Consider the following 111,286-nt stretch of genomic DNA (forward strand, 5'->3'; position numbering starts at 1 on the left):
GGACTTGCGCACTGTACTACGGAATAGCGATCAAGGGCAGTTCAGGTTTGACCAGACTACCTTTCGTACGAGCCAAAATTTTCCACCTTCAGACTTCGTTAAGAAACGGCCTCGATACTTTCTCCCAATAGCCCGAGGGAGAACGTTGACCCATGCCCGATTTCGACTGGAACATCCACCTGCCGCTGGCCTTCGGTGACGCCGGCCCGCCGGTTCGGCACTTGCACCGGGCGTTGCCGGGACAAGCTCGGCGAGCCGAGTTCGAAGCGTTCATCCAGCAGCGTTTTCGCCAGGTTCACGGCGCCGATATTCGTCACTTCATGCCGGAGCTGTTCGGGCTCGACGATGTCCACGGCACGCTCTGCGCAGCCGCTGGCGTGCGCCGGGCCGCCCAGGGGCCGCTGTTCCTCGAGCATTATCTGGACAGCCCCATCGAGCCCTTGATCAGTGCCGCCGCCGATCGTCCGGTGGAGCGCGCCGGCATTGTCGAGGTTGGCAACCTGGCCGCCAGCGACACGGGCAGCGCCCGGCTGAGCATCATCGCGATCACTTATCTGTTGGCCATGGGTGGCCTGGAGTGGGTTGCGTTCACTGGCAACATCGGCCTGGTCAACAGCTTCCATCGCCTGGGCCTCAAGCCTGTGACGCTGTGCCCGGCCGACCCGCAGCGCCTCGGCGAGGACCGTCATCTCTGGGGCCGCTACTACGAAAGCCAGCCGTGGGTTCATGTCGGAAACATCCGCGCCGGTTTCATTCATCTGCGCAATAGCGGCCTGTTCAATCGCCTGGGACTGCCGACGGACCTCGGAGAAACCAGCCATGTCGCCTGAAATGGAACGTTTCAAGCGCACCCTGCGTGGTCATGCCGAGCGCAGGGGCCACGCCGTGGCCCTGTGGGGCGACGGCTCGCAACTCGACTACGCGACACTTTATTCCGAAGTGGTGTACCGCCAGCAGCGTTTGCGCGATGAACACATCCGTGTTGTCGCCCTGGCCCTGGACAACGGCATCGAAGCGATGCTCTGGGACCTTGCCGCACTGTTCGAAGGGCTGACCTGCGTCATCCTGCCCGGTTTTTTCAGCCAGGCTCAACGTCGGCACTGCCTGGAACAGAGCCAGGCCGAGCGAGTGATTGCCGAGCCCGCGTTCGAAGCGCAACTGCAAGCTGCCGGATACCAGCACAGTGGCGAGTTCTGGCGACGGCACTTCGACGGACCGAGCCGTTTGCCGGCAGGCACCGCCAAGCTGACGTTCACCTCCGGCACCACCGGCACGCCGAAGGGCGTCTGCCTGAGCGCCGACAGCCTGTTGCGGGTGGCCCGTGAACTGGAGCAGGCCAGCCAACCGGTCGAGGCCAGGCATCACCTGGCGTTACTGCCCCTGGCGATTCTGCTGGAAAACCTTGGCTGCTATGCGGCGTTGTATGCCGGTGCCATGCTGAGCCTGCCCAGCCAGAAAACCCTCGGCATCCAGGGCGCCAGTGGGGTCGACCCGACGCGGCTGCTGGGATGCCTGGCCGAGCGTCGGGCGCAGAGCCTGATCCTGGTTCCGCAGCTGCTGTTGATGTTGGTCATGGCTGCCGAACAGAAGCTGTTCAACCCGCACATCGTGCGATTCGCCGCCGTTGGTGGGGCGCGGGTGTCCCACGATTTGTTGCAGCGGGCCCAGCGTGTTGGCCTGCCGGTGTTTGAAGGCTATGGGCTGTCGGAGTGCGCCTCGGTGGTCTGCCTCAATCGGCCACAGGCTCATCGTGCCGGCAGTGTCGGCCAGCCGCTGCCCCATGTGGAGATCCGCTTGGCCGATGACGGCGAAGTCCTGATCAAGGGCTCGACGCTGCTCGGTTACCTGGGTGAGCCACCGCACGCCAGCGAATGGTGGCCCAGCGGCGACCTCGGTGAGTTCGACGAAGACGGTTTCCTTTACCTGCGCGGTCGCAAGAAGCACCAGTTCGTGACCAGTTTCGGTCGCAACGTGAACCCCGAATGGGTTGAAGCCGAGCTCACCCAGGGCGGTGACATTGCCCAGGCCTTCGTTTATGGCGAAGCCATGCCGCACAACCATGCGCTGCTCTGGCCCGCCCGGGCCGACTGCACGGATCAAACCCTGGAGCTGGCCGTGGCCAAGGCCAACGACACGCTGCCCGACTACGCGCGGGTCCATCACTGGACGCGCCTGGACCAACCCTTCAGCGCTGCCAACGGCATGCTCACCGCCAATGGCCGGCCACGCCGGGAGGCCATCGTCGAGCATTACCGCGCGCAGCTCACTTCATCTGTCTTGTCCGAGGAATCCCCATCATGAGTTTTTTTGACACGTTGCAAGAAGCCACCCAGCAAGAGCGCCAGACCCTGTTCAATCTGCCGATCATCCGCGACGCCCTCAACGGCCAGGTCAGCCTGGCCAGTTACCGGGGGTTCCTGATCCAGGCGTATTACCACGTGCGCCACACCGTACCGTTGATGATGGCTTGCGGGGCGCGCCTGCCAACGCACCTGGAATGGCTGCGCAAGGCCGTGTGCGAATACATCGACGAAGAGTACGGCCACGAGCAATGGGTGCTGGATGACATTGCCGTGTGCGGTGGCGATAAGGAAGCGGTGCGCAACGGCCAGCCTTCGTTGCCCATTGAGCTGATGGTCAGTTACCTCTACGACTTGATCGCCCGAGGCAACCCGGTGGGCCTGTTCGGCATGGTCAATGTGCTGGAAGGCACCAGTATCGCCCTGGCGACCCATGCCGCCGACAGCATCCGCCAGCGCCTGGAATTGCCGCCCACGGCGTTCAGCTACCTCAGCTCCCATGGTTCGCTCGACATCGAGCATATGCAGACCTATCGCGGCCTGATGAACCGGCTGGAGGATCCGGCGGACCAGGCTGCGGTGATCCATGCCTCCAAGGTGGTGTACCGGTTGTACACCGACATGTTCCGCGGCCTGCCGCGTGACGGGGAGCATGAACATGCACCTGTGTGATGCGCGTGTCGTGCTGACTGGCGCCAGTGGCGGAATCGGCCAGGCCATCGCCGCCGCGCTCTGCGCCAGTGGTGCGCGAGTGCTGGCCGTGGCCAGGCATCGCGAAGCCTTGCAGCCGTTGCTGGAGCGTTATCCGCAACACTTGAGCTGGGTCGAAGCCGACCTGACCTTCCTCGCCGACCGGCGCAAAGTGCTGGTCGCCGCCGAGGCCCTGGGCGGCATCAACCTGTTGATCAATGCCGCCGGCGTGAACCACTTCGCCATGCTCGAGCAACTCGACGACAGCGAGATCAACGCGATGCTGGCGCTGAACATCGGCGCGCCGATCTGCCTGACCAAGCTGCTTTTGCCACTGCTCAAGCAAGCTGACAGTGCGATGGTGGTCAACGTCGGCTCGACCTATGGCTCGATCGGCTACCCGGGCTATGCCAGCTACTGCGCCAGCAAGTTTGCCTTGCGCGGTTTTTCCGAAGCCTTGCGCCGAGAGTTGGCCGATACCCGTGTCGGGGTGCTCTACGTAGCGCCCCGGGCCACCCGTACCTCGATGAACAGCCCGGCAGCGGATGCGCTCAACCAGGCCCTCAAGGCCAACGTCGACGACCCGCAAACCGTGGCGGCGGCGGTGATCCACGCGATTATCGGCGACCGACGCGAGTTGTATCTGGGCTGGCCCGAACGCTTTTTCGTCGGCCTCAACAGCCTGCTGCCCAACCTGGTGGACCGTGGCCTGCGCAAGCAATTGCCACTGGTACGCCGTCTCAGTCACAAACCCGAAAACGAGCATCCCAAGCCATGAAAAAAATCCTCGCTTGCCTGTTGATCGGCACCCTGAGCCAAAGCGTCTGGGCGTTGGAGGCGGCCGACCAGCAACGTCTCAGCGACATCCAGCAGAGTTGGGCCCATATTCAATATGAAGTGCCCGAAGGCCAACGCGCCGATGCATTCGAAAAACTCGCCGTCCAGGCATCGGCGTTCAAGCAGGAGCGCCAATCGGTGGCTGAAGCGTGGATCTGGTCTGGCATCGTCAACAGCAGTTGGGCCGGTGCCAAGGGTGGGATCGGTGCACTGGGCAAGGTCAAGGATGCCAAGGGCGACCTGGAAAAAGCCCTGACCCTGGACCCCAAGGCCCTGCAAGGCTCGGCCTACACCAGCCTCGGCGCACTCTACGACCGGGTGCCGGGCTGGCCCCTGGGTTTCGGCGACTCCGACAAGGCCGAGCAATTGCTCCAGCAGGCGTTGCAACTCAACCCGAACGGCATCGACAGCCTGTACTTTTGGGGCGATCACCTCTACCGTCAGAAGCGCTATAGCGAAGCCAAGGCAGCGCTGCAAAAAGCCTTGCTGGCAGCACCGCGGCCGGGTCGGGAAACGGCCGATGCCGGGCGCCGCAAGGAGATCGACGCATTACTGGTGGATGTGAACAAGAAGCTGAACTGACAGGAGCGCATGTGCGTTTATTACTGATCGAGGATGACGTGGCCCTGGGAGAGGGCATCCATCAGGCCCTGAGTCGCGAAGGTTATACCGTCGACTGGGTGCAGGACGGCAGCAGCGCCTTGCATTCGTTGCTCAGTGAAACCTTCGACCTGGCGGTGCTCGACCTGGGTCTGCCACGCATGGACGGCCTGCAAGTGTTGCGGCGCTTGCGTGACAGTGGCTCCAACCTGCCGGTGCTGATCCTCACTGCCCGCGATGCCACCGAGGATCGCATCGCCGGGTTGGACGCCGGGGCCGACGATTATCTGGTCAAGCCCTTCGACCTGGCGGAGCTCAAGGCCCGGTTACGGGCCTTGTTGCGCCGCAGCGCCGGCCGCGCCCAGGCGTTGATCGAACATGCCGGCATCAGCCTGAACCCCGGTACCCAGCAAGTCAGTTACCAGGGCAAGCCGGTGGCGCTGACACCCAAGGAATATCAGCTGCTCCATGAACTGCTCTCGCCGCCGGGCCGCGTCATGACCCGCGATCATCTGATGCAGTTGCTCTACGGCTGGAGCGAGGAGGCCGAGAGCAACACGCTGGAAGTGCACATCCATCACCTGCGCAAGAAATTCTCCACCGACCTGATCCGCACCATTCGCGGTGTCGGTTACCTGGTGGAGGAGCGCCGATGAGTTCGATCCGGCGTCGTACCCTCACGTTGATTCTCGGCCTGCTGTTCCTTGGCCTGTTGATCATCACCGTATTCAACCTGCATGACAGCAACCACGAAATCGCCGAGGTCTACGATGCCCAGTTGGCGCAGAATGCCCGGCTGTTGCAGGGCGTGATGCGCATGCCGATGGCGAGCAAGGAGCACGCCGAGCTGTATCAGGCGTTCAATTCGGCGCTGGGGCAAGCGGTTCCCAGGGGCGATGGCCATCCCTATGAAAGCAAGATTGCTTTCCAAGTCTGGAACTCACAAGGTTCGGTGTTGGTTCATACCTCCAGCGCACCGTCGTTCACCTCACCGCCGGGTGCGCCCGGTTTCAGTGAGGTCGTGGACCAGAAGAACCGTAAGTGGCGAGCGTTCGTCCTGGACGACGCGCAATACGGTTTGAAGATCTGGGTGGGGGAGCGTGACGACGTGCGTGCCGACCTGGTCGACCGCATTGTTCGTCACACCGTCGTACCCAACCTGATCGGCAGCGTGGTGCTTGCTGCAGTGATCTGGCTGGCCATCGGCTGGGGGCTCAAGCCCCTGGTCGATATGGCGGCGAAGTTGCGGGCCAGGCATCCCGGCTCACTGGAACCCCTGCAAATGATGCCGCTCCCTACGGAGCTTGAGCCCATGCAGGCGGCCCTCAACCGCGTCTTGGCGCAGATCCAGGAGGTGATGGGCCGTGAGCGGCGTTTCATTGCCGACGCCGCCCATGAGATGCGTACGCCCTTGGCCGTTCTGCGGGTGCATGCACAGAACCTGATGGAGGCGGGGAGCGAGCAAAGCCGTCGCGAGTCCCTGGAACACCTGATCGCTGGCGTCGATCGCACCACGCGTTTGGTCAATCAACTGCTGACCATGGCGCGGCTCGAACCGCAGGCAGGTGTTCCGACGCCTGCGGTCATCGACCTGCCCACCACGGTTCGTGCGAGCCTGGTTCAACTGACGCCCTGGTTGTTGAGCAAGGGGCTCGAGCCGGTGCTGGATGTCAGCGACGACATCGGCCCGGTTCGAATCGACCCGGTGGCCATCGACATCGCCTTGAACAACCTGGTGACCAACGCGGCCAATTTTTCCCCGGCCAACGGCACGATCACCGTACGCCTGGCCAGGAAGGGCGATCACTACGAGCTGTCCGTCGAAGACCAGGGGCCGGGTATCGATGAGGCCGAGCGTGAGCGTCTCTTCGAACGGTTCTACAGCCGCGGCAATGACCAGGGGGCGGGGTTGGGGCTGACGATCGTGCGCACCATCGCGGATCGTCTGGGAGGGCGCATTCGCTTGGAAAATCGCACCGAGGGTGGGCTGTGCGCGACCTTGGAAATAGGGCGCTTTTAAATGACGTTCCCGGCGCTTGCTCCCGCTGGGCTGCGGTGTAGGAGCTGCCGAAGGCTGCGATCTTTTGATCTTTCGCTTGGGACTCAAGTGTCATGGGAAAGATCGCAGCCTCGCTTCGCTCGGCAGCTCCTACAAGCGGGAGCAAGCTCCCTCGCCACGGATTTATCTACTTTCTTACTGTGAGCGGGGCATAACGGTGAATTCACGATCAGCGGTTGCGCCGGGTTTCCAGCGCGGTGAACAACAACATGCCCGCCAACATGGCCAGCATGAACACAAAGGCTTGCCAGTGTCCGGTCAGCAGGATGGCCACGGCAGGGCCAGGGCAGATGCCGGCGATGCCCCAGCCGATACCAAACACCAGGCTGCCGCCGATCAGGCGTGGGTCCAGTTCTCGCGTGACCGGCAACTGCATGGGGCTGCCCAGCAGCGACTGAGTCTGTTGGCGCGCCCAGGCCAGGGGGGCGATGGCGGTGCCAATCGCCCCGATCATCACCAACGCCAGGGAGGGATCCCAGGCGCCGGCCAGGTCCAGGAAACCCAACACTTTTTTCGGGTTGGTCATGCCTGCCAGGAGCAGTCCTAAGCCAAAGAGCAGGCCAGCGATGAATGCCGTCAGTTTGCGCATGTTCAAATCCCCATCACGTGACGCAGGACAAATACCGTAGTGAAACCACTGAGCATGAAACACGCCGTGGCGACCATCGAGCGCGGTGAAAGGCGCGATAGGCCACACACGCCATGGCCACTGGTGCAGCCCGAACCGTAGCGAGTGCCGACACCCACCAACAGGCCCGCGACAGTGAGGCCGAACCAGCCGTTCTGGAACTCGATCGTCGGCAAGCTGGCAAACACGCCCCATAACAGCGGCGCGACGAGCAGGCCCAGGAGAAACAGGGCCTTCTCGCCCAGCCCTTCGCTGCCACGCTGCAGCAGGCTGCCGATCAGCCCACTGATGCCGGCGATCCGGCCGTTGGCAACCACGAACAGGCTGGCCGCCAAGCCAATCAACATGCCGCCGGCCAGGGATGACCACGGCGTAAAGTTGAGCCAGTCAATATTCATCAGCGTTCTCCGCCACACATCGATGATTTTCCACCCGGTTTTTCAACCCAGGACCTTTACCAGCAGGGCGATCGCTACCAGCGTCGACACCAGGGCGAAGCCTCTTTGCAGATAGGGTTCCGGCAACCTGGCGGCGACCAGGCGTCCGCCGAGCATGCCGACGATGGCCCCGATGGAAAAGGGTAGCGCTATTGGCCATTGCAGGTGGCCCATCGCCGAACTCGCCAGCACCCCTGACATGGAAACCAAAGCGATGACGGTCAGCGACGTGGCGAGCACCGACTGCGTAGTCAAATTGGTGTACCGCTGGAGCGCCGGAACCATGACGAAACCACCGCCCACGCCGAGCAGCCCGGAAAGCACCCCGGCGACCATGCCCGAAGCCGTGAGCGCCCACGCGCAAGGGCCGGTCCAATTCAGCTTGCCGCGATTTTCGTCCAGGACACAGGGCGGCGGTTTGCGCGTGGTGGATGCCTTTGCCCAGGCATGAGAGGGCAGTGATTTTTGCAATGCCCGGAACGCCACGTACATCAGCAACAAGGCAAACAGGATCGTCAACGGACGGTTGGGCGTGCGCTGCGCCAACCAAAGGCCCAGCGGCGAGCATATGACCCCCGCACTGGCCGTCACCAGTGCAGCCTTGTAGCGCACGATGCCGTTGCGCAGGCCCATCACGGCGCCCAGGGTGGCGGCCAGGCCCACCGCAAGCAAACCAATGGGCCCGGCTTCGGCCATGCTCAAACCCACGCCAAAAACCAGGAACGGGACGGCCAGTATGCCGCCGCCGGCACCGGTCAGCGCCAGGATCACGCCCACCGTAAAGCCCAGTACCAGGACTGTGATCATCTCGGTCCCCTGGCGGTGAGGTTTGATTTCATAGGTCCGCCAATTCAGGTTTCGCCAGCCATTCGCGGCCCTTGAGCATGGCTTTCCAGTACAGCGGAGGAAGAATTCGCTCTTTAAGTAGCCAGGCGAGTCTTGAAGGCCGAGTACCGTCGATCAGCCAGGACGGGAAGCTGGGGGCGAGCTTGCCGCCGTAGGTGAATTCAGCGAGAACGACCTTGCCCCGTTCCACGGTCAGCGGGCAGGAACCGTAGCCGTCGTAATGGGCGCTACCCTTGGCCTTGCCCATGGCCGCCAGCACATTGTGGGCGACCACGGGTGCCTGCTTGCGCGCCGCCGCTGCGGTTTTTGCGTTGCTGGTATTGGTCGCATCGCCCAATGCGTGAATATTCGCCCAGGTCTTATGCCGCAAGCTGTCGGGATCGACATTGATCCAGCCCGCCCCATCGGCCAGAGGGCTTACGCGGATAAAATCCGGCGCAACCTGCGGAGGTACCACATGCAGCAGGTCGAAGTCGTGCGTCACCAGGTGAGTACTGCCATCGGCCTTGACGCAGCTGAAGGTCGCCGTTTGTGCCGGTCCATCGACAGACGTCAGCGTACTGCCGAAATTCAGATCGATTCCATAGGCGTGGACGTACTCCATCAGGGCCGGCACGTAGTCGGGAACGCCGAACAGGACTGTCCCGGCGCTGCAGAAGTCGATCTCGATATCGCCGAGTACCTCTTGGCGTCTCCAGTGGTCGGCGCACAGGTACATCGCTTTTTGAGGGGCCCCGGCGCATTTGATCGGCATGGGGGGCTGCGTGAAAATCGCCCGGCCACTGCGCAGTTGCTGCACCTGTTCCCAAGTGTAGGGGGCCAGGTGGTACAGATAGTTCGAGGTGACGCCGTTGCGCCCCAGTGTCTGCGGTAAGCCTTCTATGGCATGCCAATCCAGTTTGAGGCCCGGGCACACGATCAACTGCTCGTAGCGGACCACGCGGCATCCATCGAGAATAATGGCATCGTTTTCAGGTTCGAAAGCAGCGACAGCCGCTTTGATCCAATGCACGCCCCGGGGAATGGTCGCGCCCATCGTGTGGGCCGTTTTGTGCGCGTCGAAGACGCCACCGCCGACGAGGGTCCAGCCGGGTTGGTAATAATGCACATCCGCCGGGTCGATAATGGCAATGTCCAGGCCCGGCTCGCGGGCCAACAGGCTTGAAGCTGCCGCGATGCCCGCCGCGCCGCCGCCGACAATGACCACCGCATGCCGGGCTTCGGCGACGCCAACGGGCGTGCGTCCCTCGTTGGCAATTCTGCGAATGACGCCTTTCATGTCGAAGCCGGCTTTGCTGGCTGTTTCGACAATCCGTGGCAAGGGCTGCTGGCCGGCCTGGGACAGTGCCCACATCGTGGTCGAGCGCATGCCGGAGCGGCAATACGCCAACACGGGCTTGGGCAAGGACTCGAACAATTTGCCGAAGGCAACGCCCTGTTCATCGGTCACCTTGCCGGACTCTGCAGCGAGGTAGTGCGCTTCGATGCCCATTGTTTGTGCCGCACGCTGGATGTCGGCAAACAAAGGTTGATCGCTGCCTTCACCATCAGGGCGGTTACAGATGATGGCGCGAAAGCCGCCGGTTTTGATCTCACTCATTTGGTCGGGATGGATCTGCCCTGATATCGAGAGGCCGGACGCAAGGTGGCGGATGTCCATGACTGTCTCCGTGATGACTGTTTTCTTATGGGCGCGGGGCGTCAGAGCTGATTGAGCGGGATTTTCAGGTAGCGCGTGCCGTTCGATTCCGGCTCCGGGAAATGCCCGGCCCGCATGTTGACCTGGACCGATGGCAGGATGAGCGTCGGCATGTCCAGCGAGGCATCGCGCTGGGTGCGCATCGTCACGAATGCTTCTTCACTGATGCCGTTACGGACGTGGACATTGTCGGCACGTTGCTCGGCGACGGTGCTGGAAAATTGCACCTCGCGGCCTCCGGGTTGGTAATCGTGACAGGTGTAGAGGAGGGTGTTGGCCGGCAGGCTCAAGACCTTGTTGATGGATCGGAACAAGGTATGCGCGTTGCCACCGGGGAAGTCACACCGTGCGGTACCGTAGTCGGGCATGAACAAGGTGTCGCCGACGAATGCCGCCGTTTCCTGGCCGTGGCTGATGACATACGTCATGCAGGCGGGTGTGTGGCCCGGTGTGTGGAGCGCACGGCATTGCAGCGTTCCGACGGTGAACGACTCGTCATTGACGAACAGATGGTCGAACTGACTGCCATCGCGGGGCATCTCCCCACCGGTGTTGAACAGCGTGCCAAAGACTTCTTGCACGGCGGTGATCTGGCTGCCGATCCCTATCGTGCCGCCGAGTTTTTCCTTCAGGTACGGGGCGGCGGTGAGGTGGTCGGCATGAACGTGGGTTTCAAGAATCCATTCGACCTTCGCCCCCAGTTCGATCACCCGGGTCATCAGCTTGTCGGCCGAGGTGGTTGTGGTACGGCCTGATTCGGGATCGTAATCCAGGACGCTGTCGATCAATGCGCACTGGCGGGTCGTTTCGTCCAGCACCAGGTAGCTGACAGTGTGGGTCTCAGGATCGAAAAATCCTTCGACGTAGGGTTTTACGGTCATGAACGGTCTCCTTCGGGCTCTCATCGAGCTGCTTGAAGAACAGACACAGCAATAATGCTGCCATGTGGATGTGGTGTCTGTTTTTATGGCTAACCATATGATTTTATGGGTTTAAACTGATAAGTATCGATCGGGCATTTTCCGCGGTCCCGACAATTAAACTGCCATTGGCAGTGTTTATTGGCATAGTGGCAGTGTCACCCTTGCTGAATGAATCACTGGAGCCGCGATGACACACAGCCTGCCGCCCACCCAAGACCTGCTTGCGCATCCAGACCAGGTGCAGTCCCTGGTCTCGTTTCTGGAGCACGAGCCCCAGCCGATGATCGTCCTCGATCCCGATTACAACATCCTGGCGGCGAACACGGCTTACCTGCGTCAGTTTGGCAGCGCCGACAAACCTTTCATTGGCCACAAGTGTTATCGGATTTCCCACCACTACGATGTGCCTTGTGACCAGGCCGGTGAGCACTGTCCGATGAAAAAGGCCAGGGAGATGCGCAGCCCGGATCGGGTCTTGCACATTCATCACACACCGCGCGGGCCCGAACACGTCGACGTGGAGCTGCGCCCGATCCTGAATGAGCATGGCGTCATCACCGCTTATGTGGAACGTCTTACCCAGGTGCGTAGCGCATCGGCCCGGCCCAGTAACGAGGGGCTGGTGGGCAGTTCGCCGGCCTTTAATCAGGCGCTGTTGGAACTGCAGCGGGTAGCGCCCTCGACGTTACCGGTCCTGTTGCTGGGAGAGTCCGGCACCGGCAAGGAGCTGTTTGCCCGCGCCGTCCATGAAACCAGTGAACGGGCCGCGGGGCCTTTTGTGGTGGTCGATTGCTCCGGGCTGACCGAAACCTTGTTCGAGAGTGAACTGTTCGGCCACGAGAAGGGCGCATTTACCGGCGCCACCCTGCGCAAGGTGGGCCTGGTAGAGACGGCCCAGGGTGGTACGCTGTTTCTCGATGAGATAGGCGATGTTCCCCTGGCCATGCAGGTGAAACTGTTGCGATTGATCGAGTCTGGAACCTATCGCCGTGTCGGCAGTGTGGAAACCCTGCACGCGGATTTCAGGTTGGTGGCCGCGACCCATAAGCCGTTGGAGAAAATGCTCGAGAAAGGCGAGTTCAGGCAGGACTTGTACTACCGCATCAGCGTTTTTCCCATCCATCTGCCGCCCTTGCGGCATCGCCTTGAAGACATCGGCTTGTTGGTGGATTCGTTCCTGCAACGTTCCGGGATCGGTAAGCGTCGGCTGACCATCGATCCCGAAGCGCTGATGCAATTGCAGCGTTTTTCCTGGCCGGGCAATATCCGCGAGCTGCGCAATGTCCTGGAAAGGGCTGCGCTGTTTGCCGATGACGGTGTCATTCACGCCTTGCATCTGCCCGCGACGCCCGTGGCGTTGTCCGCCCCAGCCTTGACGCCTGCGCCCGATAGCAGGGACCTTGGACAGCTCGTGGCTACTTTCAAAGGCACCCGCCGTGAACTGGCCAGGCATCTGGGCGTGAGTGAACGCACGTTATACAGGCGGTTGAAGGAGCAGGGCCTGGCCTGATCGCCGGGAGACAGAGCTAGCGAGCTGGCGTGCCCATGTGTTCCTGGTGCTGCATCATCTGCTCCATCATCATTTGTTGCATGCCCATGTAGTTGTCCATCATGTACTGGTGCTGCTTCATCTGCTCAGGCGTCATCTGGGAATAGTGGTTGCCCATTTGTTTCCAACCCATCATCGGGCCGTGCCCCTTCATGTGGCCGCCCATCATGCCGCCGCCCATCATCCCATTCATCATCTGCATGCCTTGCTGCATCATGGCCTGGTGATTCTGCATGAGTTTCTGACGTTGCGCCGGATCGGTGGTTTTCTGGATCAGGCTCATTTGCTCCTGCATTTTTTCCAGGTTTTCCTGGGCCTTCGCCATCTGCTGGTCAAATTGTTCAATGCTCATCGATGGCGGCGTCGGCTTGGCGGCGTCGGTGGCTTGCTGGGCAAAGGTCAGCGTGGGGAAAAGCACCGCGGTCAGGGCGAGGGCGGCGAGTCTGGATGCATTCATGGTTCAGGTCCTTGCGGGGTGGGTGGCAGGGAATGCCGGGCCGGACTTCGGCGATGTCCAGCCCGACTTGCTCATTGACACAGGCCTGCCTTCAACCCATCTGCTGCGGCGCAATCACCCACACGCTGCAGGGCATCTTGTACAGCAGGCCTTCCACGGTGCTGCCGATCAGCTTGTCCAGGCTGCCGTAGCGCACGCGGCCCATGACGATGACATCAATGTCATTGGACGCGGCGTAGCTCGCCAACACTTTGGCCGGGTCACCCATGATCATGCGTCGCTGGTCCGGGGCGATGCCATTGCGTTCGGCCAGTGCATCGAAGGCCGCGCCTTGGGACTCGTAGAGCTGACGGGCCAGGGTCGAGGAGAAGAACATCGAACCGTTGCCAAAACCGTATTCAGCGGCGGTAATGGACGAAAGGTCATAGGCGTAGATGACTTCCAGCGTCGCGTCGCAGCTGCTGGCCAGCTTGTTGGCTTCGCTCAGGATCCGGTCATTGAGGCCTTCGTAGCGTCCGTCCTGATGGAACGGGTCGATGGCGGCCAGAATCTTGCGCGGGCGGGCGTGGGTGACCTTGTTGACGAAGTGCAGCGGAACTTCGCATTCGCGCAGCAGATGCACGTCCAGCGGCGTGAACATCAGTCGGGAAAACCACGACTCAGGGTCCACCGACTTGATCAGCGCATCCATCGGCGCTTCCTTGAGGTGGACCAGGATCTCCTGCAAGGGGCGCTCGACCCACGTCACTTCTGTCGTGACCTCGATACCGAGGTTGCGCAGGGGCCTGGCCTGTTCTTCCAGCCACTGCCGATGGCGCTCGATGTAGCCCAGGCGCATCTGCTCCAGCGCCTGCTCGTTGACCAGGCCGGCCGTGGCCAGGCCTTCGAGGTAGTCAAAAGCGACGATGTGCAGCGCCGCGCCTTCGGCCCTGGCCAGTGCGGCGGCCCGGTCGAACGCCGGGCTGTGCTCCATCAGTGGCGAGACGACCAGCATCAAGCGTGATTGCGTAGACATGACAAACCTCCCGGGCAAGGACCTGTTGGCGCCGGGCGATGTTTCGCGCGGCGTGGTGTCTGTCATCGATCATGAGCGTCATGGAGCCCGGTAACTTGATTTGCATCAAACACGCTGCAAAGCGTTGCATCGAAGACGGCAGCGGCGAGGCAATCGCGCTATGTTTGAGCATGATCAGTCGCCCCAGGGCGCCAGAGAGCCGTAACCATGACTGAAACCCTGGCCTTCGCCAATGCCGCCGCCGCGCTGGGAATCGGCCTGCTGGTGGGGCTTGAGCGCGAACGGCGCAAAGGCGAGGGCGACCGGCGCGACTTCGCCGGCCTGCGCACCTTCGCCATCACGTCCGTGCTCGGCTACCTGGCGGCCCAGGCGGGCGGTCCCTTGTTGCTGGGGGGCATGACCCTTGCCCTGGGCGCCTTGGTTACCGTGGCCTATTGGCGAAACCTCGACAAGGACCCGGGGATTACCAGCGAGGTGGCATTATTCGCGGTATTGGCACTGGGTGCGCTCTGTGCGAGCGCCCCAGGCCTGGCGACCGCGATTGGGGTGGTGATGGCCGGGCTGCTCGCCAGCCGCCAGGCGTTGCACCACTTTGCCCGCAACCAATTGACGGCCACCGAGATGCGCGATGGCCTAGTGCTGTTGATCGCCGCGCTGGTCGTGCTACCGCTGGCGCCGGATCGCTTCCTCGGGCCTTATGACGCCATCAACCTGCGCAACCTGGGCACGCTCACCGTCATGCTGATGGCGGTGGGGGCGCTGGGGCATGTCGCGGTTAGGACCCTGGGGACCCGCTACGGCTACGCCCTCAGTGCGATTGCCTCAGGATTCGCCTCCGCCACAGTCACGGTCGCGACCATGGGTGGTATCGCGGCCAAAGAGCCGATCAATCTCAAGGTGGTGAGCGCCGCGGCGGTGTTATCCAACCTGGCGACGGTGGTTCAAATGGGCCTGATTCTCGCGGCCGTGGACCCCGCGCTGCTGCGTTGGATGTGGGGGCCGTTGGTGTGCGGGATGCTGATGGTATTGCTCTATGCCGGCGTGCTGATGTTTCCCCGGCCAAGGGCGCGGGCCGATGAAACCATCAAGCACGGCGGCGCCTTCAGCCTCAAGCTGGCGGTGACGATGGTCCTGGCGATGACCGCTATCACCGTCCTCTCGTCGGCAATGCTCGATGCGTTTGGCCAGGCCGGGGTGACCGTCACCGCGATTTTCAGTGGCTTGCTCGACGCCCATGCCTCGACAGCCTCCATCGCTTCCCTGGCCAAGGGCGGGTTGTTGCCCTTCGACGGCGTCGCCGTGCCGGTCCTGATGGCGCTGAGCAGCAACTCCCTGAGCAAGTGCGTGGTAGCGTGGCTCAGTGGCGGGCGAAGGTTCGCCGGGTATGTGATTCCCGGCCAGGTGCTGGTCACGCTGGCGATGTGGGCGGGGCTGTTGCTCCCGAGTTTGTCAGCCTGAATGAATGATGGCTGTTTGATGAAGATCAAGTCCTGTTTCTGGCAGGCGTCCATTCTGGAACCCTCAATCCTTTAAGTGGCTGTCGCCACGTGCCGAGGTGTTCCATGTCTCAGACTCAACGTTTGTTGCTAGTGGCGCCCGACGCCATGATCCGTACGCCGGCGTTCGACCGGGCCACCGAGTTGGCCCTGGCGCTGGACCTGCCCCTGCACATCGTGGCGTTCGACTACCTGGAGGTGCTCTCGGTGGCCGGTCTGTTCGCCCCGGACCAGGTCAAGCAAGCGCGTGAGGGCTATCTGCAAACCCATCGGCATTGGCTGTGGCAACAGGCCGAACTGGCGCGCCGGCACGGCGTCGAGGTGACCAGCGAGGTGGTTTGGAGCAAGGATGCCTTCCAAGCCTTGCAGCAATACGTCAAGGAGATGCCGATTGCGTTGATCATCAAGGACGCGCAGCCGGAACCGGCGATGAAGCGGGTGTTTTTCACGCCCCTGGACTGGCGCTTGCTGCGCGACTGCCCGGTGCCAGTGCATCTGGTCACGGATTCGCGTAACCCCCGGCCTCGGCGGGTCCTGGCGATTGTCGATGTGCTGCGCAGCGAGGAGCAGGACCTGGTGTTCAATGACCAGATCGTCGACGCCGCGGTCAAACTGGCGGAACAATGCAACGCCCAGGTCGAGTTGCTGCACGCCTTCGACTGGACGGCGGTCTACGCCTCGGACATGGGCATGGGTGCGCTGCCCTTGGCCACCGGGCTCTATGAAGCGTTGGGCCAGGCACAACATGAGGTGTTCGAGTCCCTGGCCGAGCGGCATGGGGTCGCACCGCAGCAGCGCCACTTCATCGAAGGGGCGCCGCTGAACAGCATTTGCACGTTCGCCACCGATCACCAGATCGATGTCATCGTCATGGGTACCACGGCACATCGTGGCCTGGACAAGCGCCTGGGCACCACCGCCGAGCTGCTGCTGCAACGGGCGCCTTGCAGCGTGTTGGCGATCAAGCCGCAAGTGTGATTGGAGCAACGCTGCGCGAGGCCATGTCAAGGCCTCGCGCAGCGTCCGGAGCTAAAGGTAGAGCCGGTGGATGACCTGCCGGGTGTCATCAGGATCGCTGTGGGTTTCAAAACCCAGGCTATGGGCCAAGTCCCGCATCGGGGCATTGCTGGCGGCATCGACGGAGTACATCTGGCGGTAGCCGTTTTTACGCGCGGTGTCGATCAGGTGCTCCATCAACAACGTCCCCAGCCCCAGGTGTTGCCAAGGGTCAGCGACGGTCACCGCAGACTCGCATTCGTGTTCCTGGGTCGCGCAATAGCGACTGACCCCGATCTCGATCAACTCGCCGTTGTCATGGACCAGGGCGATGTAGGCCATGCGCGTCTTGCAGTCGACATCCATCAACTGATCGAGCAGCGCCGCGCCCGGCTCATTGATCTGCGCCAGGAAGCGCATGTGCCGAGACTCCGGTGACAGGCGCATGATGAAGTCGTATTCGCGCTGGCGATCCTGGTCCCTGAGCGGGCGGATCAAGACATGCCGGCCGTCCTTGAGTGCCTGGATCCAGTGTTTGCCACTGATGCTGGCATACAGGGCAGCGGCGCGTTCGTTGTGGTCTTTGACAGTGAGCATGGTGCGATCCTCCCTCGGATGTGCACGTGCGGTGCGATAAAAAGCTGCGCATTCGATACCGTTCTACGCCCGCCATGGCGATCGATTCTGATCTGGATCAGTGCCCGCGTATTCGTCCGTCGATTGTCCTGCCTTTGATTCAGATCAAACCGTCCGGGGCCTTGATGGGCGCACGCTGAAGATCGCGTCGGAAAAGGCCGATGCAAGGTTCTGGATTTCGTGTGGGCAATCCGATGGAGGTGTGCGATGGGGCAATACCAGCGTCTGCTATTGATCGTCGAACCTGATCTGCACCCCTGCGCAGCGATGCGCAGGGCCTGTGCCCTGGCCCGGGCCAGCGGCGCGGCGCTGCATTTGTGCGCGTTCGTCCAGCCACCGGCGCGCACCCACTTATGGGGTGAAAAAATCGATGAAGCGAGTGTGCAGCGCTATCTGCACCGCTACCGTCGCTGGATGGTGGAGGAGGCGGCGCTGCTCAAGGAGGAAGGCCTGGATGTGACGACTCACGTGGTGTGGACCCTTCATCCGTTGCTGGACATCCTGCGCTACGTCGAGCAGTTCCAGCCTGACCTGCTGATCAAGGACGTCACCCTCGAACCGTTGCTCAAACGCGTGTTTGCAACACCCCTTGACTGTCATTTGTTGCGCGACTGTCCGGTGCCGGTGCACCTGGTCAACCAGGCGGTGCACGGCTTGCCGCGCCGGGTCGTGGCGGCGGTGGACCCCTCGGACCCCGAGGCCAATGCGTTGAACGAGCGCATCGTCCAGACGGCCACCGCGCTGGCCCGGCAATGCGACGCCTCGTTGCATCTGTTGTACGCCTGCGACCTGTCGCCGGCCTTCAATGGCGAAGCCTCGTTGCTGGCCGGGGCTTGGGATGATGACTTTGCCGACGCCCTGCGCGAATCGCTGCATGCGGCGTTTATCAGCCTGGCCGAGCGCTGTGGCGTACCGGCGGAACGTCGGCACTTTGTCGTTGGCCTGCCGGTGCCGGTCATCCAGGAGTTCATCGACGAATTCGAGGCCGACGTGGTGGTGATGGGCACGGTGCATCGCGCCGGGCTTGAGCGTTTGCTTGGCAGCACGACAGAACGTGCCTTGTACTCGGTGCCGGGCAGTGTGCTGGCGGTCAAGGGATGAGTACCGCCACGTTGCGCGGTCCGGCGCTCCAGGGCTTGGTTTGCCTGGACTGAGGGAGGGCAGATTGCAGACTCGCACCTACAGGGGATTTTCTGTGATCGCCGGACTTGTGCTCACCACGACTCCATGTGGGAGCGAGATTGCTCGCGAAGGGGCCGGCAGCTTCAACGATGCATCACAGTTCCGCATGACGATGGCAACCGGCGACTTTTTGCTTGAGACCGGGTAAATCCAGAATCGTGACATTGCGCCCATGCATGTCTACCAGTTCTTCCTGGCGCAGGTGGGCGATGCCCCTGCAGATGGTTTCCAGGCGCAGACCCAGGTAGGAGCCGATGGCCTCGCGGCTCATGCGCAGGACAAATTCCCTGGAGGAATAACCACGCATGTTAAGCCGTTGGGAGAGGTTCAATAGAAACGCCGCCAGGCGTTCGTCGGCGTTCATGTTGCCGAGCATCAACAACATGCTGTGGTCGCGCACGATTTCCCGGCTCAGGAGCTTGTTCAGGTTGTGCTGCAACGACGGTAAGTCGTGGGCCAGTTTTTCCAGGAGGTTGAAAGGCAGCGGGCAGACTTCGCTGTCTTCCAGGGCAATGGCATTACAGGCGTAGTGATCGGTACTGATAGCGTCCAGGCCAAGCATTTCGCCTTGCATCTGGAAACCGGTGACCTGTTCGCGACCGTCTACCGAAAGGACGCTGGTCTTGAAGAAACCCAATCTCACGGCATACAACGAGCGCAGCGGGTCGCCGGTGCGATACAGCGCTGCGCCTTTCTTGACCTTCACCCGCTGGGCGATCAGCGTGTCGAGGCGCTCGACTTCACCGCCCGTCAGGCCAATGGGTAGGCACAGTTCAAGCACGCTGCAGTTCGAGCAAGCAGCCTTGAGGGAGTGCACGTGTAGAAGTCGGGCTTCGGGCTCGAGCACAGGGATGAACTCCTTTGAGTGAACCAAGCATAGAAGAACTATCCCATTGCGCCTTTTTTTCTCGGCTAAAGCCATACCCTCGGTCGATTCGTCGTCAAGCTGGGGCAGTAAATGGGTTATTTCGCTAGGTGTCAGCTTTATGCGGGAAGTTCGCTCCACAATGTTTCTGTATTTTTGAAGCCGTATTGTTTTGCCGTGATTCGTTCAATGATCTTTTCGCTTGAGGTCGGCTCACTCAAGTCGATGATCGAGGGGGTGACGTAGGTGTTTAAAGAGGTGGAGAAGAAGGTATTTACTTTTGGGTTCAATAACGAACATGGGTTCTGCTCAGTGACCACGCCGATAGCGCCGCCGCTGAGGCGAACGATGGAGCCAACCGGATAAATACCGACTGACTTCACAAAGGCCTGGAATACCGTTTTATCGAAATGTCGATTCCATCCCGACATTTTTTGAATGGCAATGGCGGGGGACCAGGCTTCGTTGTAGGGGCGATCCGATGTGACTGCGTCATAGACATCGCAAATGGCCGCCATGCGGGAAAAGAGGCTTATCTGCTCACCGATCAACCGATCTGGATAGCCAGACCCGTCCACTTTTTCGTGATGATGCAGGCACACGTCAATCACCGCTTCGCACAGTGGTGTCGAGGTTCGCAATATTTGCGCGCCTAGCCGCGGGTGTTGACGAATGACTGCGAATTCATCATCGGTCAGTTTTCCCGGCTTGTTAATAATGATACCGGGAATGGCCATCTTGCCAATGTCATGCAATAAACCCGCAAGTCCAGCTTGATGAACAAGCTCTTCAGGAAAATCCAGTTGTTGAGCCACGGCAATCATCAGGGCGCTGACGGCGACTGAATGCATATACGTGTATTCAGTCGCCGTTTTAAGTCGGGCCAGGCTGATGAAAGCACTTGGGTGACGCATGATTGAACGGGCTATATCGTCGACGAGTTTATCCGCTTGGTCGATGGAAATGGCACGCCCCATTCGTGCATCACTGAACATCGCAACGACTGCCGACTTCGATTGGAGACAGAGTTTCCTCGCCGTGATCAACTCTTCGTTCAGCGTCGTAGAACTTACCTGGATATTGGCAATAGCAGCCTTATTGATCGAGGGGCAATTTCCATCATTTACCTGCGGGTCCAGGGAATGGGAGGCGTGCGAGGTGTCTTGATGAGAGAGTTGACCGTTCCAATAGGGGGACTCGGAACGTGAGCGACAGGGCTCGATAGTGCTATTTATGCAACGTTCGTCGGTTTCTTTATCGTTCGACATGGCCTTTACTCTTTTGGAGTCGCGGCGTCCCTTTTACTCAGGACGTCCTTGGCTTTGTTTTCAGCATTCCCGGAGTGGCGCTTGCTTGAGCATAGGGGAGTATGCGCCGTTATGATTGATATCACAGTGATGTCATTGTAATCCGCTTTGTATAGGTCTGTACCTGTTTTGTACAAGGTTGCCAGGCGCGGATCGCGCCAACCTTTGGGCAATGAGGGCCGTCAAAGAAGTCGCAGCGCGGCCGCCGGGCGCTTGATCGGTAGGAACGGTGCAAATTCTTCAGGGGGCAGGGTTTCCCTTCCCAATAGCAGACGGCCCCCGGTGTCCAGATCGGCCCGGCGACTTTCGAGCAAGGTCTTGGCGCGTTGATAGGCTTCATCGAGCAACGCACGGATGCCCAGGTCGATTTCCCTGGCCGTTTGCTCCGAATAATCTTTCTCGCCGATGTCCTGCAGGCGTTCGCCCAAGCAGGTGGCACTTTTACGCTCCAGCACGGCCTGGCCCATTTCCGGCAGGTTCTTTCTGCGCGATTCAGAAATGACTAAGGTTGACTTCAATGTCTGCACGTTGAGCCAGGTTGATCATTTCCTCTACCCGTTCGGCGTCAACGATAAACCCGCAGTAATCGTCATCCCCTGTATCCAGGTGAAGGTATCGCCTACCGAACCGGAGCAGCCATTCATCAAAATCGTCAAGCACCTGCGTCATCGACACGCCGCTATGCACGTAGGTGTAGGGCTCATTTATGCCGTTGGCCTTGGTTAGATAGGGCGCCAGGTACTCAAATCCGTCGTAGCCTTTCCAATCGACACTCAACAGCACGAGATACTCGAGTTTTTGCCCCCTTGCATCCTCAAGCAATCCCTCCGACAGGGCGCTGGAGGCTTCGAATCCCACGGCGAATTTACGCATGATGCGCTTGACTAGCCTGGCGTTCTCTTTTTCCGGAACCCGTGCCAACAGCGTCTGGGCGAAAGTTTTAAGGGCCTGTTCCTGCTCTTGATTCTGGCAAGGTCGAAGCTCTTTCATGATCGCAGCAGCGCTGAGGTCGGTTTCATCGGGCGCTGGCATGCTAAAACGTCCACCAAATAAACGATCAAAGATCCCCATGCTATTCGACTGCCTCTATCGTCCATCTGACATGCGATCTCGGCCCTCTGAGTTCCGTCGCTACAAACATCCCGTATGTCTCCAGGTAAGCATGGACAGTGATTTCTTCGCTGGCGTAATCAATGCGCTTGCAACTGAGCTCCTTGGCATTGCCGATTAAAGCTGGATGATAGGCACTGGCTGGTTTCTGCGATTGCACTTCACAGCTGAATTGTTCTACGACGGGGCGGCGGTTTCCCGCGCGGGGATAGTAAGGCGGTCGCTCAGTCGAATATTGCAGAATGGCACCTACTGGCATGTTGGCCCAGTCGCCCTCGAATGTGAGGATGTTGAGTGTGTTATCCCGAAAGCTGAATCCATCGTTGCTGCGTCGAAACTCACTATGTGCAAGGTCGATCAAGTCACGGAAACTGACGATCACCCGCTGTCCTCACTCGTCTTTGGATCGTTGAGTCAATTGTTTTCCCGTTTCGCCCGGGAGATAGGTGTAGTCATAAACTTTCTGTTTTGTCGTCGAATCCTGGCGTACCACGCGCAGATGCTGAATGCTTTTCTGCGGTTCAGGCATATTCAACGCTTCGATGGATTTCAAGACAGGAGCGGCAGGCGTTGGCGCAGGTAACTCGAATGAGGACTGGATACGCCTTTCATAGGGTTTGTATTGGCCCTGGGATTTCGGGCTGCCACAGGCTGCCTCAAACAGTGGGCGCTCCTCCACCGGCAGGCTTTTTAAAGCGATGGTTTCTGGTTCCGTGTTCACGCGTCCACCGAGCACGCGGTGCTCTTTATCAATGTAAAAGGAACTCAATTCGGTGAGTTGCTGCAATGAGCAGTTAGCGAGCCACCGTTGTTGGATTTGTCCATAGAGAAGGTCGGCTCTGGGCACTCTTGCCTCGGAGGGTAATACGCGAGCGCTCCAAAAAGTCACCTCATCGCGTTGTGCCTTCAGGCTGGCGCGATCCAACAGCTGCCAATCCCCCTGTTCCGGCGCTGTCAACATTCGCCAATCCGGCGGTGCCGTCTGGGCACACACTTGTTTGAGCTGCGCACTTTGCAGGTATTGGGGCATTTGTTGGGCAGGCAGCTGCCAAGACTCTTCGGTCTTTCCTCGTGGGTCGATGGAGAATCTCTTCATCCCCCCTTTGACCTTGTAAGCCATCTGCGCTTGAGGCCGAACGCAATCAGCATCGAATCGCGCCATGAAGTCCAACGCCTGAGCCGCGGGTGACGCCACCATATAGGTCACCCGATCTCCATCGCGAATGATGGAGTTTGGCAAAGGGGCCTCGGCCAAGGCTTGGTTGAAGACAGTGAGCCCTTCCAAGTCCACGGCAGGGGTGGCTTGGCTGACGGGTGCTGGTGCGGTCGCCTGGCATCCGCAAAGGAGCAGCGCAGTGATGAGCGCTGACGAAAGGCTGGAGCGGTGAAGCGTGGCATCCATGCGCGTGTACTTTAATCGATTGTGGAGCGTGGCATGGTAGCAGGGGGCGTAGGCCGAAACACTGCCGGGGAGAAGTTTCAGAACCCCAGCCGGCCGAGCCTTTACCGGCGTCGCAAAAAGCATTTCAGTCAAGACATGGGACTTTTCTATCAGGAACAGTGGACGTCAGAATAATACGAACTGCCATCACCACCCCCACCAGCACGCCAGCAAGACCTGACGCTTCTAGAAGCGTTGGCAGCCGGTGATGAAACAACAAGCCCAGTAGTGTGGCAAATAGTGATTCCAGGGATATCAACTGCCCGGAAAGCACCATGGGAAGGCGACGGGACGCCGCATTCCACGCCCAGGCCCCGATGACGGACGACATCAGCGCAATCACAAGACCCCAGGTATACAAGTGTCCCGCCAGGGAAACACTGAAACCCAGGCTTGGCAGCTTGAGAAGATCAAACGCTTGCGCCGCCGGTAACAAGCACAAGGTGCCGATCCCTGCGCCGACCATCATGAGGCCGGTCCAGGCCCCCGAAGCGCTGGCCGACAGGTTGACCAAGGCGCCCTGGTTCAACCAACTGAATACGAGCCACAAGAGCACCGCACCGATCGAGAAAAACACGCCCGTCAACCATGAACCGTCGTCGCTCAGGGGCTGCTGGATGCTGCTGATGTTCGACAGCAATAGCCCTCCCGTTAAAAAAGCCAGGGGTATCGCCAGCCTTCGCCATGGAAGGGTTTTGTGGGTGGCATTGCCGAGCAGTGCTTGCAAGACCGGCACCATGCCAATAAACGCCGGGGTCAGTACCGGCCCGGCAAACATGACGCCTGCGGCAATGCAACTGCTGTAACCGAGGTACCCGATGACTCCCAGGCTTGCGCCAAGCAGCAGTTGGCTGCGGCGCAGGTGCCGAAGCTGGGTTCGATAGCCCACCACGACAGCCATACCCAGCGCCCCGGCGATCAGGAACCGTATGATCATCAGATCGTGGATCGTGTAGGCACCGACGACGTAAGGCGCAATGAAATTCAACGCCCAGCTCAGTGTCGCGACGACGGCAAGGCTCACGCCGGCGAGGGTGTTCGAGTAGGCATTGGGCATTCATGCATATCCTTAAGGCATTGAGCTCATGTTGCACAGCGTCGCAGCTATGCTACAAACGAGTTCTCGGCCCTGGATGCATTACCTCTGATTATGAATACCCTTGGAAAGTCATTGCCGCCGCTGGCCAGCTTGTTGCCCTTCGAAGCTGCTGCGCGCTTGGAAAGTTTTTCCAAGGCCGCCGAGGAACTGCACATCACCCAAGCGGCGATCAGTCGGCAGATCCGTGGGCTCGAAGAGGACCTGGGGCTGAAGCTTTTCTGCCGTCGTAACCGCGCCGTCTTCCTGACCCCACAAGGGCGTGAGTTGGGACGTGTGGTGAGTAACGCGTTGCAAAGTATCAGTGCCAGTGCTGTCAGCCTTCGTCAATCGCCAGGTAAAAATCGCGTCGTTTTGCTGTGCCAATTATGCGAAGCGTTCTACTGGTTGATGCCGCGGCTCTCGACGTTCCACCAGCGATACCCGGAAATCGAGATCCAGGTGGCCACATCCACCGGGCCGCTGACTGAGTTCAATGAGCATTTTGACGTGGCCCTGCAAAGCACAGGACGGCCCAGCGGCGTCCATGGCTTGATGTTTACCGCCGCTGATGAAGTGTTTCCCGTATGCAGTCCTCATTACCTGCGTACCCACGAAGTGTTGCAAGTCCGAGACCTGAAGTCCCACACCCTTTTGCACTATCACGCTACGCCGCCTCATTGGATGCAGTGGGGTGCCTGGTTCCAGGCGTTTGGACTGTCGCTCGACGACGCTCCCAAGGGCTCGGTGTTCGATAGCTATCCCTTGATGCTCCAGGCGGCGGTCGAGGGGCATGGCATCGCGTTGGGGTGGCGGCGCACCGCCCAAGGGCTGCTTGAGAGCGGTGCGTTGGTGAGACCTTGCGTAGAAAGCGTCCCTTTGCCTGATGCGATATCGGTATTCAGCCGGCCGGGCGGGGAAGGTCGGGTTGAGGTGGGCGCACTGCTCGACTGGCTTGAAGGTGAATTGGGAAGTGATAGCCAGGCCGGCTTCGGCCAGTCGCGGTTAAACCGGTGAAGCCACCATGACGGATAAAGTTTTGGGTATCCATTGTGGCAGGGTCAGAACGGCCCCAGCTTGAGGGGGTACTGGATGACGATATACAGCCGGTCGATGTCATCGCCGCCCTGACTGCTATTGGCGCGATGGGTGACATGGGACAGTTGCAACGACAGGTCCTTGGCCGGGCCTGACTGCACGATGTAGTGCAGGTCCAGGTCGCGCTCCCAATGGCGTCCGCCAGCGCCTTGTTGCGGACTGTAAGTACCGGTGTCGCTATCGAACGGGTTGTAGGCACCGCCTTGGGGAGCATGGCTGCCGTCTATCCCGCGTCCAGTCACATAGCGGGCCATGAAGCTCAGGCCGGGGATGCCCAAGGTGCCCAGGTCAAGGTCGTAGCGCGCTTGCCATGAGCGCTCGCCCGGGCCGTTGAAGTCGGCATATTTGATCGAGTTGGCCAGGTAGATGGAGTCGCCGCCGACGAAATCGAAGGGCGTGTTGCCGTTGATTTTCTGATAGGCCAGGGTGAACGCCTGGGCATTGAGCCGGTATTTGCCACTCAGGCTATAGGCCGTGGTGTCGATGGTCCCGGCGTTGGCCTTGCCATAGTCGCGGGTGTGATACAGGTTGCCGTCAAGGAACAGTTCGCCAAGGGTGGTATGCAGGTTGGCATAGTACTGGCGCCAGGTATCGCTCAGTTCAGAGGCGTAGAGCGCGCCGCCCAGGGCTTGGCCGGTGAGCAGGTCGGCGCCGATGAAGTCGATGGCGCCGTGGCGCGTCGTCGCCCCATACCCGGAAAAATCACCCTTGCGGGTCGAGGCGTCCTGATTCTTGAACGCACTGAAGTGGCCCGCCTGCAGGTCGACTCCTTCGAACTCGCGGCTGGAGAGCAGCAGGCCGCTGGCGTATTCGGGTTGCAGGCGCTTGTCTGCGGTGTCGAATACCGGGCTCTGCACGGTCATTTCGCCGACCGCCAGGGTGGTGCGTGAGGTGTTGAGTTTCAGCGCGCCGCCCGCACTGGAGTAGTGGTCCTCGCTTCGCCCGTTCTCATCCAGCGGCAATAATCCCGTTCCGGAGTGCCCCTTGCCTCCGTCCAGTTTCAACCCCAGGAACGCGTGGGCATCAATGCCTATGCCGATCGTGCCGGGGGTGAAGCCGGACTCGAACGAGGCGATGAAGCCCTGGGCCCATTCCTGTTTGTAGCTTTTGCCTGCCGGGGTTGGGGTGCGATAGTCATTGTTGAGGTAGAAGTTGCGGCTGAGGACTTGCAGCGTTGCCCCGTCGAGAAAGCCAGGCGTGCTTTGCGCGAGTTCCGCTGCCATTGCCGGTGCGGCGCTGCCGGTGAGCAGGGCAAGCAGCCAGAGCGGTTTCAGGGCGACGGTTGAGGGGTGTGGTGCAGGCAACATGCTTCATTTCCATGTGAAATTGGGCGGGCGAAGGAGGGCTTTCGCGCCAGGAAGACAAGAGCTTCATTCTTGGGCGTGGGACGCGCGCGCGCGAGTTAAACGTTGTTAATTGCGTTCAGCTGTTTTGGCCCTATCGCGAGCAAGCTTTGCTCCCACAGGGGCAGCGTTCAGGTGCAACACCGGACGCTGCACTCACTCAGCACATGGCTGCAAGGTTTGCGCTGTGAGGTGGGTGCATGATGACCTCCGGCTGGTGCGTGAGTGGTCGTTCTTCTGACTCAACACCCGAGCGTCGGCGTCAGCGCGTTTGGACCTGAGCCTGCAACTGTCCGCCGACTATGGATATTTCCTTGAACTGCAAACCGTCGCGCACGACGAACAATGCGTCCATCCCGCGTTCTTGTGCCAGGCGGGGGCCTTGGGTTTCGCCCAGTACCATCAGCGCTGTGGCCCAGGCGTCGGCGAGCATGCATGAAGTCGACACCACCGTGACGGCTGCGAGCGGGTTGCACAGGGGGGCGCCGGTGGCTGGGTTCATCGTGTGGGCGTAGGACTGCCCCCTGACGTCGACCCAATGTCGGTAATCCCCGGAGGTGGCGATGGCGGCGTCGCTGAGTTCCATCACCCCCATGACCTCACGCACGCCTCGACGGGGCTTTTCCATGGCCACGACCCAAGGCTGCCCATCAGGTTTGCTGCCGCGCGCGCGCATCTCGCCGTCGATGCCTACCAGGTAGCGTGTGATGCCAAACCTGTCCAGGCAGCGGGCCAGCTCATCGACACCAAAACCTTTGGCAATGCCGTTCAAGTTGAGGTTAAGCGGTGCCTGTTTGCGCACCTGGTTGCGTTGTGAATCAACGACCAGCGCTGCACAAGTCGAGCGTCGAGTGGGCGCAGGCAATCTATCGAGCGCCGGTTCGGTGATGGACAGCTCGCCGGGACCGAAGCCCCAGGCGTCCACCAGATCACCAACGGCGATGTCGAAGGCGCCGCCCGATTGCTGGCTGACGCGCAGCGCAGCAGACAATACCGTGGTCAGTTCCTCGGGCAGCGCTATCCATTCCTGCAACGGTGCGTTGTTGAGGCGATTGAGATCCGAATCGGCTTTCCAGGTCGACATTTGCTGGTCCACCCGGCCCACGGCGTGCGCCAGGCTGTGACTGATCGGGTGGGTGTCGAGTTCGGTCTCGGCATAGAACAGGGCGGTATAGCGCGAGCCCATGGTTTCGCCGCTCAGGCTGTAGCGCTGCAATTCAGTAGACGTCTTCACGATAGCGTCCTTGTGCCTTGAGGGTCCGCACATTCAGATTGAGGGGAGCCAGCACTTCATCCAGCGCCAGCATCACGCCCTTGGCCATTTCGCGACCGCCACATACCAACACCTGGGCGCCTTTCTCAATCAGTCGGCGCAACATCAGGGCGTCGCTGATCAGCCGGTCTTGCACGTAGGAACGGTCCATGACCTGGGAAAAGGCCGCGTGCAATGCCGTCAAGCGACGGTCAGCCAGGTAATGGTTGAGCTCGGCTTCGTAGAGGAAGTCCGAGGCCGGGTTACGCCCGCCCCAATACAAGTGCATGGGGTGGTGGGCCTTGTTGTTCCGGATAAAACCGGCCAGCGGGCCGATGCCGGTACCGGCGCCGATCAGGATCACTGGGTGCGTCCCCGACGCTGGGCGAAATTGTGGGTTCGTTTGGATAAAGGCGTCGATGGTCGCCCCGATCTCCATGCTGTGAAGGAATGATGAGCACAGACCGCCTTTGTGTTTGCGTACGCAGATCTCCAGCACGCCGTCCTGTGAGCTGCTGGCCAGCGAGTAGAACCGAGGGAGGGGGTTGCCAGGGGGCAGGATGCCGACCAGATCACCGGCTTCAAAGGCCGGTAATGTTCCTGAGGCTTTGAACCGCAGCACGTGGGTGGGCGCGCCGACCTGTTCACCATAGGCAATGCGCTCGGCCAGCACCAGTTGATGGGTGCGTGGCGGCTGTGCGGTGTGGATCAGCGTCAAGTCATGCCCCAGCACCTCACCCACGGCGTGACCCCAGCGAGCGAATTCCTGGGAGGATTGGCGGTTGATGGTTTCCAGGCCGATCAACGGCGTGCCACCGGCCTGCAACAAGGCGTCCTGCACCTGGTGGGCAAACTGGCAGAACTGGGCAAACTGCCGGTCACCAAAACCCAGCACGGCAAACGGCTGGCCAGGTTTCAGGCCGGCTTCGGCCAGCCGTGCCAGGAACTGCGAAGCCGAGGCCGGGGCATTGCCGTCACCGTGGGTCGCGGTGAGGATGAACACGCGTTGAGCGTTGCCGTAGTCGTTGGCGTATTGATTCATTGCCGCGCTGTGAACGTGATGGCCGGCTTGATGCAAGGCTTCATGCAAGGTGTTGGCAAAGCCCCAGGTGCTGTTGGTTTCGCTGCCGACCAGGATAACGGTGTCGGCGGATTGCGCTGCGCTGTTGTGGCGGATATTCGGCCCGGCCTGGCGGCGACGCCACCAGATCAGGATGCCGGTGATGCTCATCACTGGCACGCCGAGGGCACAGAGGCCCAGCAACAGGCCCAGCCACCAGAGCCCTTCACCGGTGTGCAACTGATAGATCAACTCGTAGACGTTGCGCATCGAGTCGTGAGCTTGATAGGACAACAGGGCGCCGCTGACCGGGTCCACGTAGCCGTCGCCCTGGGCCGTGCGCAGGGAAAACACGTCTTGCGGATTATTCGGGCTGGGATAGACGAGCTCGCGCAGATCAGTCAGATCGGTGGCCTGCAAAGCTTGCAGGCTCGCCACGGGCGAGGCCGAGCCTGCGCTGATGTGGTCGGGGAATGCCGGCTCGCTCTGACTGCCATCAGCGATGAAGTCGAAGGTCGTGGCGCACATATAGAGCCCGCTCAGTGCCGATAACAGCAGCCCAAGCAACGCTAAGCGACCGACCTCAGCGTGCCAGCGCTGGCTGAAGTTGCCCCGCAGTGGACGCAGCAGGTTGCGCCAGCCGCCGACCCGCCGGACCAGCAACAGCGCCCCGGACACCAACAGCATCAGCATGACCAGCGCGCCGGCCCCCGCGACCCCATGGCCCAGCGAACCCAGGAACAGCGAGCGGTGCAGGTCTTTCATCCAGCGAGAGAAGGTGCCGGGCTCGTACGGTGCCAAGCCTTGACCGGTCAGTGGGTCGACTTCTTCGGCACCGACCTGGCCGTCACGGTTGTAGTAGACGATGACCGTGCCGGACGCCGTACGCTGGATCTGCTCCACCGCTGGAAAGTGCTCGGCGACGCGTCCCGCCAACTGGGCGACATTGACCTGCCCGAGCGCAGTGGACGTGTTGTTCAGGCGTTCAAGGGCCGGATCGACAGACAATATCGCGCCGCTGACGGCCAGTAGCATGACCAAAAGGGCGGCAATCAAACCGGGTAGGGCGTGGAGCTGGCGAAGCATGTTCGGCCTCCGCAAATGGCAGGTGCTACAGGTCGTAGGTAAAGGATTCGACGAAGGTATTGCCCGTCGCTGGCTTGCCTGCGCCTTGCGAAGTCAGGGCCACGCTGACGTCGGCCCGGGCATCACGCTTATCCTCGACGGCGCTATCGATGCGAATCTGATACCCGGCATCGATCAGGGTGTCTGCCAGCTCGACGCTGACTTTGAGGGTGTCGCCGCTGCCAACGCTGGCGCCGCTGACGCCGTCGTACTCGCTGGGGCTCATCTTGCTTCCACGGGCCCAGTCGGCCAGGTGCTTGTAGTACTTGGCCTTTTTGCCGGCCACCCAGAGGGTTTTCTGGTACTGGCCGCTGGCGTCGGTGACGTAGATCGCCAGGTACGCATCGTTGCCGCTGTAGCGCTTGAGCTGGGTCGTGAGGGTTATTTCACGGGCTTGAGCCAGCCCCGGCAGGATGATGGCACCGGCGAGGCAGGTTGTGGCGATGATTTTTTTCATGGGAGGTGTCCTTTTGATCGTTGGGGCGAGAGCCTGGACCTGCTTGCTGACAGCAACCTGAATGGCAGGATCAACGCGTCGAAATGTCACGGTGCGGGAGCAGGGGCGAGGTAGGCGCTGGCATCGTCATCGTCCCGGAAGTAGATCTCGAGCTTGCGCAGGTGCAGCGACGCCGGGGCGTAGCGGGCTTCGATGACATTGCCCTGGCGGTCCAGGCCCTTGAGCTTGTAACAGCCGTCGTCGACCTTGATGCGCTGCACCGTCCAGCCGTACCGCTGTTCCACCTGCAGGCGCAGGGTTTCCCGTGGCTGCCAGTCGTTGACTGGTTCGCCGCAGTCGTCATCGGCCAAGGCGTAACCGTTGGCCAGCACACTTATCAGCGCAGTGCTGGCGATAAAACCTGATTTCATGATCTGTCTCCCGCCGGGGGCTTCGTTGTGGGCATACCCTACGGTGCATTCCTGACAGCCAGCTGAATCTTCAGATTCACGTCAGGTAAGGCCGCTAAGGTGCGGCACACCACGATTACAGGAGCTGCCCGATGCGGGTTTTATTGGTTGAGGACTCGCCAAGATTGGGGGATGCGGTGCGCGAACAGATCGCCGATGACGGCCATGCCGTTGACTGGGTGCAGAACCTTGCCCAAGCACGCAGCAGCGTGAGCACGACCGCTTATGACCTGATCCTACTTGACTTGATGTTGCCGGACGGCCGAGGGCTGGATTTCCTGCGTCAGCGGCGCAGCGCAGGTGACGCGACTGCGGTGATCATCCTGACGGCCCAGGACCAGATCTCTGATCGAATCGCCGGCCTCAATGCCGGCGCCGACGATTACCTGGTCAAACCCTTTGATCTGTTTGAACTGTCGGCCCGTGTGGCTGCGGTGGCTCGTCGTTACAGCGGTAACCCCAATCCCCAGATCAGGCTCGGTGAGCTGCACGTCGACATGACGGCCCGTACGTTGCATCGGGCCGGCATGGCCGTGGACCTCACGGCCCGGGAATGGGCGCTGTTGGAGGCATTCATCCAGCGTCCAGGCGCGCTGCTGTCCAAGGGGCAACTCGAAGATCGGCTGTACGCCTTCGGCGCCGAAATCGAAAGCAACACGATCGAGGTCTATATCAGTCGATTGCGCAAGAAACTCGGGCGCGACCTGATCGAGACCGTGCGGGGCATGGGTTACCGGATGGTGTCGGCATGAAGACGACCTTCAGCCTGCAAAAACGTCTGGGCCTGGGACTGACGCTGGGCATGACGTTGCTCTGGCTGATGGCGACAATCGGCACTTGGCGCGGGGTGCAACATGAGCTGAACGAGGCCTTTGACAGCGCACTTGAGGAGACCGCCCAACGCATCCTCCCCCTGGCCGTGCTGGAAATCAGCAACCGGGAAAACCCGGGGGAGGTGCAACAGGTTGCCACCCTGAAGATGCACAAGGAGCACCTGACTTATCTGGTGCGCGATGCCGCAGGCAAGGTCCTGATGCAGTCCCACGATGCCAACCCGAAGGTATTCAGCAAACATCCGATTGAAGGTTTCTCCACGACTGGAAAGTACCGTCTGTATGGCGCCAGTGCGCTGCGTGAGACGGTATTCATCGAAGTCGCCGAGCCGTTGCGCCATCGCCGCGAGGCCGCACGACAGGCCTTGTTTACCTTGTTGTGGCCGTTATTGGCGCTGGTCCCCATCAGCCTGTTGGGGACCTGGCTATTGGTGCGCATGAGCCTGGGCAGCGTGCTGGCCTATCGTTACGCGGTAGAGGCCCGCGGCGTGGGTGATCTGTCGCCGATCAAGGTGTCGCGCCTGCCGGCAGAAATCAACCCCTTGGCGGATGCGGTAAACCGCCTGCTGGAGCGCTTGCGCAAGGCCCTGGAGGCCGAACGCAGCTTCACTGCCAATAGCGCACATGAGCTGCGTACACCCTTGGCCGCAACATTGGCGCAAGTCCAGCGGCTGTACCAGGAGGCCCCTGAAGGTCCGTTGCGTTTGCGTGCAAAAAAGATCGAAAGCGCTTTGCGCGAATTGGCCCGGTTATCGGAAAAACTCATGCAATTGGCCAAGGCTGAAGGGGGCGGACTGCTCTCGCAAGCGCCCCAGGACCTGGTCCCATTATTGGCTCACGTGGTGGATGAGTGGCGGCACAACAACACCTGTCAGATCGCGCTGCAACTTCCTGCCCAGGCGCATGTGTATTCGACTGTCGACCCGGACGCCTTCGGCATTCTGTTGCGCAATCTGATCGAGAACGCATTGAAGTACGGTGCGATGGATCAACCCATCGAAGTCACCCTCACGGACCAGGCACTGCTGCGGGTGATCAATGCCGGACCGGTGGTGCCGGTAGCCGTCCTGCAGCACCTGACCGAACGTTTCGTGCGCGGCCAGAGCGAAATCAGTGGGTCGGGATTGGGGTTGGCGATCGTCAAGACGATCGTGCAGGGGATCAATGGGCGCATCGAACTGTTGTCTCCGGCAAAAGATCGGCAGGAGGGGTTCGAGGTTCGGGTCTGGCTACCGCTTGCCACTGTTGCCGCCGGCCATTCGTCAGCCAGCTAGCCCGGGCATTCTTGACAAGCAATCGACCTTGAGCAAATACTCGCACCCATATTCATATATATGACTAGATAACAAGGTGAGCAAGGTCAATGAAATCTCTCTCCAGTGATGCCCGTCTGCCGCTGTATCAACGTTTACGCGACCAATTGGCTGAACAGATCGCCAATAACCGCTGGCGTCCGGGGGAGGCGATTCCTACTGAGGCGGCACTTTCGGCCGAATACCAGTTGTCTACCGGCACGGTGCGCAAGGCCATCGATGCATTGGTCAGCGAGGGCGTCCTGGAGCGCCAGCAGGGGCGCGGCACCTTCATTCGCCGGCCGCAATTTCAATCGTCGCTGTTCCGGTTTTTCCGCTTTCAAAGCGCTTCAGGCGAACGCCGGGTTCCCGAGAGCCGGATCCTGTCCGTGGAACCGGTGGCCGCGCCTTCGGCGGTGGCCCAGGCGCTGGGGTTGCCGGCGGATGCGCCGGTGATTCGCATTGTGCGGGTGCGTTTGCTGGAAGTTACGCCGGTGCTCGCCGAAGAAATCTGGCTGCCCCGCGACCGTTTCCAACCCTTGCTCGAGATCGACCTGAGTCAAAAAGGACCGCTGCTTTATCCCATCTATGAAGAAACCTGCGGCCAGGTGGTCGCCTATGCCGAAGAAACCCTCACCGCCGAATCGGTGAATGAGGTGTACGCGCGGCTGCTGCAGGTGCCGGTCAACAGCCCGGTGGTGGTGATCGAGCGTCTGGCGCGGGACTACGCCGGCAATCCCCTGGAGTGGCGACGCTCGCGCGGGCATGCCGAGCATTTCCGCTACCGCGTGGAAATCCGCTGACCCCACCGGGCTAGCGGCGAGTCGGTCGCCGCAGTCCTTATCGTTTTGTTTGCCATGACTGGCCCTGTAGCGGCGCGGTTCGCTCTCGGCTGCCTTTCGTTCCACCCATAAGGATAAAAATCATGTTCAGTTGGTATCGCCAAGTCACTGCGCGGGAGCGCAAAACGTTTTGGGCGTGTTTCGGCGGATGGTCGCTCGACGCGCTGGAAGTACAGATGTTCGGCCTGGCGATACCGGCGTTGATCGCCGCGTTTGCCCTGACCAAGGGCGATGCCGGGCTGGTCAGCGGCGTGACCCTGGTCACTTCGGCCATTGGCGGCTGGGTCGGCGGGACGCTGTCGGACCGTTACGGGCGGGTGCGCACGCTGCAGTGGATGATCTTGTGGTTTTCCTTCTTTACCTTCCTGTCGGCGTTCGTCACCGGCTTCCACTCGTTGTTGATCGTCAAGGCGCTACAGGGCTTCGGGATCGGCGGGGAATGGGCCGCCGGTGCGGTATTGATGGCCGAGACCATCAACCCCAAGTACCGCGGCAAGGTCATGGGCACGGTACAAAGCGCCTGGGCGGTGGGTTGGGGGCTGGCGGTCGGCGTCTTTACCTTGATCTACTCCCTCGTGCCGCAAGACATGGCCTGGCGGGTGATGTTCATCGTCGGCCTGCTGCCGTCGTTCCTGATCATCTGGGTGCGCCGCAACGTTGAAGAGCCCGACAGTTTCCAGCGCCTGAAAAAAGACAACGTCATCCCGCAGAGTTTCTTCAAGTCCCTGGGCGGTATCTTTCGCCCCGAGCTGATCCGCGTGACCTTGTTTGGCGGGCTGTTGGGTTTGGGGGCGCACGGCGGTTACCACGCGGTGATGACCTGGCTGCCGACCTTCCTCAAGACCGAACGCAACCTGTCGGTGCTCAACTCCGGCGGCTACCTGGCGGTGATCATCTTCGCTTTCTGGTGCGGCTGCGTGGTCAGTGGCTTGTTGATCGATCGTATCGGACGTCGCAAGAACATCGTGCTATTCGCGCTGTGCTGCGTGGTGACCGTGCAGTGTTATGTGTTCCTGCCGTTGAGCAACACCCAGATGCTGTTCCTGGGGTTCCCGCTCGGCTTCTTTGCAGCGGGCATTCCGGCGAGCCTCGGGGCGTTTTTCAACGAGCTGTACCCGGCAGATGTGCGCGGCGCCGGCGTGGGGTTCTGCTACAACTTCGGCCGGGTGCTTTCGGCGGTGTTCCCGTTCCTGGTCGGGCACATGAGTGACTCCATGTCCCTGGGCTCGGCCATTGGCATCGACGCCGGGATTGCCTACGGCGTGGCGGTGATCGCGGCGCTTTGCCTGCCGGAAACCCGCGGTCGCAGCCTGGAAGCCACTGCTGCATCGGCCTCTGTGGTTGAGCGTGATAGCCAGGGCGCCCGAACCTGATTTCCCTTATTTTCGATAGATGAAACCCATGGTTGATACCCGTACTACGCCGATCACCGGCATTGACTGTCACGCCCACGTATTCAGCCGCGGGCTGGAACTCGCGGCTGTCCGGCGCTACACACCCGACTATGACGCCACGCTGGCCCAGTACCTGGGCCATCTGCACGCCCACGGCTTGAGTCATGGCGTGTTGGTGCAGCCGAGTTTTCTCGGCACGGATAACCGCTATTTGCTGGCCGCGCTACGGCAAGCGCCAGAGCGTTTGCGCGGGGTCGTGGTGGTGGCGCGAGACGTCAGCCGGGCCGAGCTGGACGACATGGCCCGCTTGGGCGTGGTCGGTGTTCGCTTGAATTTGATGGGCGAGGCCTTGCCTGATTTTCGCGACCCTACCTGGAAAGGCTTTCTGGGCCACATCGCAGAGCTGGATTGGCATGTCGAGTTGCATGCCAACCTGGCGGACTTGCCGGGGCTGATGGGACAACTGTTGTCATTGGGCATCAAACTGGTGGTCGATCACTTCGGTCGCCCGGATGCGCGTTTGGGGCTGGATCAACCTGGCTTTGCCCAATTGATGGAACTGGGGCAGGGCGGACAGGTGTGGATGAAGGTGTCCGGCATCTATCGATTGGGCGCTACAGCCCCGCGGAACCTTGAATTCGCCCGCGCCTCGTTGACGTTGCTGGAACACCACTTCGGCCCCGAGCGCCTGGTGTGGGGCAGCGACTGGCCGCACACGCAGCATGAAGAACATGTCGGTTTCGAAACGGTGATGGGGCAGTTGCGCGCATTGGAATGTGCGGCGCCACTTAAGCGGGCGTTAATGGTCCAGGCACCCCAGGCACTGTTCAAGTTTTGAGGCGCGAGGCTGTGACGTCGATTTTTCCTGAACTCGCCCGGTGAATAGGGATCTAGACTCCATTGATGCCCTGTGAAAGGTTTCAGCCAGGCGGTTTGAGGATGACTGATGTCGAACATTGAAGAGCTTTCCAGGGAAACGCGTACACCAAGCGAGTACGAAAGCTTGATCGCGATGGGGACGAGCGCACTCGATGCCATCCCCAGTGCGGTGTACCTCTGTGATCGCCAGGGGTGGCTCGTCAGGTACAACAGCGAGGCGGCCGAGCTGTGGGGAAGGGCGCCGGCACTTGGAGAGAACGGTGACCGTTTCTGCGGCGCTCATCGACTGTTCCTGACCGACGGCACACCGCTGGCATTCGAACACTGCCCAACAGCGTTGGCGCTCAATACCGGCATTGCCTCGCGCAATCAGGAAGTGCTCATCGAGCGCCCGGATGGCTCGCGGTTCGTGGCGCTGATGAATATCCGCGCCCTCAGGGATTGCCGAGGCGTCATTCAAGGGGTGATCAACTGCTTCCAGGACGTCTCGGCGCACCACGCCATGGCCGAAGAGCTTCGCCGCAAGAGCGCCGACCTGGAAGACTTTTTCGAGAACAGCGCGGTGGGCCTGCATATCGTCAGCGGCGAAGGCATCATCCTGCGCGCCAACAAGGCAGAGCTGACGCTGCTGGGCTATTCGGCCGACGAGTACATTGGCCGCCACATCACCGATTTTCATGTCGACGAGCCGGTCATTGGCGACATCCTCACCAAGCTGGGCAGCGGCGACTGCCTGGAAAGCTATCCGGCGCGACTGAGGGCAAAGGACGGCTCGATCAAGCATGTCATGATCACTTCCAATGGCCGGTTCGAAGACGGAAAACTCTTCAATACGCGCTGTTTCACCATCGACAGGAGCGGTGTCCATGCGGCCGAGGCGGCGCGCCAGGACAGCGATGACCGGCTTGCGGCGACCTACGAGGCGGCGACCATCGGTATTGCCGAGGCCGGTGTCGACGGTCGCTTGCTCCGCGTTAACGATGCCCTGTGCAACATGCTGGGGCGCTCGCGGGAAGAGCTCCTGTCGATGACATTCCTGGACTATACCCACCCCGATTGCATCCCGCAGGACGCGGGGTTGTACGCCCGCCAGGTGGCCGGTGAGCTGGATAACTACGTGTTGCGCAAGCGCGCCGTGAAGCCCGATGGCGAGGTGGTTTACCTCGACATCCACAGTTCCTCGGTGAGGGACGCCAGCGGTACGTTTCGTTATGGCGTGCGGGTGTTGCAGGACGTCACGCTGGCGCGGCGGATGGAAAACCAGGTCCGCGAGAGCGAACGGCACATGCGCAATCTTCTCGAGGCGTTGCCTGCCGCGGTGTACACCACCGACGCCGATGGCCGCATCACCTTCTACAATCGCGCCGCTGTCGAACTGTCGGGGCGCATGCCTCAATTGGGCGACATGTGGTGCGTGACCTGGAGGCTGTTCAATACGGACGGAACCGCCCTACCTCACGATCAATGCCCGATGGCGGTGGCCCTGAAGGAAAACCGGCCGATACGCGGCGTCGAGGCCGTTGCAGAACGGCCGGACGGTAGCCGCGTTCCGTTCACGCCTTATCCCACGCCTTTGCATGATGCTGACGGAAACCTGGTGGGCGCCATCAACATGCTGGTCGACATCTCCGAGCGAAAGCAGGCGGAGAATCGGCAGAAGACGCTGATCGATGAACTCAATCACCGGGTCAAGAACACCCTGGCCACGGTGCAATCGCTGGCAGCCCAGACGGCGCGCAATGCCGAGGATGCGAAAGACGGCTACAGGCGTTTCGAGGCAAGACTCCTGGCGTTGTCGCGGGCACACGATCTCTTGACGAAACGGCATTGGGGGCAGACGCCGCTCGATACCCTGGCCCACGAAGTGCTGATGCCGGTGTTTGGGCATGAGCCTGGCCGCATCGTGATTGAAGGCCCTTCTGCAGACGTCAGCACTCGCGTGGCGCTCAATCTTACGATGACCCTCAATGAATTGGCGATCAACGCGCTGAAATATGGGGCGATGTCGGTCGAGACCGGGACGCTTGCAGTCACTTGGCACCTGCAAGCCCAGGCGGACGGAACGTTGCTGACCCTCGACTGGCGCGAACAAGGAGGACCGCCGGTATCACCGCCGGAACGGGAAGGGCTGGGTTCGCGCTTGATGCAGCGTTGCATCGAGCGCGACTTGGCCGGCAAGTTCGACCTTACCTACGCTCCGCAAGGCGTTTGCTGCCGCTTTTCGTTCCTGATTGGGGTGACCGGGGCATGAGCCCATTTGCTGGCGTCAGGGTGCTGGTCGTCGAGGACGAAGGCGCGGTTGCCCTGTTGATCGAGGACATGCTGGAGGAGTTCGGCTGCGAAGTGGTGGCCTCAGTCGCCCGGCTCGCTGCAGCACGTGACAAGGCCGGCTCGGTGCAGGTTGATCTGGCGATCCTGGACGTCAACCTGGCTGGCGAGCGCGTTTTTCCGGTGGCCGAAATCCTTCGCGGTCGCCATATTCCCTTCCTGTTCAGCACTGGATACGGCGCCAGCGGACTGCCAGCCGAATACGCCGGCTGCCCGGTCCTGCATAAGCCATTTTCGCAAAGTGAGTTGCAGCAGAAAATTGCCGTTACGCTGATGGGGGCTCGCGAAAGCGCCTTGTCTGCCAGCACCGATGTCGACTGACCCGCCGCCATCGCGAGCAAGCTCGCTCCCACAATGGATCTTGGGTGTGACCACGATCTGAATCAATCCAGCATCCCCCTGTGGGAGCGAGCTTGCTCGCGATGGCGGCCCGACATTCAGCACCGATCCCCACTGATCCAACACCCTCCCCAGCAGGCCCAGTCCCGGTGTTCAAGCAGCCCTCGACAAGACGTTGCCCCTGGACTGTGCTAAATCTCTTACCGGCAACCCACCTCTCCAAACCCATTCAAGGAGTGATCATGAGTCTCCACGGTCATTACGATCCGCAGAACATCTTTGCGCTGATCCTTCGCGGCGATGCGCCGTGCTACAAGATTTACGAAGACGCCGATGTATTGGCCTTCCTGGATCTCTTCCCCCAATCGCGCGGCCATGTCCTGGTCATCCCCAAAGCCTCCCAGGCGCGAAATATCCTCGAGGTCGAGCCCGCCGTCCTGGGCGCGATGATGTCTGCCGTGCAGCGCCTGACGCGGATCATCGTGGACGAATTGCAGCCGGACGGGGTCCAGGTCGCGCAGTTCAATGGTGCTGTGGCCGGGCAGACGGTCTACCACATTCACATGCACATCATTCCTCGTTGGGACGGTGAGGCGCCCGGTGTGCATGGCAGGGGCAAGGCGGATCCCGAGGAGCTGGAAGCACTCCAGGCGCGTCTGGTCGAGCGCATTCGCTCGCAAGCCTGACGCTGGGCAAGCACTCATCAGGGGTAACGGCGCATCAGTTCCCGTGCCCCTGGCTGTTGCGGATCAACTCATATGCCCGACGCACCAATGGGTTGACGGTATTCGGCCGAATCCACAGGTGATAAGTCACGTCCGGCAGCCGCGGTAAACCATCGTTTTCGCCCAATACCCGCATGTCCGGACCGAGCATTTCCATGCTGCGGGGCGTGACGCCCAAACCCGCCCGGGTCGCGGCCTTGATGCCGATCAGGTTCGAGGCCAGGTAGGCCTGGCGCCAGGGAATATTGGCGCGTTCGAGCGCCTCGAGGGCATAGCGGCGATAGATGCTGGGCTCGTCCACGAGGATCAGCGGCAACGGCTCGCCGGGGTTGTGAAGGTACTGGGCCGAACAGATCCACCACACCGGCGAGGTGCGCAAGGCGAAGCCTTCAAGGCTCGGGTCCTGGCGGGTGGAAATGATCATGTCGACCTTGCCGCGATGCAGGTCGTCCATCAGGAACGGGCTGCGCCCGACATCGATTTCCAGGCGCAGGCGCGGTGCCGAGCGGGCGATGTGGCTGAGGATCGGCGGCAGGATGGTGTCGGCGATGTCGTGGGGCGAACCGATGCGCAGCACGCCGCTGAGGCTGCTTTCACGCAGGGAATTGAGAGCGTCATCGTTGAGCGACAGCATCTGCCGCGCATGCCGCAGCAATTGCTGGCCCGCTTCCGTCAGTTGTTTTTGTCGCCCGCGCTTTTCGAACAGGCTCACCCCTACCTGCTGCTCCAGGCGTTGCATGTGCTGGGTTACCGACGATTGCGTGCGGGACAGTTGGGCGCCTGCTTCGGCAAAGCTGTGGTGATCGACCACGGCGATGAAGGTGCGCAGCAATTCGAGATCGAGGGTCGACATTGGAGGTGGCTTCATATCAAGGGTGCAAACCTAAACATTACAGATTTTTATGCATCGAGGGGAGGTCTACGGCTCATGGTTTGCTGTAGGCCAGTAAAACAGCGGTTATACGTTTTTTGCCTGGAAACAAAACCCTGAGAGTTATAACGATATTAGATATTTGAATTTCCTTTGCCTCTAAGCGCTACCTAGGATGCCCACTCATCAGGCCGGGAGACGCCGGCCATCCATGAGGGGAAATCCATGTTGCTCGAGCGCTCACCCGTAAAACGATTGCTGCCTGTCATGCTGGGCGCCTTGATCTCATTGTCGGCCGTCAATATCGCCCGGGCCGATGCCACCCTGGACAAGATCGAGCAACGCCACGAACTGGTGGTCGGAGTGCTGCTGTCCGGTGGCCCCTTTGGCGGCATCGACCCCGCCAGCCAAAAACCGCGCGGGTTTAACGTCGACCTCGCCCAGGAATTGGGCCGGCAACTGGGCGCCGAGGTGCAACTGGTACCAGTATTGCCCGCCAACCGCGTGCAGTTCCTGCAGCAGGGCAAAGTCGATGTGCTGATTGCCAATATGGAATGGACTGCCGAGCGCGGTGAAATCCTCGGGTTCGTGCCCACGCCGTTCTACCGCGTCGGAGGCACCGCAGCGGTACTCAAGGACAGCACGATCAGCCGCTGGGAAGACCTGAAGAATCAACCGGTGTGCACCTCCCAGGGCAGCAGCTACATCAAGCCGCTCACTGAGTTGGGCGCCCAGATCAAGGCCTTCAAGAGCTCCTCGGAATCACTCCTGGCACTGCGTGGCAATAACTGCGTTGCGGCGGTGCACGACGCCACGCTGATCAACCCGCTGATTGCCGACAACGCCGAATGGCAGGGCTACCGCGCGCTGAGCCCGGAATTGAACCCGGCACCCTCGGTGATCTGGACGCGCAAAGGCGAAAGCGATACCCAGGCCAGGCTCGATCCAATCATCAAACAGTTGCACCGCAGCGGTTGGCTGATCGACGCCCAGACCCGTAACCGCATCACCCCGGCGTCGCCGGCCCTGGTGGAGTTGCAGAAACAGTTCCAGGCCAACGGCGCCTGAGGGGCGTCCCGCCTGCCTTTTCTCTCAACGACCGACGCTCAAGGTAATCGCCCATGACTTCATTTTTCGCCCCACGAACCCTGGTGAGCCTGTGCCTGGCGTGGTCCGTCGGCTGCGCTACGAGCCTGGCCCAGGCGGATGCTACGCTGGACCGGATCGAGCAACGCCATGCCATCAGCGTCGGGGTGATGCTCAGTGGTGCGCCGTTCGGCACCATTGACCCCAAGACCGGCGAGCACCTGGGCTACAACGTCGAGTTGGCCCAGGGCATCGGCAAGGCGCTGGGCGTGGAGGCCCAGACGGTGTCGGTGCTGGCGCCGAACCGCGTGCAATTCCTGCAACAGGGCAAGGTCGACATCCTGATCGCCAACATGCAGTTCACTGAAGAGCGTGGCGAGATTCTCGATTACGTGCCGACGCCTTATGAAGAGGTCGGTGGCGCGGCGTTGATTCGCAACGGCTCCGGCATCAGCCAGTGGGCCGATCTAAAAGGCAAACCGGTGTGCGTGTCCCAGGGCAGCAACTTCATCAAGCCCCTGCAGGAAACCTACGGCGCGCAGATCAAGGCGTTTCGCAGCCAGTCCGAGTCGCTGTTGTCGTTGCGCGGCAATGGCTGCGTGGCAGCGGTGCATGTGAGCCCGACCCTGCATGCGCTGTTGAGCGAAGCCGAATGGGCAGACTATGAAATTCCGCTGCCGGGGGATCTGATCCCGTCGAATTCGGTGATCTGGCTGCGCAAGGGCGAGCACGATACCCAGGCAAAACTCGATGCCATCGTGCGCGAGTGGCATCGCAGCGGCTGGTTGATCGAACTGGGCGAGCGCACCGGTATGGCGCCGTCCCAGGCCCTGCGTGATCTGCATGCCAAGTACAGCAATGCCGCCCCCTTGGCCGCGCAACCATGAGCCAGTCGTTGTTTGTGGCATTGCAGGCACTGGTCGGCACCAGGCATGTGCAGAGCAGCGAAGACGCCGCGCCGTACCTGACCGACAAGCAGGGTCGTTACGTCGGCCAGGTGATTGCCGCCGTACACCCGGCCAGCACCGAAGAGGTCGCTGCGGTAGTCCGGGCTTGCGCTGCGGCCGATACGCCCGTGGTGGTGCAGGGCGGCAACACCGGACTGATGGGCGGCGCCACCCCGGACGCCAGCGGCCGCGCCGTGTTGCTGTTGCTCGACCGAATGAATCGGGTTCGCGCCGTGGACACCGACAACGACACCCTGACCGTCGAGGCGGGCTGCATCCTGCAAGCCGTCCAGGACGTTGCCCGCGAAGCCGGACGTCTGTTTCCCTTGAGCCTCGGCGCCGAAGGCAGTTGCACCCTCGGCGGCAACCTGGGCACCAACGCTGGCGGCACCGCGGTGCTGCGCTATGGCAATACCCGCGAACTGACCCTGGGCCTGGAAGTCGTGACTGCCCAAGGTGAGATCTGGAACGGCCTGCGCGGCTTGCGCAAGGACAACACCGGCTACGACCTGCGGGACCTGTTCATCGGCAGCGAAGGCACCCTCGGCATTATCACCGCTGCGACCCTGAAGCTGTTTCCACTGCCCAAGGCCCAGGCTACCGCGCTACTGGCGTTCGACTCGTTGGAGCAGGCAGTGGCCTTGCTGTCCCACGCCCGCGCCGGTTTTGGTGCCAGCCTGACGGCGTTCGAGTTGCTCAGTGCCGAGTGCCTTGCGCTATTGCACGAGCAGTTTCCCGACGGGCCGCGACCTTTCTCTGGCACTCGCTGGCCTTGGTTCGCGCTGTTGGAACTGTCCGATAACCACAGCGAAAGCCATGCACGGGAAGTCTTCGAGCAGGTGCTGGGTGAGGCCTTCGAGCAGCAGCTGCTGGCCGATGCGCTGATCGCTGAAAACCTCGTCCAGAGCCAGGCGTTCTGGCAGTTGCGCGAAAACATGAGCGATGCGCAAAAGCGCGCCGGTCGAAACATGAAACATGACATCTCGGTGCCGATTTCCCAGGTCGTGGCGTTCGTTGCCCATACCGATGCGCTGCTGCAAGAGCATTTCCCCGGCGTACGGCACTACACCTTCGGACACCTGGGCGACGGCAACCTGCATTACAACGTTGCCCATCCGCTGGACTCCACGGTTGATGCGCACATGGCCCATTACGCGGCGCTCAGCCAGCTAGTCCACGACAGTGCCCATGCCCACGGTGGCTCGATCAGTGCCGAACACGGTATCGGCCAGCGCAAGGTGAATGTACTGGGGCGCTACAAAAGTGCGGTGGAACTGGATCTGATGCGGCGGATCAAGCAGGCGCTTGATCCGCGCAACCTGCTCAACCCGGGCAAGGTTCTGGAGAACACGCGGCCATGACCCTTTACCTGTCCAAGCGCGTGCAACGGGTCTCGTTGTCAGCCAATGCCGCCGCCAAGTCCCGGGCCACGGCCCTGCGCGAGGCCGGTCGCGACGTCCTCGACCTGACCACCGGCGAGCCGGATTTCGATACGCCAGCGCACATCAAGCAGGCCGCCTATGCCGCCATTGCCGCTGGCGCCACCAAGTACACGCCGACGCCGGGCGTGAAGGCCTTGCGTGTGGCCGTGCAACGCAAGCTGCGCACGGAAAACCAGTTGGGCTATCCGCTGGAGTCCATCGTGATTGCCAACGGTGCGAAACAGATCATCTTCAATGCCTTCGCCGCCACCCTCGATGACGGCGACGAAGTGTTGGTGCCGACGCCGTACTGGCCGTCCTTCCCGGACAGCGTGCGCTTCAACGGTGGTGAGCCGGTGTTCATCGAGTGCGGGTTGGAGCAGGGCTGCAAGCTCACGCCGCAACAGCTTGAGCAACACATCGGTGAGCGCACGCGCTGGCTGATCCTCAACAGCCCCGGCAACCCCAGTGGCGCGGTGTACAGCGAGGCCGAACTGCAAGGCTTGGCCCAGGTGTTGCGGCGCCATCCCCACGTGCTGATTCTGCTGGATGAACTCTACGAGCACATTCGTTTCGACGGGCGTGCGGCCCAGAGCCTGCTCAACGTCGCGCCGGATTTGCAAGCACGCTGCTTGTTGGTGGGCGGGGTATCGAAGACCTATGCCATGACCGGCTGGCGCGTCGGTTTCGGTGCCGGGCCGCAGGCGCTGACCGATGCCATGACCGTGGTGCAATCGCAATCCACCTCCGGAGCTTCCTCGGTCGGCCAGGCAGCGGCGTTGGCGGCGTTCGAGGGTGGGCTGGATTTCCTCCCGGAACAGGTCGCGGCCTATCGTCAGCGCCGTGATGTGCTGGTGAGCGCATTACGCAATATCGAGGGCCTTGAAGTCCTCGAGCCTCAAGGCGGTTTTTTCGTGTTTGTGTGCTGTGCCGGGTTGTTGGGGCGTTATCGCCCGGACGGTCAGCGGCTGGAGCACGATGCCGATGTCGTTGCGTACCTGCTGGACGAGGGTGTCGCTGGCGTCGCGGGCAGTGCCTATGGCTTGTCGCCGTGGTTTCGCCTGTCCATCGCCACGGCGACCGAAACCGTCGCCGAAGCGGGCCGTCGTATTGCTTTCGCCTGCGGGCAATTGAGGGGCGAGCCATGAGCCATTGGCTGGAACAATTCGTCCATTGGAGCGCCGGGCTCGGCCTCAACTACAACTTTTTGCTCGATGCCTATCAGCGCGGCACATTGGAGCAGGGCGCGTTGACCACGGTGCTGTTGTGCCTGCTGACCATCGTCGGCAGCCTGCTGGCGGGGGTCGGTCTGGCGGCGCTGTTGACCTCAGGCAAGCCCTGGCTCGCCAGGCCTGCGCGGGTGTTTGTCGAAGTCACTCGCAACACGCCAACCCTGGTGCAGCTGTATTGCGCCTTCCTGGTGCTGAACATGTTGCTGACCGAGGCCGTCGGCGCGGCCAACCCACTGACACCCTTCGCCTGGGTGGTGATCGTGATCTCGCTGCACAAGGGTGCGTTCCATGCCGAGGCGCTGCGGGCCGGTATTGAAGCGGTTCCCGCGGTGACCCTGGAGGCGGCCAGTTCGCTGGCCTTCAACAACCGCCAATTGTTATGGAACGTGCAACTGCCCCTGGCCCTGCGTTTTGCCTTGCCGTCGCTGATCAACAACCTGATCGACCTGGTGAAGATGACCGCGGTGGCCTCGGCCATCGCCGTGGGCGACATCACCTACGCGGCCATCATGATCTGGACCCAGAGCGATAACGTGCTGGAGCTGATGATCCTGATCCTGGCTTTTTTCGGCCTGTTGAGTTTCACCGTCAATTGCGTGGGGCGCTACCTCGAAGCGCGCCTGAGGATGCCCGGCTATGGCCATTGATTCGTCCGTTATCGCGCCGCTGACTTGGCCGCGTCGACATTTCGGTAAAGTGCTGCTGGGGGTGGGGGCGCTGTCCTGGCTGGTGTATTTCGCCCCGCACAGCCCGGTGCTCAAGGCCTTGCTGCAATGGTCGCCGGCCTTGGCCGCAGGGTTCGGCCAGAACATTCTCATCAGCCTGCTGGCCATTGGGCTGGGTTCTGTCGCGGGGCTGTTGGTCGGCGCGATGGTGCTGTCGCCCCTGCGCCTGCTGCGCTGGCCGGCGCGGATCTGGGTGCAGATATTCCGCAACGCGCCCTGGCTGGTGCTGATCTATTTCACCACGTATGTGTTCCCGTTCGAGATTCGTATCGGCAGTGCCTATGTCGCGTTCCCCGATTGGGTCAAGGTCACCCTTGGCCTGGCCTTGCCGGCCAGCGCCAATGTCGCGGAAGTCTTTCGTGGTGCTATCGCCTCGATCCCCAGCACCCAATGGGAGGCAGCGCGGTCCCTGGCGTTCACCCGTGGGCAGATTTTCCGCTCGATCATCCTGCCGCAGTGCTTCAAGCGCATGTTGCCGCCATGGATGAACCTCTACGCGGTGATCACCATGGGCACCGAGCTGGCGTCCCTGGTGGGCGTGCATGATGTGATCGACACCGCGCAGATCGCCAGCAACACCGTGAACCTGACCGGCTTCACCGTGGTGATCTACCTGAGCCTGCTGGTGCTGTTCTTTGCCTATTGCTACCCGATTTCCCGTCTTACCCAATACCTGGAGCGACGTTATGCCTTCTATTGAAACCGTCGCCGAACCCCTGGTCAGCCTGCGCGACCTGCACCTGTCGTTCGGCAGCAACCCGGTGCTCAAGGGCATTGACCTGGATGTGCGCCGTGGCGAGGCCGTGTCGATCATCGGCCCGTCCGGCTCGGGCAAGTCGACGATCCTGCGCTGCATCACCGGCCTGTTGCAGCCCCAGCGGGGCAGTATCCGCGTCGGTGCCACCGAGGTTCACGCGCTGGCTCAGGAAGCCCAGCGTATCGAACTGCGCAAGCGCGTCGGGTTTGTGTTCCAGCAGTACAACCTGTTCCCGCATCTGTCGGTCTTGGAGAACCTGGTGATTGCGCCGCGCAAGGTCCTGGGCCGCAATCGGGCCGCCGCCGAAAAAGACGCCCGAGCCTTGCTCGCCAAGGTGCGCATGGAGCACAAGGCTGACGCCTACCCGGGGCAGCTCTCCGGCGGCCAGCAACAACGGGTGGCGATTGCCCGCGCCCTAGCGATGCGTCCGGAGCTGATCCTGTTCGATGAAGTGACCTCGGCCCTGGATCCGGAAACCGTTGGCGAGGTGCTGACGGTGATTCGCGAGCTGACCGAAGAGGGCATGACCTGCGTACTGGTCACCCATGAAATGCGCTTCGCCGAGGAGATCAGCGATGTCGTCTATTTCACCGAAAACGGCGTGATCGTCGAGCACGGTAGCGCCGCGCGGATTTTCCAGCACCCCACCAGCGAGCGCACCCGGGAGTTTCTGCGTCATGCCTTGGGTGACCCGGGGCGACGGCCGCCCATCGCCGATGATCCTTACCTGTTGAGCAACCTGAGTCGCTACAGCCTGTCCGTCTGACTTTTTGTAAAAAATGGAGCCCGCCTCATGAGTATTTTCAACCGCCCAGATGTCATCGAAGACTTCCTGCAGAAAGTGCGCGTCATCCACCAGCGCGGTGTCGACCGCGCCGCCCTGACGGAGATCGTCGCCCTGCTGGAAGGCCTGGCCGAGCGCCGCGACCTGTTCAACTTCGACACCTTCCCCGCACCCGTGCCGGGGCAGGGCAGCACTGCGTTTCGCTATCGCCTCAATGACGACGGCGACACCCCGACGCTGTATCTGAACTCGCTGTTGCCGGGCAAAAGCACGCTGCCTCACAACCACGAAACCTGGGCGATCATCAGCGCCGTCGAAGGCCAGGAAATCAACTACGTCTACACCCGCGACGATGAAGGTCGCGAACCTGGCTACACCACGTTGCACCTGGAAAAAGAAGTGGTGGTGCAGCCCGGTACGTCCATCGCGTTCCTGGGTGACGACCTGCATGGCATTCGGGTCGCAGGCGAGCAACCGACCCTGCATTTGCATCTCTATGGCTTGCCGCTGGAATCGCTCAACGGCCGTTACGGCGTCGAAACCGACGGGCGCATCCTCAATTACAACGCCTCGCAAATGGCGCCGTCGATCAAGGCCTACGCCCACTGACGTCACCTCGCGTTCCAGTCATTCCATTTTTCCAGCGGGACTCCCATGAGCCAGACCCTAACGCCCCAGCAGTTGCAGCAGTGGTTGTTCGACGGGCAGGAAATCGCCCTGTTTGATGTACGCGAGCACGGCCAGTATGGCGAAGCCCATCTGTTTTTCGGGGTGAACCTGCCCTATAGCCGTTTGGAGTCGGAAGCGCGGCGGCTGGCGCCGAACCGCCAAGTGCGGTTGGTGCTCCATGACCAGGATGGCGCAGGCCTGGCGGCACGTGCGGCGCAACGCCTGCAAGCGTTGGGCTACGCCAATGTGCACATCCTGGAGGGCGGCGCCGATGGTTGGCAGGCCGCCGGCTATCAGCTGTTTGCCGGTGTGCACGTGCCGTCCAAGGCCTTTGGCGAACAGGTGGAGGCAGTCCGGCACACGCCTCACGTCAGCGCGCGCCAACTGGCGCAATGGCAGGCTCAGGGTGAACCGCTGGTGATACTCGACGGCCGACCGTTGGAGGAGTATCGCAAGATGACCATTCCCGGTTCGATCTGTTGCCCCAATGGCGAGCTGGGCTACCGCGTGCACGACCTGGTGCCGGACGAGCAGACGCCGATCGTGGTCAATTGCGCCGGCCGGACCCGCAGCATCATCGGCGCCCAGACGCTGATCGACCTGGGCTTGAAAAACCCGATCTATGCCTTGGAAAACGGCACGCAAGGCTGGGACCTGGAGGATCTGCAACTGGAGCATGGCAGCGAGCGTCGCTATGCCGACCAGGTATCGAGCAGTACGCTGCCGGGGCAGCGTTTGGCGGCGACACGACTGGCCGAACGGGCCGGTGTGCCTACCGTCGAGGCTGCCCAGGTCGAGCAGTGGGCAGCGGACACTGGGCGCAGTCTGTTTCTCTGCGACGTGCGCACCGCCGAGGAGTTTGCCGCCGGCACGCTGCCGGGAGCGCAGCACACGCCGGGCGGACAGTTGATTCAATCCACCGACCTGTATGTTGGCGTGCGTCAGGCGCGGGTGGTGTTGTTTGACAACGACGGCGTTCGCGCACCGATCATCGCCAGTTGGCTGCGGCAGTTGGGGCATGAGGCTTTTGTCTTGTCGGGTGGGTTGAGCAGTGGCTTGGCACTACCGGTTCCAGCAATCGTCACACCCGAAGAACTGCCGCTGATCAGCGTACGGGCCTTGGCCGATGCCCTGAAGGATGACGCGGTGACATTGATCGACCTGCGTTCGAGCAGGGCGTATCGCAAGGGGCATATTGCCGGGGCGCGCTGGTCGATCCGGCCGCTATTGGCCCGTGCGGTGGCGGGGGAGCAGCGGCCGCTGGTGTTGGTGGCCGATGATCCCCGACTCGCGGCCCTGGCGGCCCTGGAGTTGCCTCACGCTGAGGTCCGTTTGCTGGACGGCGGTCCAGATGCCTGGCGCTCGGCAGGCCTTGCGCTGCAAGAAGGCGCCGCCACATTGCCGGATGCACAGTGCATCGATTTCCTGTTCTTCACTCACGACCGCCACGCTGGCAACAAGGACGCGGCGCGCCAATACCTGGCTTGGGAAATCGGCTTGTTGGCGCAAATGAACGACGAGGAAATCGCCAGCCTCAAGCCACTGCACGGAACGCTTCAAAGCACTGTCGAAGAGCGACTGCGCACCCGTCTGGTCCATGGCGCGCGCACCGGAAAGGGCGCCGGTGCCAGGGCCGTCAACGTACCGGTCAGCCGCCTGAGCACGGTGCTGTTCGACAACCTGGCACAGATGCGTGACGCCCGCTCCCGGCGCGACAGCGAGCGAGTCCTGAGTTATGGCGCCCGGGGCAATCCGACGGCCTTCGCCCTGGAAGACCTCGTCACTGAGCTGGAAGGTGGCTATCGCACTCGGCTGTTTGGCACCGGGTTGGCTGCCGTGGCGCAAACCTTCCTGGCCTACCTGCGGCCTGGCGATCATGTGCTGATCACCGATGCGGTGTATGCCCCGGTACGGCGTGTGGCCCGGGACTTCCTCGAAGCCTTCGGCATACAAGTCGGCTACTTCGCCCCCGACGGCAGCGACCTGCCCGGACGGCTGCAAGCCAACACCAAAATGGTCTACACCGAAGTGCCCGGTTCATTGCTGTACGAGCTCTGCGACTTGCCAGCTATCGCCGCACTGTGCAAGCCGCGGGGCATCCTGCTGGCAGTGGACAATACCTGGGGTTCGGGCGTGCTGTACCGGCCGCTGACATTGGGCGCCGACATCTCGATCATGGCCCTGACCAAATACCTGAGCGGACACAGCGACGTGGTCATGGGCAGTGTGTGCACTCGGCAGCAGGCTTGGCCGGCACTGGCGGCCATGAGCGACACCTTCGGCAACACCGTCAGCCCCGACGACGCCTACCTGGTCCTGCGCGGCGCCCGCACCCTCGCGCCACGCCTGGACACGCATGAGCGCCAGGCACTGGAAATCGCCCGTTGGCTGCAGGCGCAGCCGCAGGTGAAACAGGTCTTCCATCCGGCACTGCCCGAGCATCCCCGTCATGCGCTGTGGCAGCGGGATTTCAAGGGTAGCAATGGGTTGCTTTCCTTTGAACTACGCGAAAATGACGACGCCTACCTGGAGCGATTCATCGACGCATTACAGGTGTTCGGGTTGGGTGCATCCTGGGGTGGGTTCGAGAGTTTGGTGACCGTCGCTGATACCAAGGACCGGCAAAGTGCCGAGGATCGGGCGTTGAATCCGGTGGTGCGTTTGCATGTGGGGTTGGAGGATGTCGATGTGTTGGTTGAGGACCTGCGGCGGGGGTTTGCACAGGCTGCTGCCAGAGCATCGATGACTTGAAGCACCGTGGTGGTAAGGCATCCAACATCGATTGCGAACTGACCCACCGCCATCGCGAGCAAGCTCGCTCCCACAGGGATTTCGGGTGGATAGGGAAAATGGCGGTTGTCCCGGGACCCTGTGTGGGAGCGAGCTTGCTCGCGATGGCGGCAATACATCCAACCTCAATGCCCACTGACCCAGCGCTTTCGCGAGCAAGGTTGTGCACCCCACCACAAAACCTATCAACAATGGGCTACCAAATCCCTGGCCAACCGCTACCATTGCGCGCTGATCTCCCAATACCCCCGGACCTCACTTTCATGAAATTGCGCCTGCTGACCGCCGCCTTGTTTTTCACCTGCACCCTGGCTCACGCCGCTGAATCGAAACCCGTTCCGAAAGCCCTGGAAGTACAGATCGGGCACTTGGTAGCGCTCATCAAGGACAGCTATGCCACCGGCTATCCTGAAGCGACGCTGGTGCAGACGCTGGACACCGGCGAGGACAGCCAGGTCACCCTTGCGGTCTTTACCGTCGAGGGTTTCGGTATGGGCAACAACTACAGCCAATACCTGGCGGCCTTTACGCCCGAAGAGAACGAGGAGGGCGTGCCGCATTACAGTCTGTTGGACGTGATGCGCATCGGTGGCGACAGCTGGCGTGCCATCGACAAACTGGATGCCAAGCTGGTCAGCGATCCGACCGGTGAGCAGACCCTGATCGACATTCCCGTGATGGAGAATACCGACGAGGACGCGCCGAACTTCCCAAGCAAAGCCGCGGTGATTCACCTGTCGCTGGACGGATCACAGGCAGTGCGGTTGGTTGAGATCAAGTAAGTCGGATTTATGTGATTGCGATATGAGTGCTATGTAATTGGCATGGTTTATCGATTAATGCGGCAAGGTTAATTTGTTTCTCTACGATATCAATCGAGAGGAAAGCCAAATGACTCTGCGTTCAACCGGTAGCCTTTGTTTTGCGCTATGCGCGGCGGCGCCTTTTGTCGACGCCGCCAGTACAGAAAGCACCAGCGCGTCCCGGACTTCGCAACAGATTAGTCGGGCCGGCAGCCAAGCGTCGGTCGCAGGCCCGGCGGACTCTTTCACCGGGCGCGTGCGGGTCGATCCGCTGTTCCTGGCAACCGATGAAATCAATGCCTCCGGCGCCTACGTCAGCTTCGAACCGGGCGCGCGTTCGGCCTGGCACACCCATCCCGCCGGGCAGCGCTTGGTGGTGGTTTCCGGTGTCGGCCTGACGCAGGAATGGGGCAAGCCCGTGCAGCAGATTCTCCCGGGCGACGTGATTGTCTGCCCGCCAGGCGTCAAGCACTGGCATGGCGCCGCGCCGACGAGCGCCATGACCCACCTGGCCGTGACGGGCACGGTGGAGGGCAAAAACGTGGAGTGGCTGGAGAAGGTCAGCGAAGAACAATACGGCGCCGCTGGCGTGTCGACGCCATCGGCCAAGCCGGAGGCCGTGGCGGTTTCGCAAACCCTATCGACCAAGCAGCAAGCCATCCCGCTCATTGCCGCTGCCATGGCGACGAGCAATATGCCCGGCCTCAATACTGCCTTGAATCAAGGGCTGGATGCCGGCCTCACTGTCAGCGAGGCGAAGGAAATCCTGGTGCAGCTTTACGCCTACAGCGGCTTTCCCCGCAGCCTCAACGCCCTCGGCGAATTGATGAAAGTGGTGGAGGCGCGCAAGCAACGCGGCGTCCAGGACAACCCGGGGCGCGAGCCCGCTCGCCTGATTCCTACCGGCGATGCGCTGCTGGCGGCGGGCAGGGCCAATCAGACGCGCATTGCCGGTGCGCCCGTCCAGGGACCGTTGTTCGACTTCGTCCCGGTCATCAACCAGTACTTGCAGACGCACCTGTTCGGCGACATTTTCGAGCGTGACAACCTGGACTGGCAAAGCCGTGAGCTGGCGACAGTCGCCGCGCTGGCGGTCACCCCCGGCGTGGAGTCACAACTGCGCTCGCACATGGCCGCCAGCCTGCGCGTCGGCCTGAGCGCTGCGCAACTGCGGCAACTGATCCAGCTACTGGGCGAGCAGGGCGACGCCGCGGCGGCCAAGCGTGCCAGTGAAGCATTGGACACCGTTGAGGCCAGTCAACCCTCGTAGCGCAAGGCTTCGCGCAGCAGCGTGAAGGCCGGTAAACTTTGGCGGCGACTGGGATAGTAGAGGTGGTAGCCGGAAAACGGCTCGCACCAATCTTCCAGCACCCGAATCAACCGGCCTTGCGCGACGGCGTCCTGCACCAGATCCTCCGGCATGAAGGCCAACCCCAAGCCTTGCAGCGCAGCCTCCAGGCGCATCGCGATGGTGTTGAACACCAACTGGCCTTCCACCCGGACTTTCAGTTCCTGTCCGTTTTTCTCGAACTCCCAGACGTAGAGGCCGCCATGGGTCGGCATGCGCAGGTTGATGCAATTGTGCGCCGTGAGGTCATCTGGAATGACCGGCTTGGCATGCCGGGCGAAATACGCGGGCGAGCCCACCACCGCCATGCGCATGTCAGGGCCGATACGCAGGGCAATCATGTCCTTGGCCACCTGCGGACCCAGCCGCACACCGGCGTCGAAACCCTCCGCGACGATATCGGTAAAGCCGTAGTCGACGATGATTTCGATGTTGAGGTCGGGATGATCAGGTAGCAGCCTGGCAAGAACGGATTGCAGGATCGTGATCGCGGAGTGCTCACCGGCAGTGATGCGCAGCTTACCCGCCGGCTTATCGCGAAACTCACTGAGCATCGCCATCTCGTTATCGATCTCTTCGAACCGCGGCGCGACCACCCGCAGCAGGTGTTCTCCTGCTTCGGTCGGGGCGACACTGCGAGTGGTTCGCGACAACAACCTGACCCCCAGCCGCTCCTCCAACTGACGCATCGCCCGGCTCAGCGCCGGTTGCGACATGCCCAGCTTGGCCGCTGCGCGGGTGAAGCTGCGCTCCTGGGCGACGGCGGCGAAGATGGCGAGTTGGTCGTAGCGTTCGGTGGTCATTGATCCGTCTCAGGTATGAGCAGGGAGGGATTATGGCATCTGCCGGATTAATTGGCTGAGCCATGGTTGTGGTCTTCCAATCACGTCGCACCCATCGCGCGGCGCAGCGCTTCGGTGGTGGAATGGTTGAACGAGCTTGTCGTAGGAATCGACGGAACGAATATTCCCCATTGACTTGCAGGACATTTCCTAGAAAATTCCAGCCTCTTGCGCCTGCTGATTCCGGTGCCTAGTCTTTGTCCACCGCTGCCATTCAGCGGTCGGGTTTAGCAGCTCGGAATCACGTTAGGCGCACGGCAACTGCCTTCAGTGCGGGCATTTTTATTGCTCGAATTCTTATGGCGGCTGTGCGCAGGGCATCCTCGGGTGCGCCGGTTTCCTAACGTACCGGTCTGCTAACCTGCGCACGGCTGCCACCCTCTCGTTTAGCAGCAAACGTGGCGGCTCCCACTTACGTTAGGAGCATTCCATGGACAAACTCATCCCCGACCCACCCGTTCCACCGCTGCACCTGGACATCGCGGCCGACGCCAACGCCGAACGTGTCATCGATTCCTATCTGAACCCCAAACCCGCCCAGCCTGACAAGAAGCCACCTCCGGACCAGCTATTCACCGTCGTGGAGGGCGTCGATGCTGAAAGCCTGTTGGCCAACCTCAGCGAAACGTTAGCCTCCGCCAATGCCATGGCCGGCGATTTGGCGTTCGACCTGGAGGATTCTCGACGGCATGTTGCACTAGGGCTGCAACAATTGATTGAACTAGGTCTGCTATTGGCAAACCGGGCGCTGGATGTCATCGACCCTAGATAGGCGTTCGTGACGGGTGTGGGATAGACCACACTTTTCCAGGATGAATCGGGTCGGAAGCAGGGCTGCTTCCGACCCAAAACACCCACTTGCAGACCACCCCAGGCCATCCACGCTCATAGCTGATCCACCCACCAAAAAAGGGCGCCTGAAGAACCGCTAGGCCATGCACTGGGCCCCTGCGCGGTACAGGTAGCCGTCGCCGGCCTCGAGCAGTTGTGCTTCATCGATGAGGACACCGCATTGTCTGGACAGTTGTGCCGGACTTCCTGTAAAGCAGTTGATCGCTAAAGGTGCGAAACCAATGACTTCAGGTTCATAGGGCGCTCTCACTGGCCGGATGAGGCTCGACGTGAAGACGGTTTTCTGCCCCTCGAATGGCTTTGGCTATTCGCCAGAAATAAATTGCGCCAATCAAAAATTCGAACACCGAACCGATGACCCAGCATGTCACCAGCGACGACGGGGCATCGCGATTGCTCATCGCGACGTAATAGATCAACGGAATGCTCATAAACCACATCAGAGCCAGGCGCACGACCAGCGAAAATCTGGCCATGCCAATACTCTCCAAGACGGCGGCACCCGTCATAGAGAAGACAAAGGCGGCGGAGAATGTCCACAGTACGCGTTGTGTATCGATAGCCAGGGCGACGATCTCCGGGTTGTGCCCCAGGTCGCCGAAAGCCTTGAGCAAGACCTGTGGCAAAGTGATTTGAACGGTGGAAACCAGCAGCACGTAGAGCAGCTCGATGGTCACGGTCACCCGTAGGATCGTTGCCAACTCAGTGTATTGCTCCTTGCCCACTGCAGTGGCGCACAGAATGCTGCAACCAATACCCAAACCGATGATCGGGATGATGCCCAGGTAATTGATCGTCAGATTGACGTTGTTTGCCGCTAGCGCACTAGAGCCAAGTACGGCAACTATCCAGATGAATGCAGTGTTACCGAGCTGATCCACCCCGGCGGATAAGCCACTGGGAACACCTCTACGCAGCCGGAAAAACAGCCGGGGCAGTAGGCGCTCGCTACGGGCAATGACGATGTTCATCAACTCAAGCCAGATTTCTCGAGGCAGCATTACTGCGTAGCACGTCAGCATGGACAAAGTGCCGATCAACGTACCGATAGCGGCTCCGGCCATTCCCATTTCGGGCAGCCCGAATTTTCCGAAGACCAGGCCGACGGTGAAGATTGAGTCGACTACTTGACCAACGATGCCGACCATGAGCGTTTCGCGGGTTCGACCCACACCATTGAAGAACGAGGACAGTGCCGTGTCGATCGTCATTACGCCACCGAAGATCGCCGCCCAGAACATGTACTGCGATTCGAGGCTGACAATCTGCGGTGGGCGGGAGCTGAGCTGTGGAATCATCGCGATCAGTGGGGCGGCGACAAACAGCAGGACACCGCAGGCAATACCAAGGAGCAGCCCCAGTGCGGCTTCATTACAAGCCTCGCTGAGCCCCGATCGACCATTCGCCTGTGCAATAAAGGAACGTGACACGCCGACGGTGCTACAGAAGAAAGCGATAATCGCCATGCTCGTGAATACTGCTGGACCAGAGGCGGCCAGCGTATCTTGTGAGTAGTGTGCCAGGCATAGCCTGTCGACAAGCATCATCAATAAATTGCCGACCATCGTCCCCATCAACGGAAACGAGACGATGGCGATTCTTTTCGCCACCCCTGCGTCAAACCAGTGCCGCATATTCACATTCCTTTGTCTCGCGGCTGCCGCGATGCTCGCCCAACGCATCGCGTAAAAGATAGCGTTTCACCCCAGGCCATCCACGCTCACACCTGATCCATCGCCTCGCTCACCCACCGATCCTCACCCAGGAACCCACCACTCTGATGGTGCCACAGCCGCGCATAAATACCGTTCTTGGCGAGCAATTCAGCGTGGGTACCCTGTTCAATAATGCGCCCATCATCCATGACAATCAGTCGATCCATCGCCGCAATCGTCGACAGTCGATGAGCAATGGCGATGACGGTTTTGCCCTGCATCATTTCATCGAGGCTTTCCTGGATGGCCACTTCGACTTCCGAATCCAGCGCGCTGGTCGCCTCGTCGAGGAGCAGGATCGGAGCGTTCTTGAGCATCACTCGAGCAATCGCGATGCGCTGGCGCTGGCCGCCCGACAGCTTGATGCCGCGCTCGCCCACCAGGGTGTCGTAGCCGGAGTGACCTTGGCGGTCGCTCAGTTGGCTGATGAACTCATCGGCCTGGGCATTGGCCGCGGCACGGCGGATTTGCGTGTCGCTTGCATCGGGGCGGCCGTAGGCGATGTTGTCGCGAATGGAGCGATGCAGCAGGGACGTATCCTGGGTGACCATGCCGATGGCGCTGCGCAGGCTGTCCTGCGTCACGTGCGCAATGTCTTGCCCGTCAATGCGAATCTGCCCGCTGTCGACATCATAGAAGCGCAGCAGCAAGTTGATGAGTGTGGATTTGCCCGCGCCGGAGCGGCCCACCAGGCCGATTTTTTCGCCCGGGCGAATGTTCAGGCTCAAGCCATCGAGCACCTGGCGTTCACCGTTGTAGTTGAAGCTCACCTTGTCGAAGGTGACCGCTCCGCCAGAGGTCACCAGCACCCCGGCGTCCGGCGCGTCCTGCACCTTGGGGCCGCGGGTGAGGGTGGCCATGCCATCCTGCACCGTGCCGATGCTTTCGAACAGGGAGGTCATTTGCCACATGATCCAGTGCGACATGCCATTGATACGCAACGCCATGGCGGTGATCGCCGCCACCGCGCCGGCGCCGACGTCACCCTGATGCCACAGCCAAAGCGCATAACCGCCTGCGGCCATGATCAAGCCCACCACCAACGCTTGGTTGACGATCTCGAATTGGCTGACCAGGCGCATCTGGCGAAAGCCGGTCTGTTTGAAATCCTCCATGGCCGCGCGCGCGAAGTGCGCTTCACGATTGGAATGGGAGAACAGCTTCACGGTCGTGATGTTGGTGTAGGCGTCCGAGATACGTCCGGTCATCGAAGAGCGGGCATGGGCCTGTTCCTGTCCGACTTTGCCCAAACGGGGCACGAAGTAGAGCATCGCCAGCCCGAACAACACGATCCAGGCCAGGAAAGGCAGCATCAGCTTCAGGGCGAAGCCGCCGGCCAGTGCGATGATCGCGATGAAATACACACCGATTCCGGGTGCGATCTCGATCAGCGTGAACAGCACGTCGCGCACGGCCAGCGCAGTTTGCATCACCTTGGTGGTGACCCGGCCGGAGAACTCATCGGAAAAAAACGACAGGCTTTGCCGCAGCATCAGGCGGTGGAAGTCCCAACGCAGCCGCAACGGCAAATTGATCGCCAATACCTGGTGCTGCACCATGGTTCGCAACGCCACCAGCCCGATGCTGGCCACCATGACGATGCCCATGCCCCACAGCACGCGACTTTCCTGCGCTGCCGCCTCACCACCGGCCTGCCAGGTCGAGAGCAGATCCACGACCTGACCGAGAAAAGAAAACAGCCAGGCTTCGTAGATCGACACACCGGCGCTGAGCAGCGCAAACGCAAGGATGTAGCCGCGGGCGCCCCGTGTGCAGGCCCACAGGAACCGAGCCAGGCCTTCGGGTGGTGGCGGTACCTCGTCGGGCGGGAAGGGGTCGAGTCTTTGTTCAAATACGCGAAGCATGGTGGTCTCCGAAACGATCATTCTGCCATTTAACGGCGGCTTTGAGGCTTATGTGGCGCTGTGGTCGAATTGACCGCTCTCAGGGATTGGAGCTCATCCGGCCCCGGATCGCCATGCGCAGACAACCCCAGGCAATGAAGCCGATGATCAACACCTCGGCCACGCCCACCAGCAGGTTGAATGAAAAGGTGAGCGGTTGCTCGGCCCAGTAGAAGGTGGTCGTGCCCGTTCGAAAGCCGCCGACGCGCAGCCGCCCGGTAAACAGCGCGGGCACCAATGCGATGACGTGAGTCAGCTCCAGGACTGCCAGGAAAACACCCAGTAGAACGAGTAGGGCGCGTGCGGGCGTGCCGAGTTTTTCGGTGGCCTCATGGGAACGCGTGAGCCCCTTGGCTTTGCGCTGCCTGGCTTCCCTCACCGCCTTACCGCTGGTTGGGGCTGGAGCAGGCCTGTAGATTGCCTTCTTCACACCCGCCGTCGAGCCCACCACGACTTCGGTGGGCACTGCCACGTTCAGGTAGTCGGCCAGCTCACGCAGCCATACGTCGGTGCGTTGACTTCCCGGCACTACCGGAACGTTGTCGGTCGTCAGGCGGTGTTCGGTGCCATCGCGCATCACCAGCCACAGCTGGGTGTAGGCCGGCTCGGCATCTTGGCGGCGGCGAAGTTCGAGGCATTTGGGGGTATCGATTCTAAAGACCGAATGCACACGCTCGCGGCGCCCAAAAAAGTTTCGGGTGCGGCGCTTGCCTTCACCGTCGCGTCGCGATAACAGCAAGGTCTCGTGGATGCCGGTGTACACCATCAGGAGCAGGCCGAGGGCCGGAATCAGCAGCAGCCCGAGCACGATCAGCAGTGAGGACAGTGGATCGACGTCAGTCAGAGGCGTGCCTCCATCAGCGATCACAAACACGGCGAACGCCGCTGGCAAGATGAAGGCTAGCGCGCCTGTCAGCAGCAAGAAGGCGCTCTGCACCCGGTTGCGCGAGTGGATGTGCAGGTCATCCTGGGCGGTGTGCTCGAACCGATGTCCAAACAACATGCAGACCTCCTGGTGCGCCGCTTTTAGATCGATCAATGGGGCGTACAAGTGGTGGCACGCCGCAGGCCTGGATCGTGTTTTAACGCCGCGCAGAATACCTCATGTCCAGACAAAATCACTCCGCACTCAACTCCCACAACACATCCAGCACATGTTGCGTAGGCCGTTCGATGTCCCGACTGCGGTGGGCGATACCCAGTTGACGCCACAATAAGGGCTTTAATGGGCGCATGACGATTCTGTTATCGAGCAATGGCGTGGCCGCCTCATGGGGCAACAACGTCGCACCATATCCTGCCGCCACCAGGCTTTTTATCGCGTCGTTGTAGTTCAGTTGGATACGCGGCGCAGGCTGCTGCCCATCACTGGCGAACCACTCCGCCGTCAAGCGCGAAAGACGCGTGGTGGCGTCATTCAAAATCAACGGCTGAGCGGCCAACCACGCGGGGGTCACAACCTCCGGGCATTCCCAGCGAGCCGGCAAGAAGGCCATGACCGGGTCTCGTCGCCACGGCTCGATCCGCAAGCCCTTCACCGGGGACTGCGGCAGCGCGACCAAACCAACCTCCAAAGCGCCCTCGGCAAGCTTCTTCAAGGTTTCCTGGGAGGTCAGCACCGCGACTTGTACATCGATCGCGGGGTGGCGTTGGCTCAATGTCTCCAACGCATGCGGCAGCAACTGGGCGATGGCCCCGGTGGAAGCGCCTAGCCGTACACGCCCGGCCAATCCCTGTACCTGACGCTCCACGTCTTCAAGCGCCTGCTCCGCATCCGCCAACAGGCGCCGCGCGCGCTCCACTAGCGTGTTGCCTATCGCTGATGGCTGGACGCGCCCACGTGTGCGCGACAACAGCTTGCCGCCCACGCGCGCCTCCAGGTCGGCGATATGCAGACTGACGGTGGGTGGTGCAAGGTGCAGCGCACGGGCCGCTTCGGCAAACGATCCCAGGTCGGCAATCGCTACCAAGGTGCGCAGACGGTCCAGGCTGATTTCGCGCATGAGGATTTCCTTGTTCAGAAAAACTGAATTTCATCGTTTATAAATTCAACTTTTCCTATCTTAGAGCGTCGCTGAAGATTGGGCTCCTGATTTCCAATGTCCGAGAGCATTCCATGGCAAGTTCCCTTGTATTCATCGATGGCGACCAAGGCACCACCGGGCTGCAAATCCACCAACGTCTGCGCGAGCGTAGCGATCTGCGGCTTTTCACACTCAGCCCCGAACATCGCAAGGATCCGCAACGTCGCGCCGAAGCCATCAACCACTGCGACATCGCCATTTTGTGTTTGCCCGACCAAGCCGCACGCGACGCGGTAGCGACCATCGAAAACTCCGCCGTTCGGGTGATCGATGCGAGTTCGGCGCACCGCACCCATGCAGACTGGACCTATGGATTCGCAGAGATGAATTCGCAACAGGCCCAGCGCATCGCCGCTGCGCGGCGGGTCAGCAATCCCGGTTGCTATCCAACGGGGGCGATCGGGTTGCTGCGCCCATTGCTGGAGGCCGGATTGGTGCCCAGGGATTACCCGCTGAACATTTATGCCGTGTCGGGTTATTCCGGAAAAGGACGCGTCGGCGTGCAAGAGCATGAGGGAGCCGGCGCAGCACAGGCGTCGGCGTTTCAGGTCTATGGGCTGGGGCTGGCACACAAGCATATTCCGGAGATTCAGCAGCAAAGCGGACTGACGGAGCGGCCGATGTTCGTGCCAGCCTATGGCGCTTTTCGGCAGGGGATCGTGCTGACCATACCCTTGCAAATCCGGTTGTTGGCGCCAGGCGTGAGCGCGGTGCAGTTGCATGCCTGTCTGATGCAGCACTACGCCGATGCGCGCCATGTACAGGTGATGTCGATGCAAGAAGCTAAAGCGTTGACGTCCCTTGATCCTCAAGCGCTTAACGGAACTGATGATTTGCGCTTGTCGGTGTTTGAGAATGATGAGACCGGGCAGGTTTTGCTGGCTGCGGTGTTTGACAATCTTGGGAAGGGCGCCGCTGGCGCGGCGGTGCAGAATCTGAACTTGATGCTTGCAGGCGCATGACCGAGCAAATCAGCCCGATGCCCTGACTTCAATGGGTAGCGGGAATATTCTGTTTGGGCATGAAGAATCGAGCAAATAGCTCAGATTGCGACTTGATATTTAATTTTGCGTAAATGTTGCGGCGGTGGACTTTTATGGTCTCCGCCGAGAGGGACAGCTTTCCGGCTATTTCCTTATTGGAGAAACCGCTGAGTAATAAACGGAGTACGTCACTCTCGCGTGCTGTTATTTGGGTGCCAAGCTGATTGACCGTTTCTGGCCACAGAGGCGGCTCAGCCGGAGTTTTCTCTACGTCAATTTCAAAACCCATGCGCTGATGCATCAATGCAGTCACCCACGGCTTGATGATATCCAGCATGGTTATTTGTTCTTGGCTAAAGCGGACTTTGCTGCCGATGGAAATGCATAACGTTCTGTCAGGGTCGAGTTGGACATTGTACTGCGCCTCATCCATGGAGATGTATTGTGCAAAATACTTGTGGTAGTACTCGGTTTCAAGAAAGTATTCCGGTGCAATATCCAATAGGTGGAAGAAGCCACTTTGTGGGTTTTCTCGATTGGCTATATAAAACGGGTCCAGCAAGTACAGGCCTTTCACGTAGCGATGAACGAATGCGTCGACTTCTTCCGCATCGGCTACTTCAGGAAGGCTGACGACCTGCACGTGTTGATTGCTGAAAATCAATACAACCCAATTATCGATTTGTACATATTCATTTAATGTGCGAACAAGTGAACTCCAGAAATCTGGACGATTCAGCTGCATGATCAGCTTCCCAATCGATCGATGCCAAGCCAGGCTGTGGAGGTCAAACGGCATTTTCTACCCCTTTAGGGTTAGGGATTCGCAGGTCAAGGGTAAGTATTCGTAGGTATTTACTATTCGGTAACACCCGGTATATTCGCTGCCAGGGTTAACGATGGCCATGAGGGCATATCGTCTTGACAAGGATGTTGCATGAGAAAGTCACATTTGCGAACCATTTTTTCCGCCTCGCTTCTCTGTGCAGGGATAAGCACATCAGTAGCGGCTGTAGAGCCCGGGATGTATCTGTATAACTGGTTCGGGTTGCTTGCGCCGGAGACGCCAAAGGAGTTTGAACAGGAAACTGGCACGAGCGTGCATATGGATGCGTTCGACAGCGCTGAAATCATGCAGAGCAAGGTCATGGCTGGGCGCACCGGGTATGACGTGGTTGTGGCAACCTCCAATGTGTTGCCCAGCCTGATCCAGGCGGGAGTCCTCCAGCCGTTGGATCGTAGTCAACTGAGTAACTTTTCACACATCGATCCTGAGCTCTTGGCCCAGCTCGCGGTCAATGACCCTGGTAACCGCTACGCCGTACCTTATCTATGGGGCACTACCGGCATTGGTTATGACGTTGACAAAGTCAGGGGCGCGTTGGGTGATAGTGCCCCGGTGAATAGCTGGGACCTGATCTTCAAAGAAGAAAACATTAGTAAGCTCCAGTCGTGTGGTGTGGCAATGCTTGACTCTCCAAGTGAGATCATTTCCATTGCCTTGAATTACCTTGGACTCCCTAGCAACAGCAAAAACCCGGATGATTACCAGAAAGCCCAAGCCTTGCTGTTGAAAATTCGTCCTTACGTCCTCTATTTCGATTCCTCCAGAATCGACGCTGACCTGGCGGACGGCAATATTTGTGCAGTTGTGGGATGGGCTAATGGTGCCCTTGCTGCACAGGCCAGCAACGAGAAGGCCAACACCGGGCGCACGATCGCCTACAGCCTTCCTCGCGAAGGCGCGCTGTCCTGGTCGGAGAATCTGGTTTTGCTGAAAGATGCTCCCCATCCCAAGGAAGGTATGGCGTTCATTAATTATATGATGCGACCAGAAATTATCGCCAAGACCTCAAACCACACGCTATACCCTAACGCCAATAAGGATGCCGCTGAGTTCGTCGAGCAGAAGCTGCGAGACAATCCTTGGATTTATCCAGACAAAAAAACGGTCGCAACACTCATTCCACTTGAGCCACTGCCATTGAAGTTGGAGCGGATCCGCACGCGGATCTGGACCAAAGTGAAGAGTGGCGTCTGATCTGACTTGATTTGTATGTCTGGAAAGTAAGACGCAAACGCCGATATACAGGCACGCTGGGCGGGTGGGTTAGTACCTGTTAATCCATCAGCCCAGTATTGCTCGGGGTCTTCCGGTCCATTGCGCCGCCTTATGTAAGAAGAGAACAGCGGATGTTCAGCCCAGCCAATCAAACGCACTTCAGTTTGACCATCGACGGTTTTGAGCACGATTTTCAAGTGCTCGCATTCACTGGCGAAGAGGCGATCAGCAGGCCTTACCTCTTCAACGTGGAATTTGTTAGCGAGCGGTCTGACCTGGATCTGGACGCGCTCTTCGACACAGAGGCTTTTCTGGCTTTGGACACGAAGGGCAACGGCATTCATGGGCGGGTCTACCACATCGCTCAAAGCAATAACGGTGAGCGTTTGACGCGCTACAGGCTGGCCCTCGTACCGCACCTGTCCTACTTGCGCCATCGCATCAACCAGAGGATCTATCAACAGTTCTCTGTGCCGAAAATCGTCGCCTTGATACTGGAAGAACACGGCATTCTGGGCGACGCCTATCGGTTTCATCTGGGGGCGACCTACCCCGAGCGCGACTACTGTACCCAGTACGACGAAACGGATTTGCACTTCATTCAGCGCTTGTGCGAAGAAGAGGGTATCCACTTTCACTTCCAACACAGCACTCAAGGCCACGTGCTGGTCTTTGGCGATGATCAGTCGGCTTTTCCCAGTCTTGGCCAACCCACTGCTTATAGGCATGAGAGCGATAGGGTGGCCGACGAGCCACTGATCAAGCGAATCAACCTGCGTTTGGGACAGCTCACCAGTCGTATCTCGCACCGCAACTATGATTTCGAGCAACAGCTGGACATTGAAAAAGATGACAGCCCGGAGCATTTTACCGGTCACGAGCACGGCAAGCAGATACGTCTTCGGACTATGGAGCGCCGCCATGCGGCCTATCGACAAGCTGAAGGGCAAAGTGACCAGACTCGGTTAGTCAGCGGCCATGTGCTGGAAATCTCAGGCCATCCGCGCCAAGAGTGGAACACCCTATGGCTACTGACCCAGGTCATCCACGAAGGCCGGCAACCACAGGTATTGGGTGAGAACGTCGCCAGTGGCAACACTGCGAACGAAGATGACTTTCATCAGGGCTACCGCAACCGCTTTGTCGTTCTTCCGTGGAATGTTTCCTATCGTCCGCCGTTGGCTCACAAGAAACCTCAGGTACCAAGCAACCAGGCTGCTGTAGTCGTCGCTTTAGAAGGCGAGGGGATCCAGAGTGATCGGCGCTTTGGGCGGATCAAGGTCAAGTTCCCCTGGGACCGCGAAGATAGATTTGACGACAAGAGTCATTGTTGGCTGAAGGGAGCTTCCGATTGGAGCTGTGAGATGGGGCCGCCCCGGACGGGCATGGAAGTCGTGGTCACATTTCTTGAGAACGACCCCGATCAGCCGGTGGTCAGCGGATGCTTGTGTTGTCGTTGAGGGGGCCGCTTTTCAGGTCTTAGGCATGGGGCGTACCCATCCAGGGCGAGCCCCGTTGTTTGAATGCCAAGGGGTGGATCGCGACAGCCGGAAACTGTCGCGGTCGGTTTACGTTTTAGCGATTAGCGTCGGCCAGGCCAACCTCAATGAAGCGCACGGAACTCTCCATTGCCTGCTGACCTTCTGGCAGCATGGTGGCGTAGAAGTGCCAGGCATGGAACATCGCAGGCCATACTTCCAGGTTGACGCGAACGCGGTTATCAGCCAAATGAGTTGCAAGACGCATCGCGTCACTCAACATCAGCTCGTTCTCGCCGATCTGCACCAGAATTGGCGGAAGTCCAGTGACGTCCGCGAACACAGGAGAGACCAGAGGATGATTGGCCAGTGTGTCGCCCAAGAACGCCCTGGCCAGAATATCCAGGACTGGCTTGGAGTTCAGAGGATCCAAACCTTCACGATTGTTCATGGAAGCACCGGTGTGTTCAAGGTTTGCCCATGGCGAAATGGAAGAGCCAACCGCAGGCAATGGAAGTCCTTTGGATTTGGCCGCCACCATCACGCTGACAACCATCGCGCCGCCAGCTGACTCGCCAGAGAATGCAATCTTGTTAGCCGGGATTTTCTGCTCAAGCAACCACTCGTAGGCGCGCAATGTGTCGTCAATAGAGGCTGGGAACTTGTGTTCAGGGGCAAGGCGGTAGTCCGGCATGTACACACGAACACCGAGCATCTTTGCGTAGTTGCCGCCGATGCCGTGATAGCCGTCTGGACGCCCAACAATGTAAGCCCCGCCGTGGATGTACATCATTACTGCGTCGCTTTTGATCTCGTCCGGAGTGACCAGTGTGCCTGGCACTCCACCCATGTCGACTGCTTCAAATTTGACGCCAGCAGGCGCTGGATTTTGCGCGAGCATTTTTGCGTAGGAGTCGCGGATGTCGCTCATCTTTGTGGTGGTATCGATACCCTTAAGAACGGGTACCAGATCGCTAAGGCTGTTAGCCCAGGTTTGGACGGCTGCTTGCACTTTAATGTTCATAATGACCTCAATTGATCGCTGGGCAATGGAATGGCTAATTGAGATATTATGCTCATGATTGGGGAATAGGGTTCCCTATAGCCGGGCGCTAAGCCGCCCGAACGTTGACGTCCAGAGGCCCCATGGAACTCCATAACCTGAACGATATTGCAGCGTTTGTAAGCTCGGTAAACGCTGGGAGCTTCACGGCGGCGGCCAAGCAACTTGGCCTTACTCGCTCGGCAGTGGGGAAGTCCATAGTCAGGCTTGAGACTCGATTACAGGTACGTTTGCTGAATCGCACCACTCGTAGTTTGAGCATGACGGATGACGGCCAGGTTCTTTATGAGCGCTGCGTGGGCATTCTGCAGGATCTGGACGACGTGGAGGATGCCCTTGCGTTTCGTCGTTCGACACCCAGTGGACGACTGCGGATGAGCCTGCCGGTTGCGTTGGGCAGACTTCATGTCCTTCAGCATATTGAGTGCTGTCTGAGGGATTGGCCATCCTTGAGCATGGATATCACCTTTTCCGACAGGCTGGTCGACCTGATTGATGAGGGATTTGACTTGGCCATGCGCATCGGGCCTCCCAAGGAAGACTCTCGGTTGCTCACGCGCACCGTGGCCTACCAACAAATGATTACCTGCGCTTCACCCAAGTATCTGGCTGAGCATGCACACCCCCAAACGCCCGAAGATCTCTTCGAGCATCAGTGCCTGCATTTCGTGAGCGGCGGGAGACTGCTTCCCTGGAATTTTCGAGTGAACGGTCGCTCTTTGCCAGTTACTCATGGTGGAAGGCTACAGATGGACAGTGCTGAGTCATTGCACCAGTCAGCTGTCGCTGGCCTGGGTATCGCGACTCTTCCTTCCTACGTGGTTAACGACGATTTGAGGAGCGGCAAGCTCGTTCAATTGCTCGCAGGATATGCAGAGGCCGCAGAGCCTATTCGGGTGATTTACCCTAGCAAGCGGCACCTCTCTCCAAAAATTCGACTCTTCATCGATAAGCTTGTGGAGGCTTGGTCGCCTTTTCCACCATGGGAGCATAATCCGGTGGAAGGTACTTCTCTGTCTGCCCCCTGAGCGAAGCGCATGTATCTGGTCGATCCGCCGCTTATACGCCGTAGATTCATCTCACACCGGCTTCGACTTCAGACTCTGGGCACGGCGCCCGTATTCACAATAATGTACTAACTCGAAGACTTGAGAGACCGTTTCTGGCCGAAACCGACCTCTAATCAAATATTCGATCCGCATCTGATTTGCTACATTTCCCCTCACCATCACCCCCAATGCCACCCCACGACAAAGGCCCCCAAAGATGCCCACCGCCCACGTCTTCATCGCCACCAGCCTGGATGGCTTCATCTCCCGCCCCGACGGTGACATCGACTGGCTTCTACAACGCGACGACCCGTCCGAAGACCACGGCTATCCAGCCTTCATCGCCGACAAGGACGTGATCGTGATGGGGCGCGGGAGCTATGAAAAGGTGCGGACCTTCGACACCTGGTTCTACGACCGGCCCGTGGTGGTGCTGTCCGAGCAGTTGGCCGATTCGTCGGTGCCCGAGGCGTTGAAGGGCAAGCTGCGTTTCTCCAATCTGGCCCCCAAGGATTTGATGGCGGAGCTGGAGAGTCAAGGCGTGCAGCGCGTCTATGTGGATGGCGGGCGGGTGGTGCAGTCGTTCCTGCGCGACGGATTGGTGACCGATATGGTGATCACCACCGTTCCTGTATTGATCGGCTCGGGGCGGCCGTTGTTCGGTGGGCTTGAGCGGGACGTGGATTTGAAACTGGTATCCAGCCGCAGCTTTCCTTCGGGCTTGGTGCAGTCTACTTACCGACTGGTCCCATGACCCGCGGATTCAACGCACGCGGTCGCGGCTTTGTGCGGCCAGGTCCAGGGCCTTTTGCATGTCCAGCCGCGCCGAGCGGCCGACGTCTTTGTCGTTGAGTTGGTAGCGGCGCTCCGACGGCAGGATGGGGGCGGTGAGGTCTTCGGCGTCCATCTGTTCGAAGTCGTGGTTGTCGCCGATGGTCATGGCGCTGCGGCGTAGCAGCATGCGCAGTTGCTCGGGTTGCAGTTGCGGGTTAATGGACAGCATCGCCGCCGGCAGTCCCGCGACCATAGGCGTGGCGTAGGACGTGCCGCAATGCACTGCGCCTTGCTGGCCGGCGTTGGTCGTCGAGGCATGGGCGCAAGCGGCGGCAGTGATGTCGACGCGCATGTCGATGTTCGAGGAGCTGCGCTTGACCGCATAGGCCGGGTCGTCGACGGCGACACCGGTATGCTCGCTGCGCTGGTGCCCGCCAACCACCAGCAATTGCTCGGTGATGAAGGAGGAGGGCAGGCGGTATTCGTCGCTGCCCGAGAACGAGGCGCCATTGCCGGCGGAGTTCACCACGATGACGTCGGGATGTTCCTTGCGCAGCCAGAGGAAGAACTCCTCCAGCAACTCCTCGTACCCGCCCATGGCGATGCCCGAGCGCAGCAGCGAGTCGACGTTATCGCCTTTGACGTCCTTGGCGCCGACGCGGTGGATGCCCCAGCTCCAGTTGAGCACGCGTACACCGTCCTCCACGAGGTTGACGGAGGCGGCGATGTTGGCGGTGATCCCGGCATCGGAATTACGTTCGACGATGACCTCGAAGCCGCCGCTCGTCTTGTCCAGCCCGCGGAGAAAACCGGTGTTGCCGCTGTCGTCCCAGTGCGCGGCGAGAATGCCGGCGACGGTTGTGCCGTGGTTGTCCGGCTTGTCTGCATCGCGGGCGTAGACGCAGGTGCGCGGTGGTGAGCAGGCGCCGAGGTAGTCTGCGAAGTCCGTCGTGTCGAAATCCACATCGCGCTCGATCAGGCCGATGCGCACCGGTTGCGGCTGGATGGGCGGCTGTCGTCCGGGGATGCGTCGTTGGTAATAATTCACCGCGTCGAGAAAGCGATTCGCGGCCCACTCATCGGAGTCCAGGGCTGGCTTCTTCGGTTCTTCAGGATGGGCTGCGGCTTGCTCGGTCTCTTCGGCCGAGGACTCTTCGATGACCACGGCGTCCACGCTGGTCTCGCTGCCCAGGCGCAGCACCAGGGCGTCACGCTGCACCAAGTCCTTGGCCGGCAGGCGAAGTTGGTACAGGTTCAGTGGCGCGATGCTGCCGACCACCGTTGCCCCGTACTTGCGGGCCAGGCGCTCGGCTTCCTGACGGCCGTCACGGTCTTCCTCGATCAGCACGCTGACCAGGTCTACGTAGGTGGTCAGGCCATCCATGTTCTTCGCTACTTCGTCCGCTCCGGCGGCCAGTACGTGACTGTTGCGCAAGGTCAGCCAGGCGGCATTGCTGGCGCGTGGGCCGTCCTGCAGCCAGAGCGGGCCGCTCTGGTAGTCGGCGCTGTCCAGGCGCAAGCGCAGGTTTTCCCCTTCGCGCTGGATCGTGTCCGCGGGTATCACCTTTGCGCCCAGTTTCAGTGGCGGCGTTGTCTGGCCCAGTCCGCGTACGGTCAGGCACCAGTCCTGGCTCTGGCTTTGTAGCAGGTCGCCACAGCGTTTCAGGCTTTCTAGGCGCAGCGGTTCAGGCACAGCGGCTGCCGTGCTGGCAGCCAAAGAGAGCAACGTAGCGAGGGCAGCGGATCGTAGGGGCATGAACCAGATTTCTTTGCCGAGGGTCTTGTTGCTCCGACTGTTACGTTGCTCGCTTCGTTCAGCGGGATAACGCTACCCAGCGATGACGCCTCTTCGTTCAGAAGCTATCGAGGCGCACACCCAACATGAACGCGATACCTGATATCCCGATCAAAACTGTCTTCCGGGTTTTCATAAGCTTCCAGTATTTCCAAGAACCCAGTGCGCTCAAGACTCACCAAGTCCTCAAGGGACCAATCAAAGGGGAAGTCGCTGGAAAAGCTTTCACCCTGATATTCAATCCATTGAGAAACCGGGAAGGGCAGGTAACCGAGCCACTCTGACCGATAGGTAATCTCGTCGGATTCGCTACTCGTCACGATGGCGTGGATCTTGTTCTTGATGGTTGCTTGGCGTTCATCCATGGTGTTTCGATCCTGGGTGATGAGATGGAGAGAGCAGCGAAGTTGTTCGGCTAATGGCAATCATCGACGACATGCCTCGTATCCTGTGTAGAATCCGTTTTTTCCAGTTTTCAAAGGATTGAGCCCGTGATTACTTGCCATGTCAGGTACGTCATTGACCCCTACCAGATCCCGGCTTTCGAGAGCTACTCGCGCCAATGGATTGAAGTGGTGACCCGAATGGGGGGCGTCCATCATGGCTACTTTCTTCCCGCCGAAGGCGCCAACAACATCGCCTACTGCCTGTTCAGCTTTTCCAGCCTGGCCGACTACGAAAACTATCGAAGGAAAGCCGAGCAGGATCCAGCGTGCGTTGAATTGGTGACCCAGGCGACGGAACAACGATTCATTCTGAGTTATGAGCGTAGTTTCCTGCGCCCTTTGCTGGATTGAGCGTGTGGCTGCTTGAATCAATGCCAGATTCCACATCACCCCACAAACGGACATCACAACGACACGGAGTGTCACAACATGAAAACCATTGATCGTGCTTTGCTAGGCTGCGGAATACTGATCCCATTCTGGCTGTTTTTGGGTGTCACACTGACTGCGCGGGCCTATCCAGGCTACAGCCATCTGGATCAAGCCATGAGCCAACTAGGCGCCATTGGCGCGCCAACCCACAATTTCTCTGCTTGGGTGAACAATTTTCCGCTGGGTGTGATGTTCGTGCTTTTCGCAACAGGTGTGGCGAGACGGTTCAAGGCATCGCCGATGGCCTTGTTTAGCGCGGCATTGATTCTCATCCATGGCTTGGCAAGCTTTACGGCCGGCTATTTTTCCTGCGACCAAGGCTGTGCGCCGGCTCAACCGTCGGTCTCGCAGCAGAGTCACAATCTTGCGGGGCTGGTGATGTTCATTTCGCTCACTCTGGCGGGAGCACTGTGGACGTTCCTTGGCAAGTCGCTGCTTTCATCTTCCAGGTTCGCCATGTTCTCGGCGATCTGCGTAGTCCTGGCCATCGTGACGGTTATGCTGATGGGGATGGCATTTGCCGACGGTCATTTGTTCGGCCTGTACCAGCGACTCAATTACGGGGTTTCGGTGGTCTGGATTGCCTCATTGGCCTTAGCTGCCTTGCAGGACGAGGCCGATGTGAAAGCCGCTTACATCCGTTAAATGCCTACATCACACTGAAGAACCTATCACTATCGCCGCGCCTAGATAGACCTCTGGTTAACGCGTTTGGAGAGCGCTTCGGCGCTTTCCTTGCGCTCGGAGTAGCGGTCGACCAAATAGGTTTCTCTGCCGCGTACCAGCAAGGTGAACTTCATCAGTTCCTCCATGACATCGACGACCCGGTCGTAATAGGACGATGGCTTCATGCGCCCGGCTTCGTCGAACTCAAGGAAGGCTTTGGGGACGGAGGATTGATTGGGGATCGTGACCATGCGCATCCAGCGACCGAGCACGCGGAGTTGGTTCACCGTGTTGAAGGATTGCGATCCGCCGCATACCTGCATCACCGCCAATGTCTTGCCTTGGGAAGGACGAACCGCGCCCAGCGCAAGCGGGATCCAGTCGATCTGCGCCTTGAACACCGCCGACATCGAGCCATGGCGTTCTGGCGAGCACCAGACCTGGCCTTCCGACCACATCACCAATTCGCGTAGTTCCTGCACCTTGGGGTGATCGACGGGCGCATCGTCCGGTAGCGGTAGCCCGGACGGGTCGAAGATCGCGGTTTCGGCGCCCATGAGCTCCAACAGGCGCGCCGCTTCGCGGGTCAGCAGCTGACTGAAAGAGCGCTCGCGGGTTGATCCGTACAGCAAAAGTATGCGCGGTTTATGCTCTGGTTCTGCGCTCTTTGCGAGTTTTTCCGCTGTTGGTACGTCGAAGAGTGACAGGTCAAGATTTGGGAAGTCATGCGGGGTTTCGCTGGAGAACTCAGTCATTACACAGCTCCAATCCGGTCCAGAACATAGGGAAAAAGCATATTCGTATTTCCATATGTTTATCGCAAGTCGCAATTGGCTGACCGCGCAAAACGTTGCCGATGGAAACCGATATTCCTTGCGGGAATGCTGCGCATAAAATTAATGAATTTTTATTATCTCTAAGCGAGGCGTAGCTTGATTTCAGGACACGGAGAACTGCGCTTTGAAATCATCCTCGTTTAATTCAGCGGAAAAATTTGATACTTCACGGGCCCACGAGTACGGCCGACAGAGCCGCATCGCGCTCGCTGGATACGACGCCTGTCAGGACCTGGCAGCGTGCATGCTGGCGGCGACCCTTGGGAACGTGGGCTCGGCGAAAATACTGGTGGTGGGCGCTGGCGGTACGGCGCAGGAGATCATTGCAATGGCCAAGCTGGAGCCGGGTTGGCGCTTCACTGCCGTCGATCCGTCCGGGCCAATGCTGGAGGCGGCGAAGCAGCAATTAGCCGCAAACAACTTGCTCGGAAGAACCGCCCTGCATCTTGGGCATGTTGAGGACCTGGTAGCTAACGGGTCGTACGATGCTGCCACCTTGATCGGTGTACTCCATCATCTCGATGGGGATGAAGCCAAGTTGAAAATATTACGGTCCATCCAGGCACATCTAAAGCCGGGGGCGCCGCTGATTGTCGCCGGGAACCAATATGCGTATGCCAGCCAGCCGCTACTCCTCGCGGCCTGGGGGCAACGGTGGCGACAGCATGGCGCCAGCCCGGAAGAAGTGACGGTCAAGCTTGGCAAGATTCTTCAAGGCGCCGACCCTCCACATTCCGAGGCCGCGGTTCAAAAACTGTTGAGTGATGCAGGATTCGGCAGTGCTACCCGGTTCTTCAGCAGCCTTTTCTGGAGCGCCTGGCTAACGTGCAAAACGGCCTGAGGACGGACCTTCAGCGACGTGGCTCAGCTTTCCGGCGGCGTGATGGGGGCGTCGCTGGCTTCAGCCGCCAGCTTCAGTCGGTCGGCTTTGCTGATGTATTGAGTCTTGTTTTTGGGTGCCAGCTTAGCACTGGCTTTTTTGGCGTTAGCCTTCAATAACTGGTTTATTTTCTTGCGGCGATTCATGTTGTTCTGCTCGGCATGTCAATTTTCCGGATGGTATCAGTTTTCCGTTTTCTCAGGATTTTTCCTCATTTTTGCAGTGGGCTTCACACGGCGTTCGATAATGATCGAGTCATTCGGGATCTCCAACCGAATCGCCGTTTCCTCGGCGTGCATTTCAATCAGCGTTGAATTGCCTACGCCTCGGAAAATTACCGTCGCATCTTCAAATTTTTTGTAATCTTCCAGCGGTGAATCCTTGGGGGCTGGCAATAGATTGGCGTAAGGCGGTTTCACCAGAATCGTTGCTCTTTCTATACGTATTTGCGCGAAGCTCATGGCCGCTTGCAGCAAGTCCGAAGTCACGCCCCCCATGAGAAGGGGCGTCAGGAGGATGACCCCAACGATCACTGCCCTGGTTCTCTTCAAGGGTTTCATTTCGGCGTGAGGATCCTGGTCAGGATGCTCGGAATCGACGACTTCAGGTGCCGATGGCTGCGCTGCTTTTATTTTCTTGTTCTGCTCCAGATAGGCGGAGTAAACGATGTACTGAAAAATGGGCAGAAGGATGAGCTGAATGTGTTCCAAGGGGCTTTTATGGGTAAGGAAATAAATGGTCGCCGCGCCGCATATTCCAAAAAACACCGAGAGGAAGGTTATTTTTGGTCGTTTGAATTCCAGTATGGGTTTTTTATCGGTGATTTTCCTATGTAGCCAGACGAAGCTTCTAAGCACGGGTATGAAGAACGGCGAAAGTAATACCCCTACAGCCGTGACGGAGACTGAAAAGTAAACACAAACCAGTCCGAAGCAAAACGCCGTGACTAGAAATAACAAACTGTCTCCAACGGATACGCCTTGTGGATAATGACCGTTGCTCAATAAATAACTGACGATGCACGTGCCGCCAATCAGCAATCCGATTCTTGCCGACAGGGAGAGTAGTTTTGTAGCGATCTCTATCTGTTTTTCGAGTCCGGTGGTTGCTTCCCGCATCATGGAATCCTCCTTGATATTAAGCAGCAGATGGTCGCTTCCCGGACGCATCTATTCGTAGAGAGCATAGCGATGCTTTGGTTGTTCGTGACGTGTGAGTGCGCGCAAAGTTGGGGCGAGGCTGGCGAATGCTTCCCATGAGCCTCGGGAGGTGATCGCGGGTTCGCACTGGGTAGCTGCGTCTAAAGGTAAAAAAGCGTCTTGAAATGTCGGTCTTCAGACTGCCTTAAGACTTTACCCGTAGGTTGGCAGCATCGCTTCCCAGCGACCGGATCGTGGCTGCCGAATGAGTCGGCAGCCCGTCAGACTTTCACGAGGCGCGTTATGACCCGCGATATTGCCGTAAACCGTTATGGAAAACTGTCGATCACCCTGCACTGGTTGATGCTGGCGCTGTTCGTTGGTGTGTATGCCTGCATTGAAATCAAGGGTCTGTTACCCCGTGGCAGCACCGGGCGAAGCCTGTTCCTGGGGTTGCACGGGCTCTTCGGGCTGAGCATTTTTGCACTGGTTTGGGTCCGTCTGTTCGGGCGCTTGACACCGCGCCCGCCAGTCACACCCGCGCCGCCGGCCTGGCAGACGGGTGTTTCCCACTTAATGCATGCGGCCCTGTATGGCCTGATGATCGCGACACCGGTGCTGGCCTGGTTGATGCTGGCCGCCGGAGGTAAGCCCGTGCCGTATTTCGGGTTCTTCTTGCCGGCACCGGTGGCGGTGGATCCCGATTTGGCCAAACAGCTCAAGTATTGGCACGAATTGCTCGGCAGCAGCGGCTACTGGCTCATCGGCCTGCATGCGGCGGCGGGGCTGATCCATCATTACTGGGTGGGTGACAATACCCTGGCCCGGATGCTGCCGGGGCGAAACCGCTCTTGATGGACGAGTTCCGCCTGGTAGCAACCGGCATTCGGCCGGACGCTACCCCACGTAGTACTTATCCCAAAGTTTGTTCCGGAATCGTTTGTCTGGATCGAACCGTGCCTTGAGTGCGAACAACCGTTGTGCACCAGGGTAGGCACGCGAGAACTGCTGTCGCGTCGCATGCAATTGATAGGGCAGGTAGTAAGTGCCCCCGAACGCCAAGGCAATATCGATCAGCTCGCGCGTCCATACGCCGACCTTCTCGCGGTCGGCCACGCCGGCGTGTTGCCAGTAATAAAGTACGAATGAAAAGACTTCCTCCTGTGCCCAGGACAGGCACGTATGAGGGGCGGGCGGCGAGTGTCGGATGGAGATGTTGATGGCATCGACGTCATGGGCCTTCAGTAGATTGGCCATTTGTATTGCAAACGCGTTGAAGTGGGCTACCGGTACGAAATATTCCTGCAGCGCGTAGGTACTGTTGTGGGTAGCGATCGGCCCGAGCGAGGCGACGTCCCTGCTGGCCTCGTAATTGCGGCGTACCACTGGGTGGCTGAGGTAGCGCAATGGGTCGATGACATCATTGCGAATCAGCGAGCCACCGGGGAGTCTGGCCACGCCCCACATGATGGTTTGATCCAGGGCGTACGATTGCCCCGGTGCGACCAGCCGATCTTCGACGGTCAGCTCTTTTTCCGTGGTGCACCAGGTGATGGCGGTGGCTTGGTCAAAGTGGGGCGGCGCCAGATCGGCGTTGTGCAGGATTGCCTGGTCGTTTCCGCGGATCTGGTCATTGAAGAACTTGGGGTAATCGGCAACCGGCATAGGATGTACTTGGCGCGCCATCGTGACGTTGGGTGCCAGGTCCAGTTCGATCTCTGTGATGACCCCCAACGCGCCATAGCTACCGATGGCGGCGTGAAACAGATCGGTATTTTCGGAGCGAGAGGCTTCCACTACAGAGCCGTCGGCGAGCACCAGTTGCAGGGCGCGTAGCGAGTTGCTCATCGGCCCGGCACCGACGTAACGCCCATGAGCATTGACTGACAGCGCCCCGCCGACGGTGAAGTTGGCATAGCTCTGCATGATCTTTACCGAAAGGTCGTCCGGGTCGATGACGGTCTGCAGGTCGCGCCAGCGTATCCCTGACTGCACGCGTATGACCTTGTTTTCAGGCGAATAGCGGATGACCTGATTGAACTGACGCATATCGAGGTGCAGGCTGTCCTCGGTGGCAATCTGTCCGCCCATGCTATAGCGGCCACCACCGATGCTCACCGGGCCCGTCCACAGGGCCAACGCCTGGCATATCTCATAGGTGGTACGTGGAGCAAACAGACGGCTCACCCAGACCGGGTTGAGCAATGTCACGTCGTTAACCAGCACGCCCGAAGGTGCCGCCCATGCCGACCAGGGGGACAGTACACCGAAGGCAATCCCGGTCATGCCAGCCTGAAGCAGGCTGCGTCGGGTGAGACAGGGCGACAATCCTGAAAGGGTGGGCGCTCGCGCGTCGTTGATCATGCAGTGCCACTCAATTGGGAATCGAAGACCACGCGTACGTGCGGACTTCGAAGCAGGCTGGCCGGAGTGACAGTACGACGTTGCCACGGAATTCGGCCGAAGTACCACAACCGCCAGAAGGCGAGATTCGGATCGGCGTTATCTTGCAGCAAGCTCGCGAATGTCTCCACTTTGCCGAGCTGGATGTTCGTCGCTTCATTGATGACTTCGCGCACGAAACGAGAGCAGAACTGGCCGGGTGAGCGAGGTGGTTCGCGAAAGCGGAAACGTACTTTCTGCAGTCAACGGCTCATCGCCAGGGTCGTCGACTACCACACGCACATGGTTCGTCCACGAGTTCGTCGCGTGTGCGCTGAGTCAATGGTCACTGGAAGACATCGTATCTGACTACTGCGTGTCAAAAGCCGAGTGCATCAAAAAATTGTTGGTGTTGGAGCGGATGGGCCTGGCGGACCTGAAGGCGGGGAATTGCATCAGGTTGCTGGTTGCGCGGGATTTCGATTGGCTGCCGGACGGCCCTATCCGAGGGTTCTTCCTGCGACTGGGGCTGCCGGATTTCATGGCGAGCCGATTCGACGTCCCCGATGAAACCCTGCACTTTGCCCATGGCATGCTGACCAAACCCGCTTACGCCCAGTTGCAAGTCGAAATCCACAAGTTACGCAGCAAACTGGCGGCGCTTCACAACGAATCGTTGAGCGCACCGCTGTCCGAAAAACGTGGGACTGCGCTGTTGCTGGCGATGCGAGTTTGGGAGCCGCAAGTATTCAGGAAACTTAAGCGTGGGTAGGTCGATATTACTTCAGATTGCTCTGGAAGAAGCTCGTCAGCTTATCGAACGGAATGAGGTCGACCCGATCATAAAGATCGACATGGCCAGCGCCAGGAATGATGACCAGTTCCTTGGGTTGACCGGCGAGCTTGTAAGCCTCCTCGCTGAACTCCCTGGAGTGCGCATCGGCGCCAGCAATGAATAACATTGGATGAGGCGAAATGGTCTCGATGTCATTGAGCGGGTAGAAATTCATGAACTTGACGTTGCTTGTCAGCGTCGGGTGCGTGGTCAGGTCTTTGGACGAGCTCGATGGCGTGAACTCACCGCGTGGGGTGCGGTAGAAGTCATAGAACTCACGTTGGATAGGATGGGTGTTTTCATCCAATTGATGCACCGTACCGCTGGTGTAAAGCGTTTCACCGCCCGCGAACTCCACATTACGCTGCTGTGTGGCCTGCGCGATGATAGCCCGGCGCTGTTCAAGCGTTTGGGAGTGCTTCAATCCGTTGCGATTGACGCCACCCATGTCATACATGCTTACCGTTGCGATGGCTTTCATGCGCGGGTCGATCTTGGCTGCGCTGATCACGAAGCTGCCACTGCCACAGATGCCGATGGCGCCAATCCGCTCTTTATCGACGAAAGGCTGGGCGCTGAGAAAGTCCACTGCGGCGCTGAAGTCCTCGGCATAGATATCCGGCGAAACCGCATTGCGTGGCTGCCCCTCGCTTTCGCCCCAGAATGACAAGTCCAGGGAGAGGGTGACGAAGCCTCTTTCCGCCATTTTCGTGGCATAGAGGTTGGCGCTCTGTTCCTTGACCGCGCCCATCGGGTGGCCTACGACAATCGCCGGATTTCTGGCCTTGCCATTGAGTTTCTTCGGAATGAACAGGTTGCCGGCTACGTTCATTTGATACTGGTTCTTGAAATTGACCTTTTGTACGGTCACGTCGTCGCTGGTATAGAAGTTATCTGCGCCGTTGGACATATCGGCTCCTATTGCTGAGAGCGAACTGATAAGAAGGGTTAATAAAACGATGATCTTTTTCATTGGGAATCCTGTCGATGCGGAGTAATCAGTTTTTGGAAAACGTCACTTGCACACCCCGCCGACCCAGCGTTTGAGCCAGTTTCGCGGTGTCATCCACTTGCCCCAGACGGGTGTAGGCATAGGTAGAGTTGAAGTTCGTGTAAAAGACGACCAGGGTGTCCGGGCCATACAGCATCAGATCGCCGTTGTGGATCGTTCCCGGCTTGCTCGCCTGGGTAGGTAGTGCTCGGGGGAGGGTGGCGTACTTTTCATTGCGGTTGAGATCATTCATGTCCAACGTCAGTGGCAATAACGCGACAAGCGCGCGGGCAGCTGAGTTGTCGGACAGGGTGATGGCGAAGCGTTGTTCCCCGACGGTCATCCACATGCCCGTGTGCTCCGTTAGCGAAGATGCCGACGCGGCATCATTCATTGTCGAGTAGCTGCCCAGCACGAGTATCGAAGCCAGCAAGCCAAGCCAGGTCGCCCTCATCGCAGTTCTGCTTTCGTTCCTGTTCATGGGGAACATGGTGACCGACGTGCAGTTATGCGACTAGCTAATGAATGCTTAACAAGGCTATAAGCAAGGCTAATCAATTGGCTTAGATGTGTTTCACCATGATCAAAAGAAATCTCAATGACCTGCTGTCTTTCGTCACGGTCGCGCGCGAAGGTAGCTTCACGCGCGCTGCCGGGGCATTGGGTGTCACACAATCTGCACTGAGCCAGGCCATCAATGGCCTGGAAGCACGCTTGCAGATCCGGTTATTGACGCGGACCACTCGGAGCGTTTCGCCGACCATCGCGGGTGAACGGCTGCTGCAAGCGATAGGCAATCGCTTCGATGAAATAGAAGCGGAGCTGGATATGCTGACGGAGATGCGAGACAAGCCCGCAGGCACCGTACGCATCACCTGCGGCGATCATGTCCTGCGCACGACCTTGCTCCCCAAACTTACCGGGTTGCTGCACGACTACCCGGATATAAACGTTGAATTTGACGTGTGTTACGGCTTTCGAGACATCGTGGCGGATCGGTTTGATGCCGGCGTGCGCCTGGGCGATACCATCGACAAAGACATGGTTGCCGTTCCGATAGGCCCTCCATTGCGGATGGCTGCCGTCGCTTCGCAAGCGTATTTCGCTGCCCACGCCATTCCCAGGAGTCCTCGCGACCTGATGACCCATCGCTGTATCAACCAGCGCATGCAGACATCGGGCGGGCTCTATGTCTGGGATTTCGAACGGCGAGGCAAGCAGGTGAACGTGCGAGTTGACGGCCAGCTGATTTTCAACACGTCGACGCATATCGTGCAGGCGGCAGTGGCCGGGCTGGGCGTTGCGTACCTGCCAGAAGAAGAGTTTGAACCGTACCTGCAAGAAGGCCGACTGGTGCGCGTGCTGGAAGATTGGTGTCCGCCGTTTTCAGGCTACTATCTGTACTACCCCAGCCGACGACAGCCTTCGCCTGCATTTACACTGGTTGCCAATGCATTGCGCAAAACCATCTAAGAAAGTAGTCGCTTTCAGAACACGTTTCGTCGTCCATGTGCAATCGCCAACCCCCGGTAGTGGCAAGCTGTGAGGATGCCCCGGACCAGGTGCGCCAAAGACACCTGGCCGGAGAGCGAGAATGGCGATCGGATGTGCCACGCGACCGTGACGTGGGCCGGACGCCGCAGCCAAGACTCCGGACGGCTGCCGCTATGCGGTGGTGTCGTTCGAGATGCCGAGGTACGTTTATGCCCGATGAGACGCTTCACCTGCCTTTGATCCACAGCGTGCTTGCGCGCGAAAAGGACACCCCTGGTGCCCTGCTGCCTATTCTCCATGCCATCCAGGCAGGCTGCGGGTATGTCCCCGACAGCGCCGTCCCGGAGATCGCCCACGCCCTCAACCTCAGCCAGGCTGAAGTGCGCGGGGTCATCAGCTTCTACCACGATTTCCGCACCACGCCGCCGGCGCGCCATACCCTGCGCCTGTGCCGGGCTGAGTCCTGCAAGAGCATGGGCGCCGAGACCCTGGCTGCGCAGTTGCGCGAGCAACTGGCGCTGGACGATCACGGTACCAGCGCCGATGGCAGCATCAGCCTGCGGCCGGTCTATTGCCTGGGTGCCTGCGTCTGCTCGCCGGCCCTGGAGCTGGATGGGGAGTTGCATGCGCGGATCACGCCTGAGCGTCTACGTCAGTTGGTCAATGATTGCATGGAGGAGGGCGCATGCTGACGCTCTGTATCCCCCGCGATTCGGTAGCCCGTGCCGTGGGCGCGGACAAGGTGGCCGATGCGTTGGCCCGTGAGGCTGAACGTCGACAGCTGCCGTTGACGGTGTTGCGCACCAGTTCCCGTGGCCTCTATTGGCTGGAACCGCTGGTGGAGCTTGAAAACGCCGGCGTCCGGTTGGGCTTTGGCCCTGTCACACCGGCCGATGTGCCGGGCCTGCTGGATGCGCTGGCAGGCGATCCCGGCAGCCATCCGCTGGCCCTGGGCCCGGTGGAGGAGATTCCCTATCTCAAGAGCCAGCAGCGCCTGCTGTTCGCGCGCGCCGGCATCACGCAACCGCTGTCCCTGGACGACTACCGTGCCCAGGGCGGCTTCCAGGGCCTGGCCCGGTCCATCCAGATGGATGGCGCAGATGTGGTCGCCAGCGTGCTGGATTCCGGCCTGCGCGGTCGGGGCGGTGCGGCGTTCCCGGCGGGCATCAAGTGGCGCACGGTGCGCGATGCCGTGGGTGCACAGAAGTATGTGGTGTGTAACGCCGATGAAGGCGACTCAGGCACCTTCGCCGACCGCATGTTGATGGAGGGCGACCCCTTCCTGCTGATCGAAGGCATGATCATCGCCGGCCTCGCCGTAGGCGCGACGATGGGCTACATCTACGTGCGTTCGGAATACCCGGCCGCCATCAGTACGCTGAACGAAGCGCTGCGCATCGCTCGCGACGCCGGCTATCTGGGGGCGAACGTGAGCGGTAGCGGCTGCGCCTTCGACATTGAGGTTCGTGTCGGGGCCGGCGCCTATATCTGTGGCGAAGAAACCGCACTGCTGGAATCCCTCGAGGGCAAGCGCGGCACGGTTCGCGCCAAACCGCCACTGCCGGCGATTCAAGGCCTGTTCGGGCTGCCTACGCTGGTGCACAACGTGGTGACCCTGGCCTCGGTGCCGGTGATCATGGAGAAGGGCGCGCAGTTCTATCGCGACTTCGGCATGGGCCGTTCCCTGGGCACGATGCCGTTCCAACTGGCCGGTAACGTCCGTCACGGCGGCCTGGTGGAGCGCGCCTTTGGCCTGAGCCTGCGTGAACTGGTGGAAAGCTATGGTGGCGGTACCGCCAGCGGTCGGCCCCTGAAGGCCGCACAAGTGGGCGGGCCGTTGGGTGCCTGGGTGCCGCCTGCGCAATTCGATACGCCGCTGGACTACGAAGCGTTCGCCGCCATGGGCGCGATGCTCGGCCACGGTGGTGTGGTGGTCGCCGACGACAGCCTGGACATGGCCCAGATGGCCCGGTTCGCCTTGCAGTTCTGCGCCGAGGAATCCTGCGGCAAGTGCACGCCGTGCCGGATCGGCTCCACCCGTGGGGTGGAAGTGGTGGATCGCTTGATCGCCAGCACCGAAGCCGGTGCCCGTCAGGAACAGGCCCTGCTGTTGCAGGATCTGTGCGACACCCTGCAATACGGTTCGCTCTGTGCCCTCGGTGGGATGACGTCCTACCCCGTCGCCAGTGCCCTCAAGTATTTCCCCGCCGACTTCGGTCTGGCGACCACGGAGGCCGACCAATGATCAACATCTTCGATCCCAGCAGCGATATCGACCTGGGCACCCCGGCGCGTGAAAGCGACGTGCAGGTCAGCCTGACCATCGACGGGCGTGAAATCAGCGTCGCCTCCGGCACCTCGGTCATGCGTGCCGCGGCCTTGCTCGGCACCACCATCCCCAAACTCTGCGCCACCGACAGCCTGGAAGCCTTCGGCTCCTGCCGCATGTGCCTGGTGGAGATCGACGGCATGCGCGGTTATCCCGCGTCCTGCACCACGCCGGTCACCGAAGGCATGGTGGTTCGCACGCAAACCTCCAAGCTCGCCACGCTGCGGCGCAACGTGATGGAGCTGTACATTTCCGACCACCCGCTGGACTGCCTGACATGCCCGGCCAACGGCAACTGCGAATTGCAGACCGTGGCGGGGCAGGTGGGCCTGCGCGAAGTGCGCTACGGCTACGAAGGTGCCAACCACCTGGCCGAGGCCAAGGACGTTTCCAACCCGTATTTCGACTACGACCCGAGCAAGTGCATCGTCTGCAACCGCTGCGTGCGTGCCTGCGAGGAAATCCAGGGCACCTTCGCCCTGACGATCACCGGACGCGGCTTCGATTCCCGGGTGGAAGCGGCCGGCGGCGACAACTTCCTCGATTCCGAATGCGTTTCCTGCGGCGCCTGCGTACAGGCGTGCCCGACGGCGACCCTGATCGACAAGAGCGTCGTGGAGATCGGCCAGCCGGAGCGCAGCGTCATCACCACTTGCGCCTACTGCGGCGTGGGTTGCTCGTTCCGCGCCGAGATGAAAGGCGAACAACTGGTGCGCATGGTCCCGGACAAGAACGGGCAGGCCAACCACGGCCACTCCTGCGTCAAGGGGCGCTTCGCCTGGGGCTACGCCACGCACCCGGACCGCATCACCAAGCCGATGATCCGCAAGCACATCGACGACCCGTGGCAGGAAGTCAGTTGGGACGAGGCGGTCACCTACGCCGCCAGCGAATTGCGCCGGATCCAGCTCAAGTACGGGCGCGACTCCATCGGCGGCATCACCTCCAGCCGCTGCACCAACGAAGAAACCTACCTGGTGCAGAAACTGGTGCGCACCGCGTTCGGCAACAACAACGTCGACACCTGTGCCCGTGTCTGCCATTCGCCTACCGGTTACGGCCTCAAGCAGACCTTGGGCGAGTCCGCCGGCACCCAGAACTTCGACTCGGTGATGAAAGCCGACGTCATCCTGGTGATGGGCGCCAACCCCACTGACGCGCACCCGGTATTCGGCTCCCAGCTCAAGCGCCGCCTGCGCCAGGGCGCACGGCTGATTGTCATCGACCCACGGCGCATCGACCTGGTGGATTCGCCTCACGCCCGCGCCGAGCTGCACTTGCAATTGCGTCCGGGCACCAACGTGGCAATGCTCAACGCGTTGGGCCATGTGATTGCCACCGAAGGCTTGATTGACCAGCCTTTTGTCGAGGCACGCTGCGAGGCGGCGGACTTCGCTCGCTGGCGTGATTTCGTCAGCCTGCCGGAAAACTCCCCCGAGGTCCTGGGCCCGGTGTGTGGCGTGCCTGCAGAGCAGATCCGCGCCGCGGCACGGCTCTACGCCACCGGCGGCAACGCGGCCATCTACTATGGCCTCGGCGTCACCGAGCACAGCCAGGGCAGCACCTCGGTCATGGGCATCGCCAACCTGGCCATGGCCACCGGCAACATCGGTCGCGAAGGCGTCGGGGTGAACCCGCTGCGTGGCCAGAACAACGTCCAGGGCTCCTGCGACATGGGCTCGTTTCCCCACGAGCTGCCGGGCTATCGGCATATTTCCAACGAAGCGGTACGCGCCGAGTTCGAACAGGCGTGGAACGTGACCCTGCAACCCGACCCGGGCCTGCGCATCCCCAACATGTTCGAGGCGGCCCTGGACGGCACCTTCAAGGCGCTTTACTGCCAAGGCGAGGACATCGCCCAGAGCGACCCCAACACCCAGCATGTGACGGCCGCGCTGTCCGCTTTGGAATGCGTGATTGTCCAGGACATCTTCCTCAACGAGACGGCCAAGTTCGCCCACGTGTTCCTGCCGGGCAGCTCGTTCCTTGAGAAGGACGGCACCTTCACCAACGCCGAACGCCGCATCTCCCGCGTTCGCAAGGTGATGGACCCGTTGGCCGGCAAGGCCGACTGGGAAGCCACCATCGCCCTGGCCGATGCGCTGGGCTACAAGATGCACTACAACCATCCTTCGGAAATCATGGATGAAATCGCCCGCCTGACGCCGACTTTCACCCGTGTCAGCTACGCCGAACTGGATCGTCACGGCAGCCTGCAGTGGCCCTGCAACGATGCCGCGCCGGACGGTACGCCAACCATGCACATCGATCAGTTCGTGCGCGGCAAGGGCCGTTTCATGCTCACCGGCTACGTGCCCACCGAGGAAAAGGTCAACGGCCGCTATCCACTGTTGCTGACCACCGGACGCATCCTCAGCCAGTACAACGTCGGCGCCCAGACCCGGCGTACCGACAACGTGGCCTGGCACGAGGAGGACCGGTTGGAGATTCACCCAACCGACGCCGAGAACCGCGGGATCGTCGACGAAGACTGGGTGGGTATCGGCAGCCGTGCCGGGCAGACGGTGCTGCGCGCGAAGGTGACCGAGCGGGTGGCACCGGGGGTGGTCTACACCACGTTCCACTTCCCGGAATCGGGCGCCAACGTGATCACCACCGACAACTCCGACTGGGCCACTAACTGCCCGGAATACAAGGTCACGGCGGTCGAGATCGTGCGGGTCAGCCAGCCTTCGGAATGGCAGAAGCGCTACCAGGCCTTCAGTGATGAACAGGGACGCTTGCTCAGGGAACGTCGCCATGCCGAGAAAGCCGAGGTGCGTCGATGAGTTCTGATAGCCTGATCAAGATGGCCAACCAGATCGCCCAGTATTTTGCCAGTGAGCCGGATCACGCGGTGGCGGTGCGGGGCGTGTACCAGCACATCAAGAGCTTCTGGACGCCGACCATGTATCGCGACTTGATGGCCTGGCAAACGAAACATCCCGACGCTGTCCTGCACCCGTTGGTGCTGGCGGCATTGATGGAGTTTGAAAAAGCGGCTTAGGAAGGAAATGCAGTAGAACCTGCACACAGCCCCGGCCGGTGCCCTCGTCAACGACGAAGGGAACCGACCGGGGCTGTGTGCATTTCAGTTATTGATTATTGACGGTGATGTAGGGATCCCATGTGTTGTTCGGGCCGATCTGGTTCAGGTTACGGTCCAGCAGAACGAAGACGATTTGGTACCAGAGCTTTCCCGGGCTCAGCGCAGTGGACTGCCAGACGGTATAGGTCACATCGGTCTTGGCAATGCCTCCGGGGGCGCCATTGTCCAGATACGGCACTGGAATGCCGGGGATATTGAAAGATTGCGGGGTCGAGATGGTGCCCTTGTAGTCACCGCCCTGATGAGGGTCGCCGATCACGACGTTTTTGATCAATGCGATGCGGTCGAAGTTGCGCGACAGCGTGGTGGCGCGCCAGCGAATGATGTCGCCGGGTTTTACGTCGAACCACAACTCGTTCCCGCCTTCGCCTTCGCCACTGGAGATGTTGGCGTGGCTGTCGATGGCGCTGCGGGTCACCAGCATGGCAATCGCACCGCCTATGTCATTGGGGTGGGCGAGCAGGTAATCGGCGTCAACATTGACGAGCACATCAATGGTTTGGGTCGCTCCAGACATGTTGTTGCTCCTTGAGGGTAATGACAGTGACGACCGCCCTTCAAAGGGTGTCCGGGCCACCCGGTCCCTGGGTGCGGTCTCGGGAGGAACGATAGGTGATGGCGTTGTAGTGTCAAATTTCCAATTCTTGACGCTGGCGAAACGGAGCGAAGCGCAGCACAACCAAGGCGTTGATTTACCTTTGTCGTGGTCGATCTCTTAATGGGCTTTTGGTTATTTTCCGAGGGCATCAGTGGGCAAAGGCGCACAACCGTTGTCGGTGACTGCTTCTGATCCTGCGGAGGATGGGAGCCATTACCGACTGCGGTTCAGTTGGGGGACTGATTCGCCGTCCAGCGCTTCATTTCTTCGGCAATGAAGTGATGCACCAGGTCGCTGTACATCTTCTCGATGGCATCCGGGTTCAAGCCTTCGGCCTCTGCCCACACGCGTCGTGTCGCCAGCATGGCCTTGAAACGCTCCGGTGCCTGCACCGAAGCCGCCGAGGTCTTGAATTTAGAGGCCGCGAGCACGTATTGATAGCGCTTGCCCAGCAGCGTGATGACCGCTTGGTCGAGGGCATCGATTTCGCGTCGGATGTCCTCCATGTTTGCGCATTGCGAGGGTTGCAACGGGTCCATGCAGTGAGCTCCGCTTGTTGAACAAGACCGGCCCGACGTGAGCCGATCTTGTGATGGAGTTTAGAAGCACCAGTCCTCAGCGCGAACGACACGACAGAAGGCGCCTGCCAGGGTTGCGTTGTGATGGGCGACGATCATTTCTGCCTTCAATTCAGGCGTGTCGGAACAGGTATGGCCGTCGGCGATCAGGACCGCGTCGAACCCCAGGTCCCGCGCGGCTCGGCAGGTGCTGTCGATACAATACTGGGTTTTCATACCGGTGATGACCAGGCCTTCAGCATCGCAAGCCTTTAGCCGCTCTGCCAGGCCTGTCTGGGTGAAGGCGCTGGGGCGGGTTTTTTCGAAGATGACTTCGTCACCTTCCAACTGCAGTTCCTGCACCAGTTCCGTCAGTGGGCTTGCAGGCTCGATGGGCGAGCCAGGCGGGCCTACGTGGCGAACCAGGAAAATCGGTGCCCCGGCCTTCCGGGCCTTGAGCAGCAAGCCATTCAACGTGTCCAGCAACGCTTCGCCGGCCCAGGGTTTATCCGGGCCGTGAAACAACCCAACTTGCATATCGAGAATCAACAGAGCGTGCATGGTGCTTTCCTTGCGTTTTGGCCAGCGACGCAAGGGCAAAAGAAAAGGCCCTTACCATCGCTGGCGGGCCTTTGAGATACGTGTGTTATTGACTCACGACACCTCACGACCCGCCTTGGCGGTCGTGGTTGTGGTGGTCGAGGCAATCTGTGGCAGGTTCATGGTGCTGACAGTAGCTTCCGGTCATCAGGTTTGGCAAGTGGGTATGTCAGCTTGCTTGCGAAAGCGGCGGGTCAGCTTGCGCAAATGTCGCTCCTGCCGCCGCCATCGCGAGCAAGCTCGCTCCCACAAGTTTTTAGCCTTCGAGCCCGCGCTGTTCGATCACGCCGAACACATCCGCCACATCCTGCATCAGGATCCGGGCGACGTTGGTGATGGTGTTGATGTCACTCGTTGCTGAGTCACGCAGGCTGCTGCACGCCACCAAGGTCAGGTAATCGAGCGTGGCGTGCAGGCGTTCGCTGGCACAGGCGTGGAGTTCGGGGAGTGGGGCTTGGGTGTCGATCAGCAGGACAGGGTGGGTGGTGGCGGTTTGGGTCAGGGGGGTGAAGCGTTGATCCAAAGGATTCTGGCGCATAGTTACTAATTTCCTCATATCAAGAAAGATAGCTACTGCAATTCGCTGCGAAACGAACGGGTGGTAGCTGCATGTGGGTTCGCAGACCGAGGATACGAGGAACTCGGCAGACCCGAAGATCTCCCACACACAGCCACCATAAGTGACGTTGAACGCCAAACGCGCCCATTGTTACTTTTATGATGCCTGGTTGCCAGCGTATCTATCGGGCTGCGAAACCCAGCCACCGGCCAAAGCCAGCGACGACCCAACTATAGAAGTCGATCCCGGCACCCACAACCGACCTGTAGGACGCACGCTCCCCCTGTGGCGAGGGAGCTTGCTCCCGCTCGGCTGCGCAGCAGTCGCAAAACCGGTACCTGCGCAGTACCTGACGAAAAGAGGTGCCTGGTTTGGGGCCGCTTCGCGCCCCAGCGGGAGCAAGCTCCCTCGCCACGGGAGGTAAATTCCTACGAGATTTTCGGACCACCGTTGGCCGCGCTCCAAAGCGCATAAGGCATCTCCCGGCTAACGCAATTCCCCTGTGGGAGCGAGCTTGCTCGCGATGGCATTCGATCAGTCAACATTGATGTCGGCTGACAGGGCGCTATCGCGAGCAAGCTCGCTCCCACAATGGGTTAGCAACCAATCAACAAAAACCTGCGTCTCAGCCACCGCATCCCTGGACACCCCGTAGTAATAGCGGGCTAACGGCAGGCGCAACGACGGCAGTGGACAGGTCAGCCGCTCGTTGGACAAATCCCTGCCCAGCAGCGAAGCCGGACACAGCGCCACGCCCAGCCCATCGACGGCGGCCTGCAGTACGAGGTGCATGTGATCGAATTGCAGGGTCGGCAGGTTGTTCAATGGCTCGATCCCTGCGTGTTCCGCCCAGTCTTGCCAATCGCTGCTGCGCGTCCTGCCCGATAACAAGGTGTGCCGGGCCAGGTCGGGCATGCTTTCCAATGGCATGCTGTGCAACAACGACGGTGCGGCGACCAGCAGCAGGTCGTCTTCCAGCAGCACTGTGGGCTGTACGTGGGGCGACCAGCCGGCGTGCCCGCGGCGGATGACCACGTCGAACGTTTCCCGTGATGGATCGGGAGGCCGGGTGCTAGTGACGACGTCGGGCTTGATGTCCGGGTGGCGCGCCATGAAGTCCGGCAGTCGCGGGATCAGCCAACGCACCGCGAAGGAGGGGCGCACGTTGATGGTCACTTTGCGCTGGGCAGCACTGCGCGTCAGTGCGGTGGCGGCGTTGGCGATCTGGTTCAGTGCCTCATTGACCTGTTCGTAGAAAGCCCGGCCGGCCGGGGTGAGCAAGGACTGGCGGGTTCGACGTTCGAACAGCAGTACGCCCAAGCGCTCTTCGAGCAACTTTACGTGGCGGCTGACGGCGCTATGGCTGACGTGCAGTTCTTCGGCGGCGCGGCTGAAACTCTGGTGGCGAGCGGCAGCGGCGAAGGCGCGTACGGCGTTCAACGGGGGCAGGTTGGCGATCATGTGTCTAATTTAGTCACATATGCGCTGTAATTAAAGCGTTTGTCAGCGTCCCGGTGCCACGCCACCCTGAAGGCCACAGCAATTCGCCTTCAATGTGGAGTGATGCATGGCCAGTTACGGACTTTTTCTGATCCTGGCGACCCTGACGGTGCTCAGCCCGGGCCCCGGTGTGGTGCTGACGATTTCCAATGCCTTGCGCCATGGCTGGCGCGGTGCGCTGCCGGGCATCTTCGGGATCGCCTCGGGCGCGTTTATCGTGGCGGGTATCTGCGCCAGCAGCTTGGGGTTGATCCTGGCCGCCTCGGCGACGGCCTTCACGCTTTTGAAATACATCGGCGCGCTGTACTTGTTGTACCTGGGCATCAAGATGTGGCGTACCCAACGCTTCGTGCCCGAACTCACGGTCACGTCCACGCGCCCGTGGCGGCGCTTCGGCGAGGCGCTGTCGATCCAGTTGCTCAACCCCAAGGCCGGGTTTTTCTTCCTCGCCGTGTTCCCTCAATTCATCAAGCCGGAGGGCGATTACTACAGCCAGTTCTTCTTGCTGGTGTCGTCCTATAGCGTGCTTGTGGTACTGGTGCATTCTGGTTATGCGCTGATGGCCAATGGCGCCAGGGGCTGGCTCTCGTCGAGCCAGGGCGCGAGGATTGTCGGCAAATTGTCGGGCATCACCTTCCTGGGGTTCGGCGTGCTGATGGCGTCTGCCAGCAAGTGACGGGTACAGGTCAGCGCCGCCCCGTCCGCGTACTTACATCCACCCACACCGCCAGCACCAGAATGCTGCCTTTGACGATCATCTGCCAATAACTGTCGACGTCGAGCATGGACATGCCGTTGTCCAGGCTGGTGATGACCAGCGCGCCGAGGAGGGCGCCGTAGACCGTGCCGGAGCCGCCGCGCATGGAGGTGCCGCCGATGAAGCAGGCGGCGATGGCGTCGAGTTCGCCCATGTTGCCGGCCGAGGGTGAACCGGCGGCCAGGCGTGCGGTGTTGACCACGCCGGCGAGGGCGCACATCACGCCCATGATGCCGAAGATCCACAACTTCACGGCCTGTACGTTGATGCCGGACAGGCGCGTGGCTTCCATGTTGCTGCCCACCGAATAGACACGTCGACCGAACACGGTCTGGCTGGTGACGTAGCTGAATACGCCCAGCAGGATCAGCAGGAGCAGCACCGGTACCGGGATGCCGTCGTAACTGTTGAGGGTATAGACGAACCCGGCCAGCACCGCACCGATCACCACCACGCGTAACACGTCACGCACCAGGGAGTGGGCCGCGAGGCCATGGAGGGCACGGTTGCGTCGCTGTTTCCAGGTCAGGAACAGGGTCAGGGCGAACAGCAGGATGCCGAGACCGGTCCCAACCGTGTGCGGCAAGTAACCCTGCCCAACGTAGACCAGCTCCGGTGACACCGGGGCAATGGTAGTGCCGCCGGTTACTCCCAGCAGGACGCCGCGAAACGCGAGCATGCCACCCAACCCGACGATGAACGACGGGATACGCAGGTAGGCGGTCATGTAGCCGTTGCCCAAGCCGATCACCAAGCCGCACAGGGCCACCAGGCTCAGGTTCGCCAGCAGCGGGATGTGATAGACCACGTCGAGAATCGCCGCCAGGCCACCCAATAGCCCAAGCAATGAGCCCACCGACAAATCGATTTCGCCACTGATGATCACCAGCACCATGCCGCAGGCAAGGATCCCGGTGATGGACATCTGCCGCAGCAGGTTGGAGAGGTTGCGCGGGGTCACGAACCCACCCTCGGTCTGCCAGCTGAAGAACAGCCAGATCAGCGCCACGGCGATCACCAGCGCGAGCATTTTGTAGCGGGAAAACAGCTGTTTGACCTGATTCATCTACGCGGACTTCCGATCATTATTGTTATGGCCATCGGGATGGCTGAGCGCGGCGGCGAGCACCTGTTCCTGGGTCAGTTCGTGGTTGATGAAGTCGCCGCGCAACTGGCCTTCGCCGATCACCAGGACGCGGTCGGAAACCCCCAGCACCTCGGCCAGCTCCGAGGACACCATGATGATCGACACGCCTTCGGCCGCCAGCGCGCCCATCAGCTTGTAGATCTCGTACTTGGCGCCGACGTCCACACCACGGGTCGGCTCATCGAGAATCAGCACGCGGGGTTTGGTCAGGAGCATTTTCGCCAGCACGGCTTTTTGCTGGTTGCCGCCGGAGAGACTGGTGATCGGCAGGAACGGGCTCGCGGTCTTGAGGTGCATGCGCGCGATTTCCTTGTCGATGCTGCCCAGTTCGGCTTCGGCGTCGATGCGGGTCAGTTTCGAGTAGTTGTCCAGCACCGCCAGGGTAATGTTCTGGCCCACGCCCAAGTCAGGAATGATGCCTTGGCGCTTGCGATCCTCGGGGACCATGCACAGGCCGGCGCGGATCGACTTGAGCGGTGTGCGCGTGTCGATTTTTTTGCCGCCCAGCCAGACTTCACCTTCGTAGCGGCCGGGGTAGGCGCCGAACAGCGCTGACACCAGTTCCGTGCGGCCGGCGCCGACCAGCCCGGCGATGCCGAGGATTTCCCCACGCTTGAGAACCAATGAAATGTCGTCGACCCGTTTGCGCCTGGGGTTGTCGACGTCGTAGCAGGTGAAGTGGCGCGCCTCGAAAATCACTTCGCCGACGTCATGGGGTTCGGTGGGGTAGAGGTTGCTCATTTCCCGTCCGACCATCTGGGTGATGATCTTCGGGATGCTCATGTCCGTCATCGCGGTGGTGGCGATGTGTTTGCCATCGCGGATCACCGAGATGGTGTCGCATACGGCGGCCACTTCATCGAGCTTGTGGGAGATGTAGACGCAGGCGACGCCCTTGGCCTTGAGGTCGCGGATGATGTCCAGCAGCACCTCGATTTCCGAACGGGTCAGGACCGAGGACGGCTCATCGAGGATCAACAGCCGGGCCTGCTTGTTCAGCGCCTTGGCGATTTCCACCAGTTGCTGGTAGCCACCGCCGTACTGCGAAACCGGTAGCGAGACGTTCATGTCCGGCACTTTGAGTTCACGCATCAGGGCTTCGGCGCGATGGATCATCGCCGGGTAGTTCATGCGTCCGCCGGGCAGCGTGAGTTCGTGGCCCATGAAGATGTTTTCAGCCACCGACAGGTCGGGGACCAGGGTCAGCTCCTGGTGAATGATGACGATCCCGGCGACTTCGGTTTCGCTGATGGACTGCGCCTTGAGCGGCTGGCCGTCCCAAAGAATCTCGCCCTCCCAAGTGCCATAGGGATAGACCGCCGACAGCACCTTCATCAGCGTGGATTTGCCGGCGCCGTTCTCACCGCACAGGCCGACACATTCCCCCGGCCTGACCTTGATGTCGATGCCGTTCAGGGCTTTGACGCCGTCAAAGGTCTTGACGATGCCGTTCATTTGCAGCAGGTAGTCGGACATGGCAAGGACTCATGGAAAAGGGCTCACACATCAGCAGTGGGGCAGGCAGTCAAGCCATGTGACCTGTGTGGGAGCGAGCTTGCTCGCGATGGCGGCAGTACATCCAACATTGATGCAAGCTGAACCACCGCTATCGCGAGCGAGCTCGCTCCCACAGGTTTTTTGCTTGATTGCCTGGTCAGATCACTGCCCGGCGATCTGCGCCTTGGTGTAGAACCCGTCCTTTTCCAGCAGGTCGATGTTGTCCTTGGTCAACGGCGTGGGGGTGAGCAGGATGGTGTCGACTTTCTTGCTGCCATTGTCGTACTGCGAGCTGAAGCTGGGCTTCTCGTTGCGCGCCAGTTGCACCGAGAGCTTGGCGGCTTCGGAGGCGATCAGTTTCAGCGGCTTGTAGACGGTCATGGTCTGGGTGCCATCGATCACCCGCTTGACCGCTGCCAGGTCAGCGTCCTGGCCCGAGATCGGCATCTTGCCGGCCATTTTCTGGGCGGCCAGGGCCTGGATGGCGCCGCCGGCGGTGGCGTCGTTGGAGGCGACGATGCCATCGATCTTGTTGTTGTTCCGGGTCAGGGCGTTTTCCACGATGCTCAGGGCTTCGGTGGGGTTCCATTCCTTCACCCACTGCTGGCCGACGATCTTGATGTCACCCTTGTCGATGGCCGGTTGCAACACCTTCATCTGGCCTTCGCGCAGGACCTTGGCGTTGTTGTCCGTCGGCGCGCCACCGAGCAGGAAGTAGTTGCCCTTGGGCGCAGCCTTCAGCACGCCGCTGGCCTGCATCTCGCCGACCTTTTCGTTATCGAAGGAAATGTAGGCGTCGATATCGGCGTTGAGGATCAGTCGGTCGTAGGACACGACCTTGATCCCGGCCTTCTTGGCTTCGGCGACGGCGTTGGTCAGCACGGTGGCGTTGAATGGCACGATGACGATCACATCGACGCCACGGGAGATCAGGTTTTCGATTTGCGAGATCTGCTTCTGCTCGTTGGCATCAGCGGACTGGACGAAGACCTTGGCGTCGAGTTTTTCCGCCGCCGCGACAAAGTAGTCACGGTCCCGCGACCAGCGTTCCAGGCGCAGGTCATCGATGGAAAAGCCGATCTTCGGATGGGCCGCATCGGCCATGACCGGAAGCGAGAGCAGGGCGAGGGCGCCGGCGAGCAGGGTACGTTTGAATGTATTCATGTGGTGCGTCCTTTTATTGTTGTTTGAAAGACACTGCCTGACGATGAGCGTGATACCGGGTAGAACTGTAGAGCGTTGCAGAGCGCCGTGGGCACAGATTTGTCGCGCGAATGTAACAGCCCCTGCGCCCCGACCATTGCCCGTTGTCAGGGGTAGATGAACCGATTGACCACGTTCTCGAGCATCTCCTGGCGACCGCTGACGGCTTGGGGATTCAGGTCGTTGGTGAAGGCATGCTCGGCCAGTGATTCAAGGCTGAAGTCACCGGCCAGTAGCGCTTTGCCAAACGGCTGCTGCCAGCCGGCATAGCGCTGGTCCTTGAACTGTTGCAACTGATCGTTCTGCACCATGGCTGCCGCGCGCTCCAGGGCGAGGGCGAGGACGTCCATGGCGGCGACGTGGCCGTGGAACAGGTCGATATCGTCCACGCTCTGGCGCCGGACCTTGGAATCGAAGTTGAACCCGCCATTACCGAAGCCGCCGGCCTTGAGGATTTCATAGGTGGCCAGGGTCATTTCCTCGACGCTGTTGGGGAACTGGTCGGTGTCCCAGCCGTTCTGCGGATCGCCGCGGTTGGCGTCGATGCTGCCGAAGATGCCCAGGGAGACGGCCGTGGCGATCTCGTGATGGAAGCTGTGCCCGGCCAGAGTCGCGTGGTTGGCTTCGATGTTGACCTTGATCTCGTTTTCCAGGCCGAACTGTTGCAGGAAGCCGAACACGGTGGCGCTGTCGTAATCGTACTGGTGCTTGGTCGGTTCCTGGGGCTTGGGCTCGATCAGCAGGTCGCCCTTGAAGCCGATCTTGTGCTTGTGCTCGACCACCATGCGCATGAAGCGGCCCAGCTGTTCGCGCTCGCGTTTCAGGTCGGTGTTGAGCAGGGTTTCGTAACCTTCACGGCCGCCCCACAACACGTAGTTGGAGCCTTTGAGACGCTGGGTGGCGTTCATGGCGCTGAACACTTGCGCGGCGGCGCAGGCGAATACTTGCGGGTCTGGGTTACTGGCGGCGCCTGCGGCGAAACGCGGGTTGCTGAAACAGTTGGCGGTGCCCCACAACAGTTTGATCCCGGTCTCTTCCTGATGGCGCTCCAGGTGGTCGACCATCTGGGCGAAGTGTTCGCGGTACTCTTTGAGCGAACTGCCTTCCGGGGCGACATCGGTGTCGTGGAAGCAGTAGTAGTCGATGCCCAGCTTGGAGAAGAACTCGAAGGCCGCATCGGCTTTGCCGATGGCAAGCTCCATGGGATCCCCAGCGTGCTGCCACGGGCGCTTGAAGGTACCGGCACCGAACACATCCGACCCCGGCCAGACGAAGGTATGCCAGTAGCAGACCGCCATGCGCAGGTGCTCGCGCATGGGCTTGCCGAGCACCAGTTTGTTGGCGTCGTAGTGACGGAAGGCAAGCGGCGAATCGCTGGCGGGGCCCTCATAGCGAATCTTGTCGACAGCGGGGAAGTACGACATGGGCGAGTTCCTTTTTATTCTTGGCGGTGTCTCGATACTAACGCCGGCCCCGTGGCTGCTGATTATGAAAATCACCAACGGGCAGTTCGATTTTGAGTATTGAGATTCGCTGGCCGCGCGCCTAGTCTGTATCGATCGGCACAGGGTTAAACCAATGAAAACCGTCCCGCCCGTTCACCGCATTGCACTGTTGTTCAACGGCAGCAAGATCTACGACCGCGGCATCATCAGTGGCATCGGCAACTACCTGAGCAGCACGCGCGCGTCCTGGGACTTGTTCCTCGAGGAAGATTTTCTCTGTCGCTTGAAAGGGATCGAACGCTGGCAGGGCGACGGGATCATCGCCGACTTCGACGACCCGCTGATCGGCGAGGCGCTGGCCGGGATCAAGCTGCCGGTGGTGGCGGTGGGCGGCTCCTATCAGGATGAACGCGCCTACCCGAAGGGCATTCCCTATGTCGCCACCGACAATGATGCGTTGATGACGTTGGCCTACGAGCACCTGATCGAGGCCGGATTGACGCGTTTTGCCTGTTTCAGCCTGCCTGAAGCACAAGCCAATCGCTGGGCCCAGGAACGGGAAAAAGCCTTTCGCCGGCTGGTGCAGCGCGATGGCCTGCACGCCGAGGTCTATCGCGGCATGGGCACCAGCGCACCGCTGTGGGACAGCGCCGTCGAACAGCAGATCGCCTGGTTGCAAAGCCTGCCCAAACCCATCGGCATCATCGCCGTCAGCGACGCCCGCGCCCGGCAGTTGCTGCAAGCCTGCCTGACCGCCGGGATCGCCGTGCCCGAGCAAGTGGCGTTGATTGGCATCGACAACGACCCCCTGACCCGCAGCCTGACGCGGGTGCCGTTGAGCTCGGTGATCCAGGGCACCGAAACCATGGGCCGCACCGCCGCACGCCTGCTCCATCAAATGCTGCACGGCATGCCGTCCACCGGCACACAGATTCTGATACCGCCGGACGCGATCAATGTGCAGGTGTCGAGCCTGCATCAACCGTTGGGCAACCCTTATGTCATGCAGGCACTGCTCTTCATCCGCCAATACGCCTGCCAGGGCATCAAGACGGCCCAGGTGGCGGCCTATGTGGGAGTGTCGCGCTCATCGCTGGAATCGCACTTTCGCAAGGAGCGGGGTTGCAGCGTCCACGACGAAATCCTGCGCTTCAAACTGGCCGCCGCCGCCAACGGATTGGAAAACACCAACTCGCCGATTGCCGACATTGCCCAGAATTGCGGCTTCAAATCGGCGCAATACCTGCACACCGTGTTTCGCCGCGAGTTCGGCTGCACCCCTCGGGAGTATCAGCAGGGGACCAATGCGACCGCTCACTGACTCACGGCCGAACCGCTCTTGATGAGCTGACACACCACCCGATAGCTCCCTCGCCACGGGGGCAGGCTCGCCGCAAAGCATTGGGTTAAAATGCATTTCTGATCCAATGTTTCGCAAGTCAAACGTCTATAAAATTCATTTGGGATTAGTTCGTAGCTCGTATCTCGTAATTTTTAGATGTGGCGTTGACCCCAAGACTTCTGAGCTTGAACTTTACGAGGGTGTTTACTTTAGATGCTGGCTTGTAATGGCCGGAGTCGTTCGTGATTAGATATCCGTTTGGGGTTTTGGTAATAGTGCCAGCGCTAACTATTCTGGTGTCTACTTGGAAGTCCGAGGCGGCAATTCGTGCTATCGCGGAGTGTTTTAGTTCAAAGGTTTTTGTGTTTGGGTTTCTAAAGGGGCCGGAACCGACAATGAGTTGATTTTTTCTGGTTAGAACGAATTTATGTTGTAAGTTTGTGGGCTCGATAATGTTTAAGTGTTCTTTGCGTGTGATCAAGGTAATACTTGCTGGGTTTTTTCTAGCGTAAGCTTCTGCAATAGCATCTTCTATGGGGTTTATGTGGGGTTGGTCGTACTGATTTATTAATGGCTTGCTAGTTGCTGAGCGAATTTTGCTCGCCACTTTGTAATAGGGGCGGACGATTTGTTTCTTTAGGCTTCTAAATGGCTTGATCAGATTGGTTGCTGGAAAATGACCACTGGGATCTTTTCTATTGATAGGGTCATTTAAGCAGTATGCATATGAGTTGATGCCCCCTCTATCAAAGGGACTCATCTCATCCGCGCTGTTAAAACACATCAACACCGGATTGAACGCCCGATACCCCATACCCAATAAATAATGCCCCGTTACTGAGTCCGCTCGCTCGCCGTTAAACCCAAGCAAACTGAGCAGACCGTTCCCCGGTGGTCGATGGCCGTACGGTGTATAGGCGAGGGGATGAGTCCGGTTTGCATCGAGCACATTCAATACCGAACGCTGTAGATCGGTCGCCAGCAAGGTGGTGTCGATCTCCGCATCCTCGCGGCGCCGTTGCGCCAATAGCTGATCGTCGTGCTGGAAGATGCTGTATTGCGCTGCGCCTTGTACTTCAGTGGCTAAACGGTCTCTGCAGTAAAAACGTTGGCTTTCGGTCTCATCGGATGGCGCGCAATTTACCAGGCGATCCAGCGGATCGTAGCGGTAGCGGCACAATACGTTTTTGCGAGAGGGAATAGACATCGACTTAGCCCCCCTGAAGTTAAAAAATGCCGGCCTCCAGCTTCGATGTTTTCTTCAGCGGTTGTCTACTATCAGAACTGTTAGTACCGTACGAAAAGGAATGTCGCAAGCACCGTATGGGCGTCTACCAGCGTTCCTTGGGGCTGCTTTGCAGCCCAGCGGGAGCAAGCTCCCTCGCCACGAAGGGACAGCCTGCGTCTGATGAACTGACACACCACCGAATGGCTCTTGTGGCGAGGGAGCTTGCTCCCGCTGGGGCGCGAAGCGGCCCCGCTTATTGCTGGTCTAAATATCGATCCGTTCCACCGGGTGGGTCCCAGACGTGGGAATCTTCAAAAAACGCCGCTCATGATCCGGGCTCGGCAAAAGGCACACGTCGTATTTGCCAAACAGCCGATAACGATTCAGGGCAATGCGATCATAGGCCCAGTCCCGAAGCCTGCGAGGGACGTAGCGCAGCAGCTTCACCGGGCGCCAGGCCCAGGGCAGCAGGGCTACGACTTCAAGAATCGCGTCCGAACGCACCCAGTAATGTTGATCGCGAACCACGGCCATGGTGTCGAACTGCTGCAAGGGCAGGCCCGCCCAGGCAAGTAGGGCTTGCCCTTCGGGTGATTGTACGGAGGCCAACCGCACGCGGCGGGCGTGGTCATGGCGGATCAGGAATTTCGCCCAGCCATTGCACAGTTTACAAACGCCGTCGAACAGGACCACTGTCTCGCCTGGCTTGAGCAAGGGCGCGGGTGAGGGGCGAGTTTGGGAGATGGGCATGAATGGGTGTCTACATGGCGCCTGGTTATCCGGATAATACGCCTGTTCCAGCGTCAAGGGGCGACCCGGAGGGTTGCTCGACCATGATGACTTCAAGGGCATGATCCGATCCATGAGCGATGACACCTACAGCCTGTATATACGCTTCCAGACACCCGACCCTGCCATTGGCCCTCGGGAGCCGGCGCCGATGCTTGCTGAGGAGCTGGCCTGGGCGCGTGATCGCGCGACCATGCATCGCTTCAGCTGGATCATGGTGCTGGTGCCGCCGTTGTGCCTGGGCCCGGTGCTGCCGGGCATCGCGTTTCTGCTGGGGCTGCTGGTCTATCAAGGGTTATCCGCCCCAGGCGTCGACCTTGACCGAATCGTCGGGGATTCCCTTGACTGGCTTGTGCTCGCCACCTCGCTGTTCATGGCTGCCTGGGTCCTGCATAACTACTTGCGCGATAAGCGCGACCCGACCAAGCGATATTGGCAATCGATGCCCGATCAAGGGCTGGTCGAACTCGAACGCCACACCCTGGTCTCTGGCATCAGCCTGTGGTCCAACGACTATGATCCGGACTGCAACACCCTCATGCAGTGGTCCAACGGCAAGTTGAAGTGCGTGCAAGACAGCGGTGTGTCGCAATGGATTCTGGCCAAGACCGCGGCGGGGCACTGGCTGGTGCTCAAGGAACAATTTTCGGGCGACTTCAGCTACGGGCGAGTAGGGCAAATGCCCGCAACGAACAAGCTGCTGCAACCCCGCCAGCAACTGGCGATCGCTTTCGCCCCCGGCACGAACCTGCAACTGGGCCGACGTTTCGACGGCGCGCCGATGCCATTGGTGGAGACGCCGTACTGGCTGTCTGCCGATGAACTCAAGCGCCTGGACGAGGCCGCCCATCACTGGAATTTTCTACCGCCGAATCGCTATGGGGTGGTCAATGACGAGGATGCCGCGTGGGTGCAACGGTTGCTGAACAGGGCGCAAGCCAGCGTCGGGCCGCGACCGAAGCGCTGCACCTCGGTGTCTGAATAATTCCGTCAACGCAAGCGCATCCTTACCTCGGTCCTGGACGATCATTGCAAGGTGGACCTTTCACTGCTCGCCTTCTACCATACGCCCCCTCGGATGCTTCATTAACAAGGAGAGTAAAGTGAAATCGCTAATCGTTGTTCCTCTGTTGGCCCTTCTGGCGGGCTGTGCAACAAATGGGAAAAGTGACCAGCAGATTTATATGGAAGCCGGCAACGCGCATGTGATGACCCTTCCAGCCGGTCAAAACGAGGTGAGCCTGCCTGGCACGAAAATCCTCAGTCACGGCTTGATCGCCGACAATCTGGCAATCGCCGCAGGTGGAGGCGCCAATGCAGTGCGACTCAAGCAAGAATTGCTGAATGCCAAAAGTGCCGGCGATAGCGGTTTTCTGATTATCGGAGCCGCAAGCTCTCTCGACGTGGCCATTATCAAGAACGCGTTTGATACGCTCGATTTGAAAGGCATGCGTATTTACTACGCTGGTGCTGAAGCTCAGCGGGATGAGGCCCGTGCCGCCATTGAGAAAGCAAACGCCCATTTCCAGTACATCAGTGCAATGAAATAAGCGTTCTCCTTGGGTGTGGGCACTGTTGCCGCGCCATAGGGAGCTGTTCTCTGCTGCCTCCAAAAAAAGTCCGAGGCCCTGTCAGGATCGGACTTTGACTTTTTTTCTGTTTCGATGATTGTGCAAATGCCTTGCTCGTTTCGATCTCTCACGGCAAGCACAACAACTCGCAAGAGTGAATCCATCACGTGCTTACTGGGTTTGACGGGAAACAGCCTGACGCTGATTTATCAAAACCAGGCTAAAGCCACGTATTCACCACCCGCCGATCCAGCTCCTCCCAATCCGCCATGCCCAGTACCCGAGTGGTGTTCAACCCGCGCAGATAACCGCGCAGTTGATTGGCTGTGGCGCGCCTGAGCTCCGGGTCGGGTTCGGTGCTGCTCAACAGCACGCTTTCGTACTGGATCAGGTAATCAGCCACCCGCTCACGGAAGTCGGGCAATACCGCGTCGCGAATCAGATCAAACGTTCTCATGGCTATACCTCATCAATCTTTCTCGGCTTGCAACTATTGCTAGGAGTAATAGTGACCATTACGAAATGCAAGTTTTGCTTTGCCGGCAATCATTGGAAAATCAGCGCCATCAAACACGCAGCCCATTATTTTTGTTTTCAGGACCCCACCCATGCGCCCTTTATTTTTGCTTCCCCTGGCGTTTTCCCCGTTGTTGCTGGCCGGTTGTGCCTCGGCACCGAACGATCCGACCCTGACCTTGCAGACCAGCAAGACACCGGCCCAATACGCTGAATGCGTCATACCGAAATTGCAGGGCAGTGCCTTGAACCCGATGGTCTCGCAGACCCAGCGCAGCTACCGCATCGTGGTGCCGAGCAAAGTCTCGGCGGACAACGTGCTGGAAGCCTACAAGGCCGGCAGCGGCGGCAAGGTGTTCATCTACGAGCGACATTTGCTGGCCTCCAACCTCCTGCCTTCAAGTTTTGAACGCGCCGCACAGGAATGCATCTGACCGGCCCGTAAACGCTTTTCACTGTGCTCCTTTGGTTGGCCGCAACCAACCAATTCCCTTGCCCCGCACCGTCTTCGGTCGCGGGGCTTTTTTTTGCCTGCCGGTTTCAGGTTGGCCCATCATCCGCCCGGATGAACTCGATGAACGCTTTCAGGGCCGGTGGCACATGGCGTCGGCTGGGGTAGTAGAGAAAAAACCGGCTTGGCGGCGCTTTCCATTGCGCAAGCAGTTCCGTGAGCTGCCCATTGCGGATGTCATCGCGCACCAGCTCCTCGTAGACGTAGGCAATCCCGGCGCCATCTTTTGCTGCCTGGATCATCAGCGCATCGTCTTCAAGAATGAGCGGGCCGGTGACGGACAAGCGCATCGGTTGCCCTTGTGCCTGATACTCCCAGGCATAGAGTTTGCCGCTGGGAAAACGTCGGGCGATACAGGCATGGTCGAGCAAGTCCCGTGGGGCCTGGACGATCCCCTTTGCGGTCAGGTAAGCCTGTGAAGCGACGGTCACGAACGATTGAGGGGGGCCGACAGGGACGGCGATCATGTCGCCGGCCAGGCTTTCGCCAAAACGCACGCCAGCGTCAAACCCGCCGTTCACGATGTCGGTCAAGCCATCATCGGTGACCAGGTCCAGTTGAATACGTGGATACCTGGCCACGAATGGCGCAAGCACTTTCGCAAATACCGCCCGCGCCGCCGGACGCGCCACGTTGAGGCGAAGCTTGCCGGCGGGCACTTCCTGCATTGATGTCAGTTGCGCCAGCGCATCGGCAACCTGCTGCAGGGTCGGGGCCAGCGTTGCCAATAGCTGGTGGCCGGCCTCGGTCGGGGTAACGCTGCGTGTGGTTCGATTGAGCAGCCTGACACCCAGACGCGCTTCCAGTGCACGCATCGCGTGACTCAATGCAGAAGCCGAAACGCCACGCTCGTCGGCGGCCTTGCGAAAGCTGCGGTGGCGAGCGACGGCCGCGAAGGCATCCAGTTCGGAAAGATCGGGGTGCTGACTCATGAGTACTGTTCAGTAGTTCAAATACGATTACCCATCTTATCGTCATGAGATCACTCGCGGATACTGGCCCACATCATCTGTGGAGAACTCGCTATGCAAAAGAATCGTCTTGGATCATCGGATCTTCTGATTTCGCCCATTGGCCTGGGAACCTGGGCCATTGCCGGCACCGGCTGGGAATACAGTTGGGGCGCGCAGGATGACGAGGACAGCCTCGGTGCCCTTGAATATGCCGTCGAACGCGGTGTGAACTGGATCGATACCGCGGCGGTTTATGGCTTGGGCCACGCCGAGCAGCTGGTTGGGCAATTGTTGCGTCGGGTGCCAGCTTCACGGCGTCCGTTGGTGTTCACCAAGGGCAGTCTGGTCTGGGACCCGGTCACCAAAGCGATCTCGCACTCGCTGGCGCCTCAATCGCTGCTCGCCGAGGTCGAGGCAAGCTTGCGCCGGTTGCAAGTCGAAACCATCGACCTTTATCAGATCCACTGGCCGGCCTTTCCTGCCGACGGCAGTAGCGAAGGAATCGAGAGGGCGCTTTCGGCGTTGGCCACTGCGCGCGAACAGGGAAAAATTCGCGCTATCGGCGTGTCCAATTTCGATGTCGCGCAACTCCAGCGAGCCCAGGCGGTGACCGAGATCGTCTCTCTCCAACCGCCTTATTCCGCCCTGATGCGAGACATCGAGGAAGACGTCCTGCCATTTTGCGAGGAGGTGGGAATGGGCGTCCTGGCCTATTCCACCCTTCAATCCGGACTGCTTTCCGGGAGCATGACCCGCGAGCGCATCGCCCAATTGCCCGATGACGATTGGCGCAAGGCCCGAAGCGCGGATTTCCAGGAGCCTCGTTTGAGTGCGAACCTGGCGCTGGTCGAGGTTTTGGCGGGTATCGGCGAACGACACGGGGTGAGCGCGGCGGCAGTCGCCATCGCCTGGGTGCTGCGCAAGCCGGTGGTGACCGGCGCCATCGTCGGAGCCCGCCGTCCCGGGCAGGTCGATGGACTGATTGCCGGCGCACAGCTGCGCCTCAGAGCCGAGGAAATCGACGAGATTCAACCTTTCCTGCCCTTGGGAATGGGCACGAATGTCCCTGGGGCCGCTTGACCTTTAACGTTTGGCAGCCCGCTTGAACAAGCGGGTTTGACGCCTCGCTGCATAAGCGGCACTATTTGCTCGTTTGTGATTATTAGTGCTCGTTTATGCAGGTTGTAGCATCATGACTTCTCCTCACGAAGCGTTCCCCGGCGAACGCCAGCAATTGATCAGCCAGCGTCTTGCCCGGTATGGCCGGGTGATCGCGGCCGACTTGGCCAGCGAATTCAATGTGTCCGAGCACTCGATACGGCGTGATTTGGGCGCATTGGCAGCAGCGGGGGTGTGCAAACGCGTTTATGGCGGCGCGATACTCTTGCCCGCTCCCGAAGGGCCGATGGAGGCACGCGTGCGCAAGGACCCGGCGCGCAAGGGCAGTCTCGGCCAAGCGGCCGCTGCACTGCTGCGCGCGGGCCAGCACGTCTTCATCGACGCCGGGTCAACCAACCTGGCCGTGGCCTGCGCCATCGATCCGCAACTTCAGCTGACCCTCACCACCAATTCGCCGTTGATTGCGGTTCAGTTGATGAAGTTGCCCCGTGCCGAAGTCATTCTGTTGGGTGGCCGCTTGAGTCCAAACGCGGGGGGTGTGATCGGGCTGACGGCTGTCCAGCAGTTGCGTCAGTTCAGTTTTGACGTGTGCTTGCTCGGTGCCTGCGCCATCGATCCGGACAATGGCGTCACGGCGTTCGGCCTGGACGACGCGGAGTTCAAGCGCGCGGTGGTCGCGGCAAGCGGGCAGGTGATCGCGGCGGTGACCAATGAGAAGCTGTCCAGCGTTGCCCACTACCAGGTGGCCTCCTGCGAAGAAGTCACCGCCCTGGTGGTGGAGCACGATGCGCCGCGGGAGCGGCTGGAGCCCTTCTTCGGCCGGGTGACCAACGTCGTGACGGCAGCCAGTGAGCCGCGGCAAAGCTGAGGTCTTTGCTGCACGGCTGTTGCCCAATTGCGCAGGACAATCGTATAGAGACTGCACGACCCCCATTGTCCGCCAGGCGATTTGCGTCTAGTTTGCTGGCCGATCACAAGTACAAAAATCAGGAGTCATCGATGCAACCGATTCGTCTCGGGCTGGTGGGCTACGGCAAGATTGCCCAGGATCAACATGTTCCAGCCATCCACGCCAATCCCGCGTTCCAACTGGTGGCTGTCGCCACGCAAGGGCAGCCTTGCGCCGGGGTGGAGAACTTCCGCTCCTTGGGCGAACTGCTCGAAAACGGTCCGCAGGTCGATGCCATTGCGTTTTGCACACCGCCACAAGGTCGATTCGCCCTGGTGCAACAGGCGCTGGCGGCTGGCAAACACGTGCTGGTGGAAAAACCGCCGTGCGCCACGTTGGGTGAAGCCATGGCATTGGTGGAGCAGGTCCGCGAGCAAGGCGTCAGCGGCCTGTTCGCCTGGCATTCGCGTTACGCGCCGGGCATCGAAGCCGCCCGTGACTGGCTGGCGAGTCGCACCTTGCAGAGCGTGCAGATCGACTGGAAGGAAGATGTGCGCAAGTGGCACCCCGGCCAGGCATGGATCTGGCAACCCGGCGGCCTGGGCGTCTTCGATCCGGGTATCAATGCCTTGTCGATTGTGACCCATCTGCTGGCGTTGCCGCTGTTCGTGGAGTCCGCCGAGTTGCGCGTGCCGGACAACTGCCAGTCGCCGATTGCCGCCAGCATCAAGATGGCCGACGCGCGCCACCTCGATATTCATGCGGAATTCGATTTCGACCATGGTCATGACGAGCTCTGGAGCATCGAGATTCGCTGCGCCGAAGGCGTCCTGCGCCTGGACAACGGCGGTGCACTGTTGAGCATCGACGGCGTGGGCCAGGCGGTTTCCGAGGAGGGCGAATACGCGGCGGTATATCGACATTTTCAACAACTGATTGCCGACCAAACCAGCGACATGGACCTGCAGCCGCTGCGGTTGGTCGCGGACAGCTTTTTTGTCGGCAGTCGGACGGCGGTCGAGCCGTTCTACGATTAATCCAGGGAACTGCAGTTGAACGAACAGACATTGTCCATGCGCCTGGAGCGCGTGGCGGCGCATATGCCGGCGGGCGCGCGCCTGGCCGATATCGGCTCGGATCACGCTTACCTGCCGGTGGCCTTGCTGCGCCGTGGTGCCATCGCGATGGCGGTGGCGGGGGAGGTGGCGCTGACGCCGTTTCGCGCCGCCGAACGCACCGTGGGGGAGAACGGCCTGGAGCAGCAGATCAGTGTGCGTCTGGCCAATGGCCTGGCGTCGATCGAGCCGGAAGACGGGATCACGGCGATCAGCCTCTGTGGTATGGGCGGCGAGACGATCCGCGACATCCTGGACAGCGGCAAAGCGCGGTTGAGCGGTCAGGAGCGCCTGATCCTGCAACCCAACGGCGGCGAGCAGCCACTGCGCCAATGGCTGATGGAGAACGACTACCGCATCCTCTGCGAGGAGGTGCTGCGGGAAAACCGTTTCTACTACGAGATCATCGTCGCCGAGCGCACCGGGCCGGTGACGTACACCGCCGAGGAGCTGTACTTCGGCCCGCTGCAGCTGCAAGCCCGCACCCCGATCTTCCTGGCCAAGTGGCAGCGCCTGCTACGCCAGAAGCAAAAGACCCTCACCAGCTTCGCCAAGGCGCGGCAAGCCGTGCCGGAAGAGAAGCTGCAAGACATAGCCCGGCAGGCCCGCTGGATCACTGAGCTGTTGGCTTGAGTCGCATTGAGGTTGGCTGTGCCGACGTCATCGCGAGCGAGCTCGCTCCCACAGGGGTGCGCAAGGCCTTTCTGTGGGAGCGAGCTTGCTCGCGATGAGGCCATCAGCTAAATGCCACGGTCTCCAGCCGCCTGACTATCGACCCATCACCGGGTAGTGCTTGATACGACATGCATACGAGTTGCCGTCGCCTTTACAGACGCCATCCAGGTAGCGGTAGTCGACCTGTAGTGACTGTCCTTTCCGGGGCCATTGCCGGCGGGGGAGCGTGGCTTGGTAGTCCGGGGTTTCCGGGGTGAAGGTGAGCGATGAGCCTTGCGCTGGACACTCCACTGAGGCGGATTTCGGCCTGGCTTTCACGATCTTCGCCTGAAGCTGCGGGTAGGGTTGTTTCAGGACCTCGACGATACGCAGCTCCAGGTGGCAGATTTGCCATGTCGAGGCCTGGACGGGCCCACTCAGGAAGGCGAGCGTCAAGACAAACAGTCCGAGGCACGCTGCGTGAGCGTTCATGGTTGCCCTTGTTTGAGGTGCTGACGTTTGCGAAATCATAGCGTGGCATTGCGTCTTTGCCTGATTCAACCGTAAAGCCCCATCAGAGAGAAGGATTTGTCAGTGCTCAGAGCAACCATTTCGGCCAGCGAATGCAGGAGCACCGGCACCAGCAGGCCACCGCTGACCACTCTTGCGATAGCGAATATGCCTCCACAGGCGAAGATCAGCACGACGGTGATCCAGTTCCCGTATTGGATGTGCATGCTGGCGAAGATCGCTGAGGTCACGATGATCGCGATCCATGTCCAGGCCCGGCTGTTCTCGTAGGGAAACAGCCGCAGCATGTAATGGCGGAAGAACAGCTCTTCGGCGATGGGCGGCAGCACGATCAGCGAGGCGATCTTGATCGTGGCCTGCCAACCGTTGAGCCCGTCCAGGAGCTCGGCCATGAACACCTCACGCGGCAACCCGAGCACGAGGACGGCGACCCCGAAAAGCAGGTAGGCCCCGATAGTGCCGATCGCCCCCCACTGCAGGGGTTTGCGAACGGCATGACCACGCCACCGCGCGCGCGGATCGGTGCGGTATTGCCAGGCGAAGAGGGCGAGGAGAACCAGCGCGGTGATGCCCGAGGTAGTCGTGAACGTCAGGTAGGCCTGCATGTCCGCGGGGACGAAAAGGACTTCGGGCACTGCAGCCAGAAAGACTATCAGGGTCGCAAGCGCAAACATCCCGAGCCGGGGAAAGAAGCGGTAGGGCGGTAAAGTGGCGGCGGGAGCAAATTCAGGGGCGGCACAAAGATTCGTCACAGTCACTCCATGAGTGCAAGGAAAAAGGCATGATGCCAGTGTTTTGGGGGCGTCAGGTACGAGTTCCTGGTGGGTTGATGGCGTCGTGATTCAATCCAGGCGGCGACATGAATAAGCGTGGGTCTGATAAGGGAACTCGATGTGCTTGCGCCCGCGCAGCGCCGGATGGCTCTGAATCAAGGCCCGTAGTTGATCCGCTACCCGTTTCTTCTCTGCGTCAGGCAGCGCTGCGATGAAGCTCACGGACAGAAAGCGATCCAGGATGACCGTCTCGGGGCTGCCTGCGTGGGTGTAACTAAAACAGGTCAGTTCGGGTTCCGAGAAGTAACGTCCGTTGAAGGGGCGTCGCCAGTTTCCAGTATGAAAGCGTGGGGTATCGCCTTCGAAGGGGGTGATGATTTTAGTGATGTCGACCACCCAGTCCACTGACTCATCACGCACGTTCCAGATCAGGCCGAGCCGGCCGTCCGGTTTGAGTACTCGGTGAATCTCTTGGAGCGCGGTTTCATTCGCGAACCAGTGGAAGGCTTGGGCGCATACGAGCGCCTGCGCCGTCCCTGCCTCGAGGGGAATGGATTCGGCCGTTCCCTCCAGAATCCTGGTGTTCGGCAGATGCTTGGCAAACTCGATTCGCATCGCCTCGACCGGTTCGATGGCGATGGCATTGATCGCCATTGAGTCCAGCAGGCGAGTAAATTTACCGGTACCGGCTCCTAACTCAATGACTGTCGATCCTGGGCTGATTTCCAGTGCACTGCTGAGCCATGCCTGTATTTCGCTTGGGTAGTCTGGGCGCCCTTGGGTATAGGTGCTGGCTTCTGCTGAGTATCCTATCTGAGCGGCCTTATGGATAACTGTCATCTTCAGCGACCCTTCGGGTGGATGGGGGTAGATGGATTATGCGGTGTGTTTAGGTCGTCAGCTAGTTGATCCTTTTTGTGCTTGGTCTCGTGTGTTTGCGTTGGGGTAGATCGTTTATCGGGATTTTGGGATTGGTTGGTGTGTATATCCGTTTCTGGGGTAACGGCTGCTTATGGTTCCGCTCTTACAGCGGGTCACTTTTGAAGAGCGCAAAAGTAACCAAAACGCTACATGCCCCACCACTTGGCACCTCGCCTAGGCTCGGTGTGCCCTCACTCCGGCATTGCTCCGTGGGCCGCCGCGAAGGGCCATCCATGGCCCAGCGCGGCTACCTCGGCATCCATGCCGAGGTGCCCACTGCGCAATGCCTGCGTTCGGCCATCGTGGTTAACGGGGCGCCCCAGATCAAGATCAAAATCGAGGCGGCCTTATAGCCGACCTGGCTCTCCCGGTCATACACTCGTCAGTTCTGTGGGAGCAAAGCTTGCTCGCGAAGAGGCCAGCACATCCAACATCTTCATCGACTGAACCACCGCCATCGCGAGCAAGCTCGCTCCCACAAGGGGTTTGTGGCGAGCACAGGATTTTTGAACGCTCGAGAACCCTGTGGGAGCGAGCTTGCTCGCGATAACGGCAGCACAGCCCACATCACCGCCAACTGACCCTCCGCTATCGCGAGCAGGCTCGCTCCCACATGGATTTACAGGTGTTCACAGCCTCTGCACACAACACAAAAACCTGTGGGAGCGAGCTTGCTCGCGATAACGCCGGCACAGCCAACATCACCGCCAACTGACCCTCCGCTATCGCGAGCAGGCTCGCTCCCACATGGATTTACAGGTGTTCACAGCCTCTGTACACGACACAAAAACCTGTGGGAGCGAGCTTGCTCGCGATAACGCCGGCACAGCCAACATCACCGCCAACTGACCCTCCGCTATCGCGAGCAAGCTCGCTCCCACAGGAGGAACACGGTCTTACCAAGAGCCAGGTCGGCTGTTAGGCCGCCTCGCGGTGGACGTTGATCTCGGGCGCCCCGTTAACCACGCTGGCCGAACGCAGGCATTGCGCAGTGGGCATCCCGGCATGGATGCCGGGATAGCCGCGCTGGGCCATGGATGGCCCTTCGCGGCGGGCCCACGGAGCAATGCCGGAGTGAGGGCACACCGAGCCTAGGCGAGGTGCCGAGTGGTGGGGCAGAGCGTTTTTGGTTACTTTTGGCGCTCTTCCAAAAGTGACCCGCCGTAAGGGCGGAACCCTAAGCCGCCGTTACCGCAGCAACGGATATACACACCAACCCATCTACTCAAAGCTGCTTGGACCCCCCGCCAATCTGCCAAACATACGGCGGCTCCGTACCATTGATTTCCCAATCACCAATAATGCGCTCCTTGTAGATCAACGGATTATGCGAAGCAGCAGTGCGGGCATTGCGCCAGTGACGGTCGAGGGCTTTGCTGGTGCTGGTGGCCGAGGCACCCAGGGCATTGAACAGATCACTGGTAGCGCGTAACACCAGGTCGGAAATCACCACCTGGGCCTGGGCCGATTCCAGTTCGGCGGCGATGTTGGCGGTGTGTTCGGTCTCGGCGTTCTGACTGAAGCGGCTTTCGTAGGCGCGTTGGGAGGCGCTCGCGGCTCGCAGGGTGGTGGCTTCTGCGGCATAGACCTGGGCCGAGGCCCTACCGACCACTTGCTGCACCTGCACATCCTGGCTCACTTCGCTGGCGTTGCCGGTGCTGAAGACCCGCGTGCGTTTGCGCACTTGCTCGGTAATGTCATGAACCGCCGCGCGGCCGGCACCGGTCAGCACGGCCAGCAACACCAGTTGATAAAACGCGGTCTGGTATTTGAAGCGGGTAGAGAAGTCGATGAGATTTTCCGCCTCGACCAACGCATTCTCGAACAGCGACGTGCCGCTGCCGGTGGTGCGTTGGCCAAAACCGTCCCAGTCATCGCTTTGCTTGACGCCCGGCTGATGCACACGCACAGCGGCAATCACGTCGGCGCCGTTGTCGTCGCGTTGGGCATACACGTCGATCCAGTCGGCGAAGATACTGCCGGTGCTGTAGTACTTGGTGCCGTTGACGACCCACTGATCACCCTGGCGAGAAACCCGAGTAACGACGTCGCCGATTTTCACGGTGCCGACTTCCGTCCAGGCATTGCCCACCAGTTCACCCTCGACGAAGCGCTTGAACCAGATGTCTTGTGGGCTGCTGGCGTGGGCGTTGAGACGGTCCTCGACAAATGCAAAGTGCCCGCGCAGCGCCTGGGGCAGGTTGGAATCGGCTTCGGCCAGTTCGATCAGCAGTTGCAACAGCTGCGGCAACGAAGCCCCGGCGCCGCCATATTCGACCGGTACGCGAATGGCACCAAAGCCTGCTTCCTTCAGCCATTTCACCTGTTCAAAGGGCAGGCTGCGCGTCTGCTCACGCTCCAGGGCGCCGGCCTGGATGCGTGCAAAGATCGGCCGAAAGCGTTCGGCCAAGGGCTCATAGTCGGTGCCGGTGGACAGTATCGGCGGCAGATGTTGTTGCTGTGCGGTCATGGTGATGTTCCTTCTTATGACGAATAGGTGGGCAGGGGAGAAACCTGCCGGTGCCAGCGGCTATTGCACAGTCCATGCCTGAGGCCCAACGCCCGTAAATACGGGCCTGTACAGCGCTCATCAGGGAAAGGGCTGCCCTCGCTGCGAACAATCTGTTGCGCAACTGTGTGCCCGGCAACAGTTGCTGCCACACACATCGACGCGGCGAATGTTCGTCAGGCAACAGTGGATCAACAGCTTGTCCGTCAAGCGACAGTGAGATGATCCGGCAAAGCTCCTAAGACATTGATTAATAAATGAATATTCAAATGGCACGGTTGCTGCTCTACACCTTGTGCAGACGCTGAGGTGGCGTCTCCAGGCATGGGGTAAACGATGAGCAAGCAATTCAAAGTGGTGGCGGTGTCAGGCAGCGTGCAGCACCCGTCACGCACGCTGGTCCTGCTCCAGGCATTGGTCGACAGGCTCGGGCAGCAACTGCCGATCGAGCTGCGTCTGATCGAACTGGCCAAGGTCGGCCCCCAGTTCGCCGGGGTCTTGCGTCGCGAGGCGTTGCCGGCTGCCGTGCAGGATGACCTGCAGGCCATCGAGTCGGCTGATCTGTTGATTGCCGCCAGCCCGGTGTATCGGGCTTCGTACACCGGCCTGTTCAAGCACCTGTTCGATTTTGTTCATCACGAAGCTCTCAAGAACGTACCGGTGCTGCTGGCCGCGACGGGGGGCTCGGATCGCCATGCCTTGATCATCGATCACCAATTGCGGCCCCTGTTCGGCTTCTTCCAGGCCCTGAGCCTGCCGGTGGGGGTCTATGCCAGCGAAAACGATTTCACCCAATACCAGATCTCCAGCGCACAGGTGCTGGAGCGTATCGAGCGCGCCGTCGAGTCGGCGTTGCTGAGCCTGG

Annotated in this window: 112 protein-coding genes and 1 pseudogene (1 of these 113 only partly in view); 58 read left to right on the forward strand and 55 right to left on the reverse strand. The window is 60.2% G+C overall.

All coding sequences use genetic code 11. From position 1 onward, the window contains the following. Window positions 1–152: 152 nt before the first annotated feature. From LOY50_RS12580 to LOY50_RS12610, 7 genes are read left to right on the forward strand one after another with little or no spacing between them, the layout of a single operon-like run. Complete coding sequence (locus LOY50_RS12580) at window positions 153–830, forward strand: thermostable hemolysin (RefSeq protein ID WP_258691016.1); 678 nt, start codon at window positions 153–155, stop codon at window positions 828–830. Next, window positions 820–2,301: an AMP-binding protein gene (locus LOY50_RS12585; RefSeq protein WP_258691017.1), complete on the forward strand. Its 1,482-nt coding sequence runs from the start codon at window positions 820–822 to the stop codon at window positions 2,299–2,301. The genes LOY50_RS12580 and LOY50_RS12585 overlap by 11 nt, the downstream gene beginning before the upstream one ends. Beyond that, window positions 2,298–2,972, forward strand: coding sequence for a TenA family transcriptional regulator (locus tag LOY50_RS12590; protein WP_214511789.1), 675 nt, complete (start codon window positions 2,298–2,300; stop codon window positions 2,970–2,972). The genes LOY50_RS12585 and LOY50_RS12590 overlap by 4 nt, the downstream gene beginning before the upstream one ends. Then, window positions 2,959–3,768, forward strand: coding sequence for an SDR family oxidoreductase (locus tag LOY50_RS12595; protein ID WP_258691232.1), 810 nt, complete (start codon window positions 2,959–2,961; stop codon window positions 3,766–3,768). The genes LOY50_RS12590 and LOY50_RS12595 overlap by 14 nt, the downstream gene beginning before the upstream one ends. Continuing rightward, the gene (locus LOY50_RS12600) at window positions 3,765–4,409 is read left to right on the forward strand and encodes a tetratricopeptide repeat protein (protein ID WP_214511787.1); all 645 of its coding nucleotides are present in this window, start codon (window positions 3,765–3,767) and stop codon (window positions 4,407–4,409) included. Before LOY50_RS12595 ends, LOY50_RS12600 begins: the two co-directional genes overlap by 4 nt. An 11-nt stretch (window positions 4,410–4,420) precedes the next feature. Continuing rightward, window positions 4,421–5,083 carry a response regulator gene (locus tag LOY50_RS12605; protein WP_003201124.1) on the forward strand — a complete coding sequence of 221 codons (663 nt, stop codon included), beginning with the start codon at window positions 4,421–4,423 and terminating at the stop codon, window positions 5,081–5,083. Further along, window positions 5,080–6,447, forward strand: coding sequence for an ATP-binding protein (locus tag LOY50_RS12610; protein ID WP_258691018.1), 1,368 nt, complete (start codon window positions 5,080–5,082; stop codon window positions 6,445–6,447). The genes LOY50_RS12605 and LOY50_RS12610 overlap by 4 nt, the downstream gene beginning before the upstream one ends. Before the next feature lie 208 nt (window positions 6,448–6,655). Here the strand turns inward: LOY50_RS12610 and LOY50_RS12615 are convergent, their stop codons facing one another. Genes LOY50_RS12615 through LOY50_RS12635 form a run of 5 tightly spaced genes read right to left on the reverse strand, consistent with a single transcriptional unit; the run spans window position 6,656 to window position 10,977 of the window. Continuing rightward, window positions 6,656–7,075 carry a DUF6691 family protein gene (locus LOY50_RS12615; RefSeq protein WP_258691019.1) on the reverse strand — a complete coding sequence of 140 codons (420 nt, stop codon included), beginning with the start codon at window positions 7,073–7,075 and terminating at the stop codon, window positions 6,656–6,658. Between the two features lie 2 nt (window positions 7,076–7,077). Continuing rightward, a complete protein-coding gene (locus LOY50_RS12620) occupies window positions 7,078–7,512 on the reverse strand; it encodes a YeeE/YedE family protein (protein WP_253474052.1) in 435 nt (144 codons plus the stop codon). 42 nt (window positions 7,513–7,554) lie between these two features. After that, window positions 7,555–8,358: a sulfite exporter TauE/SafE family protein gene (locus LOY50_RS12625; protein WP_258691020.1), complete on the reverse strand. Its 804-nt coding sequence runs from the start codon at window positions 8,356–8,358 to the stop codon at window positions 7,555–7,557. A gap of 28 nt (window positions 8,359–8,386) precedes the next feature. Beyond that, entirely contained in the window at window positions 8,387–10,057 is a 1,671-nt protein-coding gene (locus tag LOY50_RS12630) for a bifunctional protein tyrosine phosphatase family protein/NAD(P)/FAD-dependent oxidoreductase (RefSeq protein ID WP_258691021.1), read from the reverse strand. 41 nt (window positions 10,058–10,098) lie between these two features. Then, window positions 10,099–10,977 carry an MBL fold metallo-hydrolase gene (locus tag LOY50_RS12635; protein WP_258691022.1) on the reverse strand — a complete coding sequence of 293 codons (879 nt, stop codon included), beginning with the start codon at window positions 10,975–10,977 and terminating at the stop codon, window positions 10,099–10,101. A 229-nt stretch (window positions 10,978–11,206) separates the two neighbouring features. Between LOY50_RS12635 and LOY50_RS12640 the strand changes: the two genes are divergently transcribed. After that, complete coding sequence (locus tag LOY50_RS12640; protein ID WP_253474060.1) at window positions 11,207–12,529, forward strand: sigma-54-dependent Fis family transcriptional regulator; 1,323 nt, start codon at window positions 11,207–11,209, stop codon at window positions 12,527–12,529. Window positions 12,530–12,545: 16 nt separating this feature from the next. Here LOY50_RS12640 and LOY50_RS12645 read toward each other — a convergent pair whose 3' ends face one another. Together LOY50_RS12645 and LOY50_RS12650 are read right to left on the reverse strand one after the other, a co-directional pair. Beyond that, entirely contained in the window at window positions 12,546–13,025 is a 480-nt protein-coding gene (locus LOY50_RS12645) for a hypothetical protein (protein WP_214511779.1), read from the reverse strand. A 91-nt stretch (window positions 13,026–13,116) separates the two neighbouring features. Further along, window positions 13,117–14,040 carry a universal stress protein gene (locus LOY50_RS12650; RefSeq protein ID WP_258691023.1) on the reverse strand — a complete coding sequence of 308 codons (924 nt, stop codon included), beginning with the start codon at window positions 14,038–14,040 and terminating at the stop codon, window positions 13,117–13,119. Between the two features lie 207 nt (window positions 14,041–14,247). Here LOY50_RS12650 and LOY50_RS12655 point away from each other — a divergent pair, with 207 nt between their 5' ends. Continuing rightward, entirely contained in the window at window positions 14,248–15,498 is a 1,251-nt protein-coding gene (locus tag LOY50_RS12655) for a DUF4010 domain-containing protein (RefSeq protein WP_258691024.1), read from the forward strand. A 104-nt stretch (window positions 15,499–15,602) separates the two neighbouring features. After that, a complete protein-coding gene (locus tag LOY50_RS12660) occupies window positions 15,603–16,514 on the forward strand; it encodes a universal stress protein (RefSeq protein WP_258691025.1) in 912 nt (303 codons plus the stop codon). A gap of 51 nt (window positions 16,515–16,565) precedes the next feature. Here LOY50_RS12660 and LOY50_RS12665 read toward each other — a convergent pair whose 3' ends face one another. Beyond that, window positions 16,566–17,129, reverse strand: a complete 564-nt coding sequence (locus LOY50_RS12665) for a GNAT family N-acetyltransferase (RefSeq protein ID WP_018602132.1) — start codon at window positions 17,127–17,129, stop codon at window positions 16,566–16,568. A 246-nt stretch (window positions 17,130–17,375) separates the two neighbouring features. On the opposite strand from LOY50_RS12665, the gene LOY50_RS12670 reads away from it, so the two are divergent. Continuing rightward, window positions 17,376–18,269, forward strand: a complete 894-nt coding sequence (locus LOY50_RS12670) for a universal stress protein (protein WP_253474071.1) — start codon at window positions 17,376–17,378, stop codon at window positions 18,267–18,269. Window positions 18,270–18,444: 175 nt separating this feature from the next. On the opposite strand, the gene fnr is transcribed toward LOY50_RS12670, so the two are convergent. The 7 genes and pseudogenes from fnr to LOY50_RS12705 form a co-directional block, all read right to left on the reverse strand. Continuing rightward, complete coding sequence (gene fnr / locus LOY50_RS12675; RefSeq protein WP_018602135.1) at window positions 18,445–19,197, reverse strand: fumarate/nitrate reduction transcriptional regulator Fnr; 753 nt, start codon at window positions 19,195–19,197, stop codon at window positions 18,445–18,447. A gap of 137 nt (window positions 19,198–19,334) precedes the next feature. Further along, window positions 19,335–20,483: an HD-GYP domain-containing protein gene (locus LOY50_RS12680; RefSeq protein ID WP_309475810.1), complete on the reverse strand. Its 1,149-nt coding sequence runs from the start codon at window positions 20,481–20,483 to the stop codon at window positions 19,335–19,337. A gap of 221 nt (window positions 20,484–20,704) precedes the next feature. Next, window positions 20,705–20,992: pseudogene (locus LOY50_RS12685) on the reverse strand (cell division protein FtsH); the annotation flags it as partial. A gap of 22 nt (window positions 20,993–21,014) precedes the next feature. Further along, entirely contained in the window at window positions 21,015–21,554 is a 540-nt protein-coding gene (locus LOY50_RS12690) for a hypothetical protein (RefSeq protein WP_309475811.1), read from the reverse strand. Window positions 21,555–21,594: 40 nt separating this feature from the next. Then, window positions 21,595–22,014, reverse strand: a complete 420-nt coding sequence (locus tag LOY50_RS12695) for a hypothetical protein (protein ID WP_258691027.1) — start codon at window positions 22,012–22,014, stop codon at window positions 21,595–21,597. A gap of 9 nt (window positions 22,015–22,023) precedes the next feature. After that, a complete protein-coding gene (locus tag LOY50_RS12700; RefSeq protein WP_258691028.1) occupies window positions 22,024–23,034 on the reverse strand; it encodes a hypothetical protein in 1,011 nt (336 codons plus the stop codon). A 124-nt stretch (window positions 23,035–23,158) separates the two neighbouring features. After that, the gene (locus tag LOY50_RS12705; RefSeq protein ID WP_258691029.1) at window positions 23,159–24,130 is read right to left on the reverse strand and encodes a DMT family transporter; all 972 of its coding nucleotides are present in this window, start codon (window positions 24,128–24,130) and stop codon (window positions 23,159–23,161) included. Window positions 24,131–24,223: 93 nt separating this feature from the next. Here LOY50_RS12705 and LOY50_RS12710 point away from each other — a divergent pair, with 93 nt between their 5' ends. Next, window positions 24,224–25,165, forward strand: a complete 942-nt coding sequence (locus tag LOY50_RS12710; protein ID WP_258691030.1) for a LysR substrate-binding domain-containing protein — start codon at window positions 24,224–24,226, stop codon at window positions 25,163–25,165. Between the two features lie 44 nt (window positions 25,166–25,209). Here LOY50_RS12710 and LOY50_RS12715 read toward each other — a convergent pair whose 3' ends face one another. The 5 genes from LOY50_RS12715 to LOY50_RS12735 form a co-directional block, all read right to left on the reverse strand. Continuing rightward, window positions 25,210–26,553, reverse strand: coding sequence for an OprD family porin (locus LOY50_RS12715; RefSeq protein WP_258691031.1), 1,344 nt, complete (start codon window positions 26,551–26,553; stop codon window positions 25,210–25,212). 298 nt (window positions 26,554–26,851) lie between these two features. Beyond that, window positions 26,852–27,823 carry an FAD:protein FMN transferase gene (locus tag LOY50_RS12720; RefSeq protein WP_258691032.1) on the reverse strand — a complete coding sequence of 324 codons (972 nt, stop codon included), beginning with the start codon at window positions 27,821–27,823 and terminating at the stop codon, window positions 26,852–26,854. Further along, a complete protein-coding gene (locus LOY50_RS12725; protein ID WP_258691033.1) occupies window positions 27,807–29,987 on the reverse strand; it encodes a PepSY domain-containing protein in 2,181 nt (726 codons plus the stop codon). Before LOY50_RS12725 ends, LOY50_RS12720 begins: the two co-directional genes overlap by 17 nt. Window positions 29,988–30,012: 25 nt before the next feature. After that, entirely contained in the window at window positions 30,013–30,483 is a 471-nt protein-coding gene (locus LOY50_RS12730) for a DUF2271 domain-containing protein (RefSeq protein ID WP_253474114.1), read from the reverse strand. Between the two features lie 86 nt (window positions 30,484–30,569). Beyond that, window positions 30,570–30,893, reverse strand: coding sequence for a PepSY domain-containing protein (locus LOY50_RS12735; RefSeq protein ID WP_253474117.1), 324 nt, complete (start codon window positions 30,891–30,893; stop codon window positions 30,570–30,572). A 131-nt stretch (window positions 30,894–31,024) separates the two neighbouring features. On the opposite strand from LOY50_RS12735, the gene LOY50_RS12740 reads away from it, so the two are divergent. From LOY50_RS12740 to LOY50_RS12775, 8 genes are all read left to right on the forward strand, one after another. Next, window positions 31,025–31,684, forward strand: coding sequence for a response regulator transcription factor (locus LOY50_RS12740; RefSeq protein WP_028237064.1), 660 nt, complete (start codon window positions 31,025–31,027; stop codon window positions 31,682–31,684). Next, entirely contained in the window at window positions 31,681–33,039 is a 1,359-nt protein-coding gene (locus tag LOY50_RS12745) for a sensor histidine kinase (RefSeq protein WP_258691034.1), read from the forward strand. The genes LOY50_RS12740 and LOY50_RS12745 overlap by 4 nt, the downstream gene beginning before the upstream one ends. An 89-nt stretch (window positions 33,040–33,128) precedes the next feature. Then, the gene (locus LOY50_RS12750) at window positions 33,129–33,860 is read left to right on the forward strand and encodes a GntR family transcriptional regulator (protein WP_258691035.1); all 732 of its coding nucleotides are present in this window, start codon (window positions 33,129–33,131) and stop codon (window positions 33,858–33,860) included. A 122-nt stretch (window positions 33,861–33,982) separates the two neighbouring features. Further along, a complete protein-coding gene (locus LOY50_RS12755; RefSeq protein WP_258691036.1) occupies window positions 33,983–35,272 on the forward strand; it encodes an MFS transporter in 1,290 nt (429 codons plus the stop codon). Between the two features lie 28 nt (window positions 35,273–35,300). Then, complete coding sequence (locus tag LOY50_RS12760) at window positions 35,301–36,131, forward strand: amidohydrolase (protein ID WP_258691037.1); 831 nt, start codon at window positions 35,301–35,303, stop codon at window positions 36,129–36,131. 108 nt (window positions 36,132–36,239) lie between these two features. Beyond that, a complete protein-coding gene (locus LOY50_RS12765; protein ID WP_258691038.1) occupies window positions 36,240–38,423 on the forward strand; it encodes a PAS domain S-box protein in 2,184 nt (727 codons plus the stop codon). Beyond that, entirely contained in the window at window positions 38,420–38,821 is a 402-nt protein-coding gene (locus LOY50_RS12770; protein WP_258691039.1) for a response regulator, read from the forward strand. The genes LOY50_RS12765 and LOY50_RS12770 overlap by 4 nt, the downstream gene beginning before the upstream one ends. A gap of 260 nt (window positions 38,822–39,081) precedes the next feature. Next, entirely contained in the window at window positions 39,082–39,525 is a 444-nt protein-coding gene (locus LOY50_RS12775; protein ID WP_258691040.1) for an HIT family protein, read from the forward strand. 34 nt (window positions 39,526–39,559) lie between these two features. Here the strand turns inward: LOY50_RS12775 and LOY50_RS12780 are convergent, their stop codons facing one another. Then, window positions 39,560–40,417, reverse strand: coding sequence for a LysR substrate-binding domain-containing protein (locus LOY50_RS12780; protein WP_258691041.1), 858 nt, complete (start codon window positions 40,415–40,417; stop codon window positions 39,560–39,562). A gap of 243 nt (window positions 40,418–40,660) precedes the next feature. Here LOY50_RS12780 and LOY50_RS12785 point away from each other — a divergent pair, with 243 nt between their 5' ends. From LOY50_RS12785 to LOY50_RS12835, 11 genes are all read left to right on the forward strand, one after another. After that, entirely contained in the window at window positions 40,661–41,503 is an 843-nt protein-coding gene (locus LOY50_RS12785; RefSeq protein ID WP_258691042.1) for a transporter substrate-binding domain-containing protein, read from the forward strand. Between the two features lie 53 nt (window positions 41,504–41,556). Next, complete coding sequence (locus LOY50_RS12790) at window positions 41,557–42,408, forward strand: transporter substrate-binding domain-containing protein (RefSeq protein ID WP_258691043.1); 852 nt, start codon at window positions 41,557–41,559, stop codon at window positions 42,406–42,408. After that, window positions 42,405–43,829: an FAD-binding oxidoreductase gene (locus tag LOY50_RS12795; protein WP_258691044.1), complete on the forward strand. Its 1,425-nt coding sequence runs from the start codon at window positions 42,405–42,407 to the stop codon at window positions 43,827–43,829. Before LOY50_RS12790 ends, LOY50_RS12795 begins: the two co-directional genes overlap by 4 nt. Beyond that, a complete protein-coding gene (locus LOY50_RS12800; protein WP_258691045.1) occupies window positions 43,826–45,037 on the forward strand; it encodes an aminotransferase class I/II-fold pyridoxal phosphate-dependent enzyme in 1,212 nt (403 codons plus the stop codon). The genes LOY50_RS12795 and LOY50_RS12800 overlap by 4 nt, the downstream gene beginning before the upstream one ends. After that, the gene (locus LOY50_RS12805) at window positions 45,034–45,768 is read left to right on the forward strand and encodes an amino acid ABC transporter permease (RefSeq protein ID WP_258691046.1); all 735 of its coding nucleotides are present in this window, start codon (window positions 45,034–45,036) and stop codon (window positions 45,766–45,768) included. Before LOY50_RS12800 ends, LOY50_RS12805 begins: the two co-directional genes overlap by 4 nt. Continuing rightward, the gene (locus LOY50_RS12810; protein WP_258691047.1) at window positions 45,758–46,546 is read left to right on the forward strand and encodes an amino acid ABC transporter permease; all 789 of its coding nucleotides are present in this window, start codon (window positions 45,758–45,760) and stop codon (window positions 46,544–46,546) included. The genes LOY50_RS12805 and LOY50_RS12810 overlap by 11 nt, the downstream gene beginning before the upstream one ends. Next, window positions 46,533–47,369, forward strand: coding sequence for an amino acid ABC transporter ATP-binding protein (locus tag LOY50_RS12815; protein WP_258691048.1), 837 nt, complete (start codon window positions 46,533–46,535; stop codon window positions 47,367–47,369). The genes LOY50_RS12810 and LOY50_RS12815 overlap by 14 nt, the downstream gene beginning before the upstream one ends. A gap of 27 nt (window positions 47,370–47,396) precedes the next feature. Continuing rightward, window positions 47,397–47,996 carry a cysteine dioxygenase family protein gene (locus LOY50_RS12820; RefSeq protein ID WP_258691049.1) on the forward strand — a complete coding sequence of 200 codons (600 nt, stop codon included), beginning with the start codon at window positions 47,397–47,399 and terminating at the stop codon, window positions 47,994–47,996. Between the two features lie 45 nt (window positions 47,997–48,041). Further along, window positions 48,042–50,807, forward strand: coding sequence for a cystathionine beta-lyase (gene metC / locus LOY50_RS12825; RefSeq protein ID WP_258691050.1), 2,766 nt, complete (start codon window positions 48,042–48,044; stop codon window positions 50,805–50,807). Window positions 50,808–51,109: 302 nt separating this feature from the next. Further along, window positions 51,110–51,628, forward strand: coding sequence for a hypothetical protein (locus tag LOY50_RS12830; RefSeq protein WP_253474153.1), 519 nt, complete (start codon window positions 51,110–51,112; stop codon window positions 51,626–51,628). A 109-nt stretch (window positions 51,629–51,737) separates the two neighbouring features. Continuing rightward, window positions 51,738–52,919, forward strand: a complete 1,182-nt coding sequence (locus LOY50_RS12835; protein ID WP_258691051.1) for a carboxymuconolactone decarboxylase family protein — start codon at window positions 51,738–51,740, stop codon at window positions 52,917–52,919. On the opposite strand, the gene LOY50_RS12840 is transcribed toward LOY50_RS12835, so the two are convergent. Continuing rightward, the gene (locus LOY50_RS12840) at window positions 52,907–53,800 is read right to left on the reverse strand and encodes a LysR family transcriptional regulator (RefSeq protein ID WP_258691052.1); all 894 of its coding nucleotides are present in this window, start codon (window positions 53,798–53,800) and stop codon (window positions 52,907–52,909) included. The two genes, LOY50_RS12835 and LOY50_RS12840, sit on opposite strands and share 13 nt — an antisense overlap. A gap of 469 nt (window positions 53,801–54,269) precedes the next feature. Between LOY50_RS12840 and LOY50_RS12845 the strand changes: the two genes are divergently transcribed. Continuing rightward, complete coding sequence (locus tag LOY50_RS12845; RefSeq protein WP_253474162.1) at window positions 54,270–54,611, forward strand: DUF6124 family protein; 342 nt, start codon at window positions 54,270–54,272, stop codon at window positions 54,609–54,611. Window positions 54,612–54,924: 313 nt separating this feature from the next. Here the strand turns inward: LOY50_RS12845 and LOY50_RS12850 are convergent, their stop codons facing one another. The 4 genes from LOY50_RS12850 to LOY50_RS12865 all read right to left on the reverse strand — a co-directional run bounded on the left by LOY50_RS12850 (window position 54,925) and on the right by LOY50_RS12865 (window position 60,313). Beyond that, a complete protein-coding gene (locus LOY50_RS12850; RefSeq protein WP_258691053.1) occupies window positions 54,925–56,325 on the reverse strand; it encodes an MATE family efflux transporter in 1,401 nt (466 codons plus the stop codon). Window positions 56,326–56,411: 86 nt separating this feature from the next. Continuing rightward, entirely contained in the window at window positions 56,412–58,271 is a 1,860-nt protein-coding gene (locus LOY50_RS12855) for an ABC transporter ATP-binding protein (RefSeq protein WP_258691054.1), read from the reverse strand. A gap of 79 nt (window positions 58,272–58,350) precedes the next feature. Beyond that, window positions 58,351–59,313 (reverse strand): hypothetical protein, encoded by a 963-nt coding sequence (locus tag LOY50_RS12860; protein ID WP_258691055.1) that lies wholly within the window; start codon window positions 59,311–59,313, stop codon window positions 58,351–58,353. A 115-nt stretch (window positions 59,314–59,428) separates the two neighbouring features. Continuing rightward, window positions 59,429–60,313, reverse strand: coding sequence for a LysR family transcriptional regulator (locus tag LOY50_RS12865; protein ID WP_258691056.1), 885 nt, complete (start codon window positions 60,311–60,313; stop codon window positions 59,429–59,431). A 113-nt stretch (window positions 60,314–60,426) separates the two neighbouring features. On the opposite strand from LOY50_RS12865, the gene argC reads away from it, so the two are divergent. Next, entirely contained in the window at window positions 60,427–61,356 is a 930-nt protein-coding gene (gene argC, locus LOY50_RS12870; protein WP_258691057.1) for an N-acetyl-gamma-glutamyl-phosphate reductase, read from the forward strand. A gap of 28 nt (window positions 61,357–61,384) precedes the next feature. On the opposite strand, the gene LOY50_RS12875 is transcribed toward argC, so the two are convergent. After that, window positions 61,385–62,176, reverse strand: a complete 792-nt coding sequence (locus LOY50_RS12875) for a helix-turn-helix transcriptional regulator (protein WP_024618998.1) — start codon at window positions 62,174–62,176, stop codon at window positions 61,385–61,387. 138 nt (window positions 62,177–62,314) lie between these two features. Here LOY50_RS12875 and LOY50_RS12880 point away from each other — a divergent pair, with 138 nt between their 5' ends. Then, complete coding sequence (locus LOY50_RS12880) at window positions 62,315–63,418, forward strand: polyamine ABC transporter substrate-binding protein (RefSeq protein ID WP_253474179.1); 1,104 nt, start codon at window positions 62,315–62,317, stop codon at window positions 63,416–63,418. Between the two features lie 152 nt (window positions 63,419–63,570). Further along, window positions 63,571–64,899, forward strand: a complete 1,329-nt coding sequence (gene tssI, locus LOY50_RS12885; protein ID WP_258691058.1) for a type VI secretion system tip protein TssI/VgrG — start codon at window positions 63,571–63,573, stop codon at window positions 64,897–64,899. Window positions 64,900–65,014: 115 nt separating this feature from the next. Here the strand turns inward: tssI and LOY50_RS12890 are convergent, their stop codons facing one another. Further along, window positions 65,015–65,941: an alpha/beta hydrolase gene (locus tag LOY50_RS12890; RefSeq protein ID WP_253474185.1), complete on the reverse strand. Its 927-nt coding sequence runs from the start codon at window positions 65,939–65,941 to the stop codon at window positions 65,015–65,017. A gap of 122 nt (window positions 65,942–66,063) precedes the next feature. On the opposite strand from LOY50_RS12890, the gene LOY50_RS12895 reads away from it, so the two are divergent. Then, on the forward strand, window positions 66,064–67,008 hold the full coding sequence (locus LOY50_RS12895) for a LysR family transcriptional regulator (protein ID WP_253474210.1): 945 nt from the start codon (window positions 66,064–66,066) through the stop codon (window positions 67,006–67,008). A gap of 238 nt (window positions 67,009–67,246) precedes the next feature. Continuing rightward, window positions 67,247–67,783, forward strand: a complete 537-nt coding sequence (locus LOY50_RS12900) for a dihydrofolate reductase family protein (protein WP_258691059.1) — start codon at window positions 67,247–67,249, stop codon at window positions 67,781–67,783. Between the two features lie 9 nt (window positions 67,784–67,792). Here LOY50_RS12900 and LOY50_RS12905 read toward each other — a convergent pair whose 3' ends face one another. Then, window positions 67,793–69,559: a S8/S53 family peptidase gene (locus tag LOY50_RS12905; RefSeq protein WP_258691060.1), complete on the reverse strand. Its 1,767-nt coding sequence runs from the start codon at window positions 69,557–69,559 to the stop codon at window positions 67,793–67,795. A 104-nt stretch (window positions 69,560–69,663) separates the two neighbouring features. Further along, window positions 69,664–69,963, reverse strand: a complete 300-nt coding sequence (locus LOY50_RS12910; RefSeq protein WP_253474218.1) for a hypothetical protein — start codon at window positions 69,961–69,963, stop codon at window positions 69,664–69,666. Window positions 69,964–70,089: 126 nt separating this feature from the next. On the opposite strand from LOY50_RS12910, the gene LOY50_RS12915 reads away from it, so the two are divergent. Together LOY50_RS12915 and LOY50_RS12920 are read left to right on the forward strand one after the other, a co-directional pair. Next, entirely contained in the window at window positions 70,090–70,395 is a 306-nt protein-coding gene (locus tag LOY50_RS12915) for an NIPSNAP family protein (protein WP_253474221.1), read from the forward strand. A 78-nt stretch (window positions 70,396–70,473) separates the two neighbouring features. Continuing rightward, window positions 70,474–71,121 carry a DUF998 domain-containing protein gene (locus tag LOY50_RS12920; RefSeq protein WP_258691061.1) on the forward strand — a complete coding sequence of 216 codons (648 nt, stop codon included), beginning with the start codon at window positions 70,474–70,476 and terminating at the stop codon, window positions 71,119–71,121. Window positions 71,122–71,162: 41 nt separating this feature from the next. On the opposite strand, the gene arsH is transcribed toward LOY50_RS12920, so the two are convergent. Further along, window positions 71,163–71,897, reverse strand: a complete 735-nt coding sequence (gene arsH, locus LOY50_RS12925) for an arsenical resistance protein ArsH (protein WP_258691062.1) — start codon at window positions 71,895–71,897, stop codon at window positions 71,163–71,165. A 205-nt stretch (window positions 71,898–72,102) separates the two neighbouring features. On the opposite strand from arsH, the gene LOY50_RS12930 reads away from it, so the two are divergent. Further along, entirely contained in the window at window positions 72,103–72,819 is a 717-nt protein-coding gene (locus LOY50_RS12930; RefSeq protein WP_258691063.1) for a class I SAM-dependent methyltransferase, read from the forward strand. Between the two features lie 23 nt (window positions 72,820–72,842). Here LOY50_RS12930 and LOY50_RS12935 read toward each other — a convergent pair whose 3' ends face one another. Together LOY50_RS12935 and LOY50_RS12940 are read right to left on the reverse strand one after the other, a co-directional pair. Then, a complete protein-coding gene (locus LOY50_RS12935; RefSeq protein ID WP_080766468.1) occupies window positions 72,843–73,004 on the reverse strand; it encodes a DUF2986 domain-containing protein in 162 nt (53 codons plus the stop codon). Between the two features lie 36 nt (window positions 73,005–73,040). Beyond that, complete coding sequence (locus LOY50_RS12940; protein ID WP_253474229.1) at window positions 73,041–73,979, reverse strand: hypothetical protein; 939 nt, start codon at window positions 73,977–73,979, stop codon at window positions 73,041–73,043. A 321-nt stretch (window positions 73,980–74,300) separates the two neighbouring features. Between LOY50_RS12940 and LOY50_RS12945 the strand changes: the two genes are divergently transcribed. Next, the gene (locus LOY50_RS12945) at window positions 74,301–74,852 is read left to right on the forward strand and encodes a cytochrome b (RefSeq protein ID WP_253474232.1); all 552 of its coding nucleotides are present in this window, start codon (window positions 74,301–74,303) and stop codon (window positions 74,850–74,852) included. 42 nt (window positions 74,853–74,894) lie between these two features. Here the strand turns inward: LOY50_RS12945 and LOY50_RS12950 are convergent, their stop codons facing one another. Then, complete coding sequence (locus tag LOY50_RS12950) at window positions 74,895–76,361, reverse strand: FAD-binding oxidoreductase (protein WP_258691064.1); 1,467 nt, start codon at window positions 76,359–76,361, stop codon at window positions 74,895–74,897. Next, on the reverse strand, window positions 76,358–76,576 hold the full coding sequence (locus LOY50_RS12955; protein WP_258691065.1) for a hypothetical protein: 219 nt from the start codon (window positions 76,574–76,576) through the stop codon (window positions 76,358–76,360). The genes LOY50_RS12950 and LOY50_RS12955 overlap by 4 nt, the downstream gene beginning before the upstream one ends. A 23-nt stretch (window positions 76,577–76,599) precedes the next feature. Between LOY50_RS12955 and LOY50_RS12960 the strand changes: the two genes are divergently transcribed. After that, window positions 76,600–77,151 (forward strand): hypothetical protein, encoded by a 552-nt coding sequence (locus LOY50_RS12960; RefSeq protein WP_258691066.1) that lies wholly within the window; start codon window positions 76,600–76,602, stop codon window positions 77,149–77,151. Window positions 77,152–77,158: 7 nt separating this feature from the next. Here the strand turns inward: LOY50_RS12960 and LOY50_RS12965 are convergent, their stop codons facing one another. Together LOY50_RS12965 and LOY50_RS12970 are read right to left on the reverse strand one after the other, a co-directional pair. Continuing rightward, window positions 77,159–78,187, reverse strand: a complete 1,029-nt coding sequence (locus LOY50_RS12965) for an alpha/beta hydrolase (RefSeq protein WP_258691067.1) — start codon at window positions 78,185–78,187, stop codon at window positions 77,159–77,161. A gap of 25 nt (window positions 78,188–78,212) precedes the next feature. Further along, entirely contained in the window at window positions 78,213–78,659 is a 447-nt protein-coding gene (locus LOY50_RS12970; protein WP_258691233.1) for a cyclophilin-like fold protein, read from the reverse strand. A 125-nt stretch (window positions 78,660–78,784) separates the two neighbouring features. Here LOY50_RS12970 and LOY50_RS12975 point away from each other — a divergent pair, with 125 nt between their 5' ends. The 5 genes from LOY50_RS12975 to LOY50_RS12995 all read left to right on the forward strand — a co-directional run bounded on the left by LOY50_RS12975 (window position 78,785) and on the right by LOY50_RS12995 (window position 85,035). Continuing rightward, window positions 78,785–79,678 (forward strand): LysR family transcriptional regulator, encoded by an 894-nt coding sequence (locus tag LOY50_RS12975; RefSeq protein ID WP_214511710.1) that lies wholly within the window; start codon window positions 78,785–78,787, stop codon window positions 79,676–79,678. A gap of 230 nt (window positions 79,679–79,908) precedes the next feature. Continuing rightward, on the forward strand, window positions 79,909–80,391 hold the full coding sequence (locus tag LOY50_RS12980; protein ID WP_003201284.1) for a formate dehydrogenase subunit gamma: 483 nt from the start codon (window positions 79,909–79,911) through the stop codon (window positions 80,389–80,391). Then, window positions 80,385–81,944 carry an NADH-quinone oxidoreductase subunit NuoF gene (locus tag LOY50_RS12985; protein WP_258691068.1) on the forward strand — a complete coding sequence of 520 codons (1,560 nt, stop codon included), beginning with the start codon at window positions 80,385–80,387 and terminating at the stop codon, window positions 81,942–81,944. Before LOY50_RS12980 ends, LOY50_RS12985 begins: the two co-directional genes overlap by 7 nt. Beyond that, window positions 81,941–84,817, forward strand: coding sequence for a formate dehydrogenase subunit alpha (fdhF, locus tag LOY50_RS12990; protein WP_253474256.1), 2,877 nt, complete (start codon window positions 81,941–81,943; stop codon window positions 84,815–84,817). The genes LOY50_RS12985 and fdhF overlap by 4 nt, the downstream gene beginning before the upstream one ends. Continuing rightward, on the forward strand, window positions 84,814–85,035 hold the full coding sequence (locus tag LOY50_RS12995) for a formate dehydrogenase subunit delta (RefSeq protein ID WP_018602246.1): 222 nt from the start codon (window positions 84,814–84,816) through the stop codon (window positions 85,033–85,035). The genes fdhF and LOY50_RS12995 overlap by 4 nt, the downstream gene beginning before the upstream one ends. Window positions 85,036–85,123: 88 nt before the next feature. On the opposite strand, the gene LOY50_RS13000 is transcribed toward LOY50_RS12995, so the two are convergent. The 5 genes from LOY50_RS13000 to LOY50_RS13020 all read right to left on the reverse strand — a co-directional run bounded on the left by LOY50_RS13000 (window position 85,124) and on the right by LOY50_RS13020 (window position 88,912). Further along, entirely contained in the window at window positions 85,124–85,654 is a 531-nt protein-coding gene (locus tag LOY50_RS13000) for an inclusion body family protein (RefSeq protein ID WP_258691069.1), read from the reverse strand. A gap of 308 nt (window positions 85,655–85,962) precedes the next feature. Continuing rightward, window positions 85,963–86,274: an isochorismate lyase gene (locus tag LOY50_RS13005; RefSeq protein WP_214511707.1), complete on the reverse strand. Its 312-nt coding sequence runs from the start codon at window positions 86,272–86,274 to the stop codon at window positions 85,963–85,965. Window positions 86,275–86,334: 60 nt separating this feature from the next. Beyond that, the gene (locus LOY50_RS13010; RefSeq protein WP_258691070.1) at window positions 86,335–86,853 is read right to left on the reverse strand and encodes an isochorismatase family protein; all 519 of its coding nucleotides are present in this window, start codon (window positions 86,851–86,853) and stop codon (window positions 86,335–86,337) included. A gap of 295 nt (window positions 86,854–87,148) precedes the next feature. Further along, entirely contained in the window at window positions 87,149–87,430 is a 282-nt protein-coding gene (locus LOY50_RS13015; protein ID WP_253474259.1) for a fructose-bisphosphate aldolase, read from the reverse strand. A gap of 555 nt (window positions 87,431–87,985) precedes the next feature. Beyond that, on the reverse strand, window positions 87,986–88,912 hold the full coding sequence (locus tag LOY50_RS13020; RefSeq protein WP_258691071.1) for a LysR substrate-binding domain-containing protein: 927 nt from the start codon (window positions 88,910–88,912) through the stop codon (window positions 87,986–87,988). A gap of 106 nt (window positions 88,913–89,018) precedes the next feature. On the opposite strand from LOY50_RS13020, the gene LOY50_RS13025 reads away from it, so the two are divergent. Continuing rightward, window positions 89,019–89,627, forward strand: a complete 609-nt coding sequence (locus LOY50_RS13025; RefSeq protein ID WP_253474266.1) for a LysE family translocator — start codon at window positions 89,019–89,021, stop codon at window positions 89,625–89,627. A gap of 10 nt (window positions 89,628–89,637) precedes the next feature. Here LOY50_RS13025 and LOY50_RS13030 read toward each other — a convergent pair whose 3' ends face one another. From LOY50_RS13030 to xylA, 4 genes are all read right to left on the reverse strand, one after another. Next, window positions 89,638–90,774, reverse strand: a complete 1,137-nt coding sequence (locus LOY50_RS13030; protein WP_003201312.1) for a sugar ABC transporter permease — start codon at window positions 90,772–90,774, stop codon at window positions 89,638–89,640. After that, window positions 90,775–92,331: a D-xylose ABC transporter ATP-binding protein gene (gene xylG / locus LOY50_RS13035; protein WP_258691072.1), complete on the reverse strand. Its 1,557-nt coding sequence runs from the start codon at window positions 92,329–92,331 to the stop codon at window positions 90,775–90,777. It abuts the gene before it with no gap. Window positions 92,332–92,514: 183 nt separating this feature from the next. Next, window positions 92,515–93,516 carry a D-xylose ABC transporter substrate-binding protein gene (xylF, locus tag LOY50_RS13040; protein WP_258691073.1) on the reverse strand — a complete coding sequence of 334 codons (1,002 nt, stop codon included), beginning with the start codon at window positions 93,514–93,516 and terminating at the stop codon, window positions 92,515–92,517. A gap of 146 nt (window positions 93,517–93,662) precedes the next feature. Continuing rightward, the gene (gene xylA, locus LOY50_RS13045; protein WP_253474274.1) at window positions 93,663–94,979 is read right to left on the reverse strand and encodes a xylose isomerase; all 1,317 of its coding nucleotides are present in this window, start codon (window positions 94,977–94,979) and stop codon (window positions 93,663–93,665) included. 154 nt (window positions 94,980–95,133) lie between these two features. Between xylA and LOY50_RS13050 the strand changes: the two genes are divergently transcribed. Beyond that, complete coding sequence (locus LOY50_RS13050; protein WP_253474277.1) at window positions 95,134–96,321, forward strand: XylR family transcriptional regulator; 1,188 nt, start codon at window positions 95,134–95,136, stop codon at window positions 96,319–96,321. Between the two features lie 145 nt (window positions 96,322–96,466). Here LOY50_RS13050 and LOY50_RS13055 read toward each other — a convergent pair whose 3' ends face one another. Both LOY50_RS13055 and LOY50_RS13060 read right to left on the reverse strand, forming a co-directional pair. After that, window positions 96,467–97,549, reverse strand: a complete 1,083-nt coding sequence (locus tag LOY50_RS13055; RefSeq protein ID WP_258691074.1) for an RHS repeat-associated core domain-containing protein — start codon at window positions 97,547–97,549, stop codon at window positions 96,467–96,469. 285 nt (window positions 97,550–97,834) lie between these two features. Further along, complete coding sequence (locus tag LOY50_RS13060) at window positions 97,835–98,320, reverse strand: thiol-disulfide oxidoreductase DCC family protein (RefSeq protein WP_258691075.1); 486 nt, start codon at window positions 98,318–98,320, stop codon at window positions 97,835–97,837. A gap of 112 nt (window positions 98,321–98,432) precedes the next feature. On the opposite strand from LOY50_RS13060, the gene LOY50_RS13065 reads away from it, so the two are divergent. Continuing rightward, window positions 98,433–99,344 carry a hypothetical protein gene (locus tag LOY50_RS13065; RefSeq protein WP_258691076.1) on the forward strand — a complete coding sequence of 304 codons (912 nt, stop codon included), beginning with the start codon at window positions 98,433–98,435 and terminating at the stop codon, window positions 99,342–99,344. A 118-nt stretch (window positions 99,345–99,462) separates the two neighbouring features. Next, window positions 99,463–99,909 carry a hypothetical protein gene (locus LOY50_RS13070; protein WP_258691077.1) on the forward strand — a complete coding sequence of 149 codons (447 nt, stop codon included), beginning with the start codon at window positions 99,463–99,465 and terminating at the stop codon, window positions 99,907–99,909. Between the two features lie 241 nt (window positions 99,910–100,150). Here the strand turns inward: LOY50_RS13070 and LOY50_RS13075 are convergent, their stop codons facing one another. Then, window positions 100,151–100,387, reverse strand: coding sequence for a hypothetical protein (locus LOY50_RS13075; protein WP_003201330.1), 237 nt, complete (start codon window positions 100,385–100,387; stop codon window positions 100,151–100,153). A 151-nt stretch (window positions 100,388–100,538) separates the two neighbouring features. On the opposite strand from LOY50_RS13075, the gene LOY50_RS13080 reads away from it, so the two are divergent. After that, complete coding sequence (locus tag LOY50_RS13080; protein ID WP_223472644.1) at window positions 100,539–100,880, forward strand: hypothetical protein; 342 nt, start codon at window positions 100,539–100,541, stop codon at window positions 100,878–100,880. A gap of 106 nt (window positions 100,881–100,986) precedes the next feature. On the opposite strand, the gene LOY50_RS13085 is transcribed toward LOY50_RS13080, so the two are convergent. Then, window positions 100,987–101,889 carry a LysR family transcriptional regulator gene (locus tag LOY50_RS13085; RefSeq protein ID WP_258691078.1) on the reverse strand — a complete coding sequence of 301 codons (903 nt, stop codon included), beginning with the start codon at window positions 101,887–101,889 and terminating at the stop codon, window positions 100,987–100,989. A 93-nt stretch (window positions 101,890–101,982) separates the two neighbouring features. Here LOY50_RS13085 and LOY50_RS13090 point away from each other — a divergent pair, with 93 nt between their 5' ends. The 4 genes from LOY50_RS13090 (at window position 101,983) to LOY50_RS13105 (ending at window position 105,666) form a co-directional block, all read left to right on the forward strand. Next, the gene (locus LOY50_RS13090) at window positions 101,983–102,990 is read left to right on the forward strand and encodes an aldo/keto reductase (RefSeq protein WP_258691079.1); all 1,008 of its coding nucleotides are present in this window, start codon (window positions 101,983–101,985) and stop codon (window positions 102,988–102,990) included. Between the two features lie 112 nt (window positions 102,991–103,102). Next, window positions 103,103–103,897 carry a DeoR/GlpR family DNA-binding transcription regulator gene (locus tag LOY50_RS13095; RefSeq protein ID WP_253474295.1) on the forward strand — a complete coding sequence of 265 codons (795 nt, stop codon included), beginning with the start codon at window positions 103,103–103,105 and terminating at the stop codon, window positions 103,895–103,897. A 131-nt stretch (window positions 103,898–104,028) separates the two neighbouring features. Beyond that, window positions 104,029–104,955, forward strand: a complete 927-nt coding sequence (locus LOY50_RS13100; protein ID WP_258691080.1) for a Gfo/Idh/MocA family protein — start codon at window positions 104,029–104,031, stop codon at window positions 104,953–104,955. A 15-nt stretch (window positions 104,956–104,970) separates the two neighbouring features. Further along, the gene (locus tag LOY50_RS13105) at window positions 104,971–105,666 is read left to right on the forward strand and encodes a tRNA (adenine(22)-N(1))-methyltransferase TrmK (RefSeq protein ID WP_301300415.1); all 696 of its coding nucleotides are present in this window, start codon (window positions 104,971–104,973) and stop codon (window positions 105,664–105,666) included. A 135-nt stretch (window positions 105,667–105,801) separates the two neighbouring features. On the opposite strand, the gene LOY50_RS13110 is transcribed toward LOY50_RS13105, so the two are convergent. The 3 genes from LOY50_RS13110 to LOY50_RS13120 all read right to left on the reverse strand — a co-directional run bounded on the left by LOY50_RS13110 (window position 105,802) and on the right by LOY50_RS13120 (window position 107,831). Next, on the reverse strand, window positions 105,802–106,179 hold the full coding sequence (locus LOY50_RS13110; RefSeq protein ID WP_253474298.1) for a hypothetical protein: 378 nt from the start codon (window positions 106,177–106,179) through the stop codon (window positions 105,802–105,804). Window positions 106,180–106,244: 65 nt separating this feature from the next. Then, the gene (locus LOY50_RS13115) at window positions 106,245–106,970 is read right to left on the reverse strand and encodes a CPBP family intramembrane glutamic endopeptidase (RefSeq protein WP_258691081.1); all 726 of its coding nucleotides are present in this window, start codon (window positions 106,968–106,970) and stop codon (window positions 106,245–106,247) included. 90 nt (window positions 106,971–107,060) lie between these two features. Next, window positions 107,061–107,831: a class I SAM-dependent methyltransferase gene (locus LOY50_RS13120; RefSeq protein WP_258691082.1), complete on the reverse strand. Its 771-nt coding sequence runs from the start codon at window positions 107,829–107,831 to the stop codon at window positions 107,061–107,063. A gap of 290 nt (window positions 107,832–108,121) precedes the next feature. Between LOY50_RS13120 and LOY50_RS13125 the strand changes: the two genes are divergently transcribed. Next, complete coding sequence (locus tag LOY50_RS13125; protein WP_253478719.1) at window positions 108,122–108,265, forward strand: hypothetical protein; 144 nt, start codon at window positions 108,122–108,124, stop codon at window positions 108,263–108,265. Window positions 108,266–108,830: 565 nt separating this feature from the next. Here the strand turns inward: LOY50_RS13125 and LOY50_RS13130 are convergent. Both LOY50_RS13130 and LOY50_RS13135 read right to left on the reverse strand, forming a co-directional pair. Next, entirely contained in the window at window positions 108,831–108,998 is a 168-nt protein-coding gene (locus LOY50_RS13130) for a nucleoid-structuring protein H-NS (RefSeq protein WP_258691304.1), read from the reverse strand. 139 nt (window positions 108,999–109,137) lie between these two features. Then, window positions 109,138–110,382, reverse strand: a complete 1,245-nt coding sequence (locus LOY50_RS13135; RefSeq protein ID WP_258691083.1) for an acyl-CoA dehydrogenase family protein — start codon at window positions 110,380–110,382, stop codon at window positions 109,138–109,140. A gap of 375 nt (window positions 110,383–110,757) precedes the next feature. Here LOY50_RS13135 and msuE point away from each other — a divergent pair, with 375 nt between their 5' ends. Continuing rightward, window positions 110,758–111,286, forward strand: partial view of an FMN reductase gene (gene msuE, locus LOY50_RS13140; RefSeq protein WP_258691084.1) — the 5' portion only. The gene runs 35 nt beyond the window's last position; 529 of the gene's 564 nt are visible here — the first part of the coding sequence; it begins with the start codon at window positions 110,758–110,760; the stop codon falls past the right edge of the window.

It is taken from the genome of Pseudomonas sp. B21-010 (assembly GCF_024749325.1).
Taxonomy (GTDB): domain Bacteria; phylum Pseudomonadota; class Gammaproteobacteria; order Pseudomonadales; family Pseudomonadaceae; genus Aquipseudomonas; species Aquipseudomonas kilonensis.

Excerpts from the sequence above, each read along its gene's own strand:
- LOY50_RS12580 (WP_258691016.1), top strand. The coding sequence starts at position 153 with ATGCCCGATTTCGACTGGAACATCCACCTGCCGCTGGCCTTCGGTGAC.
- LOY50_RS12585 (WP_258691017.1), top strand. The coding sequence starts at position 820 with ATGTCGCCTGAAATGGAACGTTTCAAGCGCACCCTGCGTGGTCATGCC.
- LOY50_RS12590 (WP_214511789.1), top strand. The coding sequence starts at position 2,298 with ATGAGTTTTTTTGACACGTTGCAAGAAGCCACCCAGCAAGAGCGCCAG.
- LOY50_RS12595 (WP_258691232.1), top strand. The coding sequence starts at position 2,959 with ATGCACCTGTGTGATGCGCGTGTCGTGCTGACTGGCGCCAGTGGCGGA.
- LOY50_RS12600 (WP_214511787.1), top strand. The coding sequence starts at position 3,765 with ATGAAAAAAATCCTCGCTTGCCTGTTGATCGGCACCCTGAGCCAAAGC.
- LOY50_RS12610 (WP_258691018.1), top strand. The coding sequence starts at position 5,080 with ATGAGTTCGATCCGGCGTCGTACCCTCACGTTGATTCTCGGCCTGCTG.
- LOY50_RS12615 (WP_258691019.1), bottom strand. The coding sequence starts at position 7,075 with ATGCGCAAACTGACGGCATTCATCGCTGGCCTGCTCTTTGGCTTAGGA.
- LOY50_RS12620 (WP_253474052.1), bottom strand. The coding sequence starts at position 7,512 with ATGAATATTGACTGGCTCAACTTTACGCCGTGGTCATCCCTGGCCGGC.
- LOY50_RS12625 (WP_258691020.1), bottom strand. The coding sequence starts at position 8,358 with ATGATCACAGTCCTGGTACTGGGCTTTACGGTGGGCGTGATCCTGGCG.
- LOY50_RS12630 (WP_258691021.1), bottom strand. The coding sequence starts at position 10,057 with ATGGACATCCGCCACCTTGCGTCCGGCCTCTCGATATCAGGGCAGATC.
- LOY50_RS12635 (WP_258691022.1), bottom strand. The coding sequence starts at position 10,977 with ATGACCGTAAAACCCTACGTCGAAGGATTTTTCGATCCTGAGACCCAC.
- LOY50_RS12640 (WP_253474060.1), top strand. The coding sequence starts at position 11,207 with ATGACACACAGCCTGCCGCCCACCCAAGACCTGCTTGCGCATCCAGAC.
- LOY50_RS12645 (WP_214511779.1), bottom strand. The coding sequence starts at position 13,025 with ATGAATGCATCCAGACTCGCCGCCCTCGCCCTGACCGCGGTGCTTTTC.
- LOY50_RS12650 (WP_258691023.1), bottom strand. The coding sequence starts at position 14,040 with ATGTCTACGCAATCACGCTTGATGCTGGTCGTCTCGCCACTGATGGAG.
- LOY50_RS12655 (WP_258691024.1), top strand. The coding sequence starts at position 14,248 with ATGACTGAAACCCTGGCCTTCGCCAATGCCGCCGCCGCGCTGGGAATC.
- LOY50_RS12660 (WP_258691025.1), top strand. The coding sequence starts at position 15,603 with ATGTCTCAGACTCAACGTTTGTTGCTAGTGGCGCCCGACGCCATGATC.
- LOY50_RS12665 (WP_018602132.1), bottom strand. The coding sequence starts at position 17,129 with ATGCTCACTGTCAAAGACCACAACGAACGCGCCGCTGCCCTGTATGCC.
- LOY50_RS12670 (WP_253474071.1), top strand. The coding sequence starts at position 17,376 with ATGGGGCAATACCAGCGTCTGCTATTGATCGTCGAACCTGATCTGCAC.
- LOY50_RS12680 (WP_309475810.1), bottom strand. The coding sequence starts at position 20,483 with ATGTCGAACGATAAAGAAACCGACGAACGTTGCATAAATAGCACTATC.
- LOY50_RS12690 (WP_309475811.1), bottom strand. The coding sequence starts at position 21,554 with ATGCCAGCGCCCGATGAAACCGACCTCAGCGCTGCTGCGATCATGAAA.
- LOY50_RS12700 (WP_258691028.1), bottom strand. The coding sequence starts at position 23,034 with ATGGATGCCACGCTTCACCGCTCCAGCCTTTCGTCAGCGCTCATCACT.
- LOY50_RS12705 (WP_258691029.1), bottom strand. The coding sequence starts at position 24,130 with ATGCCCAATGCCTACTCGAACACCCTCGCCGGCGTGAGCCTTGCCGTC.
- LOY50_RS12710 (WP_258691030.1), top strand. The coding sequence starts at position 24,224 with ATGAATACCCTTGGAAAGTCATTGCCGCCGCTGGCCAGCTTGTTGCCC.
- LOY50_RS12715 (WP_258691031.1), bottom strand. The coding sequence starts at position 26,553 with ATGTTGCCTGCACCACACCCCTCAACCGTCGCCCTGAAACCGCTCTGG.
- LOY50_RS12725 (WP_258691033.1), bottom strand. The coding sequence starts at position 29,987 with ATGCTTCGCCAGCTCCACGCCCTACCCGGTTTGATTGCCGCCCTTTTG.
- LOY50_RS12730 (WP_253474114.1), bottom strand. The coding sequence starts at position 30,483 with ATGAAAAAAATCATCGCCACAACCTGCCTCGCCGGTGCCATCATCCTG.
- LOY50_RS12735 (WP_253474117.1), bottom strand. The coding sequence starts at position 30,893 with ATGAAATCAGGTTTTATCGCCAGCACTGCGCTGATAAGTGTGCTGGCC.
- LOY50_RS12740 (WP_028237064.1), top strand. The coding sequence starts at position 31,025 with ATGCGGGTTTTATTGGTTGAGGACTCGCCAAGATTGGGGGATGCGGTG.
- LOY50_RS12745 (WP_258691034.1), top strand. The coding sequence starts at position 31,681 with ATGAAGACGACCTTCAGCCTGCAAAAACGTCTGGGCCTGGGACTGACG.
- LOY50_RS12750 (WP_258691035.1), top strand. The coding sequence starts at position 33,129 with ATGAAATCTCTCTCCAGTGATGCCCGTCTGCCGCTGTATCAACGTTTA.
- LOY50_RS12755 (WP_258691036.1), top strand. The coding sequence starts at position 33,983 with ATGTTCAGTTGGTATCGCCAAGTCACTGCGCGGGAGCGCAAAACGTTT.
- LOY50_RS12760 (WP_258691037.1), top strand. The coding sequence starts at position 35,301 with ATGGTTGATACCCGTACTACGCCGATCACCGGCATTGACTGTCACGCC.
- LOY50_RS12765 (WP_258691038.1), top strand. The coding sequence starts at position 36,240 with ATGTCGAACATTGAAGAGCTTTCCAGGGAAACGCGTACACCAAGCGAG.
- LOY50_RS12770 (WP_258691039.1), top strand. The coding sequence starts at position 38,420 with ATGAGCCCATTTGCTGGCGTCAGGGTGCTGGTCGTCGAGGACGAAGGC.
- LOY50_RS12775 (WP_258691040.1), top strand. The coding sequence starts at position 39,082 with ATGAGTCTCCACGGTCATTACGATCCGCAGAACATCTTTGCGCTGATC.
- LOY50_RS12780 (WP_258691041.1), bottom strand. The coding sequence starts at position 40,417 with ATGTCGACCCTCGATCTCGAATTGCTGCGCACCTTCATCGCCGTGGTC.
- LOY50_RS12785 (WP_258691042.1), top strand. The coding sequence starts at position 40,661 with ATGTTGCTCGAGCGCTCACCCGTAAAACGATTGCTGCCTGTCATGCTG.
- LOY50_RS12790 (WP_258691043.1), top strand. The coding sequence starts at position 41,557 with ATGACTTCATTTTTCGCCCCACGAACCCTGGTGAGCCTGTGCCTGGCG.
- LOY50_RS12795 (WP_258691044.1), top strand. The coding sequence starts at position 42,405 with ATGAGCCAGTCGTTGTTTGTGGCATTGCAGGCACTGGTCGGCACCAGG.
- LOY50_RS12800 (WP_258691045.1), top strand. The coding sequence starts at position 43,826 with ATGACCCTTTACCTGTCCAAGCGCGTGCAACGGGTCTCGTTGTCAGCC.
- LOY50_RS12805 (WP_258691046.1), top strand. The coding sequence starts at position 45,034 with ATGAGCCATTGGCTGGAACAATTCGTCCATTGGAGCGCCGGGCTCGGC.
- LOY50_RS12810 (WP_258691047.1), top strand. The coding sequence starts at position 45,758 with ATGGCCATTGATTCGTCCGTTATCGCGCCGCTGACTTGGCCGCGTCGA.
- LOY50_RS12815 (WP_258691048.1), top strand. The coding sequence starts at position 46,533 with ATGCCTTCTATTGAAACCGTCGCCGAACCCCTGGTCAGCCTGCGCGAC.
- LOY50_RS12820 (WP_258691049.1), top strand. The coding sequence starts at position 47,397 with ATGAGTATTTTCAACCGCCCAGATGTCATCGAAGACTTCCTGCAGAAA.
- metC (WP_258691050.1), top strand. The coding sequence starts at position 48,042 with ATGAGCCAGACCCTAACGCCCCAGCAGTTGCAGCAGTGGTTGTTCGAC.
- LOY50_RS12830 (WP_253474153.1), top strand. The coding sequence starts at position 51,110 with ATGAAATTGCGCCTGCTGACCGCCGCCTTGTTTTTCACCTGCACCCTG.
- LOY50_RS12835 (WP_258691051.1), top strand. The coding sequence starts at position 51,738 with ATGACTCTGCGTTCAACCGGTAGCCTTTGTTTTGCGCTATGCGCGGCG.
- LOY50_RS12840 (WP_258691052.1), bottom strand. The coding sequence starts at position 53,800 with ATGACCACCGAACGCTACGACCAACTCGCCATCTTCGCCGCCGTCGCC.
- LOY50_RS12845 (WP_253474162.1), top strand. The coding sequence starts at position 54,270 with ATGGACAAACTCATCCCCGACCCACCCGTTCCACCGCTGCACCTGGAC.
- LOY50_RS12850 (WP_258691053.1), bottom strand. The coding sequence starts at position 56,325 with ATGCGGCACTGGTTTGACGCAGGGGTGGCGAAAAGAATCGCCATCGTC.
- LOY50_RS12855 (WP_258691054.1), bottom strand. The coding sequence starts at position 58,271 with ATGCTTCGCGTATTTGAACAAAGACTCGACCCCTTCCCGCCCGACGAG.
- LOY50_RS12860 (WP_258691055.1), bottom strand. The coding sequence starts at position 59,313 with ATGTTGTTTGGACATCGGTTCGAGCACACCGCCCAGGATGACCTGCAC.
- LOY50_RS12865 (WP_258691056.1), bottom strand. The coding sequence starts at position 60,313 with ATGCGCGAAATCAGCCTGGACCGTCTGCGCACCTTGGTAGCGATTGCC.
- argC (WP_258691057.1), top strand. The coding sequence starts at position 60,427 with ATGGCAAGTTCCCTTGTATTCATCGATGGCGACCAAGGCACCACCGGG.
- LOY50_RS12875 (WP_024618998.1), bottom strand. The coding sequence starts at position 62,176 with ATGCCGTTTGACCTCCACAGCCTGGCTTGGCATCGATCGATTGGGAAG.
- LOY50_RS12880 (WP_253474179.1), top strand. The coding sequence starts at position 62,315 with ATGAGAAAGTCACATTTGCGAACCATTTTTTCCGCCTCGCTTCTCTGT.
- tssI (WP_258691058.1), top strand. The coding sequence starts at position 63,571 with ATGTTCAGCCCAGCCAATCAAACGCACTTCAGTTTGACCATCGACGGT.
- LOY50_RS12890 (WP_253474185.1), bottom strand. The coding sequence starts at position 65,941 with ATGAACATTAAAGTGCAAGCAGCCGTCCAAACCTGGGCTAACAGCCTT.
- LOY50_RS12895 (WP_253474210.1), top strand. The coding sequence starts at position 66,064 with ATGGAACTCCATAACCTGAACGATATTGCAGCGTTTGTAAGCTCGGTA.
- LOY50_RS12900 (WP_258691059.1), top strand. The coding sequence starts at position 67,247 with ATGCCCACCGCCCACGTCTTCATCGCCACCAGCCTGGATGGCTTCATC.
- LOY50_RS12905 (WP_258691060.1), bottom strand. The coding sequence starts at position 69,559 with ATGCCCCTACGATCCGCTGCCCTCGCTACGTTGCTCTCTTTGGCTGCC.
- LOY50_RS12910 (WP_253474218.1), bottom strand. The coding sequence starts at position 69,963 with ATGGATGAACGCCAAGCAACCATCAAGAACAAGATCCACGCCATCGTG.
- LOY50_RS12920 (WP_258691061.1), top strand. The coding sequence starts at position 70,474 with ATGAAAACCATTGATCGTGCTTTGCTAGGCTGCGGAATACTGATCCCA.
- arsH (WP_258691062.1), bottom strand. The coding sequence starts at position 71,897 with ATGACTGAGTTCTCCAGCGAAACCCCGCATGACTTCCCAAATCTTGAC.
- LOY50_RS12935 (WP_080766468.1), bottom strand. The coding sequence starts at position 73,004 with ATGAATCGCCGCAAGAAAATAAACCAGTTATTGAAGGCTAACGCCAAA.
- LOY50_RS12940 (WP_253474229.1), bottom strand. The coding sequence starts at position 73,979 with ATGATGCGGGAAGCAACCACCGGACTCGAAAAACAGATAGAGATCGCT.
- LOY50_RS12945 (WP_253474232.1), top strand. The coding sequence starts at position 74,301 with ATGACCCGCGATATTGCCGTAAACCGTTATGGAAAACTGTCGATCACC.
- LOY50_RS12950 (WP_258691064.1), bottom strand. The coding sequence starts at position 76,361 with ATGATCAACGACGCGCGAGCGCCCACCCTTTCAGGATTGTCGCCCTGT.
- LOY50_RS12965 (WP_258691067.1), bottom strand. The coding sequence starts at position 78,187 with ATGAAAAAGATCATCGTTTTATTAACCCTTCTTATCAGTTCGCTCTCA.
- LOY50_RS12970 (WP_258691233.1), bottom strand. The coding sequence starts at position 78,659 with ATGAGGGCGACCTGGCTTGGCTTGCTGGCTTCGATACTCGTGCTGGGC.
- LOY50_RS12975 (WP_214511710.1), top strand. The coding sequence starts at position 78,785 with ATGATCAAAAGAAATCTCAATGACCTGCTGTCTTTCGTCACGGTCGCG.
- LOY50_RS12980 (WP_003201284.1), top strand. The coding sequence starts at position 79,909 with ATGCCCGATGAGACGCTTCACCTGCCTTTGATCCACAGCGTGCTTGCG.
- LOY50_RS12985 (WP_258691068.1), top strand. The coding sequence starts at position 80,385 with ATGCTGACGCTCTGTATCCCCCGCGATTCGGTAGCCCGTGCCGTGGGC.
- fdhF (WP_253474256.1), top strand. The coding sequence starts at position 81,941 with ATGATCAACATCTTCGATCCCAGCAGCGATATCGACCTGGGCACCCCG.
- LOY50_RS12995 (WP_018602246.1), top strand. The coding sequence starts at position 84,814 with ATGAGTTCTGATAGCCTGATCAAGATGGCCAACCAGATCGCCCAGTAT.
- LOY50_RS13000 (WP_258691069.1), bottom strand. The coding sequence starts at position 85,654 with ATGTCTGGAGCGACCCAAACCATTGATGTGCTCGTCAATGTTGACGCC.
- LOY50_RS13005 (WP_214511707.1), bottom strand. The coding sequence starts at position 86,274 with ATGGACCCGTTGCAACCCTCGCAATGCGCAAACATGGAGGACATCCGA.
- LOY50_RS13010 (WP_258691070.1), bottom strand. The coding sequence starts at position 86,853 with ATGCACGCTCTGTTGATTCTCGATATGCAAGTTGGGTTGTTTCACGGC.
- LOY50_RS13015 (WP_253474259.1), bottom strand. The coding sequence starts at position 87,430 with ATGCGCCAGAATCCTTTGGATCAACGCTTCACCCCCCTGACCCAAACC.
- LOY50_RS13020 (WP_258691071.1), bottom strand. The coding sequence starts at position 88,912 with ATGATCGCCAACCTGCCCCCGTTGAACGCCGTACGCGCCTTCGCCGCT.
- LOY50_RS13025 (WP_253474266.1), top strand. The coding sequence starts at position 89,019 with ATGGCCAGTTACGGACTTTTTCTGATCCTGGCGACCCTGACGGTGCTC.
- LOY50_RS13030 (WP_003201312.1), bottom strand. The coding sequence starts at position 90,774 with ATGAATCAGGTCAAACAGCTGTTTTCCCGCTACAAAATGCTCGCGCTG.
- xylG (WP_258691072.1), bottom strand. The coding sequence starts at position 92,331 with ATGTCCGACTACCTGCTGCAAATGAACGGCATCGTCAAGACCTTTGAC.
- xylF (WP_258691073.1), bottom strand. The coding sequence starts at position 93,516 with ATGAATACATTCAAACGTACCCTGCTCGCCGGCGCCCTCGCCCTGCTC.
- xylA (WP_253474274.1), bottom strand. The coding sequence starts at position 94,979 with ATGTCGTACTTCCCCGCTGTCGACAAGATTCGCTATGAGGGCCCCGCC.
- LOY50_RS13050 (WP_253474277.1), top strand. The coding sequence starts at position 95,134 with ATGAAAACCGTCCCGCCCGTTCACCGCATTGCACTGTTGTTCAACGGC.
- LOY50_RS13055 (WP_258691074.1), bottom strand. The coding sequence starts at position 97,549 with ATGTCTATTCCCTCTCGCAAAAACGTATTGTGCCGCTACCGCTACGAT.
- LOY50_RS13060 (WP_258691075.1), bottom strand. The coding sequence starts at position 98,320 with ATGCCCATCTCCCAAACTCGCCCCTCACCCGCGCCCTTGCTCAAGCCA.
- LOY50_RS13065 (WP_258691076.1), top strand. The coding sequence starts at position 98,433 with ATGAGCGATGACACCTACAGCCTGTATATACGCTTCCAGACACCCGAC.
- LOY50_RS13075 (WP_003201330.1), bottom strand. The coding sequence starts at position 100,387 with ATGAGAACGTTTGATCTGATTCGCGACGCGGTATTGCCCGACTTCCGT.
- LOY50_RS13080 (WP_223472644.1), top strand. The coding sequence starts at position 100,539 with ATGCGCCCTTTATTTTTGCTTCCCCTGGCGTTTTCCCCGTTGTTGCTG.
- LOY50_RS13085 (WP_258691078.1), bottom strand. The coding sequence starts at position 101,889 with ATGAGTCAGCACCCCGATCTTTCCGAACTGGATGCCTTCGCGGCCGTC.
- LOY50_RS13090 (WP_258691079.1), top strand. The coding sequence starts at position 101,983 with ATGCAAAAGAATCGTCTTGGATCATCGGATCTTCTGATTTCGCCCATT.
- LOY50_RS13095 (WP_253474295.1), top strand. The coding sequence starts at position 103,103 with ATGACTTCTCCTCACGAAGCGTTCCCCGGCGAACGCCAGCAATTGATC.
- LOY50_RS13100 (WP_258691080.1), top strand. The coding sequence starts at position 104,029 with ATGCAACCGATTCGTCTCGGGCTGGTGGGCTACGGCAAGATTGCCCAG.
- LOY50_RS13110 (WP_253474298.1), bottom strand. The coding sequence starts at position 106,179 with ATGAACGCTCACGCAGCGTGCCTCGGACTGTTTGTCTTGACGCTCGCC.
- LOY50_RS13120 (WP_258691082.1), bottom strand. The coding sequence starts at position 107,831 with ATGACAGTTATCCATAAGGCCGCTCAGATAGGATACTCAGCAGAAGCC.
- LOY50_RS13135 (WP_258691083.1), bottom strand. The coding sequence starts at position 110,382 with ATGACCGCACAGCAACAACATCTGCCGCCGATACTGTCCACCGGCACC.